The following is an 82821-nucleotide window of genomic DNA, read 5'->3' on the forward strand; positions in this document are numbered from 1 at the left end:
CTTAGACTTCCTTCAGATTCCACCTCACAGTGGACACCCTTGTCCTCAGCTCATGGTTCCGACTACTACGGCCCATAGCGGACTCTCACCGCCTAGCTAATACCAATGCCGGGCGCACAAGAAAAATGAGGAGACCGAGAAAATTTTTTCGGCTCCTCATTTTCTAGTTTAAATATGACTTATAAATTTGAATCAATTCAACTGGTGACTTGGTCTGAATCAAACCTGCAATTGACTTAATTTCGTTAATGCTTAAAGAGTCTGGTGCGGCACCCCAAAGCATCAACAAATTAACAATTGTATTGATATAGAGGGTTTTAATAAATGAGAATGGCAATGGCGATTTTACATTAGCTTCTTTAATATTTATGTCACCAAATAAATACGGAACTCGCGCATCAAATTCATTATTTGCTACTTCAACAATCATTTGATAAAACTGCATGTCCCCATTTGAGGAAAGCAAATTTGACAATGCATGCTTGTTCTCATTACAAAAAGCTAACGTATGATTAAAAGCAACTTCTGCTAATTCCTTAATTTCATCTGCACCTGGTAAATGCTCGACAACTTTTAGTTCCTCCCGATCAATTACGAGAGCTTCTTTCAGACCTTCCAATAGATCATTCTCAATTTCATGAAGAAGATCCTGCTTATTTTGATAATAATTGTAAAAGGTTTTCTTACTGATTTCAGCGCTATTTACAATATCATTAGTAGTACATTCTGATAGCTTTTTAGTATCTAAAACAGTAATAAATCCTTCCTTAATTCTATTTAACGTATTAATTTTACGAATATCCATCTTTTTCTCTCCTATATAAACTCCAAACTATATTATCTTAATATAAGCAATTAGTAAAAATATAGTAAAATAACACTCTTATTAGAACAAAGTATATTCTTGGTATCACTTGTACACAGTGAGTGCATAATCTCGTAAAACTATTAACTATTGATAAATTACTTGATAAAATATCAACGAATTGAAGCTTTAACATCAAAAGCAATTTGTGAAGAGATCAATTTTATTGCTTAATGACTTCTAGAGTATCCTTAACTTTTTCTCATTTTAATAAGGACATAACCTAAATAAACTCCCAAGATTAAATTGTTCTTTCTTCTAGGGTGGTGCCAATAGTTGTTTTTTAGTTATTTGCCTCAATTAGACTTAACATTTTACTAGTAGCAGATAATGTGCGATATCAGCTACTATTATTCTCTAAACTAATGCGTTCAATGATTTGTGCAGTCATTGGGCGTTTTTTCTATTCCTCCAATTATTTTCAGCTCACTCACGTCACATTAACCAAAATAAGATTGCAAACCAGTTTGACATTAGATATCCTGCACGATTAATACTAAACTCACTAATCCAATCATACCGCATTAATAAAAATAGTGTAATTACAACGAAAAGGATAAATAAAATTATATCAGCAAAAAACTTACATGATTTGTTCTATTTCTAAGTATGATATACTATTTCCTAAACAAATGTTCGATTAGAGGCTTTTATATGCGAAATATAATTCTTAATCCAACGAAGCGCCAAGTTCACAAGATCAATAAGCGGATCGAAAAAGTTTATCGTCCGCGACAGAAACAAGCATTAATAGTATTTACTACCAATATCGGTCACCATCCAATCTACAAGATTAGTCTTGATACATTTCCTGCACTAGGGACAGGAATTTCAATGACCATGGTTAGTGAGATTCCAGTAGATGATATTAGTAAAGAACAATACATCCTTCTTCTCTATGCCCTTTATTCTCACTGGAAAAACTTACCATTAGTATTTCGAGGATTTACTCCCAAACAAGTCCGGTGGTTTCAGAAAAAATTTGGTACCCGGGTATTTAATGAGCATTCAACGGTGGATTGGTGGCGGAAGATAAGATAAACAGTGCAGTACATTAATGGCCTCCATCGTCTGGTAAAACCGAACGATGGAGGCCTGTTGTTAATTGCGGGGGCTTTTCGTGGCTCCCTTTCTTTTAATTATGCTCAATTGTTACATCTTCATGGCCATCATATTCTTCAACTGCTACATGAACAGTTTCATTCATTGCAGTTGGAATATTCTTCCCGACAAAATCTGGCCGAATTGGTAATTCACGGTGTCCCCGATCGACAAGGACCGCTAATGAAATTCGGTTTGGCCGCCCCATATCCATTAAGGCATCTAAGGCCGCCCGAACTGTCCGTCCAGTGAAGAGTACATCATCAACCAAAATAACATGTTTGTTAGTAATATCAATATCTAATTGATCAGTTTTTACGGTTGGTTCTTGAGTATAGTCTGGTACATGACGGTCATCACGGTAAAGAGAGACGTCAAGTGCTGCCACGGGAATTTCTACATTTTCCAACTGATTTAGTCGCTTGGCGAGGCGCTTTGCTAAATATACCCCCCGCGTCTTAATTCCAACAAATACTAAGTTATCGACACCCTTATTTTGTTCGATAATCTCATAAGTAATCCGGGTCAATGCACGTTGCATACTTGAGCCGTCTAAGATCTCATGAGCCATCATGTCACTTCCTTAATTAATTTAAAATCTTTCAAAAGAATAAGACCCTCCGCTAATCTAAGGAAGGATCCAGCATTTACTTGAGTTTTCCCATCATCCCTAACAACTTAACGGGAAATCTCGCTAATTATTATTACCATTTTAAGGGTCTATCTTGCCGCTGTCAAACTCACTAATTAGCAAATTCATCTAGCCACTTCTGGACTTCTTGGCTAATGTTTCCCCAGATTTCTTGAAAATCACCCTTATTCTTTAAGTTATTGACAATTTTCGTCCCATTATCTGGGTTTTCCCGTACCTCATTAACCGTTTCATTAACTTGGTTTAAATCTTGTTTCACGCTGTTGCTTTGCACTTGATTTTGCAAGTCTTGAGTTTGACTTTGAATCTTATCAAGGCGACTTTCTAATGCTTGTTGATCGTGGTCTTTTTGATATTGTTGAGTTGCCCCTTTAAGTTCTGCCACTTGGTTAGCGAGACGTTGATTATCTTTTGTTAGATCGCTGATACTGCTTGAATTATTACTTATTTGACTGCTCTGCTGACTATCAGTTGCTGCTTGATTAGCTGCTTGCCGGTTATGAGAGCTGATCGCCCACCATGCACATAAGATAACTACGATTACGATAATAACCCATAACCATCCCCGTCTTGACTTTTGGGGCGTTGCAGTTTCCTGAGTTGCATTCTGTGTCCGCATCGGTTGAATATTTAGGGTGATGCTTACCTGAGTACTTTGTCCGTTATTATCCATTACACTTAACATCACAGGGTATTCTCCCGCTTTGTTAACATCCACTTGGGTTAGGTTCATCATGACCTTACTTGTTAGATCTTGGCCCGTTTCATCAGATGCATGCACACCCAACTCATGCATTATGTCAGCTTGATTTAAAGGACGGTTAAGTGGCCAATTCAAATAATGTTTTTCTACTGTTAGTGTTGGCTGTGTCATCATCTTGCCCCCTATAACATTTATTTGCCTCGATTATACCATAGAGGGAACCAGGAAAATAAAAAGCTTCCAATGCTTAAAGATTATTCAAACATTAGAAGCTTTCATCTATTTATTTATGTGCTAATTCCCAAGGGTCTTTAACGATGATTGTTTGAATCCGATCAGCACCAACGGAAACAGTTGCAAGTGGTGATTCTGATAATTCACTTACCCGCTTCAAGTAGTTCTGCGCATTAATTGGTAAGTCTTCAAACTTCTTCGCACCAGTAATATCTTCATCCCATCCTGGAAGTTCTTCATAAACTGGTTCGCAACGTTCAAGTTCCTTTAAACTAGCTGGATAGTAATCAATTTGCTTACCATCAAGTTTGTATGAAGTACAGATCTTAACGGTCTTCAAACCAGTCAAAACATCAAGCAAGTTAAGGCTAAGGCAACTAATTCCTGAAACCCGCCGTGCATGACGCATTGCGACACTATCAAACCAACCAACGCGCCGTGGCCGACCCGTAACCGTTCCGTATTCATGACCTGTTTCACGAATCTGATCTCCAACCTCATCAGTTAATTCGGTTGGGAATGGACCAGCACCAACCCGTGTAGAGTAAGCCTTGCAAATTCCAACAACTGTTTCAATCTTATTAGGACCAACGCCAACACCAGTACATACTCCCCCCGCAATTGGGTTAGAAGCAGTAACGTATGGGTAGGTTCCTTGGTCAACATCAAGCATAACCCCTTGTGCTCCTTCAAAGAGAACCTTCTTATCTTGATCAAGGGCATCATTGACAATTTGAGCTGTGTCAGTAACGTATTGCTTTAATTCTTGACCGTATTCGTAGTAACTTTCGAAAATGTCATCAAAGTTAATTGGGTCAACATGGTATAACTTAGTGAATAATTCGTTCTTTTCAGCCAAGTTACGTTCAAGCTTTTCTTTAAAGGTGTCCTTTTCGAGCAGGTCGCACATCCGGATACCAACCCGTGAAACCTTATCCATGTAGGTAGGGCCGATCCCATTCTTGGTTGTACCCACCTTGTGATCACCCTTTGCCTCTTCTTGACACTTATCGAGAAGAATATGGTATGGGAAGGTAATGTGTGAACGACTAGAAATCCGTAAACCAGAAATGTCGATCCCGTTGTCTTGAAGATAATGCAATTCCTTTAATAATGCTGGTGGATTAATAACCACTCCATTACCAATCACTGCTAACTTATCTTTAGCAAAAATCCCTGATGGTACTAGACGGAGGGCAAACTTCTTACCATCAAATGCAATTGTGTGACCTGCATTATTACCACCTTGTGAACGAACTACCACGTCCGCTTCTTGGCTTAGGTAATCGGTCATCTTACCCTTTCCTTCATCGCCCCATTGACTACCAACAATAACAACTGATGACATTTATTTTCACCTCATAGTTATATTTTCTAAAATTAACGTTTTTACTTCGCTATTTTACCGGATTAAGTTCTTGGCGTCAACAGTTTATCGAACTATTTTTTGGTATCGCTCAGCAAATGTACGCCATTTTCATTGACGCTTCATATATTTTAGCGCATAATAATTACGGTAAATTTTTAAAAAGGAGCTGCCCTAATGAAAACATTCGATTATGATGATATTCAGTTGGTCCCAAATAAATGTGTAATCAAGAGCCGTAAAGAAGCAGATACAAGCGTCAAATTTGGCCCGCACACATTCAAGATTCCTGTTGTACCTGCAAACATGGAAAGCGTCATTGATGAAGATTTGGCGATTTGGCTTGCCCAAAATGACTATTATTATGTGATGCACCGCTTTAATCCAGAAACACGAGCAGCTTTCGTTAAAATGATGCACGAAAAAGGATTATTTGCTTCGATTTCGGTCGGGATTAAGGATGATGAGTATAAGTTTATTGATCAGCTAAAATCCGAACAATTAAATCCAGAATACATTACGATTGATGTTGCTCACGGTCATTCAGATTTTGTAATCAAAATGATCGAATACATCAAAGAAAAGCTCCCAGATACCTTTGTAACTGCGGGAAACGTTGCAACTCCCGAAGCTGTTCGCGACCTCGAAAATGCAGGGGCAGATGCGACTAAGGTTGGGGTTGGCCCCGGTAAAGCCTGCATCACTAAGCTAAAGACTGGTTTCGGTACTGGCGGCTGGCAATTATCCGCTATTCGTTGGTGCGCTAAAGCCGCGCGGAAACCAATCATCGCTGACGGCGGTATTAGACATAATGGGGATATTGCTAAGTCTGTTCGTTTTGGCGCTTCAATGGTGATGATTGGCTCAATGCTTGCCGGTCACCTCGAATCACCAGGACACGTCATCAACATTGATGGAAAACAATACAAACAATACTGGGGTTCTGCATCTGAGGTTCAAAAAGGTGCTTATCGAAATGTCGAAGGAAAGCAGATGCTCGTTCCTTACCGTGGCTCCATCAAGGACACTTTAACTGAAATGCAGGAAGATCTACAATCAGCTATTTCTTACTCGGGTGGTCGCGACCTCGAAGCTATTCGGAAGGTTGATTATATGATTGTAAAAGATTCAATTATGAACGGCGATTTTTAAAAATAAGCGTAAAAAAGAAGGCTAGAAGAAAACTTTTTCTCTTCTAACCTTTTTTAGTTATTATTTTTCTAATTCAGCTTGCTTCTTTACCGCCGCTTGGCCAAGAATATTTACATAGTTAAACGGACGATCGAAGTGTGGTTGGAAAAGCATATCAACAAATGCTAAATAATCAATCGTGTGCTTATCCTGGATACATAAGGAAATGATGTTAGCAGATTGAGAAACATCATGCTTACTCATAAACTGTCCACCAAGAATTTGCCGAGTCTTCTTATCCCAAACTAATGTCATTAATACAGGAGTTGTTGTCGGCATAAATTCGGGACGGTAGTTATCCTCAATTGTTACCGCGGCGGCATCAAAGCCCGCTTCCTTGGCATTCTCCAAAGTCAATCCAGATGATACCATCGTTGTCCCGTATAAGTTTAATCCAGAACTAGATTGGGTTCCCATATCGCGCATCGTATTGCCAAAGAGATTTGTCCCAACAATCGTTCCTTGCCGAATAGCGTTAGTAGCTAATGGAATATACGCATCCTTACCAGTTGGGTTATAGTGAACAGCTGTTGAATCACCGGCAGCATAAATATCTGGGTCAGATGATTGCATATATTCATTCGTAATGATCGCCCCATTATCGTGCATCTTCACTTTACCCTTTAAGAGGTCAGTATTCGGACGGAACCCAACACAAAGAATAGCAATATCTGCATCATAGTTGCCCTTATTTGTCTTAACGGTTACACCATTTTCATGATTTTCAAATCCGGTTACTCGTTGGTCAAAGGCAAAACTAGCTCCGTGATCTACAAATTCTTGTTGAATCCGATCAGTGTACTCGCGGTCAAAGTATTTATGAAGCATCCGTGGCGAACCATCAATCAATGTAACATCCTTGTTTTGACGAGTATAAGCTTCTACTAATTCAACCCCAATATAGCCTCCACCAATTACAACAATCCGTTGCGCATCTTTAGCAACGTTGAATAATTCTTTAGCATGGTGGTAATTCTTGCATAAATAAACATGAGGACCATCTACACCTTCAATTGGTGGAATTACTGGCCAAGAACCTGTAGTATCAACTAACTTGTCATAATGGTCGGTCTTTATTTCACCTGTCACAAGATCTGTCACTGTGACTGTCTTAGTCTTAGGGTCAATATCAGTTACATTATGTTGCATATGAACTGTTGCACCCATGGCAGCAAGTTGTTCGGGGCTTGAATAAAACATCGCATCTGGATCACCAACATCCCCGCTCAAGTAAACAGCAATCCCACACGAGAGGAACGAAACGTTATCATTCCGTTCATAAATTGCGACTTCTGTTTCTGGATGATTTTGTAAAATTTGAGTAGCAGTAATCGTTCCCGCGTGTGTACAACCAACGATAATAACCTTCATAAAACACACCTCATATCATGTTCTGATTTTCACAATTCATTATACGCATTATTTTCATTTAATCAATATATAAAATAGGAATATTGGTTATCAATTGAAAATCAATTATCAGCTTTATTACATAACATTTCAATGCAATTACTATGACGCAAGATGTTAAGTTAATTTTTATTTGTATCGATAGATAAATAACAACACATTTTTTCTCTGAAATTTTTTAAAAATTATTGTAAAATTACTCACAATTGCCTATGTTAGGAGTTTTAATATGGAATCTACTTTTCGGTTACGTCGCTCAATCATTGCTGCAATGTTATTAGCACTAACTCTTGTCCTCGGTCGCTTCTTTCTTATCCCCATTCCATGGACACATGGTAACGTCAACTTATGTGATGCCGGTGTGTTCATTGCTGCCATGCTTTTAGGGCCAGGAGCCGGAACAATTGTCGGTGGTTTTGGCGGGATGTTTCTTGACCTTATTTCCGGTTTTCCGCAAGATGCCTTGTTTTCCTTTGCCGCTCATGGTTTGGAAGGATTTATCAGTGGCTGGATTTATAAAAAATATGGCAACACCACCTGGGGCAAATGGACCGCAATCTTAGCCGGAACAGTTGTAATGATTGCAATCTACTTCATCTGCAATACCGTCATGTACCATGTAATCACCGGTTTTTTGAGTTTAGGTTCAAACTTTATCCAAGGAATGATCGGTGGAATAGTGGCGTTAATTGTTATTAGGCAACTAAAGAAGCATCATGTTGGATAAAAAACACTCGAGAACAGCTAAGCCACTAAGGCGATTAGTTCTCGAGTGTTTTTTTACGGTTCAATTCCTCCGCTTGTAGGAACAACAATGATATAGTTTAAAATTCGATTAGCATAACTTTGCTTACCAGTAAAATCTTTAATTGCTGCATTTAATTCCCCTAAATTATCGGTAATTATCCCATCAGCATGGTTATACATAGTCTGTTTCATTAAATCTGTGTCATTAACTGTCCATGCATATACCGGTTTATGTTGCCACTGGGCTTGAGTAATGAAGTCCTGATTTAATGTTGAATATTCCATCGAAAAACCGTCAGCAACTCCCTGGGGATTACCCAAGTTATAAGGTTGAATATACAAAACCGTTAGCTGCGGACTAATCTTTTTTAGCTTAGTCACAGCACTGTAGTCGAGTGAGTGAACTTGGTCATGGTCTCGCAAAATTCTCTTCCCATACCGGCGATTAAAATTCTGGAGCATCTGCTTTGAATCATGTGGTGTTGTTTTTATCTCAATCAGAAGTTTCTGATGATGTTTCTCAGCCGCTGCTAAATATTGATCAAAACTCGCAACCTTAGCATGATAGCCATTTTCGCGTGCAGTTAGTCGTGTTAATTGCTTCAATGTTAGTTCATGAGGTGTTTTGTTTACTCCTGTTAGGTCTTTAAGATTCTCATCATGCATCACAACAAACTGGTGGTCCTTTGTTTCATGCAAATCCATTTCAATATAATCTGGCCTAAGTTTACTTGTTTTTTCCATTGCTGGAATAGTATTTTGTACCCCGTTTTTTTCAGCAACCCCTCGGTGAGAGATAGTCACTGGGCGTTTAATCCCCGTTCCCATCATGTAAAAAGTATTATTTGCAAGAGTCGCCAAAGCAATTACAAGAAAAACAAGCATAAAGGAGGTAAGCAAACCTCTTGATGGATGTTCAGGACTTGTCGCCAGCTCACTAATGCTAGTTAACGGGTTAACGACTACCAGTAAGATAATTGTTCCTGCCCATACCGCTAGTACCTCACCACCAAGCTGTAAGATCGACAGGTTAAAGATAGCAGTAATCAAGGATAATTTCCCGGGTAATAAGTCCAGAGCAACTTGGAGAAGGTAAATCATGAGGTAAAAAATAACAGTTATAACACCCACAATTATTGTAATCAGTATAATTTGAATCAAAAATTTCAACCATCTTAGCTTACTTGTCATTTGCCAGCTCTGAGACATAGCAGCTCTTAATCGTAAGTGTTGGTAAGCCATTAATGGCATTGTCAATATCAAACGAATACCGATCATCGTCATCAAAAGATAGAATAAGGTCAATCCACCAATAAGCCACACATTACGGGTAAGATAATCAACAATAAACTGAGGAACTTGAATTTTCGCCAGCAGGGGAGTTCGAAAGATAATATCCGCAAATGGAATAATAAGTAAGAAGTAACCTAATAACAAAATTAACGATCCAAAATTTAACAACGATAAAGTTTCTTGTGTTTGCCTAAACATCCGGCGCCAGCTAAACTCTGGCAAGCCAATTTCACGAAAGCCCGTCAACAAGAGCATAAATTCGCCATAAATGATTACCATTAGGCATATTAATTCAATTAAAAGGCTCACTACAACTAATGGGTGATGGGTCAGAATAATTACAATATTTTGATATGAAATAAACGGAATTTCTCCTGCCTGCAGGACAAAGGTAGTTATCCAGCGAAAAAAGGGAATTACCAGAAACTGGTTTACAATATCAAGACCGCCAAATAATATTAAATATTCAAGCCAATTTTTCCTGAACTGGCAAGAGTATTGGCGAAAAGCGCGATAAGCATTTTTCATTTTCAAATTCTCCTCGTTATTAGCTAAAAGAAATTATATCAAAAAAGCCTCTTCCGTGAAGGTTCGAGACTTTTTAGCATACTATTTAATTTGACTGGATACCCAATACTACTGCATCAATTTCATATTTCTTATCCTTAAAAATCAACTTCATCTGGATCAGCACATTGACCGCCAAGATTTGGCAATAAACTAATCTTGCGCATATCCTCATCCGTTAATTCGAAATCAAATATATTTTGGTTACTTACCATCCGTTCTTTATGAACAGACTTCGGTAACGGAAGAATCCCCTGTTGGAGAATCCAACGTAAGCAGACTTGCGCTGGCGTCTTTTGATACTTATCAGCGATTTGAATCATGGTTGGATTAGTTAATACTTTAGCACCTTGACCACCTAAGGGAGCCCATGCCTCAACTAAGATATTGTGTGCTTGTAAGTATTTAACTTCTTCCGTATGTGGCCAACCCGGATGAACCTCAATTTGATCAACTGCTGGCGCTACTTTGGCCGTTTTCATTAATTCTGCAATATGGTGAGGCATAAAATTGCTTACCCCAATTGCCCGGATTTTACCTTCATTGTAAAGGTCTTCCATTGCGCGCCACGTTTCAGCATTAATCTTGGCAGCATCATCTCCAAACTGCTTTTCATTGGCGGGCCAGTGAATTAAGTAAAGGTCTAAATAATCCATCTGTAAACGATCAAGCGTCTCTTGAAAAGCCTTCTTCGTTTGTTCATAGCCACGATTAGTATTCCATAACTTGCTAGTCACAAAAAGGTCTTCACGCTTAATTCCTGAATCCTTAATCCCCTTCCCTACTGCTTCTTCGTTTCCGTAAACTGCCGCAGTATCAATGTGTCGATAACCAGTTTCAATTGCTTCTTTCACGGCCTGTTCAGCTACATCTGCCGGAGTCCTAAATGTACCATATCCCACACAGGGAATCTTGACCCCATTATTTAAGTTGAACGTTGAGTTAATATTAGTTAATTCAAGCATCTTTACATTCCTTCTTTCATCTTCTATTATATCTTTTTTTATTAAAAATATTGATTGCTATTCCAAATGAATTATGCTTTGATTATAATATCATGAGAACTAAATGAGGAGGGGTTATATGCATCCACGAATTGCTATTCCTGCAGATACATTAACTGAAGCTACAAACATCATTAACGAGCGAAATGCTGCCTTCGCACCTCGCCCATTAATAGAAGCCATTATTAAGTCAGGAGGATTACCCGTTATTCTTCCTAGTGTTGCTGCTTCATTAGCACCATCCTACCTTGATCTTTTTGATGGGATTATCTTTGCTGGAGGAAGTGATGTCGATCCAACCTTTTTCAACGAAGAACCGCACCAAAAATTAGGTCCCACATATCTTAAACGAGATCAATTTGAAATTAGTCTTGCTACAGCTGCATTTAATGCTGGAAAACCAATGATGGGGATCTGTCGTGGAATGCAGGTATTAAATGTTGCGCTTGGCGGGACTTTATACCAAGACCTTTCGGAAAATCCCCATCAAACCCTTAAGCATTCCCAAGATGCCCCAGGAAATTTTCCTTCCCACCACGTTAATACAGACAAGGCAAGTCGATTATTTAACTTAGTAGGACCCAGACCATATGTTAATTCACGTCATCATCAATCACTAAATCAGATTGCTGAACCACTTCATGTAACGGCATGGGCTGATGATCAAGTGCCAGAAGCCGTGGAAACCATTAACTCTGATCAAATTTTAGCAGTTCAATGGCATCCAGAAAACATGTTTAAACATTATGATTATTCACGCGCTATTTTTGCTGACTTAATTGCTAGAGCGAAAAAAGCGGTTAAATAAATAGTGGAGGGGCTGTGACATAAGTTAAGTTACTTTCAAAAAAAAACATAGAATAATAGGCCTCCAACGCCCGGTAAAATCGAACGTTGGAGGCCTATTATTGCTTGAGCTAACCTCTCGTTGAAAAGGTTACAATGTTAATTCTTTTCGAAGCTCATCAGCAGTATAGATTCGTCCATCTTCAAACCCTTTGAAAGGATGGATTGTTTCCTGTGCCGCTTGTTGGTAACGTTTGGCACGACGCAATGCATACTCGGTGAGTGAGCCATCTTTTACATAGTTTAAGAGTTTAGCACTCGGGGTAGTTAGTGGATTCTCGACCCGATCTTCTAAGTCTTCCAGAACTTCGGAATATTCTGGACCGAGTTGGATTTGATTGGCATACCGCTCTAAACTTTTGAGGACAGCACGAGCTTTGGCCTGATATCTACAAGTTGCTTGGGGATTTTCCTCGGCCACAACTTCATTCATTTTATCGGCAGTCACCAACATTTCTTCTACTTCGTTTTCTTTTAATGGCGGCTGCATGATCAAGTAACTTGCTAATAAACGAATAAATCTTAGTGTACCAGTTCGAACTCCTACTGAACTGCTAGGATCTAAATCGAGCATTCGTAATTCTAAATACTCAATTCCATGTTCAGGCAACTTTTTTAAATCCGTGTTTCCTTTGAACCTCACTGGACCATGAAATTCGTAATCCGATGTTAAAATCCCTGCTTTAACTCCTTCTTCAATCCGTGCAATGTAACGATCGAGATTAGTAAAATCACCGGTAAATTTGGTCCCAAAGCCGTATTGACTTTGCCGCACGCTCCGAATCGGATGAGGCAACTCTTTTCCTGGTTCAAAATAATTTTCTTCAACAATTGGGCTTGCACCATAAAGATATGTAAGAAGCCATCGATATCGAACAAAACCTTGTGCCAAGATAGTATATAAATAATTCCGCACTTCACGCTCACTATTAAAGCGTTCTGGGAAAGCATTAAGTACTAGCTCAATAATGTGTTGATCAATACTCAAGTTAATATGCGCTCCACAAGGTGTTCCTTGCGAGTATCCATGACGTTTTGCCCATTCCTTCAAATAAGCTTCTTTTTTCGGTCCCATTTTAGCTAACCGCAATTTAGTCTTATCTTTAGGAAGTCGTGGGGGCATGGATAACGGCCATAATAACTCGCCGGGAGCAAGAGCTGATCGCAATGTATTATTGATAACATACAAATAATGCATTGCATCAAGAGCATGTTGGGCAGAAGGAGTTACCATTTCAGCCATTGTTTCTAAAAAATCATTGGTAATCCATGGATTAGTCTTCTCATCCCCAATCGCTGACGGATATGGCTCAAGGCTTAGGTTGCCATCTTCGTCTACTCGTTGCATTTCAATCTCAAGACCCATTGTAAAATCAGAAGTCTTTGCAACAGCTTCATTATCGAATATTAATTGACCAATTCTGCTAAACACATTATCGCCCCATTCTCTAATCGTTTTTTAATAAAGATACATGACTTTTCTCATATAAACAACTAGATATTAATAAAACGAAATTTAAATAATTTTTCACGCTTAGCAAGTACACGATCTTCCTTGTTATACAAAAGATATTAAAGATTTTCTATTCACTAGCCGGAAAAAGTTTAATAATTCTTCCTACTAAAAAGCAAACAAGAATGATTACAGGAGCTAGTTCAATCGGCACTAATAATAACAGCAGGACAATTGTTAATAACGGTTTTTCTAAAATAAAGGTAAGGCTTGCCGCAATTACAACAATTGCATTTACTCGTACGTCTCCGGGCAACATCATCGCACAGGCAGTTCCTACCGCGACACTCGAAAAGATAGCCGGGAAAATAGTTCCTCCCCGCCATCCCATTGCAAAACCCAGATTACTCATTACGGCTTTTACGAGCGCTACAACTAATAGGAAGGTGATTGAATGGTTAAAGGCTTCATGGGTAAAAGGAACAATTCTAAATTCACCGGAAAACATAATATCGCTTGTGATCAACGAGCTAACCGCTAAAATTAGCCCAAAAATCCCACCTTGCCAAATCTTACTTATTTTTGCATTAATTATCAGTGCAGCCCAATTTTCTAAGTGAACAAACAGCCACCCAAAAGCAATCCCAATGATAATCGTTGGAATACTCGTTAATAAATTGATCCACTCCCAATTAATGATCCGGTGATGAATCCCAAAAACACCTTCTTCAGGAAAAAGCTTAAAAACAATCGTTGCGCCTATTATCCCAATCCCAACCAATCCTGAAATAACAAGAATTCGTTGATATTTATTTTTAAAAAGCTGACTGAATCTAGGAGCACGGGCTAAATCTTGCGTTTGCATTTTACCGTGCCAAAGAGAAACCTTCTGTCGCATTGAAGCTGCCCAGCGCATACGATCACCCAGCCAATTAATCATGCTGCTAGTTAAGACTGTTGTAGAAGCTTCCGGCCCGATGCTTCCTCCTGCGCCGAGGGCCAATAAGCCAAGAATAAAAGACTTCCACCAATTATGATAATTTAATTGCCCTTTCATCCTTACCTGCGTCAGCACTTGTTCAATCGTTAACGGGTAATTACCCCATCGTTCATTCAAGAAACCAATCAAAAATCCCAATGGAATACATACTAAAAACGGATACCATTTACCACCAACTGTCGTATCAAGGTATTGATGCCAAACTAAATCAATTACCCAGTTAACTAAGTTTAAATACGCCGCTGTCAGTATACCAATTATTAGGCTCCAAACAACTGCATATATTCCAATCTTAAGTCGCCAAAATTTCATTCTTACTTTCCTACTTCTTTTAACGTTACGATAAAAGCTAACTTACCATTTGTATACTTCACCGTAATTTTCCCTTTGAATTGTTTAACGATATATTGAGCCATCGAAAGCCCAATACCAAAGCCTGCCTTTTTTCCTTGAGTATGCGATTCATCAACCCGGTAAAAGCGGTTAAAGAATTTTTTAACATCCAGGCTTTTACCATCCTTATAGCTGTTCGCAATCGTAATAACTATATTTTTACTATGATTAGACGAGGACACTGTAAAATCAATTTCACCCTGAGGATCACAATACTTATTCGCATTATCAAGCAAAATATTCAACAGTTCCCGCAGTGTATTTTCATCAGCGTTTGCTACCAAGCCTTCATCAATCTGTACATTGAATTGTTTCTGCTCAGTTGAAATCACACTCTTGAAACTACTAGCCACATCCCCGGCAATTTGACTTACATTTACCGGCACCATCGTTAATGTCGGTTGTTCTTGCATGCGCGCAAGGGACACCAGGTTATTAATTAACTTTGTCAGGCGAGTAACCTGTTGCTTGGTGCTTGTTGTCCATTCATTTTCCCCATTGATAATCTCTTGCATTTCATTATTCGCTGAAATAACTGTCAATGGCGTTTTTAATTCGTGACTAGCATTAGTTATAAATTCTTTTTGCCGCTGCTCTGCTTCAATAATTGGCCGAATTGCACGACGCGAGTAAAGGGTTAAAACAATGGTATACAGAACTAAAACAATTACCCCTAAGATCAACCCTGTATGCATTAGTGATCGTGTCCGGGCCATGAGGAGTGATTCATCAAGAAAGACAATTACTTTCTCGCCGTCTTTATTCCGAATCTTATAAGCATAATTTACCCCTCGATATAGTAACTGCCCACTATGCACCTTTCTTCTTATAAGCCGGTCTGTCATTGCTCGGGCATCCTGCGGCGTAACCGTTGCAATATGATCGTCTTGCACTTCCGTTACTTGATTTTTATTATCGACCAGTACAGCAAAATAACGATATTGATGAAGGCCCTCACGTGAAAATTGAGGTTGACTATTATCAGTAGTCCGGATCCCTTTTCGGGGAATTTGGCCGTCGTTATTTACCAAAATCGTCAATACTCGTTCAATTTCTTGGTGCGATTGATAGTAAGTGAGGGTGCAAATACTGCCAACAATTGTCAAAATTACAAATAATAATGCCGCAGTTGAGATTGCAATAAATTTATAGCGAAAACGTTGAATCATTCCTTGACCCCCTAGCATGCAATCATAAACGGTCCAGTTTTTTCACCACTAATTGTTACTTGAGATTGAATTGCCTGTAATTTTTGCCGTAAATAACAGATATTAATCCAGAGATCTGCTTGATCAACGGTGTCATTCTCATCCCAAACGTGACTGATAAGTTCATTTACTGATAGTTCTTTATTGGCATTCAAAATAAAATACTGAAGTAAACGATTTTCCCGATTCGTTAAACTAATCGAATTACGGCTTTCAAGCGATTGATCGTTACCGTTAAGGGTCAAATCACCAAATTCAAGAACATCTACTTGATAAGAATCATCTCGGCGTTGACGGGAGCGCAACCGAGCAAGTAGTTCTTTTAACGAAAATGGCTTAGTTAAGTAATCATCAGCACCGGCATCAAGACCAGTTACCTTATCATCTTCTTCACCCATAGCCGTTAACATCATAATATATGTTCGATTACCAGTTGCTCTAATTTCCTTTAATGCTTCCAGTCCAGATTTAACAGGCATCATGATGTCTAAAATTATGACATCATAGGCATTTTCTTTCGCCTGCTCAACGGCTTCTTGGCCGTTATTAGCAATATCAACTTGATAACCACTCGCTGTCATCGCTGAACTTAATACATGAGATAGCTGCTGTTCATCTTCTGCTACAAGGATTCGCATTTTATTCGCCTTCCTCACTAGAATTAATTAATTGCCGGATTGTTTGCATTTGAACGTCGCATGATGCTAATTGGTCAGCACAACGTTTAAGTTCACGGCCAATTCGTTCTGGATTTTTAATATTATGTTTATATTTCATCTCATGTTCAAGGCTTGCCCATGAATCCATTGCGATCGTCCGTAACTGAATTTCAACATAAAAATGTCCGGGGTTATTTCCTTCAATATCTTGATATGGAACTGTTTCATCAATAATGACGTGATAGCTCCGATACCCATTTGGCTTTGCATTTGTAATATAATCTTTTTCCTTAATAACCTCACACCAGTCAGCTTGACGTAATTGGTAAAGACAACGGTCAATATCATCGATGAAATTACAAACAATTCTGATTCCAACTGCATCGCGACATTTTCGTAAGGCCGATTCAGTAGAGACCGGATAGCCTTTTCGCTGGCATTTTTCTGCCATACTCTCGGAAGTCTTCACCCGGGCAATTAAATGTTCATAAAGTTTTGGTTGCTTATCCTGCACTGTTTGCTGATTTAGTTCTTTGATCCGATCAGTTGTGAGGGAAAGAATATTTGACAAAATCTGCTCATATGGGCCATAAATTGACATCACATTTTCCTCCTTTAATTTGAATATTATACAGTACTCACCACTAAAGAATACCCTAAAAATAGCATTTTTAAGATGCCTTAAATTTTATTCAGTCCGCAATCCTCCTACATAGTCGTCTACTCCTCTTTTTTGTGACCTAGTTTGGTAGAATTCTTTTTTTAATTGCGATAAGGTTAAGGCCTTTGTTTTTAGTTTTGTATTTCGCTGAGAAGTATATTTTATGATCACGGTTTGGCCTTCCGCTTTAAAGAAAATTGCCGTCCCATCTTGGTCGTCAGTGGCTACTAAATAGCTATAATCATCTACCCCTGCTGGAACGGTGTCAGAAGGCTTAACAATTCCATAAACGAGTTGATTTGCAGCAATATTTTGTTTCAACCACTCGGGAGATATTGCCAAACCCGCTAAAACCCCAATTTGTTGGTCGGTAAATTTTGGCCGCGGCTGTTGACTTGACTGTGTTTCATCCTGAACTTGCTGAGGGGAAGGCCGATTAAAGTTAATTGTAACTGCCACCCATAAGCAACTAATTAAAATAATGATTGTTATTATAACGATTTTTCTTTTCATAATTTCACATAAAAAAGGCGCACCTAGATTATTCTAAGTACGTCTTTACGGATTGTTAAAAGAGAGAAATTGGATCTTAATTCATTTGCGCTTTAATAGCAGCTAAGGATACGTCGCCCGTCTTATCGAACTTAACATCAGCATCCTGCAAATCAGCACCAAAACCAATTGATAATTCACCAGCACGGTTAATTGATTCAATTCCGGCTTGGGCATCTTCAAGTCCTGCTACTTGGTCAGCTGGAAGATCCATTAATTTAGCTGCTTCTTGGTAAATTTCTGGATCTGGCTTACCATGGCTTAAGTTTGCTGGATTAACGATTCCTTCAAAGTAATCAGTTAATTGCAAATACTTAAGAACCTTTGGCGCATTTTTAGAAGCAGAAGCTAATACAATGTGGTAACCATTAGCTTTCAATTCATCTAAGAAGTCTTTCATTCCTGGAAGAATATCGGCAGGTGTTAGAGTTTCAACTAATTTAATATAGTTATCATTCTTTTCAGTTGCCAAAGCTTCTTTTTCTTCTTGAGTATAGTCATTTTCATGGCCGCCAGCCTTCAAGATTAATTCCAAAGAATCCATCCGACTAACACCCTTTAATGCGTCAGCCAATTCTGGAGTCCATTCAGTTCCAACCTTGTCAGCTAATTGGTGCCATGCTTGACCATGAAAACGAGCAGTGTCAGCAATAACACCGTCAAGGTCAAATGCAAAACCTTTCAAATCTTCAAACTTCATCTCAAATGCCTCCAAGAATTACTTTAATTCAAGCTTCTTACCGTCAAGGTCGATGGTAATTGGGTCACCTGATACAAGATCGATCTTAGTACCATGCTTGTCAACCTTAACCTTCAAGATCCGACCACGGAACATTTGACGGAATTGGTATGAATCCCACTTCTTAGGTAAGAATGGTGCATAGTGCAATTGACCATCACGAACACGCATACCAGCAAATCCTTGAACAATATCAAGCCATGAACCAGTCATTGAAGTGATGTGAAGTCCATCAGAAGTATCGTTGTTGTAGTTATCAAGGTCAAGACGTGCTGAACGTTCATACAATTCAACGGCCTTGTCTTCGTAACCAATATCAGCAGCGATAATTGAGTAAACAGAAGCAGAAAGACTTGATTCGTGAACAGTAAATTGTTCGTAGAAGTCAAAGTTGTTCTTCTTTTCTTCCTTAGTAAAGTCATCAATGAAGTCCCAGAGACCTTGGATAACGTCACCTTGTTTTACGTATGGTGAACGTAAGATCTTATCCCATGACCAGTGTTGGTTAAGTGGTAACTGGTCACTTGGAATTTCAGAAACTGGAGTCAAGTCCTTGTCCATGAAGCCATCGTTTTCTGGGAAGATGTCCTTTTCCTTGTCGTAAGGAAGGTACATGTTGTCTACAATACCCTTCCACTTACGCTTTTCGTCTTCTGAAACATTAAGCTTCTTAGCTACCTTTTCATCTACTTGGTCTAAGATGTCAAGGGTGTATTGAAGAGTCCAGCGACAAAGAAGGTTAGTGTACCAGTCGTTGTTTACGTTGTTGTCGTATTCATCAGGACCAGTTACGGCATGAAGCATGTACTTATTCTTGTTTTGGGAGTAGTGCACACGGTCAGCCCAGAAACGAGAAATTTCAGTAAGAACTTCTGCACCTTCGTTAAGAACATATGACTTGTCGCCAGTGTACTTAGTGTACAGGTAAATAGCAAAGGCAATGTCCCCGTTACGGTGGATTTCTTCAAAGGTAATTTCCCATTCGTTGTGACATTCGATACCGTTGAAGGTAACCATTGGGAATAATGCACCATCAAGTCCTTGTTCCTTAGCGTTAACAAAGGCACCATCTAATTGCTTGTAACGGTACATTAATAAGTTACGTGCAACTTCTGGGTCTGCAACCCCAAGGTAAACTGGAATACAGTAAGCTTCAGTATCCCAGTAAGTAGCACCACCGTACTTTTCACCGGTGAATCCCTTTGGACTGATGTTAAGACGGTAATCTTGACCGTAGTAAGTAGAGAAGAGTTGGAAGAGGTTGAAACGAATACCCTGTTGAGCTCCTTCGTCACCTTCAATTTCAACATCAGACTTAACCCAACGATCTGCCCATTCTTTAATATGTGGATCGAGTAAATCGTCAAAACTTTGATTATCAAGTTGGTCGCCTAATACATCCAAGTTCTTTTCAATATCTGCTTGGGAGTCGTAATCACGAGAAGTCATTACAATACTGCGCTTTTCAAAGTTAACTTCTTTACCAGCAGCTACAGTACCAGCAAATGTGTTGTAAGCGTGCTTTTCGTCAGTGCCGTCACCCACGTGGTCAAGGTTAGTCTTTGAAGTAGTCTTCATTCCAACGATGAATTGTGGAGTGCCAAAATCATTCTTCTTAGTCATAGAAGTTAATTCAGCATGTTCGCCATCAGCAGACTTGCCTAAAACGTTCCAGAATTGTTCATCGTAGTTAGCGTCTTCGTTGTATACATCAGCATCAATCATGCTGGTAATTTCAACCTTAGCATCACTGTCGCCACGGTTCTTAATGTGGAGACGTTGACCAACTAATTCTTTTTGGGTAACACTAACAAAACGTTCAAAATTGAAGTACATTTCAGTACCACCAATTTCAACAGTAAAGCGCCGTTCTAAGACACCACGCTTCATGTCAAGATCAAGCTTAAAGTCTTTTGGTGTTTGCTTTGCTAAGTCGAGTTGTTCACCATTAACCTTAATGATTAACTTCATGAAGTTGACAGCGTTGATCATCTTACCAAAGTACTTAGGATAACCATTCTTCCACCAACCAACACGAGTCTTGTCAGGGAACCAAACTCCACCGAGGTAAATACCTTCCATATGGTCACCACTGTAACCTTCTTCAAAGAATCCACGCATACCAAGATTTTCATTGGCTAAACTAGTCATTGATTCTTGTAGACGCTTGTCTTGTGGGTCCCATTTGTGAGTGGCAACATGCCAAGGGGCAATATCAAATGTACGTTTCATTGAAATCTCAATTCCTTTCATCTGAAATAAAGGTAGTCTTTAACCTGCCTTTATTATAACTTAATTAATTTATTTTATTAAATAACTCCTATTCAGCATAAGTTTCCTTGATTGTGGCAACTGAAAGAGCACCAAGAGCCATTACAATACCAGCAAGGATAAACATGTGAACTTGTGAGTGTCCAAATAATGGGAATAAAGCAAAACTCAATAATGAAGCAACAATCTGTGGTAAACAAATTGAACCGTTGAATAATCCAAGGTATGTACCCATGTGCTTACCAGTCAATGCGTTTGTAACAATTGTTAATGGGTAAGTGTTCATCGCAGCCCAAGCAATTCCGACAAGGGTGTATGAAACAATCAACGTCCATTGATCATGAACAAAGAACACTGAAATGAACCCAAGAGCACCAAGAAGTAAACTACCACCGTAACCAAGCTTGTGGTACTTGTTTGGCACCTTAGCTAAAACGTATGACCAAATAACCGCAGCGATTGATTGAACAGCCGCAAGCACACCGTACCAGTTACCAGCAGCCTGATAACCAGCAGAAGTAGCATCAACAGTATCCCAAACGTTTTTGGCAATAGCCCCAGCTGAGTATGTCCAGAGGTACTGGAATGCAAACCAGCAGAAGAATTGAACAAGGGTAACTGTCCAGAATGCCTTTGGTGCATGCTTTAAGAGTGTGAACCAATTTCCACCCTCTTTGTTATCATCTTCAGAAATACCATGGTACTTTGCGTAAGTTGCTGGGTCATATTCATGAACCCGGAAAACTGTAAATAAACTAGTAACAACTAACAAGGCCGCTCCAACGTAGAAGGCGATAATAACTGAATCTGGAACAACGCCTCGTTTTGCAGTGTTACGAACCCCAAACCAAGCAGTTAAAATGAATGGGAAAACGGCAGCTAACACAGCACCTGTGTTAGATAAGAAACTTTGAATCCCATAGGCATAACTCTTTTGGTCATCGTTAACCATATCACCAACCATCATCTTAAATGGCTGCATTGCCACATTTGATGAAAGGTCAAGTAAAGCAACAGTAATTGCACCGAACCAAAGGGCAGCAAGCGAACCATACCCGAAACCGAAACTTCCTGAATTAGGAAGCAAAATCATAACGATAACAGCTACAATCATTCCCAATAGTAAGTATGGCAACCGCCGACCACCTAATTTTGGTGCCCATGTACGGTCTGAATAATAACCAATGATTGGTTGAACAATCAAACCAGCTAATGGTGGTAAGATGAAGAACCAGCCAAGGTTGTTAGGGTCGGCCCCAATAGTTTGGAAAATCCGACTCATTTGAGAACTCTGCAGAGTAAAAGCTGTCTGAACACCAAGGAATCCAAAGTTGATCATCCAGATAGTACTCTTTGATAGAGTAGGTAATCCAGCCCCCGTGGACTTTTCTTGACTCATTGCTAACAACTCCTTAACTTATAAAATAGTTCTAAAAGACACTTATGATTATTGTAAGCGCTTCATACATTATTGCAATATTAATAATATCAAATTTAAAATTGTTGTGCAACCGCTTGCGCAAAATTTTAGAAAACGGTTGCAGATTTTTATAATTTAAAGTTATTACTGTTCAGTTTCCGCAAGACAGGTCCGTTATAGTTAATTATTTAAAACACATTTAGCTTAATAAAATAAAGAAGGCAAGTAATGGGACTATGACATAAGTTAAGTTACTTTCATAAAAAGCAAATACGCAGTACAACAATGGCCTCTAACGTCCGGCAAAACCGAACGCTAGAGGCCTATTGTTGCTTGCGGGGGCTCGAAAACGAAGTCACAAGTGACTTCTGTCTCGCTCCCATTACTTGCCTTTTACAATGAAAGTTATTCTTGGTACTAAATTTTCTTAAGCAGAACCGCTTCACCCATTCCGCCCCCGACACACAGCGAAGCAACGCCGAGTTCATGATTATCCCTATGCATTTCATTAATCATTGTGACGATAATTCGCGCTCCTGAACACCCAACAGGATGGCCTAATGCAATTGCTCCACCCCAAGGATTGACAGCACTAGGATCAAGATGAAGCAAGTCCTGACAGACAAGGGCTTGGGTCGCAAACGCTTCATTAATTTCGTAAGTTTCTACGTCCTCTGCCGACATCTGCTGTTTTTTTAAGAGCTTATTGATTGCATAATATGGTCCCAGACCCATTAATGCTGGATCCAGACCAACAAGTGCGGATCCTTGCCACTCAGCCAATGGAGTTAATTCTAATCGGTTGACTGCACTTTCAGAAGCAAGAACCAGAGCAGCTCCTCCATCATTAATTCCCGAGGCGTTTCCTGCAGTCACACTTCCGTCAGATTTAAAAGCTGGTTTTAGTTTCGCTAAAGCCGCTAGGGAAGTATCTGATCGTGGTGCTTCGTCAACCGTTACAGTCACGGTGGTTCGTTTCTGCTTAACTTCAACTGGCACAATTTCTGAATCGAAATAGCCTGCTTTTTGAGCCTTTACTGCACGTTGATGACTCAGTAAAGCAAATTCGTCTTGCTGATGACGAGTAATCTGATACTTATCATTGATATTTTCAGCAGTAATTCCCATCGGATAACTGCCATAAACGTCATTTAAAGCATCACTTTGCATTGCATCAAGTAAGGTTCCGTTCCCAAATCGATAGCCATTCCGTGCCTTAGGAAGAACATAAGGAGCTTGAGACATACTTTCCATCCCCCCGGCAACAATTACATTAGCTTGTCCTGCGCGAATCAAACTTGCTGCCAAGTCAACACTTGACATTCCCGACGCACAGACGTCATTAATCGTTATTGCCGGAACCTGCTCACCTAATCCAGCGGCCATTGATGCTTGGCGAGCTGGATTTTGTCCAGTCCCTGCTTGAATAACATTCCCCATTAATACTTGGTCAATATCGTTTCCACTGAGCTTTGCCTTTTCAACAGCCGCTTTAATTGCAATTGCTCCTAATTCAACTGCAGACTTTGAAGCTAACTGACCGTTAAACTTACCGATTGGTGTTCGCTGAGCAGCAACAATGTAAACCTTCTCCATTCCGATTTCCCTCCATGTAAAAATAAGAGAGGACCGTGGCAAGTAATTCCGTGGTCCTTTCTATCAACTATTTATTTTAAAATCAACAATCCGATACTGCTCTTCTGGATTAAAAAGCAATTCGACCGCTTGCTGACCCAATTTGCGGGGTTGTAAGTCAACCTTTTCTTCTTGATTAATTAACATCCCCATCAACCGACTATTGTTAAAACAAATAGTTGGTAAATTAAATTCTTGTAGTTGCCGTATTAATCGTACCAGCAACAAGTCATCAACACAAACAATTGAATCGATTTGCGGATGTTGTTTAATAAAATCTTTAACTGCAGGTCCAGTTGGTGAATATCGCCAGCTAAGAGCAGGAAGTTGATGATTTTGCATACTCTGTTCATAACCTTGATGTCTATCCTGTTCAAATGCCCAATTACTTGCAGATTGAAGAAAGACGGGGTGGCTGACCTCCTGATGATCCATTAGATAATCAGTCGCCGCTTGCCCTGCCGCCACGTTATCATTGTCGACAAACCGATCTTGGGCCTTATCCGGGTGACCAATTACCACAAAATTAAGGTTATTTTGGCGCAGGTAATTAGTAATGGGGTCATCTTTAACCGTATAAAGTACTAAAAAGTTATGCACCTTGGACTGTTCGACCATCGATTTTACGCTTTGCAAAAGGTCGGTCGTAGTTGGCGCAATTGCCACAACCATTTCATAGTGAATCGGCTTTAATGCCATGCTAATTCCCCGTAATAAGTCAATATGGAAAGGGTTGGCAGGCGCAGTATCACTGGTTACTGGAAAAATAATTCCGACCATGTTTGATTCGCCCCGTGTTAGGTTCTGTGCATTGTAATTTGGTTGATAACCCAACTCTTTAGCAATCGTCGCTATTCGTTGTCGTGTTTTTTCACTAATTCGTGGATTATGGTTTAAAGCTCGAGAAGCAGTCGAAACCGATACCCCTGCTTTTTGTGCAATATCTTTAATTGTCGCCAACTAATCACCCTCTTTTGTAAATAACACGAACTCTCCTAATTCTAACAGGTAAAGCCCCATTTGGACAACTGGAATCCCTTCCATTAGGTTCAAAGCTTCTTTGTAGAGCTCTAATTGTCCCCGGTATCGGTCCTTTATCCGTGCCAGATCAAAGTCGCGGTAATCTTTATTAAGGTGATCGGTCTTATAGTCAACTAGAATAATTCCCTCGTCAGTTCTTAAGTAGCCATCAATGATTCCGTGAATTAAAATACGCTCATCATCGCTAACATTTACCCCTTTAAATAATTCATGACCATTCATAATCATTGAGAACGGGACTTCGCGATGATAATCTGTCGGATGCTTTAAAATCTTCTGGCCAACAGCGGTCTGATAAAAGGCCACTATTCCCTCACGATTGATTCGTGCTGCCACAACCGGATTGATCAATTTTTCTTCTACTAATTTTTGAATTTCTTGGTCAACAAATTCAACGTTAATCGGACCTTTATCAAGTGGGAGTTTTTGGAAAACAAGGTGCGTTGCTGTTCCAATTTCTGTTGCCACTGGTTCATGAGTAGTCTGTTGGATGAAAGCCGGGACATCAAAGTTATTATTTAAGTAAATTCCTTGTGTCTTTACCTTTTGTTGTTGATCATAATCCCACCGTGCCATATCACGTGTATCAGGATCTTCAAAGACTCGTTTTACATCTGTAACAGATTGGTAAGCAGTTGTTTTAGTAGCGACAAGATGGGGGTAACGATAGCGCAAAATTTGCTCAATCTTTTGTTCAGAAGCATCAGTTGCGACTATATTGTTCTTTTCCGTTACATTAGCACTAGCATTTTGCCCAATTCTTGCTAATCCATCACTAACATCAAGCGCGGTATATGTTTTTGCAATAAAGTGAGGATCAGCCGCCAAACCAGTAACTTTGGTATCAGCGAGAGTGCTTTCTTCTAACGTGACATTTCCACGACTCAATCGTTGCGCGTTGAATTCTGGATAACGAGCCAGGGCAAGGCCGACCCAGTCCATAAATGAATTTGCAGTGATCCGTGGCTGCGGGCCAATTAGTAAATTCTTACTCTGATAAGCTTTTTGCCACCGCTGCCATGACCCAGCAAGACTTTGGGTCCGCATTTCTTCATTAAAGGATCCCGTAATAACTAATCGCTGTTCCGCACGGGTCAGTGCAACATAGAGAACCCGAAGATCTTCTGCCCGTTCGCCGCGCTGAATTTCTTCAATCACTGCTTGCCGTTGTGGCGTATCATAAATAACCCGTTGATCATCCATGTAACGAATCCCTACCCCCGCAACGGCATCGACAACTGCATTTTCACGAGCTGCTCCTTTGTTAAAGCCATGTGTGGCATCAATTAGAAATACCACAGGGAATTGCAGACCCTTACTTCCGTGAATCGTCATAACATTAACCGTATTTGCAGTTAACTGTGTCGGTGCTACGCCTAAATCTTTATCATGTTCCTGCATTTTCTCAATAAAGCGAATAAATTGATAAAGACCCTTAAAACTGCTTTGTTCATAGGAGTGTGCACGTTGATAAAGAGCATGGAGGTTTGCTTGCCGTTGGTGGCCTCCTGGCATTGCTCCAACATAATCAAGGTAACCTGTTTGGTCATAGATCTGCCAAATCAAGTCAACAAGGTTTTGTTGTTGGGCTGTTTGTCGAAAAATACGAAGCAAGCCTAAGAAGTGGTCTGCTTTTTCATAAAGGGCACTTACCTGTTCAGAAGTAAGGAGCGATTGATGGCGAAGGGCCTTTCGCTGATAATTGTTCATAAATGCTTGCAAGGCAGCATAGTAATCGACAGAGCGATTCTGAAGACGGATAAAAGCTAATTCTTGGTTAGTTAACCCGACAATCGGCGACCGCAAAACAGCAGCTAATGGAATATCCTGTTGTGGATTATCAATTATCTTCAACAAGGACATCATTACTCGCACTTCAGTAGCTTGAAAATAACTTTCAACATCGTGAACTGTCAATGGAATATTAAGTTTATTAAACTCTTCCATCAATGAATTATTAATTGCCTTTGTCCGCTCAAGCAAAACAATATCACCGTACTGAATCGGACGCATCTGCCCATCTTCGGGATGAAAAATTAACTCTTGATTTTCAACCATCTGCTTAATTCGCATCCCAATCATCCGAAATTCTCCAGCTAATTTATCATCTTCGTGTTCAATATCTTCTTTTTCTGGATCAAGGGCATTGGCGTCATACAACAACACTTCTGTTGGTTGAACCTTATTAGCTTGATTTTCTTCGTAATAAGTGGCCGCATATTTTAAATGGGCATCTTCGTCGTAATCAATTTCACCGACTTCTCTATCCATCAATTGTTCGAAAAGGACATTGGTAAAGCTCGTCACATTAGTCATCGACCGGAAATTTTCTCCTAAAACAATTGCTTCCCCGTCGTTGCCTTGACGATAGTTTTGATATTTCCCGAGAAATAATGTTGGATCAGCTTCACGGAATCGGTAAATCGATTGCTTAACATCCCCTACCATAAATAGGTTCTTACGTTCAGGAGATGTCAATTTCATCAAAATACTTTCCTGAAGGCGGTTCGTATCCTGATATTCATCGATCATAATTTCCTGATAATGATTTTGCAGATCTTTGACAAGGGTTTGCCAGTTTGGCTGGTCGTCTGGTGGCGTTAAAATGGCGTACGCGTAGTGCTCCAAGTCACTAAATTCAAGGAGATGACGATTCAGCTTAGTTTGTTGGTACCGCCGACGGAAATTAATTGTTACCGCACTCAATTCACGTAAAAGTTCCTGAGCATGCGTTGAAATTAATCGAAATTGGTCTTCACGGTAATTAAAAAAGCGATCGACTAACTGATCAAATTGCTTTTTTATCCCCGTGCGAGCACTTCCCAGTGATTTATATACTTCTTCAGCTAGCTCATCATCTTTCGGTTTACCGCCCATTCGTGCAAATTTAGCATTAGCAAATAAGTCCCGAATAGTATTCCAGGTAGGTGGTTGCAATAAGTCTAAAAGCTCCTGCATCATCTGCTGGTCTTTTTGCAATGAATCAACAGTTTTAGCATCTAATTGACTTTCAGTTGCTTTGCTTAACAAGGCTGTAAATTGATCATGGAAAGTCGTTAGCTCGGTTAGCAGCTCTTCTTTTGCAATTGGTTCCTGTGCTTCCTGCTTTCCCAAGTAAGTACTAATCATTTGTTCCCACTGCTTCTTTAGCTGATTACGCTGCTTTTGAATGTCTTTATATACATCAATCCGTGGATCATCTGCCGCTGGTCGTCCTCGAAAACTACCAAACTTTTGCTGCGCCATCATTTGGCAAACATCACTGACGGTAATACCTCCTAGGGACGAAAGAAGTTGGTGCACCAACTCTTCATCACTCTTAATAACCTCGGCTGCTTGGTCTAGTCCGTTATCGCTAGCTCTTGTTGCTAATTCACGATAATCTTGAATGAACTGATTGAGTTTTTCGATGACCAGGGGCTTTAACTGTTGTTGATAAAAATTAGATTCTAATAGTGAGCCAGACCCCAAATCATAATTATCTGGTAATTTTTGGAGCCACTTTTCGGGTTCAGGCTGAGCATTAGCAATTTCATATAACCGTAAAATCAAGTCGTCAAGTCCTTGGTCATCACGGTCATTAGAAAAGTTGAGAACTAGTTCGCTAAAGGAAGCTCTTCCTGGAACTTTTTCTTCAGCATTTTTATATAGTTCTTCGCTAACTTCATGCCAGACATCTTCTTGAAGTAACAATCGCTCCGTTTCATCAGTTAAGAGCCGAAATTGTGGGTCAAGATCAATTAAGTAGTAGTAGCGCTTTATTAACTTTAAACAGAAAGCATGAATTGTACTGATATCTGCAGCCGCAAGCCGGTTAATTTGATTACTCATCCGGTCACGTAAATCTTTGGGATTAGCGGAATCTTGTACTATTTTCTGCAAGGCTGTTCTGATTTTATCCCGCATATTCTTTGCTGCCGCGTCCGTAAATGTTACGAGCAGCATTCGATCAATGCTTTGCCCTTCTTTAATTAATTCAATTGTCCGATTTACTAGCACAGCCGTTTTTCCTGATCCCGCGGAAGCTGAAACTAGAATATTTTCGCCACGGTCATTAATCGCCTTGGATTGAGCAGGCGTTGGTTTAAATCCAGCCATTACTTCTTATCCTCCTCATCATCGTCTTGAACTACATTATCAAATGCTTCTTTTGCTAAATTAGGATTTAGGTCGCGGTAGTTTTGTTGGTCAAGCATATTATCAAACTGAAATACGTCTAAAAAGTCACTATAATCAAGTCCTGTACGGCGGTTGCTTCCAGTTAATAACCGGTAAGGATTTAGTTTCAAGTCACCACTCAAAATTTGATTACCCGCATTAATTACAAGTTCCTTATTCATGTTTTGCAGCCAATCAAGTTGCTGTGGCGTAACGAGAAGGGCTTCTTTATTAGCTTTGATTTTTCCATTCTTATATTCCTTAAGGGGGTATAAGAATGCTTGTTTATCTAAGCTCTTATCTAACTCCCGCAATAATTGTGGATCATTCAAGAGGATTCCCTTGTATTGGTGCTCTTTTAATTTCAAATCATCGAGGGATCTTTTCTTTAACTCGGCAGCCTTAATTGTCGGATTATTCAAACGAAGATATAATGCCCCTGCCAGTCGTGGATTACTCGTTTCCAATTCAGTTAAGTTTGCCTGTAACCCGTTAAGGTAGGTTAAAAGTTGGAGAGAGAGTCCATAATAAGCCGAAGTGAGGTCAAAAAGATGATTACTCGACTTATAGTCAACGACCGTCAAGAAATTATCGTTCCCTTGCTTAAGATTATCGATTCGGTCAATTCGTCCCCGCAGATAAATATGATGATTATCTTTAAGCGGATAATCAAGAGAACCAAGGTTGCCCGGCTGTTGGTTACCAATTCGTCCAAACTGAACTTCGGTTTTTACTGGCTGCGAGCCGGTATATTCAGCTTGGCGGCATAATGTAATTAACATTGTTTTAACAATGGCGGTTAATTGCTGATATTGGAATTGGGCTTGGGCTGAAGAATTAATGAGACGCAATAAAGTTGGCTGATTCTCTTGAGCTGTAACTAATGCATGGTCAATCAGCTGGTCACGTTGCATCTGATTATCCTTGTGGGCAAGGTCTGCAAATGACAAATTATTTTCTCGAATTGTTGTAACAAAAGTCTCCATTGCTTTATGGAAGAAGGTACCGATACGGTCATTAGATAAGGTTAACTCATCTCGTTTTTGCAACCTCAAGCCATACTTAAGGAAATATTCGTACTGATTAATATAAAAATCTTGCAACTGCGAAATCGAGGCATATAATACCCGCCCACGCTCATCATCTGGAGCTGCTCGGAGATAAAGTGCCTGAGCCAATTTATTTCCCAGGGAATCAATCTTATTTTGATAATGGAAACCAGCAGCAACTAAAGATAGACGCTGACCTAGTAATATCCCTTCTGTTTGAACCTTAGCATTCGCTGATTGTTGCCATTGCTTAGCTAACTTAACTAACGATTCAGCAACTGTTTGCCATCCAACGGGCATGACCGGTTGCCGATCAATGCCAACCCCTTGCTCATCACGAATTTGCCGGCTAACTTCAACTAACCGGTTTATTGTTGCAAGCGGGGCACTAACAAAATCAATAGCATTCTCTTGTCCGGCCTTGCTAGTAGCTAATGGATATTCACGAACCGGTTGACTAAAGTAACGAGCCATATCATGCATATATGGCGATATACTGAGTTCCTTATCATCACTATCAGTTTGCGGTGCTGAGAAAATCAACTGTTCCTTAGCATTCATAAAACCAGTATAGTGAACAAATGGCTCGTCAATCAGTTGGTCAATTGCCGTTCCAGGAAGGTATTGGAAATCTTCATCAAGATAAGCACTCAAAATATCCTTATCTTGGTCCGTTAGCAAACTATCACTTTCTTGCATCTCTGGCATCACATCATCAGTTGACCCAATCATAAAAACTACTTTTCGATTTTCACTTTGGACAATTCCAGTTTCGGAGACTACTACTTGGTCTAATGTTGCCGGGATCTGGGAATACTGGGCCGCCGCAAAGCCTGCCTGGAGCAATTCACTAAAATCCGCAAGAACCTCACTAGTTCCGTTCCGCAGTTCTTGTTGGCCTAAAATTTCTACATATTCTTGGAGAATTTGGCAAAAGGTAGCCCAGACTTGTTGCGGTTGGCGCGCGATGTCTAAATCCCGGGTACTTTGGTATTGCTGCCAAGCGTATAACCGGTCTGTAACTCCCATAGCAGCTAAGAATTGGTATAACGCAGTCGCAAGTTCTTGTCCTGTTTGTGCTTGTTTAAATTGGTCGAAAACTGGCAGTAAGTGGTTTGCAACAAAATCTTTTACAAGGGCTAACTGGTCATTTAATTTTTTTAAACGTGACTGTTCATATTTTGGATCTGTCAGGTTGGTTCCTGGCGCCTGCCATAATTGCTTAATCTTTTCTGGATCATTAGTTGTCCAAGCATTTTTTCCTTCAATTGCCTGCTTAAGGCACCAATTCTCAGTAGCGAAAACTGCTGCTTGGAAATCACTTAGCCCCATCAGATCACCAGTGCCTGTCCGTGGAACAAGTAACCATGTTTTCAGCAATTGGATGATATCTGCTGTTCGATAGCCTCGCTGCGGTAATTCTAATAATGTTGTGAGGAGCGTTACTAACGGATGATTATCCATCAAGCGTTCATGGTCATTAAAAACTGGAATATCATGTGCCGCAAAAACCGGTTCAATCATTGTCTGATAGCCGTCAAGGTGGCGACTAAGGATAAGGAAGTCACGATAACGATATTTACCGCTAGCAACTAATTGGCGAATCTGGGTAGCCACACTATTCAATTCAGTCATCCGATTGGTGGTTGTCATAAATTGAAGATTTTGGGGACAAGAAAGTTCTTCCCGCTCGCCGGGGCCAATTGGTTCGCTTGCATAACGCTTAAAATACGAATCAACTTGTTGTAATTCCGCATCTACGCGAGGAGTCGTCGCAAACGCTACATTTTGCAAAACCTTTACTTCTTTTTGATGCATTTGACCAAATTTCCACAAACGGTGAAATTGCATCGCGGAGGAATAAAACAAGTTATTTTTAGGAGGAAGTTCCTGGGGATTTGGATGGTTCTGATCTGGATATCCACGATCAAGAGTTAAAGAAATAGTTGTCGATGCGGCATTCGTAATTAATGCATCCACTACCTGTTGCTCATTTGCAGTAAACTGAGCAAAACGGTCAATAAAGAAGTGCATCTTAGCAACTTCTGGTGATTTTTGAAGGTAAGACACTAATTGCCGGTATAACTCACTATTACCAATATACCGGTCTCGTAACCGGTCTTCATAAGCATGATATATGATTTCAACATCATGCATTTTAGCTAGCCACGCCTGATTAGCTGCTGGATCATTCGCTGACTTCACCCGGGAAATAATATCGGTTAAGTCGTCAGCGGTTATGTTGGCATTTTTTAATTCTTCAAGCTGGGCTGTCATCTTTTGAATAAATCCAGCTTGTTTTACTTCACTCGCATATAAACGGAGCTCACTTGCCTGTTCTTGAACAACTTGGGAAGTTAGCATCGCCATCCCAATTTTAGAAAGGTGTTGTTTTTGAAATGCTGGAGTATCTCGTAAAAGGTACCAAGCAAGCCGGCTAAACGAAAGTACCTGTACGCGTGAAGAGGCGAACCGGTCACTTCCGCTAAGTCCTTGACGATCACGAAGACCAGCAAGGACATTAATTTCAGTTTCAAACTTAATATGGTTAGGCACCAAATAATAAAAGCTCTCATCAGCAGATGCATTCTTTATCTGGTCAACTAATTGATCAATCAACACTTGCTGATGATCCATCGCTGCTGTCCCTAAAACAAATCCCAGTGTTCCCATAATCTTTAATCCTTTCTATCGCTTAAATTGCTCCTCTAATTTTATCATAAAACGAACATATATTCTTTAGCTAAAAAAAAGGGATCGAGACAGAAGTTACTCGTGACTTCTGTCTCGATCCCTCTATCATTATAAAATTGGAGACAGCAGACGTGACACCGTTTGCTTAACTCTTAACCAGCGCGGTTGCTCAGCAAACATTACAGGTGTAATTACCCGGCATTCACGAATATCATTAACAAAAATCCGCTCAAGATCGTCTACTGTATTTTGATTATAAATAAAGGCATTAATTTCGAAGTTTAATTTAAAACTCCGAAAGTCAAGGTTAGCAGAGCCGACTGAAGCCATTCGACCGTCAATCATCATCGTCTTAGCGTGAAGGAAACCCTTTTGATAGTAATAAATTGTTACACCATGATTAGCAAGCTCACGAGCATAATATTGTGTTGCCCGATATACAAAGGCATGGTCAGGCATTGAAGGAATCATTATCCGTACATCGATTCCTGAATGAGCCGCTACTTTTAACGCATCCAAAATACTATCGTCGGGGATTAGGTAGGGAGTTTGAATCCAAATATGATCTTGCGCTGCATTAATTAGACGTAAATACCCCATTTTAATTTTTTCCAATGGCGCTTCAGGACCGCTAGAGACAGTCTGCAATGCAACATCCCCATGAACTCTAATTGGTTGGAAGTAAGGATGGTAATGCACAATCTTATCTTTATCCTTTTTCATTGATGCATTCCAGTCGCCGATAAACCGTCGCTGAAGGCCATAAACGCCACCGCCGACAATTCGGAGGTGGGTATCACGCCATGGACCAAATTTAGAAACGCGTCCTAGGTATTGGTCCCCAACATTAAAACCACCAACATACCCAATCTCACCATCAATAACAACAATTTTCCGGTGGTCCCGGTAGTTTATCCGAAAATCAAAGAAATTACTTCGGGACATCAGGAACGGGGCTGCATAACCACCGACTTCCCGTAAATGATCATAGAAGCTTGGCCAGACTCCCATTGATCCCCATGAATCGTAAAGAACTCGCACTTCTACTCCCTCAGCAGCCTTTTGTTCAAGCAGAGTCCGTAATTCATTACCAATTTGATCATTATAAATTGTATAAAACTCAATATGGATACTCTTTTTCGCTGCTGCAATATCATCAAACATTTGCTTAAAAAGCACATTACCATTTGTAAAAATATTAACGGTATTGTGCCGCGTCAAAAACGAGTCATCAATACTTTGAAAAAGCATGATGGTTCGTCGATAAATCTGGACGGTTTGATCTTTGGGCTTCGGCATATTGATGAATTGCTGCTTTTGCTTTTCTAGTGCTTGTTTTAATTTTAGCTGCGTTTGTGATTTTATTCGGGCTAATTGTTTATGCGGTAATTTTCGCCCAAAGAAAGCATATAGAATAAAACCAAACCCAGGAATCAGCATTAACACCAACAGCCATGCCCAAGTTGCGGCAATATCTCGTTTTTCACGGAAAACAGTATAAATGGCTGCAATTTCATTGACGAGAATAACTAGTAGCAAACACCACCAAATAATTGTCCATGTTAATGCCATCGCTTATCCTCCATTCATCTCATTGCTTTTCATTCTAACGCAAACTACTTCTTTCTGAAATATAATCTCGCCTATTTTCTCCGCTGAATAAGGCTAAATGTCGTACAATAGAAATATTATTAATCAAGGGAGGATACTAATGGCAGAAATATATTTGCGCCGCGCCCAGACCCAAGACTTAGCGACGATCATGAAGATAATTGATGATGCAAAGGGCCTTCTAAAGAAAAATGGCAGTCCGCAATGGCAAAACGGTTATCCAAATCGAGAAACTTTTGCTCAAGATATTGCAACGCAAACAAACTGGGTATTAATTAATGGTAATAAAGTAGCGGCAACTGCGACTCTTCAGCTCACCCCAGAACCGACCTACCGTAACATTACACAGGGACAGTGGCAACAACTAGATGAACCTTACGCTACCATTCACCGGGTCGCCATCAGCAGTAATTATCGCGGACAAGGACTTAGTAAATTGCTCTTTTCTAACTTGCTAACTGTTGGCCAAATGCAAGGGATTAAGAATTTCCGGATCGACACTCACCGCAACAATAAAGCGATGCAACACATTGTCGAAAATTTCAACTTTAAAAGACGAGGAATCATTAAAGTTAATGACCAAAATGATCCCGAGCGATTAGCCTATGAACTAAACTTAGGAAGCCATCATAAGCTTACTCGAATCAATAATAATTTTATGCAACCATTGATTGATAAGCTATAGGATGCACAAAAAATGACAGTTTAAAACAATAAAGAGGTTGGGGAGTTCCCAGCCTCTTTGTATTTATTAACCGTTTTGGATTAGTTGTGGCGCTTCTTTGAGCTGTAAGTGATACCAAGTGTACCAAGTAATGCAGTGGCAGCTAAAGCAACAATTGACATAGAAGATTGATCTACCTTTTGTGATGATTCACTCTTCTTAGCAGGAGTTTGCTTCTTAGCAACAGTGTCAGCTTTTACAACTGACTTCTCATTGTTGTCTGCTTTAGTGGCTTTATTATCAGCAGTAGAAGCAACCGGTGTTTGTGTACCATTATTTGTAGTAGCAGCAACTGCAGCTGTTTGTGTTACAACTGGAGCTGAACTTTCATTACTCTTAACAGTGTTTTCAGCAGCATGATTTCCTGTAGTAACAACTGGTGCAACTGCAATTGGCGTTTGCGTAGCTGTCTTTACAATCGATGGTGCTGAAACTGGTTGAATGCGTCCAGTAGTTTCAGCTTGTAGACGGTTTGTAGCCGTTGGGAAAGCAACAGTATCAACATTGCCGTCATTAGCTGCTTCCACTGCTGAAGGAAGAACAACAGTATTATTTGCTAACCGAACTTCATTAGCTCTCTTAGCATCTTCACGTTGTTGAATAGCTGCTAATTGAACGTTGAATTGTTCAGCAAGTTTGTTATAAGCAGCCTTGTTTTCAGCCTTTAGTTCAGCAAGAACAGCATCACCATGGGCAATAACTGCTTGGTGTTGATCTTGCAATTGCTTGATTTGTGGATCAATGCTTGGAACAAGTTCATTAATCTTAGCATCAAGCTTTGCATTTTCAGTTTTCTTGATATTAGCGATCTTAGCGTCACGATCAGCAGCAAGCTTTTGTGCGGCTACTTGATCAGCCTTTACTAAGTTTTGGTAGGCACTGTCTAATTGAGCCTTGTAAGCTTGAAGATCAACAGCTCCAGTAGCCTTAAGAGCAGCATCACGAACACTAGCTGCCTTAGTAACTGCAGCATCATAGTTAGCTTTTACTTGAGCCTTTGCATCATTATATTGTTGTTCAAGCTTATTTAAGTTAGCTTTGTGGGCACTAGTTAATGCATCAAGAGATTGTTGTGCTTGTGCCTTAACATCAGCTAATTTTTGTTGTTCACTAGCAGTAGCTTTTTGCACATCAGTAGCAGTTGGCGTAACCGTCTTTGTCCCTGGTACTTTATTAACATGATATTGAGCAGTCTTAATAGTATTTAATTGTGCATCAACAGTTGAAGTTCCCCATACATTACGATTTTGAACTTCTTTAGTTAAGTTAGCATCATGGTTAATGTTAAATCCAATGTGATCAAATGTTACAGCGTATGATGGGTTCTTGCGATCAGAAACACCTGAACCATTCTTAGCAGTCATTTCATCAGTTAGCTTTTGGAAGCCAATTCCCACAGTGCGAACACCAGCACGAAGAAGATTAACTGCATGTCCACCGATGTGTGTTGGGTTTACCAATTCACCATAGTACATACCCTGCATTGAGTTGTAGAGATTAATAGCGTAATTTAGAAGAGTTGGCGTTCCAGCTTGCATAGTAGTTAAGTTTTCATTAACGTCAGTGTAAACTGTCTTACCATTAAATTCGCTTGTTAAACTCTTTTGCAAGTTTTGGGTGGCATTATTAATAATGCTACTATAAGTTGCTTCGGTAGGCATTCCACTGTCTTTAACAGTATGGCTATTATTATCAACATTGTACTTTGTCCGGTTAGCAACAACTTGGTTAGCAATGTTATCAGCAAAGTCAGTGCTTACTAAATCAACTGGAGCAACGTTCACAAAGCCATCATTCTTATTAACCGCATTGTAAAATTCACGGTAGTTTTGGAAAACATTGTTACGGAATCCATTTTCCCATGAAAGAGCTAATGCCCGTAATACCTGAACTTGGGCAGCTGTTAATCCATCAGCAGAAACTTTTTCTGAATGATCATTTTTAGCATCGTAACTTAATAGACCTGGTTGGAAATCTAATGGCATCTCTGAAATATCATGTGGAGTTGATTCAGCAGCCTTGTTTGTAATTACTGCACTATCAGGATATTCACCATAGTAAGTATTAGCAAATTCAGGATAAGTATAATCAGATACAGGAATAGCACCATTATAGCCACGAACTTCTAGATGAATTCCGTATTTTGCTACATAGTCAGGAACCTTAACATCTGTTTGTGGTTTAGCAACTCGGCCAGTAACAGCAACCTCATTAGTAGTTGCGACTTCATAAGGCTTGTTAGCATTAGCAGTTGCGGTTGCAAGAGATGCTTCAGCATTTTTAACATTTTCTGCATTAGTTGCTTGTTGAGCAGATAACTTACCTTGGTAAGCATCATTTTCCTTAGCAACAGCTGAGTTGTAATTATTGGCAGCAGCCTGTGCTTGGCTTGTCTGCGTATTAGCTGCATCACTTAAAGCTTGTTGATATTGTGCATTGATATCAGCAACAGCTTGTTGATTTTCAGCAGCTTGACTAACAGCTTGTGCGTACTGTTGATCATTTGCTGCACGTTGAGTGGCTTCGTTTTGTTGTTGTGCGTTAATTTGTTGTTGGTATTCAGCATTAGCAGCTGAAGTTTGTGCTTCAATAGAAGCAGCAGTAGAAGCTTGTGCTTGTGCAATAGCACCGGCTTGTTCTTGTTCTAGAGCAGCATGACTAGCTTTTAATTGGTCAATTTGTGCGTTGGTTTGTGCAAGATCCGCAGCATTTGATTGCTCGTTGGCCGTAGCTTGTTGAGCTTCTTTACTATCATTAGCTGATTGCAATTGTGCAAGTTGCTGATCAGCAGTTGCTCGAACTTGGTCGTAAGTAACTTGGTCATTACTTACTTGTGCATTGTTTTGACTATTATCAGCGTGTACATCTGTCGTTGAAGTGGTGGTAACGACACCTGCTGTCAAGATTGCCCCCGCAATCAAAGCAGTTGAACGCCAATTATTTGTATTCGAATTTCTCATTTTAATAAACCCCCGTTTATGAAAAAATATTCAAAAGAAAATAAATTATTCATGCAAGGTTTATTGCTTAATGACTTAACAGTTCCTACTATATCAAGGTTTTTAGGGATTACAAGAGAGACAATTCTCAAAAAGATCCTTTTTGCATTTTAACTATTCACCTGTTAAGTTGCTTCCCTTATTAGCGAAATAGCCATTCATTAATCAGACGAATATTTTTATAACTATGGTTAAAATGCCTTTATATCAATGTTTAATTACTAATCAAGCAATTAGCAAATAGTATGTATCAATATTTCATTTTTATTGTTTAAAACTATTTTAAAAAGCCCTCAAAAAATTTAAATTTTTTCAAACCTGTTCCCACGATAATTATAAGTTACTAAACGAATTTATCTTTACACTAAAATCCACAAATTATTACCGTTTCATTTTTGTTCAAATGTCTTATTTAGAGACAACTATGAAAGAATGATACAGATAAAGTGGGGTAATAAACAATCACTATTCAGCCCTTATTTAACAGCTGGTAATCCGAACAAACGTTGATATAATAGCACTTGCGGTCTATTGATTATTTAACTAATCATAATTTGCTAATATATTTGTCATCTGAATAAATGGATTGATAAGCCAATTACCAAAACAGACTATTTTTTTACTTATTTTTGTCTATTTTTTCGATATTTTTAGGCAATTCGCTTTAAAAGAGAGCCTCCTTAATCCCAATAATTTTATGCATAAAATCAGATCTTACCATCAATTTTCAACTATCCTAATTAGTTTTTAACCTCCATAGTGATTGCCTAGATCATTAATAATGTCTATTATTTAAATCAAAAAAGACATAGGTTAACTCATTTCAGAGTCATCCTATGTCTTTTTCTACATTAAAGGAAAATTACTTTTCGTCTTTCTTATCTTCGTTAGACTTCTTGTCTTCTTCCTTCTTATCGTCTTTTTCTTCATCCTTCTTTTCAGATGGTGAAGTATATTCTTTACTATCGTCTTTTGCGGCGTCCTTAGCATCAACGATTACGAGTTGACCATCCTTCATTTCAGCAACAAGGTTCTTTGCGTCGAGGTGGTCAAGGTAGTAATCAGTTACCTTATCACGGATTTCACGTTCGATAACTCGACGAAGAGGACGAGCACCCATGGCTTCATCGTAACCTTCATCAATAAGGTATTGCTTTGCAGTATCAGTAACCTTAACATCCATGCCCTTCTTAGCCAACGTCCGGTTAACTTCAGCAAGCATTAAGTCAACGATTTGCTTCAAGTCTTCCTTAGTCAAGCTGTGGAATTCAACAATAGCGTTGAACCGGTTCAAGAATTCAGGACGGAAGTAAGTAGTCAACTTCTTAATTAAGTCTTCTTCATCTTCGTTCCGGCCCATCTTAACTGGAGCATCGTTGGAGTAGCCGGCATTTGATGTAGCAATGATAACAGTATTCTTAAAGTCAATAGTGTTACCTTGTCCATCAGTTAGCCGACCATCATCAAGTACTTGAAGCAAGAGGGTGATAACTTGTGGATTAGCCTTTTCAATTTCATCAAGAAGAATAATTGAATAAGGGTGACGACGAACCTTTTCAGTCAAGGTATTACCGTTGTCTTCGTAACCAACATAACCAGCAGTAGCACCGATCATCTTAGATACGGCTGTCCGGTCAGAGTATTCAGACATATCTAACCGAATAATGTCATCCTTGCTACCAAACATATCAAGGGCTAGTTGCTTAGCAAGTTCAGTCTTACCAACACCAGTAGGTCCAACGAAGAGGAAACTACCAATTGGTGAATCGCCTTCGTCAAATCCAGCACGGTTACGACGAATAGCACGAGCAACTGCTTCAACAGCTTTATCTTGGCCAATAACCTTGCCTTCAAGCCGCTTGTCCATGTCCTTTAAACGTTCAACGTCACTAGCACCAATCTTGGAAACTGGAATACCAGTCATTTGTTCTACAGCCTTAGCAACGTCTTCTGGAGTAGCAGTAACCTTTTCAGATTCAGAGTTTTCACTCAATTGCTTCTTCAAGTCAGCAATCTTTTCCTTGGCATCTTGGGCAGCCTTGTAATCTTCTTTCTTAGCAGCCGCTTTTTGCTTCTTTTCTTCTGCTTCGATATCTTTTTCAATTGCCTTAGCATCACGTGCTGGGTGCTTTGCTGCTAAGTGAGCAGCAGTCATATCGATTAAGTCGATAGCCTTGTCAGGTAATGCGCGTTGTGGCATGTATTGAACAGAGTAATCAACAGCAGCTTGGAGAACGTCATCTGGTAACTTTACATTGTGGTGACGTTCGTACAAGTCACGGATACCTTTAAGAATAGCTACAGTATCAGCCTTACTTGGAGCATTAACAGTAACAGCATTGAACCGCCGTGCTAATGCAGCATCCTTCATAATAGTGTTCCGGTATTCATCTTGAGTAGTTGCACCGATAACCGTTAGTTCACCACGGGATAATGCTGGCTTAATAATGTCAGACATACCCTTGGAACCACTAGAATCACCAGTTGAACCGGCACCGATAATTTGGTGAATTTCATCGAAGAAGAGGATGATATTTCCAGCCTTCTTGACTTCATCAACCAACTTTTGCATGTTTTCTTCAAAGCTACCACGGTATTGAGTACCTGCTTCAAGGCCAGAAATATCGATACTGATAATTTCCTTGTCCTTGATAGCAGCTGGTACATCGCCAGAAACAATTGCTTGTGCTAATCCTTCAACAACAGCAGTCTTACCAACACCAGCGTCCCCAACTAATACAGGGTTGTTCTTTGTCCGCCGGCTTAAAATTTCAGCTGTTTCTTGGATTTCCTTGTTCCGACCAATAACAGGGTCAAGTTCATGTTCACGAGCTTCTTGAGTTAAGTTTCGACCTAACTTGTGTAAGATACTGTCCTTACCTGCGTTAGGTTGAGGGCCAGGTTGCCCACCTTGTTGAGGATTTGCACCGCCTGGCAATTGACCAGTTCTACGATATTCAGCAAATTCTTCTGGTGTTACTTCACGACCATTGATTAGGTAACGCCGATTATCAGAATTGAAACCATTCATGCCACCCATTAATTGATTAAAGATGTCATTCATGTCGTTGTCAAATGGATTCATTGGGTTTTGAGCCATATGCAATCCCTCCTCAATTAAATATAATATTTTGTTTTCTAAGTTTCGTAGTCTAAGTATTCTAGAAGTTAAAAGTTAACGCATTTAACTTCCTGTGGCTACAGCAAAGCCACAATCTCATTCGAGGTAATGCTCTTCTAGTTCTTTAAGGACCTCCCACATGCTCTTGTCCTGAGCACGAGCCAAGGCATCAAGATCACGCAGGTTAAGCGAGGTCGAACTAGACTGTGGTTTGTTAAACGATTTGTGTAAAGTCGTGTAGCCGTAACCGGAACGCTTGGAAACTTGATAAATGGTCAAGTGGTTAACTTCCAAATAATGTTTGATGTCGATCCGCATTGCTACCCACTTCCTTTACGATTAATATTATATCACATTTGTGGAGTAAAACAACAAAAAAGACACGAAAAAATAAAAAAAATTGTAGAATATAAATTTAATATTAAATTAAAGGCGGACTAATAATCACAAACATTTTCGCGCTTTATTATATTTACATTTGTCATCAATAAATAATTTTGTAATTAATAATTTTTCTCAATCAACTCTTGACAAAAATTAAAAAACAATTAGAATAATTAATAATCAGTTAATCAAAAGGAGGACACAATGATGAGCACTGCGACAATTCACTTGAATCAAGCGTATGTCTTCTGGTTTAGCGCGATTACCGTCCGCTAACCAGCAGTGATTTTATCATTGTGATGTTCCCGGATGACCCCCAAACATCCGAGAGCCTCTTTTATACTCATTCCAATCTGATCAAGAAGCCCTGGATGTTTTTCCTATAGCATTCAGGGCTTCTTTTTTTCTAAATCTACATATTATATAGGAGGAATTTATCATGCCAACTACTAAAAAAGAAATTCTCAATCGTCTTAACAATAATTTCGCTAAACTCACTCCTGGCGGGATCCGCGAATTTGACTATCAAGTCAGCGCAATTCCTGGCATCATTAAACTAACATTAGGTGAACCAGACTTTAATGTGCCAGTCGCAATGAAGCAGGCCGCAATCGATAGCATCAATGCCAATGATTCACACTATGCTCCGGGAAATGGGACCTTAGCACTACGCCAAGCAATCGCTCACTTCATGCAAGATCGTTACGAGCTGGAATACGATCCGGAAAGCGAAATTGCTGTTACAGTTGGCGCAACAGAAGGAATTTTCGCTTCTCTTTCTACTATTATTAATCCTGGCGACGAAATTATCATTCCAACCCCAACTTTCCCCTTCTACATGGCTGTCACAAAGATTCTTGGTGGGATTCCGATTGAAGTTGATACAAGCAGCGATGATTTTGTTCTCACACCCGCAAGACTCCAGAGCGTACTAGAAGAACATCCTAACGCAAAGGGACTAGTTCTTAACTACCCCTCCAACCCAACTGGTGTTACTTACACCCAAGATCAAATTAAAGCACTAGCCAATACGGTTAAATCAACTAACCTGATTGTAATTGCAGATGAAATTTACTCGGAACTTGTTTACGGAGCTACTCATACTTCAATCGCTAATTACATCCCCGAACAAACGCTAATTTTAAATGGTGCCTCAAAGTCACATGCAATGACTGGTTACCGAATTGGTTTTATCGCTGGGCCACAAGAATTGATGAAATCAGTCAGTGCCATTCACGCGATGTTAGTAACCGCTGCTTCTAATCCAGCAATGGCCGCTGCAGTAGCCGCATTTGGTACTGACGAAGGAAAAACAGCTACTCAAGAAATGAAAGATGCCTATGAGCAACGACGAGATTTTGTTGTTAATAACCTCCAAAAATTAAGGTTCGAACTGATTAATCCTCAAGGAGCCTTCTACGTATTTGCCAAGATTCCTGAACAATATGGTAATGATGACCTTAAATTTGCGACAGATCTTGCCAATGAAGGAAAAGTTGCTGTGATTCCTGGTTCCTTCTTTGGAGCTGGCGGCCAAGGATATGTTCGAATTAGTTACGCCACCAGTATGGAAAATCTAACCGGAGCTCTTGATAACATTGCATCCTTCATTAATAAGGAGAATTAACATGACAAAAATCTTGATGACTAGTGTGCGGGACGATGAACAAACCGCCATTAACGAATACGCAAAAGAACACAATATCGAAATCATCACAACGCCGAAATTGATTGATGATGCTGTTGAATTAACGGCCGATGTTGATGGACTCGTGATTCAGCAACGTAGTAAAGTTCCGGCTGATATTTATGAAAAGCTACATACCAATGGGCTCAAACAGATTGCAACGCGGACAGCTGGTTTTGACATGGTCGACATCAAAAAGGCCAACGAAAATGGCTTAGTCGTGACCAATGTACCAGCATATTCACCGCGGAGTGTCGCCGAGTTTGCATTAATGCAGATTTTCCGGTTACTTCGGAAAACTTACCGCTTTGACCACCAAGTCGCCGAAAATGACTTCCGCTGGTTTAGCGATGAACAATCGACTGAAATTCATACTGCCACGATTGGGATTATTGGTGTTGGACGCATTGGCGGAACCCTGGCAAAACTTCTTCATGTATTGGGTGCTACCGTTCTAGGATATGACACGAATCCACGCACTGACCTCGATGGAATTGTTCAGTTCGTTTCTAAAGAAGAATTACTAAAGCAAGCCAATGTTGTTAGTCTCCACGTCGATTTAAACTCAACTTCCAAAGGATTGTTGACTGCTAAAGACTTTGCAATGATGAAACCAACTGCTGGTTTGGTCAATGCTAGCCGTGGTCCAGTCGTTAATACAGCTGATTTAGTTACAGCCCTTAAAAAAGGAACAATTGCAGCAGCAGCTCTTGACACTTTTGAAGGTGAAGAAACGGTGGCGGCCACAAATCGCCGAGAAAAAGGACTTGACGATCAGCCGCTTGTTAAAGAATTACACGAAATGGATAATGTCATTCTTACTCCTCATATTGCCTTCTTTACTAATTTAGCGGTCAAAAATATGGTGGATATTTCACTTGATGATGTGATGACAATCCTTAATGGCGAAAAATCACCACATGAAATTACCTTATAATTGAGCACCCTCATTGACCAAAAGTATTGTCTCGATTACACTATGGGTATTAAAAGGAGGGAACGGCTATGAGTAAATATAAAGTAACAGCAACTAAGACAACAACGGGGATGCAAGTTTCCGCCGGCACGCGTGGCTTTGAAATTACGTTTGATGAACCAGAAAGTACAAATACGGGGATGAATCCAGTAGAAATTCTCCTTGCATCATTTGGTGCCTGTCAGGCAATCACTGCCCAAGCATTAGCTAAAAAGCGTAACTTTGATTTACGAGCTTTTTGGGTAACAATCGAGGGTGATCTTGGTCGTGAAGATGTTGCTGATGGTAAGAATGTTCGTAAGTTTACTGAGATCCGTTACCAACCACACCTTCGCAGCAGCGAGGCTGATGAAGACATCAAGAAGTTCCTCGCTGACGTTGCCGCAAAGTGTCCCGTGGAAAACACTCTGACCTACGGAACGAAATTTGTTCAAGATGGATTTGTAAAAGTTGATTAGTTGAAAAAATGGCTGAGGAGAAAAAATTCTTCCCAGCCATTTACTTTTTAAATAAAATCTTGATAGTAGCAAAAATCCCAATAACTGTAAAAACAATACAGATACTTTTTTCATAAACATCGCTTGCATCCGGAATACCTAAAATCCAAAAGAATGTAACAATAAAATAGATATAAAAACTAGGATCAGTATAAAAATTACGGTTAAACTTTACTTTCATTGCCGACACCATCTTTCTATTAAGTTAATGTTCTTTATATTGTTAGTATAAAAGATAAAATCTTATTTGGTTCATTCTGCAAAAAATTAAACGAACTTTGCAAAATATCAAAAATGATAACATTAGGATTATAATTAAATCGGAATAAAGAGATGAAAGAGTAAAAGGAGTGATATTAATGTCTTATAAATTCAACAGGAAATACTATCGAAGCCTAGATTTTTATTTTGGAGTTTTCACCATTATTCTGTGGTTTATCTCTTTCCTTTTTCCTATCTCATCTATTGATTTTTGGGTTAGCGGTGCCTTTCTAATCTATTCAGTCTATGCATTATTTAGTAGCTTAACCATTAAAAAATAAAATTAAAATAGGAGTATCCTAAGCATCACAGCCTAAGACACTCCTATTTATTTTCCAGAAAGTTAGTCAGTAACTTTAATTTCCGATAACTTACTGTAACTTTCACTTCATTACTATCAAAATATATTATTCTTTCTTTTTTATCAAATCTTTGTATGGATAAAGGATTAATCAACGTGCTTTGATTTACTCGCAATAACCGATCATCTACTATTTTTCCTAGTTCACCATGATATTCAATCCGCATATTCTTTCCAACAATTCGTAGCCGTCGATTAGCATTTTTAACTGATTCGATATAATAAAGATCATCAAAATTAACTTGACGTTTTACACCATGGATTGGTTCATAAGCAAATTTTTCTTGGTGTTTTGAATTAGCATTTACATAATTTTGATAGCGAATATATGCTTCATCGATATCTGTTCGAAGTCGATCCTTAACAGATTCAATTTGATTATTTTTTGATATATAGTCAAATGGCTCTATTCGTCGTGAAACAGTATAAGGTAAATATTCTTGATAAGCAGTTACAAAGATAATTTCGGCAAATTCGGCCTTTTTTCGAATCTGCTCAGCAACATCTATTCCACTAAGTTGACTATCTAATTCAATATCTAAGACCGCTAAATATTCCTCATCTGTAATCTTGTCAATTACATCCTGAGGATCACTCGTTCGTAAGTAGATTTTCATATCATAACTACGTGGAGTTGGATTAATCAATTTTCGCTGAGAAACTAGGCGCTCTATATAATCAGCTTGATAATCATCATTTTCTAAAATAATTACTTTTAACATTTTATTCTCACTTTCCCTGAATAAAACAAGTCATAATAATTACCTTATCTTTAACTTCCGCTGAAAAAGAATAATGGTCATCATTTTCTACCAACTGTGTCACATTTGAAAGACCAATCCCTTGATGTCCTTCTTTAGTCGAATGTTCAAATTTTAGTGCAGTATTAATATTAAGTTTTTGCTCAATCGAATTAGCAATTACTAATTCATAAACTTCTGGGCTGTGCTTAAGCAACGCAAACTGGATATAAGGTTTAGTTTGCTTAAAAGTTGCTTCAATTGCATTATCCATTAAAATCCCGATAATTCTAGCAGTTTTTATTTCTGAACCCGGCAACTCGTCGATCTCAGCATTAACTTCAAATGAAAATGGAATACCTTTTTCTACTATTTTATAAGCCTTTTCCTTAATAAGATTATGCAAGCCGGAGATTTTAATCTTATCTAATGCATTATCAATTTCATCATAATGCTTTTCAACTGTATCATTTTGAAGAAACGTCGCTAATAATTTCTCTGCTTCCTTATCTTTGTGATCACGAATATATCCTTGAATACTGAGAAGCATATTACGTGTATCGTGACGTTCACGCCGAATTTCATTGTATTGTTTATTTATTTTGTGGGCACTAGCAATTTGTGCCTTATAGTTATCAATAAGTCGTTGTTGATGCTGAGTATTAAATGAAACTTTAATATAACGGAGAAAACCACTAATTCCAATGACTAGAACAGTTAAATATAATAATAAAAATAAAGATATAGCTCTATCTGCCAAATGCATTTTCTCAGTAATTACCGACAAAGAAATATACATTAAAAAAAATATAACAACTTGTTTCCACAAATTTATTGGTCTTTGATAATTAATTTTAAACCATTGGATTTTACTACTAAAAGATACGCTTATAACAATACCTATTATCGTAATAACAAAATCATTCATTAAAACTATCCAACTCGAAGCCTTATTACTACTCAAAAAACTTATATAAGTATAATAATCAGTAAGATCGAAAAACATGCTCATTATCATTGCTACCATCATTGCAATAATGCTGTTAATGATTCTATAAGGAAAAAGTTCGATGCGATCTCCTATCCAAAAATAAAATACTAATAATAGGGGATATATCGAACCAATAGGAGTTGGAATACTAACTATAATAAAACTTGCAATTAAGTCTGCTATAAATAATTTTAATGATAATCGCCTAATAAGAATACGATAAATAACTGCTATTTCAACAAGATTAAAAAAGTCTGCAAGAAATGCTTGCATAACTGTTAATTCAATCATTTTTTATTATGATGTTTATAAAAAGTCCAACTTCCTCTATACCACATTTGACAATTTTCACCCCAAATTTTTGATAGCGTTTTCGTTGATAGTTTTTTATATTTCTTTATCATATTAATTCTCTCCTTTAACCTTTTAATTAAAGAATGTTCCAGTAATATTCGCAATAATTAACATTACTAAAAACACCATTAAATTCAGTGGCCCTGCATGTAAAATACAGTAAATCAAAATTAATCCAACATAAAATAGATTAATAATTACCAAATTTTTCTTCTTTTCTAAGTCCATCGTTAAATCCCTACTTTATCCATCCCTCAGACAAGGCGAATGAAATAATAATTGTTAATATGAAACAAACAACCGCAATCATTATTGAGCGTTCAGCACTTGGGCGCATAATAAATTCTCCTTTAGTAGATAATTACAGGCTCATTTTTCTGTAAGTCGTGAAAGGCTTGACCGGCAACATCTGGATGCATGTTGATACATCCATGCGATCCACCACCTTTAGCGAGATAGGCTTGTTTCGACCAGTCATGACGCCAGCTTGCATCATGAAATCCACATCCACTATCAGTGAAAGGAGACCAATACTGGACTTTACTTGCATATTTCGAACCATCATCATTAAGTCCTCGAAGAACAGACGGTGTTTGCTGGTACATGATATACCAGACACCCTTAGGAGTTTCATTATCTTTGTTATTGGTCCCACTAACAATGTCAGTACTAAGAACACACTTACCATCTTTATAAAACCAGGCATGTTGGTCGGCTAGTGAAACTTCGGCGTAAGTGTCCCCTATACCATTGTTGCTTGTAGTATTATACCCAGTTCCTTGTTGATTATAACCTTTACCATAGATATCATTTTTGGCGTTTACTGTTTGCTTATTTGCAACCAATGCATTCGTAAGAGTCTTTCCAGCTTGTTTTTTACTGATCTTCCAACCATACGAGCCAGCATCTGTTGTTTTGATCACTGATCCATCATGTGTTTTGAGTTCAAATGATTTGCCAAGGGTTGCTTGGGTATTATTAATTTCATCAATCTTTGAATTAGCTGCTCCAGTGTCAAAGTGATATTTTCCATTTTGATATGTTGCTCTGGTAATAATCTCACCACAATTTAATTGATACTTTTTATTTTGTACTTGGTATGTTACAGTTCGTTTTGATAATTCTTCGAGCTTTGCTTTTTCATTCTGAACAGTTTTACTATTTGCAGAAAGCGGAGCTTTGTATACTGGCCTCAAGTAAATAGTTCCGCCAGCAATCTCATTCTCAACTTTATTATGCAAACCATCTAAACTGTATTGAGTACCACCAACTGCTGGTTTTACTTGTACTCGGCCATTTCCGTATACAGCGTAAGCATCAACAGGAGCTTTTCGACCATTATTTAATTCTGTTACCTTTTGACTGACTGCTTGATCAATCTTTGATACTTCACCTTGATTAACATTTTGAGGCTTAATCGCAATGTTCTTTGCCTTAGATGATGGGAAGAAAGTATACTGACTATGTAATGCATTTTTAATTTTTTGTTCGTCAGCACTACTAAACTTTGCTACTGATTGCTTATCCGTAAATACTAACTCATTGTTAACATAAATTTTTGGCGATTGTGGATTATCTTGTAACTTCTTTAATGCTTGCTTAGCAGTCAATCCACCAACTGCCACATTATCAATCTTAACGTTCTTATTAAAATGACGACGCTGGTGAATAGTCATGCAGCCAACCACCAGCACTAATAAGTACAATGTAATTATTATTAGTTGTTTAATAGATAGTTTTTGCATAAAAGTACTCCAATAACATCCAAATCTTTAAGTATAATTTCTATACTGAATGATCACTTAGTAAACATATTCATTACGCTCATTCATTATATACTAAAGCGTAAACAATTAGTATATTTTACATTTTTCATAGTATTTTTACTAAAAAAGCGTCTGGCAAAAATACCAGACACTTTTTAGTAACCAAACTATTTAGCGGTTGTAACTTGATATTGATTATTACCCTTAGCTTTGTAGTAAATAGTTTGACCGTTGTAGGTTACAGAACCATTACCTTCCTTGGCATTTTTGTAAAACTCTTCAACAGATGTATTGTTATCAATCACGCCAGCTTTTTGCGCAGCCCGGTAGCTAAAGTTCATCCCATCTTCCACTGTTACAGGTTGTTGAGTTGATGCAGCTTGGGTTGTCTTTCGGCTTACTGTCCGCCGGTTATTTGTGTTGGCGACACTGCGGTTTCCCTTATAGTTATTCGTGGCAGCTTTAGGACTAGCAGTTTGATTAGAATTACTTACCGCCGTTGCTTGAGTTGTATTTTGATTTTGTGCAGGTTGGGCTGTTTGATTACCACTGCTTACTGCGGCCGATGCAGAAGTTGCCTCGCTATCATTAGTATCAGCTACTGAAGACGTATCATCAGAATCACCATCCTTAACTTTATCTGAACTATCTTCCTTGGCTGCTTTATGTTTTTTAGATGAACTGCTGCTTGTAATTGTTTCAGTCTTAGTAGCTTTTTCACTAGCAACTTTCTTTGATGAAGATGGGTGTAGTAACATGTATCCGCCACATACCACAATAATTACAACTAGCAATGAAATAACCGTTAATTTACCCCTATTTTTACTCATCTTTTCCTATCTCCTAATATTTCATTCTAATTTATCTTTTTATTATACTCGATAATTTGATATTTTTTACATTTTGCAGAATTCGTAGCGTTTTCTGCAGAATTCGTAAAAAATCCTCAGCAAAAAACTGAGGATTTTTTTATCTTAAGATATCAATCAAATTCTTATTGGCTGCTTGGCGAGCCGGCAAGATCCCAAAAATCAAACCAACAGCTGCCGATGTTCCAAATGCCAACAAGAAAGCATTAAGCGAAATATGAGCGTGAATATGAATGCCACCACCACCAATCGCACTTGATAAAAGCGGTGCTAGTAAGTGCGCTAATCCTGCGCCACCTAAAAAGCCTAATAATCCACCTGTCATGGTAAGAATTACTGCTTCCACTAAAAATTGCATCATAATGTTAAATGGTGTGGCCCCCACAGCTAAGCGAATTCCGATTTCTTGCGTCCGCTCAGAAACTGAAATATACATCATGTTCATTACCCCAATTCCAGCAATGAAAAGAGAAATCGCCGCAATAAAACTAATAAAAGTAGTAATAATACTCATTTGAGAAGAGAATTGCTTAAGGACTTTTTCCATGTCTAAATATCCATAGGTTCCTTGAGTCGCTGCCGAACTATTATTTTTTAAGTACTTTGCGACTCTGCGGGAAATAGCACTGGCATTTACACCCTGGCTAAAGGTTAATTTAAGCGTATTTCCTTCTTTAGCACTATCTCCTTGATAGTAAACTTTTTTCGGTAATAATAAATCAACCCCATATGAGTTTTGGTTCCCATCATCAGTAAATTGTGCCTGTGTCTTATATACTCCCGTAACTTTATAGGTGGCATTATTAATTGTTACAGTTGTGCCAAGCGCATTTTGTGCTGAACCATATTGCCGTTTAGCTACTTTTTCACTCATTAGGACATTAGCTTCTCCTAGTTCAAAAGTTCGTTTACTAAAGTTGTGACCCGTAATAAGCTTTACCGTATGGGTTGGTTTCTTTAATAAGCTTAGTGTCACTGATTTCGTCGCATCACCAATATCTGCATGTGTTGACAGATTATCTGATTCCTGCTCAATCTCAGCCTTTTTAATTTCACCACCAAATTGAGTATTAATATCAGCAACTTGTTCCTGAGTGAATCCATTGACGGTCGAATTAACATTATCGGGATTGTAGACGATTTCGGTCGTTTGCTGGCCTTGCTTAGCATTATTACCGAACTTATCATACATCGTTTTCGTAATCCCGTCTCCAATTCCAAGGATAGCAATAACTGCAGCAATACCAATCATAATTCCAATAATCGTTAGGAAACTCCGCTTTTTATTCGCTTTTAATGACTGGATAGCTGATTTGATCAACTCAATTGTCTGCATGATATTCACCGCCTTTACTGTCACTCACAATTCGACCATCAATAATTTTAATTATTCGGTCACATTGTTCAGCGACATGAGGATCATGGGTAACCATAATAATCGTTGTTCCTTCTTCATGATTCAATCGCTTAAAAAGATTCATAATTTCTTGGCTTGTTTCCGTATCGAGCGCTCCCGTTGGTTCGTCAGCAATCAAAAATTTCGGGTTCGTTGATATTGCCCGGGCAATAGATACTCTTTGTTGTTGACCACCAGACATGTTTTTAGGGAATTGATCTTCATATCCAGCTAAACCAACTTGCTCTAAAACTTCAGAAACACGTTCGCCAATTTCACGGCGTCGTTTTCCTGCATATAGCAAGGGTAATCCAACATTATCTGCAACGGTTGATCCACGTAGCAGTTTGAAATTTTGAAAAACAAAACCGACATTTTGATTTCGTAAATTTGAAAATTGCTTTCGCGAATAATCATGGATTGGGTGATTTTGGTAGAAGTATGTTCCCTCAAAATCATCATCAAGAAAGCCAACAATATTAATCAAGGTTGATTTTCCTGACCCAGATTCACCGATAATTGCTACTAATTCTCCTTGCTCAATGTCAACATTAATATCATGGAGAACATGAAAACGTTGGCTACCTTGACGGTAATATTTATTAATGTTCTTTAGCTTGATCATATTAATCAACCTTTGCATTATTTTTCAGCTTACTGTTAGGGTTAGTCACAATCCGATCACCAGCATCAACTCCATCAGTCACAATATAAGAGCTATTGACTGCCCGGCCACTAACATCTGTCTCGCGAACTCGGTTGTCTGAATCAACAACAAATACCTTCCCATGACGAACTGCCGATTTAGGAATTTGAACCCCATCTTGTTTAATAGAAGCTTTTGCTGTTTGCCCAGCCATAAATTTATTAGCACTAACATTAGCAGTTACTTCATATTTGGTATTATTTCCACTATTTTTAGTTGGAATTGTTGAAAGATAACTTACCTGAGTATTAGCAGTCCGGTTCGTTGCTAAGGCCTTCACCTTCAGATCGGCACTTTGATGAAGTTTACTATAATCATATTCCGAGACTTGACCGACAAATTGAAGCGTATCTGAGTAAAGAGTAATTACAGGAGCATTTTGCTTTGATTGGTCAACCGTAACATAACCAGCAAAAGGTGCTGTTAATGTTTGATTAACCTTGCTTGAAGCGGTGTTAAGCCGTTGTTGAGTGGCAGCAACACTTGCTTGTGCATCTGCATATGCATTTTGCGCTTCGGTAAGCTGATTGCGCAGGTCATTGTACCCTTCATCACCTTGCCCCATCCCATTCAACTGTTGGCGTAAATTATTGATCGTCTGTTGTTGGGCATTCATTGTTCGTTGACTTTTACTAAGATCTCCCTGCAGTTCAGTAACACTATCTTGTGTACTATCATTATGCATGGTCAAAAGCGCTTCTCCTTGCGCAACGTGATCTCCGTTTTTCACATTAAGATTTTGCAGGTTACCAGATGGCAAGGTTAATGTTTGCGTCTGGACTGGTTCAATCTTTCCTGTCAGATTAAAATCTGATTGCGCTGTAACCCGTAGAATATTATATTCATTTTTTTCTGTTGCTTTTTCCTCACTTGCATGTCGAATTGAAACTAATACAAGAATTATAATTACAATTAGGCCACCGATACCAATCCACCGACGTCGACGTGTTGCAAATAATTGTCGTAATCGAGATTTATGATGGCTGTTTCTTTTCGCAGTCATATGAACGTTCCTCCAAATAGCAATTCTATAGTTAGTTACTTGTATAATTAAGTATATAAGTAATGGGATAAAATTGCAAGATTGTATTATTAATATTACATTAATCAAATTTTAATTTAAATAATTTCCCAGGAAATAAAAATAAAGGAGCTGCAAAATAATTTTCACAGTTCCCTTACCTTATATTTAATTTTAACCATTTTATTGTCGTGCTTCGTAAATTAGATGTTTATTAGTAAATTCATCGATCCCGTAACTGCTGAGTTCACGACCGTAACCTGAATTCTTAACACCGCCAAATGGTAATTCTGGTAATGAAGCCCAGCCCGCATTAATCCAACTCATTCCAGTTTCGATCTTCGCTGCTACTCGTTCTGCATGTTCGGAATCATTGCTAAAGATAGTGTTTCCTAACCCATAGCTTGAATTATTAGCCAATTCGATTGCTTCCTCTTCGGAACTAACCTTATAAACCGAAGCCACTGGCCCAAACATTTCCGTATCAAATATTGGGTTATCTGGGGTGATATCAGTTAAGATCGTTGGCATAAAGAATTGTCCTTCCATGTCAACCGGCTTATTACCATAGTAAACTCTGGCCCCATTTTCCACTGCTGTTGCGACTTGCTGTTGGAGCTTTTCTTTTGCCTTCTTAGATGATAGTGGTGCCAGAGTTGTTAATGGATCAAGGGGATCACCCATTTTAACTTTAGAAAACGCATCTTTCATCATCTTTAAGAAACGATCATAATCCTTTTCAAGTACAATAAAACGTTTTGATGATGTACATACTTGTCCAGCATTATATAGGCGGGCTGCCGGGGCAACTTTTTCGACAAGATCCCAATCTGCATCGTCTAAGATAATAAAGGCATCATTACCACCAAGTTCCAAAGTACTCTTCTTCAAATTAGCCCCAGCCTCTTTAGCAACGGTTGCACCGCCGCGTTCAGAACCAGTAAGACAAACACCTGCTACCCGCTTATCAGCAATTGCCTTATTTACTTGGTCATATGAAAGGAACAAATTAGTTAAACTGCCAGCTGGCGCACCAGCTTCCTTAACGGCATCGGCAAACGCTTGGGCTGATGCTGGACAATTCGATGCATCCTTCAAAATCATGGGGTTTCCTGCAATAAAGTTAGGAATAAATACCCGGGCAATTTGATAGAATGGGAAATTCCAAGGTTCAACCGCAACTAAAATTCCTAATGATTGCTTCAAAACTTTGGCGCGTCCACTTGTCGTCGCAATAATTTTTGGTTGCATAAATTCATCTGCATGGGCTGCATAATAATCACAGAAAGAAGCACAAAGGTCAACTTCGCCTTCCGCTTCGCTAATTAATTTCCCCATTTCCTTACTCATAACTGTCGCATATTCAACACGTCGTTCACGTAATATTTGACCTAACTTTAAAATTTGACGTTTCCGTTCTTCAAGGTCATTATACTTCCGCCAATCTAAATATAATTGATGCGCCGTAGTCAATGTTTGTTCTAATTCTTCATCAGTTGTATTTTCAAATGTTTTTTCTACTTGGTTCGTAAATGGATTGATACTTTGATATGCCATTATGGTTCCTCCTTAAATAAACGCTTACATTTTACAACTGTTTAATAGACCAATTCAACTAATATTACTCCATCAAAATCAAATTACCTTATATTGAAAAGTTTGTTTTTTAACAAATAAAAGCTATTTTATTCTACCTCTAGCTAATAATTTAATTATACAGGAAACGTTTTCTTGTTAATTTAATTTCAAGTATACCAATTTGTGAATTTATTTTTTTGAAAGAAGTGTTTAAATTAGCGTCTTGGTTTGAAATACGCTACGATTAGGTTAGGTACATATAGAAAGGATGATGTTTCAATGACACTTAAGATTTACTCATTTGGTGGTGGTCAAATGGTGGAAGCAATGTTGCGGGCTGCACTGAAGAAAGGAATAATCACTCCTGAAACAACCGGCGTAACAGATATTTCGATCGATCGAGTTAATTATTTGACTGATACTTATCATATTCAAGCAAGTCAACGCCCCGATTGGACGGCCGTTGAGAATGCTGATCTTGTTATTCTGGGAGTGCGTCCACAAGATAACTGGCAAGAAATCATGAAAGAACTTGTCGCCCACCACTACCAAAAGGACGTGCTTTCAATTATTGCTGGCGTAACAGTTGCGCAACTTTCATCACAGGAAGATCTTTTTGCAATTACGCGGATCATCCCCAATACCTTGACTGACGTTGCCATGGGTTATAGTGGCGTCGTTAAAAACGATCGAGCTAATCAAACTGTCATTGAAGAATTTCTAAATAGTTTTGGAAAAGTCGATTACATTGATGAATCCTTGCTAGATGTATTTACTGGATATGGCGTGGCCGGGCCAAACTATATCTATAACTTTCTAATTAGTTTTACAAACGCAGGCGTACTTGCCGGAATGCCTCGCCAGCAAGCAAACAAACTTGCTCTTGAAAATTTACGTGCAGCCGCTGCATTTGTAGAACAAAGTGGTAAACACCCTGCCGAATTACTTGATATTAATAATTCTGCTGGCGGAGTGGGTATCACAGCTCAGCACGAGTTAGACAAAAGCTCTTTTTCAGCCGGAATCGAAAATGCTGTCCTTGCTGCTGTTAAACGAACAAAGGAATTAGGCAAACAGAATAAGGGTGATTAAAATGACAGAAACATTAAATTGGGATCATACAATGGTCGATGTAACTAATCTGCAAGATGCAATTGATTATTTCAACTCTAAAGGTTTAGCCTTTACCCCTGGTGGTCATCATGAATATTGGGGAACCAAAAACGCACTAGATTATTTTGGACTTAACTATATTGAACTCTTAACAGTTGCCAATAAGGAAAAAGCTAAGGCATTTCCATATGAAAACAACTCAGCAATTCATGATGCTGTTGAGGATTATTTTGCTGGCATTCAGCGAATCACAACAATTGCCATTCGGACTGATAACATCGAAGAAACCCACCGGCGATTAAAGGGACTGGGCCTTAATGTCGGTGATATTACTGATGGAAAACGGGTTGATCCTGCTGGCAAACTCATTCAATGGAAGATTTTCTATGTTGATGACGAACTTGTTAATCATTTGCCTGCCCCATTCTTTATTCAATGGAGTGAAGATGATGATAAACGTCGCGAAGACCTAAAGAAACAGGGATTAATCAAATTCCACCCAGCTGGCGACCTCTTTGTTAAACAAGCTATCTTTAATGTTAGCGACCCAGAAGAAGCAGCTAAGCAATGGTCAGCCCTCTTACAAGCAGAAGTAGTGAGCGAGGGTGATACCTATACAATCAATATTGGAAATAAGCAACTTGTTTTCACGGCTGGCGTTGAAAACCGATTATTTAAACTTATCTTTCACGGCGCAAAGCAACCTGAAAAACTCCAACTTGGACAAATTAGGTTTGATCTACTTGATAAGAAATAGCACAATATAACCTGGGAAATAATATAAGACTAAAAAAACGCGTAAAATCGGTTAAAAAGCTGATTTTGCGCGTTTCCTCTCTCATTTATTGATATTACCTAAAATCTTCAATAATTAATTAGCAATTACTGTTAAAATACTACCAATTACAATTAGGATAATTCCAACTACTGTATATATCATTTCTCGCTTGGTCTTGGTTTCATGCAAAAGTAGGATACCACCAAATGTTGAAATAATAACATTCATTTGACCAAAAATTGAAGCAGTCACTACTCCAAGAGCTTTACCAACAAAAACATAGGCAAAGTTACCAATCCCCCATGAAAGTCCTCCTAAAATATTTAAGTATTGTTCTTTTTGCTTAAATGCTTTAGCGTTACCCGAACAAATAGTATAAATTACTGAACCAAGTAAAATTCCTAATACTTCTGGTAGGAAAATACCCTGACTACTTTCATGAGCAACCTGTGGCATTTTAGGAAAAATCGAATAAGCACAGTAACCAATTGTTGTTACTAATAAAAATAATACCCACTTAGTCGAAACCTTTTTATCCGATGTTCCGTCCGAAATCGAGGTTAAAACAGCCCCAATAATTACAACTACACACGCTGTCAACCCAATACTTAATGCTCTGGCTCCTTGCCATTCATCAAAGAAAAAGATGCCGACAAACGACGTCATAACTAACACAAATGCTGAAGAAAGGGGCATCGTATTTGAAACTCCCATATGTTTAAACGAGATGAACTGACCAACCTGTCCAATTGTCCATAAACAACCGATCGCTAGCGAGAACCAAAAAGCAGTTACACTGACGGTTGGTTTTGTTATCAAATATGCAATAATTCCCACAATTGAAGCTCCAGCACCGATTCCAAACATTTGATTAACTGGTGAACCACCAATTTTACCAGTAATTAATGGCATCGCACCCCAACCAATTGCTGGAATTAAAGCAAGTAAATATATCATTTTCTCTTTTCCTCTTATTCTCTCTTAGAATAATTTTTATTATAGTTTCAAAAGAATACGCTCGCAAGCAACTTTGTGAAAAAAATTCAAAATATTAAGAATTAAAAGTAGACAAAAAAAGAGGGGGACAGAATTAGCTTGGCTAGTTCATAGTCCCACCTCCGTAAGGTTGGCTGGCAGTTTAATACGTAAAACAGTAAAGAGACTGAGCTGATTTCCAGCCTCTTTGTGTTTATTTAATTATTAGTAGATGCCATCGTAAGCCTTTTGATAAAGCTTTACAACATCTTCAACTGTACCCTTACGTGGGTTAGAGAAGGCATTACCATCCTTGAGGGCATTCTTAGCCATCATTTCAAAGTCTTCTGGCTTAGCACCAATTTCCTTGATTGATGATGGAATACCAACAAGCCGGCACATTTCACGCATACCGTCAATCGACTTTTGGGCTGCTTCGTAAAGGGTAAGACCAGTAGTGTCAAAGCCCATTACCTTAGCCAATTCAGCAAACCGTTCTGGACATGCGATTAAGTTATATTCTTCAACAGTGGTCAAGAGCAAGGCACAGCAAACACCATGAGGAGCATCATATTGACCACCGAGTTGGTGAGCCATTGCGTGAACATAACCTAAGTTGGCATTATTGAAGGCCATTCCGGCAAGCATTTCAGCTTCAACCATCTTAGTCCGTGCTTCAATATTGTGACCATTAGCAACTACTTCTGGTAAAGCAGTTTGAATTAATTGAATAGCTTCTTTACATTGACTATCAGTAATTGGGTTATGGTCAACAGAAACGTATGGTTCAATAGCTTGAACAAACGCATCACAACCAGTAGCAGCAGTAATGTCTTTTGGAATATCAAGCATCAACATTGGATCGTTGAATGATACCAATGGAATGTTACGCCATGAAACAACAACAAACTTCAAATGAGTCTTTTCGTTAGTAATAACAGCGTGACGAGTCAATTCAGAACCAGTTCCGGCAGTAGTGTTAACAGCCATCAATGGTGGAAGTGGATTCTTCAATGTTTCAATTCCGGCAAGCTTGGAAATATCGTCACCGTTAGTCAAAACAATACCGATACCCTTACCACAGTCGTGAGCAGACCCCCCACCAACAGTGATAATTGAGTCACAGTTTTCATCTTGGTACATCTTTTTACCAGCTTGAACGTTCCGGATCTTAGGGTTAGGTTCAGCGCCAGTAAATACGACATAGTCAACGCCAGCCTTTTCCAATGAAGCAATGGTTTGCTTTACAGGACCATTGTCAATCTTGGATAAACCTTCAGTAGTAACAATCAATGGTTTGTGCATATTGAGCATCTTTGCACGATCCCCAATCTTGGCAATAACACCAGGACCAAAGAAGTTCACACTTGGCATTAAGAAATCAAATTGTCTATTCATTAAAAATACCCTCCTCATGGCATTTGAATACGATTCCATTATCATGCAAGCGTTTTATTTTTGCAATAGAAACATTTTGATTTTTTGTTTATTATCGCCCAATTTGTAATAATAATCTTGCCTAATCTGCTACAATATCACGATGTTTGTCATAATATTCACAAATTGAACCAATTTTATATTAATGTCCTACAATAATTTGCTACTTTAATCACAAACTAGCTTAACTCATTTTCAAAAGCAGTCATTAATAACGCTGCTTGCGTATTATAAGTATTCAACTTCCGATCAGCGGTCGCAGTTGAATCATCTGGCAACAAGTTAATTTGTAAATCAACAGGAAGCGCCGCCATCTTTAAGCCGGTTACGACTAATTTCATTGCAATTTGTGCTTGAGAGCCGCCATGTCCACCGAATGTTACTAAACTAACTGGCTTCCCTTGCCATTCTTTCCCTAAGTAGTCAATGGCATTCTTTAAAACTGCCGGATAGCCCCAATTGTATTGCGGAAAAACAAACACAAAACCATCGTAGCTTTGCACTAGCTCACTCCATTTACGCGTTTTTTCGTGAACATATAAACCCAAATAAGGAATTTTAGGTTCATCCATCATTGGTAAATTAACTTCTTTTAGGTCGATGATGTCAAATTGCACCTTTGTACTTTTCTTTAATTGAACTTTTAACCAGTTTGCTACTTGCATGCTCCGCCGATTTGGACGAACGCTGCCGACAATAATCCCAACTTTTTTCATTATCATTGCCTCCTTTTAATATCTTCATTTTAATAGCTTTTTTGAAAAGTTAAAAGAAAAACGAGGACCTGAGCTAATCCCAGTATCCTCGTTTCTTATGATAAAATGACCAATCAATTTTATATTTCGGTCGCTTGAACTGCCACCAAGTTCGTAATTGTTTTGCCCGAAACTGGTAACGTTCAAATTCATCATGCTCAATTCTTTTTTCATTAGGCAATGTCAGCCGTGCTTCATTCACTATCCTTGCACTTGCTTTTCCTTGCATCACTAAAATGCATATTCCTGCCATTACTCCTAAAAGAATTACTTGATAACCTCGTATGCCTATTTTAAATCAAATCCTTTAATTCTTATGCCATTACACTTCATATCTACACTATAACATCGCTAACGACGATAAATAATAATCTAACCAAAACTCAAGAAATTCTTTATTTATGATATGGGAGGCCATTGATGATGGTAAAAGCTCGATAAATTTGTTCGCTTAAAACTAAACGCATTAATTGATGAGGCAAGGTAAAACGTCCAAACGAGATTTGAGCATCTGCCCGTTTTAATACTGCTGGACTTAAGCCTAACGAACCCCCGATCACAAAAGTAATATCACTGTGACCATAAGTTGTTAATTTATTGATTTCTTTTGCAAACTCTTCAGAAGAACGTTCTTTACCTTTAATCGCTAAAGCATATACATATTCGCGATCTTTGATTTTATCAAGAATCCGTTCCCCCTCCTTTGCCATTACCTCATCCATTTCTGCTTGACTTAAAGATTCAGGTGCTTTTTCATCAGGAACCTCAACAATTTCAAATTTACAATAACGTCCAAGTCGTTTAGCATATTCAGCAATTCCCGCTTTAAAATACTTTTCTTTTAACTTACCCACACCAATAATTTTTATATTCAAGATATCCACTACCTTCCACAGTTTATCCACAAAGTTATCCACAGGACAGTGTTGATTTTTTTACTTTTCCCGAATGTTCGGTTACTTTTTTGTTGAAAAAGCGTTTTCTTAAAAATTACTTATCCACAGTTATCTACAGGAACAATCGTTCAGTAATGATTTTGTCATCCCTTGGGCCCGTAAGTGTTGTTTCAAGGATTATACAAAGAATTCCACTTATCCACAAATGCACATTTAACTTGTGGATAAGTTTTGAACAATAAACTTTATTGATATACCAACATTTATAAAATTACTTTAAATTTACTGTTAGTTATCCACCGACTTATCCACAAGCAATTTCACATTATTATTTTAACGTATTTCTAACGATTTACAACACAATCTGTGGCAAATATACAACGGAATGTTACCTAGCGAATATTAGCTTCTTCAATTTTTCTTATTATTCGGAATTTTCCCACTATCTTACTTAAAAACTGTTCCATGTTGTTCTGCTTCTCGTTGAAAATCTGCTGGAACTTTTATTCCTAACTTACGTGCCTGCTTTAAATTAAGAACCGGTTCTCCATGATGGTAATTATTAACTGCCATCTGTCCTGGTTTTTCACCTTTTAAAATACGTGCTGCCATTTTTCCGGCTGCTTTTCCTTGCCCGTATTGGCTAAGACTAATCGAAGCTACTCCACCATCTTTTACCATTGTATCAGCACTAGGGAAAACAGGCTTATTGACCGCATCCGCATTTTTCATCAATACTCCCATCGATCCGGCAATTGTATTGTCACTAGGAACAATGACCGCGTCTACTTTACTCAACATTGTTTGTGAAGTCTGATTAAGTTCATTAGCATTCGCAATTGTATAAGTTTTTAAGTTTACATGTAATTTATGCGCTGCTTTTACCATTGTTCGGTACTGACTTTCAGAAGAGGTATCGCTCGATGTGTAGATTACTCCCAGGGTCTTTATGTTTGGTATAAATTTCTTTACTAAGGCAATCTGCTGTTCACTTGGATTTACATCATGAACCCCTGTAACGTTTCCTTCTGGGTGTTTTTCATTCTTTACTAAGCCGGCACCAACCGGATCACCAATTCCCCCCATCACAATTGGAATATCCTTTGTCGCATTAGCAAGTGCTTGGCAAGCTGGGGTAGTAATACCAACGATTACTTTCGCATGATCATTCACTAATTTATTCGCCATAGTATTTAAGTTTCCCTGATCACCATTGGCATTCTGGTATTCAATTTTAATATTCTTGCCGTTTCGGTATCCTTCTTCTGCTAATCCGGCAACGACCCCCTTTTGAATCTGATCTAATGCTGGATGATGCATCATCGTTAAAATTCCTACCACTGGCTTTGTGGTCTGTTGATGAAGCCTTAAAAGTCCAAAATAACCGCCAATCACAACAATTCCAATAACAATATAGCCCATAATTCGTTTCATCCCTATCTCCACCTTTCAAAATAAAAAGGAGCTCCACGTTTCGGAACTCCCACTATTTATCCAGTGAAATAGAAAAAGCCCGTACGTGGAATCCGTACAGGCCCTTATTTGTACATGATAAAGCAGCCGGTACAGATATAATCTGTGAATAAACCCAGGTCATATCTGTACTACAGCTATCCCTGAGTTACCGGCTTTGCCAACTATGATTTAATTGTAAAGTTTGATAACTCATTTGCTTTACTCCTCTAAACGAATTACGTTCATTTTAATGATAAATCTTTTAAAAGTCAATGAGATTTTTTTAATCAAGCGTACTGGTGGGCAATCTTTCCGCAAACAGCCGCCACAATCGCCGCGAGAATATCGTCAATAAATGTATTTACATGAACCTTATCATGGTCAAATTTGGCAATAATCCCACTCTTAACCCGGTCAAAGTAACCAAAGTTTGTCGTCCCAATTGTTCCATAAATGTTAGCAATTTGTAAAGCTAGGGTTTCATCTACCCCAAACACCCCAGCATCATTTCTTATAATACCTGCTAAAGGTTCATCTACTTTTCCTTCTTCGGTTAACCGATCAAGTTCAAGTGCTACCATTGCACTATTTAATAATTCACGCTTATGCATCGTATCAATTAAAAATTTTTGACATATTTCCAACGTCAAATCTGGTTCAAAGCCCTTTTGTGTCTCATACACAATCTTCGCAAGCTCTTCTAAGTTTACTCCGCGTTCTTCTAAACGATGTACTACAAATTCATATGCCTTTGTATCTGGGTATTTAAACCGTGGATTATTCATTTTACCCACCATCCTTTATATTGATAACTAATATTATACCCCTTTTAATTAAGAGGCTTTTAATGAAAAAAGATCAGGAATATCTATCCCCAATCTTAATTCATTCATTAATTATTATCTTGTTGTGAGTCATCAGTTGATGTTGTATCAGCACTCTTTGTTAGATGCAAAGTTGCGGTATGCTGTTGACCATCACGGTAGTAAGTAACTTTAGCGTTTTGTCCAACCTTGTATTTATATAAGGCCGCCTTTAATGAACCCGCATCTGTAACTTGAGTATCACCAAGCTTTGTAATGACATCATACTTTTTCAATCCCGCAGTATCAGCAACTGAACCACTATTCACATCCATAATCACTACCCCTTTACTTACACTTGTTGGTAGTTTTAAGACTGATTGCTGTTGATCAGAAGTAACATTACTAAGATCCACCATACTAATTCCGAGTGATGGACGAGTTATTTTACCATTCTTAATCAACTGGTTAATAATTGTCACAACTTCATTACTTGGAATGGCAAAACCAATTCCTTCAACTGAAGAGCCTTGTGTATCAGAAGCAAGTTTCATCGAATTAATTCCGATAACTTGACCTGCCATATTAATTAATGGACCACCTGAATTACCAGAGTTAATAGCGGCGTCCGTTTGGATAACCGATGTCAAAGTTCCATCAGTACCGGCTTTTAATGTCCGATCTTTTGCAGAAATAATTCCTTTCGTTACTGTATTAGCATATTCACTTCCCATTGGTGAACCAATTGCTAGCACATCCTGACCTGGAACAATCGAATTAGAGTTACCAAAGGATGCAACTGTCTTAACATTTGTAGCGTTAATCTTCAATACAGCTAAGTCGGTTGCAGAATCAGCACCAACTAAATCAGCATTAACTTTTTTACCATTGCTTAGAATTACTTGGAGCGCGTTTGAACCTTTGACAACGTGGTTATTAGTTACAACATAAGCCGAATTGCCACTCTTCTTGTAAATAACTCCTGATCCTTCACTAGCGGTTTCTAATTTATTATCGCTAGAAGAATCACTGCTGCTGCCGTTACTACTGTTGCCATAACCAAAAATTCCTAGCGTCCCACTTGATTGCTGAACTTTTTGTTTATTAATAACACTAACAACGGCCCCTTGGACGGACTTATAAGCTTGGGACGCTTCCCCGTTTAAGTCCGCCTTATTCTTATTAACCTTCGTACCACCAGACTTATTAGAGCCAGCTGGGACTCGTGTACTTGTTACTTCTTCATGATGTTGTACCAGGTTATTAATTCCTAAGGCGATTCCGCCACCAATAAGACCAGCAAATAAGCCGACAATAATTACGCCTAGCCACAACCGATCTTTAAAAGCTTGTTTTATCCTATTCATCAATTAAACCCTCCACTAAGTTAAAGAATCACTATCTTCAAGTTACAATTTAAATATGAAAAATCATTGAATAAAGTCGATAAAAACCGTGATCTCTTTTATTATAACGTCATTAGCTTGCTTGGTTCTTCTGGTTCAGCATCTTGCAATTTAAAATCATGATCGACACCAAAGTCATGCTGCTCCATCAAACTTGCAACTGTTAAGTGGGCTAGCGAACGCATGTTGTTATGTTGACTACGGTGACCAAGGAAAATCTCTTTGGTTCGCCGGCCAACAACGCTCATCAATGCATCGGCACCTTCTTCATTGGAAAGGTGACCCTCATCCCCTAATATCCGCTGTTTTAATGGCCATGAATAAGGACCCATCCGCAACATTTCTGTATCATGATTGCATTCCATTACGTAGGCATCTGCATTTCGGATGGTTCCCTCAACTCGATCAGAAACATAACCAGTATCCGTAATAATACAGAAGGTCTTATTATTGTGATGAACTTGGTAAAATTGCGGTTGCGCAGCATCATGGGATACCGCAAAACTTTCAATATCCATGTCTCCCAAGTCCTTAACAGTATTTGGTGCAATAATATGCTTTTGTGCTAATGGGATTTTACCAACTTTATCAGCCATTGCCTGCCAGGTACCCTCATTGGCATATACATCCATTCCATAACGGCGTGCCAATACACCAACACCATGCGTATGATCACTGTGTTCATGCGTTACAAAAATTGCATCGACGTCTTTTAATGATCGATCAATCTTCTTCATTAAATTTTCAATCCGCTTCCCACTTAAACCAGCATCAATTAAGATCCGGTGGTTGCGCGTTTCCAAATAAGTTACATTCCCAGTACTCCCGCTCGCAAGTACACTATAACGTAATGGATCCGTTTCTGTCACTTAAAGTTCCTCCTCAATTACTTATTATTTAACGAGTTCGTATTCACACTATCTGGCGTTTCCTTCATAACTGTACTATTAAATGCGTTAACTTGTAATTGTTGAATTGCTCCTGAGTTTTTAGTTTTGATTTCAACAGTCCACGTTGGCACATAGACTGCTTTATCATCAGTAGTAGTGTTAAGGAGCTTAGAATAACTGAGCACCGACCACCTAATGCGGGAGTTATTAGGAATCTGATTATGTTTATACAACCAGGTAATTGCTCGGCGCTGGCTAATCGTATTTGACCGTTGCCGGAGAATTTCAACATCTTGCAAGTAAGTCTGCGTATAACCTGTTATCTCATGGTCAGAGTTTATCCGAAAACGAATTTGCCCATCATTTGAAAATAGCGGCTTTCCTTCTAGCATCTGCGTATAAACAAGGGTATTTTTGTCCGATAATTCCTTGTTATAACGATAATGATTTCCCAAACTTACCATCTTTTTATTTTTTAACAGCTGGTCGACACGCCGAATATCATTATTTTTAGTCGTTTTAATTGGTTTATCAAACTCACTAGTCAGTGTTCCTGAAGAAAGACGAAAATTTTGATTACGTAATTTCCCGGCTTCCTGTTCTAGGACTCCGCCATCCGATGATTTTTTCCCAGCAATATAATATCCGGTTTGCTGCTTGTTAGAAAGGTCGCCATAACTAATCGAGTCATTACGCATTTCTTTTAACACTGTTGATTGTCGATTTTGCTGACCATTAGAAACGGTAAATTTAGTTTCTAAGATTAATGAACTTCCAACAAAAATATCAAAAAGCAAAAAGGCAAGGATAAAGATCCATTGAATACGTTTAAAATTCATTCTTTAACCCTCCTACTTTTCTAACTCGGTATATTCAACCCAGTGGCCGCGATACTTAATGAAATATGTTGGCACTAACTTTACAACATGACTATTTTTATCAGTTTTCCAAATATACCCGACACGTAAGTCCTTGATGTCACGCATTCGGTTGGTAGCATGTAATTGATTAATCACATCTGCACTTGATGGGAGCTTGACCATCTGGTGATCAATTGGCAATGGCACTTGAAGACTATAAAGACTTAGCCAGAAGCGTTCATTCCCGCCACTTGTGGATTCAAGCGTTACTTCCCCATAACCATCACTATTGAAAATTGGAAAGCTATTAACATAAGCCCGATAGTTTAACCGACGACCATGCTCACTCACCTCATCATAGCGCAAATTATCAAGCGGAATTCCAATTGTCGTCAACTTATTATAGAAGTGTGGGAAAATCTGGCTTGTTGATTCCCGATCGTCCTTACTAAGGTAATTTTCGTATTTAAGCGTTCCATCTTGGCGATTAAATATCAGCCGACGATTGGTTCCATCCGTATAGGTAGTCTCGTTGCCATTCCGATTTGCCGTAATTGTTGTGTGTTGGTTAGTACTCATTAGACTAGCACTAAGGGTATCAATGTTTTGCGCAGTGATTTGATATCCTAATGCTGGTAATTCAAAGGATCGCGGATACATCATTACCGCTACTCCGTTAATAATTTTATGGTCAACTGGGATCCGATCCATTGACTTTAAGAGTTGCCGAATGCGATTAAATTTTCCTTTCTCTACCCGTACTCGGTACACACTATAATGGTGGTCACCAAGTAAGTAAATCTCATGTTGCCCGTTTAATGGGATAACAATATGGTTAATCTGATTAACCCGGTCAGTATCGATTGACTGGGAAAATGTTTCGTTGAAGACTGAGCTCGGTACCTCATCCGGATATGTCAGCATTAACGAGTTCCGCCGTCGCAAATAACTCAAATAAACATCACTGTTATTTTGTTTGACAACATTTGTCCGGCCTAATTTCCAATCCTCTAATTCTTTTTTTACGCTCAGAATTAAATTAGCTTTAGGGCTATAAAGTTGATTCTGAGTTCCTTTTTCATTTGTCTCAACTGCTTTAGTTGGGAGATAAACATCGCCCATTGATTGCGGTGTATATTGTTGTGATTGGTTATTATTGAAATTTTCGTGTCGTGCTCCCTCAAAAGGAAATGGGTTGGTCCAGACAATCCATGAAATGAATAAACTAAGAAGCACAACAACCGTTAAGGCGATTGCTTGCCAATTACTTTTCAGCTTCTTCATCATCCCAGTCTTCCTCCTCATAAGGTACATATGGCAAGGAAATATAGAATGTTGAACCCTTGCCTTCTACACTATCAACCCAAATTTGTCCACCAAGCATATTGATAACTTCCTTGGAAATAGCTAGTCCCAGACCTGTTCCCCCTTGCTTCCGGCTTCTTGCCTTATCAACGCGGAAGAATCGATCAAAGATACGTCCAAGATCTTTTCGTGGAATCCCTAGGCCTTGGTCAGAAATACTTAAAATAACATGATTATGCGTCTCCAGTAAGCGGGTTGTAATTACACCACCATCTGGAGAATACTTAATCGCGTTATTCATAATATTATCAATTACCTGGGTAAACTTATCAGTATCAATCTCAACCCATAAATCTTTCTTAGTAAAGTATCGTTCAATGGTATATTTTTTCTTTTTTGGATCTTCTTCTTTTTTAATAATCATATCGAAACGATCCAAGATATAGTTAAATAACTCATTGATATTTACGTATTCCAGATTGAGCTTCGTTGTCCCTGCATCCATCCGTGATAGACTCAACAGGTCATTGATCATCCGAATCATCCGATCTGTCTCATCCTGAACAACCTTTAAGAACTTAGGGGCAATTTCTTTATCTTGCCAAGCACCATCACTTAATGCTTCGACATAGCTTCGAACACTTGTTAATGGAGTCCGCAACTCATGCGAGACGTTTGAAACGAATTGCTTCCGTTCGCGTTCTTCTTTTTGCTGGCTCGTTACATCATGAAGGACACAGACAAGCCCACTGACAAAGCCAGATTCGCGTTGAATTGGTGAGAAGTAGGCGTTTAAGATCAAATTATTGCCAGAGTTTGACATATCAATAATCATCTCGCGCTGTTCACCATTTACTAGTTGACGCACGGTATAGTCATGACGAATATCCAACACATCAATAATTGATTTACCAATTAAATCATCTTCATTTTCGACACCTAGTAACTGTAACGCCATATTATTTACAATTGTCACATTCCCGCGACGATCAGTGGCTAAAACCCCATCAGACATATGAGACAAAATGCTATCAAGCCGTCGTCGTTCAGAATCGCTTGACTCCTGTGCTTCTTCAACCCGGACGGAAAGATTATTAACTGCCCCTGCTAATTGTCCTAACTCGTCATTTCCCAATACTTTTACTTGACCAGAATAGTCTCCCCGGGCAATTCGTAATGTTTGTTTCCTCATTTCTTCAATTGGGCGGGTAATTTCCTGGGAAATAATAATTGCCAAGATCAAACTCAAGACAATAGTAATCATTGCCGCAGATAGGTATACCAAAGTAATATTATTAATATTAGAGTAGACACTTTCTAGACTAGCTCGCAGGTAAACAGCTCCCACAACGTTATTGTTACTATTATCCACAAGGGGAATGACATTGACATAGTAGCGCGTGTGATTTGAATTATCGTATAAATTTTCGGTATGCGACCTATTATTTAATAAAGTTGCTTTAATTGCTTGATCAGTTGTTTTCTGACCGATGGCACTCCGATTATCAGCGTTGCTTGTTCCCCGCACAATACTCTTACTATCAACCACCCGGATTTCAGAAATGTTATTATTATTAACTTCTGAAAGAATTTGATTAATCTGTTTGTTAGCTTTTTTAGTATTTGATCGTGATAACTGCTCTGCTAAAGAATTATCAACGTAAGACGGTAATTCAATGGTTTGCTTAAACGTATTAAGGTTTTGATGCTCTAATTGACGCACAAAAACCGCCCCAACACATTCAAGTGTTAACATCAAAATTAACACGAATACGAGAGCGATTTTAAAACGAATCGATTGATAAAATTTTAACTTGCTGTTCACAATGGTTCAGCCTCTAATTCTGATCAGGATTTGCTAGGTAATAGCCAACACCACGCCGGGTAATTAACCATTGTGGGTGACTAGGGTTGTCTTCAATCTTTTCACGAAGCCGACGAACGGTAACGTCAACTGTTCGTACATCCCCAAAATAGTCATAACCCCATACAGTCTGAAGAAGATGTTCACGGTTAATAACTTGTCCAATATGTTGAGCTAGATAGTGTAAAAGTTCAAACTCACGATGCGTTAAATTGATATTTTCGCCTCGCTTAGTTACGGTGTAGGCTTCAGGATGAATCGTAAGGTCGCCAATTTGAATATCGGTATTATTTTCTTCTTCTGCTGGTGCCTTCAGAGTTGCTTGCCGTCGTAAATTAGCCTTTACTCGTGCTACTAGTTCGCGGTTAGAGAACGGCTTAGTAACATAATCATCGGCCCCAAGCTCAAGCCCCAGCACCTTATCTAGTTCCGAATCTTTAGCGGTTACCATAATAATCGGCATGGTATGCTTAGCCCGAACCCGCTTGGCCACTTCAAGTCCATCGATCTTCGGCAGCATTAGGTCAAGAATAATTAAATCAGGATTTTCTGCTTCTACTTGTTCTAAAGCTGCTTCGCCATCATAGGCTACGACAACTTCATATCCTTCTTTTTCAAGATTAAATTTGATGATATCAGAAATTGGTTTTTCATCATCAACAACTAAAATTTTCTTTGCCATATCAATGATTCCCTCCATTGGGTTAATTGATTAATTACTTTAAATCTGCTATATATCAGTGCCTCTATTATAGCACAGGGAAAAGTTCCATAAATATTTTCTAAAAACTTATGAAAAATATTTGACATTTGATCAATAACAGGTTAAACTGTTTAAGTATTCTGTTAAAGGATATGGGCAGTTAGCTCAGCTGGCAGAGCAACGGACTCTTAATCCGTGGGTCCAGGGTTCGATCCCCTGACTGCCCATCAGAGGTTTACAGCGATTGAGATTTTATCTCAGTCGCTTTTTTTCATACTTAAAATAAAGACTGCGAAAATCTCATCTTTTCGCAGTCTTTATTTTCATTTAAACTGATCCTTAACATACTGTGCATATAGTGGTGTTGTCTTTAATAATTCTTGATGGGTTCCTGCGCCGGATACTGTTCCATTTTCGATAAAGTAGATTTTATCGGCATCGACAATCGTACTCAAGCGATGGGCAATTACTAGCGTCGTTCTTCCTTGCATTAAGTCTCCCAATGCTTTTTGAACCATCGCCTCTGATTCAGCGTCCAAGCTAGCAGTGGCTTCATCAAGCATTAAGATTTTTGGATCGCGGAGAAAAGCACGCGCAATCGCTATTCGTTGCCGTTGTCCCCCAGAAAGTTTGATCCCTCGTTCACCAATTTCGGTTTCTAACTGATCTTCCATCTCACTGACAAAACCATCTGCATAAGCCATTCTCAACGCATCCCAAAGTTCCTCATCCGAGACTTCTCTTCGTAACCCATAAGTTAAATTATCACGAATAGTTCCTGGCATTACCGCGGCATCTTGGCTTACGAGACCAATTTGTTCACGCCACTTGGCTAAGTCTACATTTTCGATATTCTCTTCGCCGATCAAAATTTCCCCACCTGTTGGCTGATAGAATCGTTCAATCAATGAGAAAATAGTTGACTTTCCTCCACCAGATGGGCCGGCAAAAGCTACCACTGCATTGGGTTTAGTTTCAAAACTAACATCTCGTAAGACTGGCTTGCCTTCCTCATATGCAAAATCAACATTCTCAAATTTCAATGGTGCGCTCGCAATATCTTTTTCTGCTTTATCAGTAGCAAATTCTTCTGGTTCAGTTAAGATTTGTTGGATACGCTCCGTGGCTCCGCTAGTCTTTGCCATATTATTAAAGAGCTGACTAATTACAACAACAGGACTAATAATCTGGAAAAGATACATTAAAAATGAAACTAAGGCACCCATTGTCATTGCACCATTCATGACGCGAATTGCTCCGTAACCAAGAATCCCAAGAAACATTATCATCATGAGCATGTTTGTAATTGGTTGCGTTACTGAGTTAATCAATGCTTCTTTTCTCCCGACATGATATAAATTGTCGATACGACGATTTCCCTTCGCCAGTTCATGTTCTTCACCGTTTGAAGACTTAACTAATCGGACCTCACCCAATACATCGGTGGAATCACTAGCAAATTTTGCTAATTCATCTTGCCGAACCCGACCAATCTTACGCGACTGATTCATCACTGGTAGCATGACTAAAATCACTAAAGGAACTGCCACAAACATCAACAATGTCATCCGCCAATCCATTGCTAACATAATAACCAGTGCACCAACGAATTGTAAAAGCGATGTCATTGCATTTGGTAATGTTGAAGCAAGTAAATCCTTCACCTGTGACGTATCATTAACTAATCGTGAACTGATTTCGCCTGTTTTAACATCATCAAAATATTTTACAGGCATTTTAAGTAGTTTTTGCCATAATTGTTTCCGTAATTTAGAAACAACATTTTCACCAAAAATTCCTAATAATAACCCTGATAACGCACTTGTAATTAATCCTGCTATAAAAATTACAACTGTTAAAATTGCCAACGTTGGACTAATACTCTTAAAATTATTAATTAACTTTTGCGCTAGTTGAGGAACAAATAGGTTAGCACCCGTGGAGATAAAACCTAGTAAGATTCCCACAAAAAGCTTAATATACTGCGGATGTAATTGATTTATTAAACTAAAGAAACTTCGAAAACTAAATTTATTTCTGTTCAAAGCATAAGCCTCCTAACAGTTAAATATCTAACTTTTAATGATGATGAATATTTAAACACATAGATACCTAACTGTCAAGAGTCTAACTTATTTTTTTAGATTGTTATTAATATTAGTCATCCCTTTAACTACTGCATCAATATCTTCTTCATCGAGGCGGGCAATAATCTGCAAATAAGCTTTATCAAATATTTCTTTAACCTCATTAGTTTTTTCTTCACCTTTTTTGGTAAGAAAAATCCGCTTAATTCGTGCTGACTCTTGATCCGCCTTCCGGATAATATACCCGTCGCGTTCAAGATTTTTCACCATACTGGTAACACTAGCATTCCGTAAATGGAAATGGTCACCTAATTCTCGTTGAATAAGACCAGCGTGTTTTTCTATATAAAAAAGCGTATGAGCTTGCTGTGGAGTTATATCTAATTCAGGGGCAAGTTCAGTATAAAAATGCTTCATGTTAATCATATAGTTCCGCAATAAACGGTTCATTTGCTCAAATTTATCTTTTTTTAATGCCATGAAATTACTCCCAATTTTAATTTTATTGTTAATTATAACAGTTAGACACCTAATTAAAATATGGATTTGAAAATTTATTAAATAAATTCAGAAAAACACTTGCGAAAATGATCGGAAGTTGATATTATTATTTATGTTGTCAAAGACATGGGCAGTTAGCTCAGCTGGCAGAGCAACGGACTCTTAATCCGTGGGTCCAGGGTTCGATCCCCTGACTGCCCATCATATAAAAAAGATCACCGAATAATCGGTGGTCTTTTTTGTTATAAAATTGTAATTATATGTTGTTTAGGACGCTTAGAAACAATTTCAATTGCGCCAAGTGCTTCTAATTCTTCAATGGCTGCCTTAGTCTTTGTCATTGGATAACGGCGATTACCCTTCTTCAAAGTTTCAATAATATCATTATCTTTAATTCCTAAATCTAACTGGTTAGTAAATAGCTTTGATTGTGCAAGAAGATATAGAACATTACAATACAAACTATCAGACGTTGCAGCTAATTGATGATGATGTTCATTGACCCACTGACTAATAATTTCATTGGTCTTATCAAGCTTTTCACGAGATTGACTCAAAATCTTAATTACTTTTTCCTGCTGACTAACAAGTATCATTAATAATTTTTGAATAAAAAATGTTAAATCAGCTCTATTTTCCGCATTATCGGCATCCTTAAATACCTTATAGTATTGCTGAACATTATTATGAATCGCAGTAGCCACAGAAAAGCCAGTAAAGCGATCAAATTTGTTAGCAATATATGACGACAAAAGATAACGCCCCATTCGACCGTTACCATCAAGAAATGGATGAGTATTTTCAAAGAAAAAGTGAGTTACAAGGGCTTTATATATTGAAGGAGTATCATCATTATTCATATATTCAATTAAAGCTGTAAGGGCAACCTTGATTGCAGTTTCCGTGGTTGGTGGTCGATGAACTGTTTTAATACCATCCCCGATCGAAAGCACTTCGCTATTAGGAAGCTTATCACGAAATATTTTTCCGTTGGGCAGTCGATCTTCATTAAGTTCGCCTTTTAACAAGGAATCGTAGATTTTTCTATAGTCTTGAAGAACATTGATTTCAACTTTTTTTCCTGATTGTGTGCGCTGGTACATTTTTATAGTTGAACCAAGCCTTTTCTTTGATATATGATCATCACCATTTATTTGGTGGTTATTTTCCTGAATAACAGTACTAATTTCAACACGACTCGTTTTTACACCTTCAATATCATTAGTGTAGAAAATTTCAGAGAGTAATAATGAATTCAAAAATTGATTAATCGCAACTTGGGGAAGCGTTACAGAGATATCCTTAATCATATTAGAATTACGCCTAAGCTGATCCGCCAGGTTTTGAATTTCCGGTAATGGAAGATAGAAAATTGGATATTTACTTGTCTGTGCACCATCACGATAGTTAAGAAGAGGAAACAGAGTTGTCTTCTGGCTTGTATACCCGTTCAGTCGACTCTGATATTCACTTTCAATTGCTGCTGGGTCATTCGTCTTATCTTCAATAAAATACTTATATTTAGATAATGGTATGTATTTCATTATTTATCTTCCCTCCTTAAAGCTAAAAAGCTATTTTTTGGTGTTAGTATATTAAAATACTAACATAATAACCCCTGAAAATCGATTTTCAGGGGTTATTATCATTAGAAATTCATATATAAATGCTAAAAATCATTTTTTGAGGATTTATATACTTAAACATATATTTGAAAACTGCTTTTTTACTTTTTTGAATGAACAATCTAATTTAACTAATAACGATGAGTAAATTAATAATTTGGTGAACAGTTCAACGCAAAGAATTTGGCCTTACCCGACAAAAACTTTAACATTCTAATACTTTGTTCTACATTTACAATTTACTTCTTTACTCACAAGTACATCTTTAAACCACGTAAATAAAAAGGACGTCATTCAAACGTCCTTTTTATTTACTTATCTTCTGCTATTAGTTCTTTTCGTGCTTGGCGTAAGCTCATTTCTTGTTCTGGTGAAACCTCGGGATAAGCTAATGGCAAACTATTAATCTTCTTTGTCAAAATATCAGATACAATTAAACGCGAGTACCACTTATCATCAGCCGGAATAACATACCATGGATTTTCCTTTGTGGCGGTAGCATTAATCGCCTTTTCATATGCCTTTTGATAATCGTCCCAATATTGACGTTCGCGAATATCAGCTGCTGAGAACTTCCAATTCTTTTCCGGCGTATCAATTCGTGCTAAGAAACGCTTCTTTTGTTCTTCCTTTGATACATGGAGGAAGAATTTTACAATTAAGTAACCGTTCCGCGTTAGATAACTTTCATACTGACGAATATCTTCATAACGACTATCAAAGAATTTGTTATTAACATCATGAACAGACTCAATCCCTGGAATATTAGATTGCAAAATTAAAGCAGGGTGAACGCGTGAAACAAGAACGTCCTCATAATAAGAGCGATTGAAAACACCAATATCACCACGCATTGGCAATTCACGATTGATCCGCCAGAGATAATCATGACGTAATTCGCGGCCTGTTGGTTGTTTAAAATTAGCCACCTTAAACCCAACTGGATTTACGCCCGCAAAAATATGCGAAATCATACTATCTTTTCCTGCCGCATCCATTGCTTGAAATACTACTAAAACACCATAATGACGCCGCGCATACATCATCTTTTGCGCATTCTTGATTGACTTTACATTTTTCTTGATCTTCTTTTTAATCTTCTTAAGATCATCAGCAGAATCTTTTACCTTAGTTGGTGCCGTCTTAATATCAAAGTCTTTTCCTGTGTAACGATATTTCTTGGTTTTCATCAACATTCACCTCATTGCTTTTAATTTGATTTCAACTACCATCATAGCAAATCTCTCAAGTTTTGGTTAATAAAAACGGATTTAAAAAGAGAACCATGAACAATTCTAGTTCACAGTTCCATTATTTATAATATTCTTTTCTGTTGGCTGGTATTTACTATGTTTTAATTTACCAATTTGGTGCTCTCGACCATCATTAACAATGAATTCATCAACAGCACCACAATGCTCACAAACTACCACAATTTGATACCGTTGCGAGTCATCATTATTCGTATCCATCCAATTTCTTTCCGCAATTACTAACGGCTGTTCATGACACTGATAACAAGAAATCCCTAGTTCACATTCTTCCCTAAAAGGATCTCCTGTTTTTCCTACCATTCCATAACGGTCTTCACCATGGACATTATCAAAATTATTGTAAAACATTTAATCACTTCTTTAATATTCAACTGCTTTTGCACGCTTTATCTTAATAACAAAGACTACTATTATTTCCATTACAAAAATTGAAATCGCACAAATAATAAAGAGGATATGATAAGAGGTCGCTTCAATCATCAATCCACCAAATAACGGACCAATTGCCTTTCCTAAAGAAGAAAATGCATTCAGAATTCCCTGATACTTTCCCTTAACAGCAACCGGTGAAAGGCTGTTTACAATGGCAGGCATTGTTGGCAGAGCAGTGGCTTCACCGATTGTCAGAACGACCATTGCCGCAACAAACCAGCTATATGAGTGAGCGTAAAGTAATAAGACAAATGAGAAACCAATTGTAAACATCCCAATAAATACTTGCGCATATGGCCGATTAACCCAGCGATTAAGCCAAGTAATTCCTAATTGGAAAACAACAATCAAAATCCCATTTAATGTCCATAAAAGACTATATTTTGTCATTGAGATTCCTTGATCAGTCATGAAAACTGATAGGTTACTTGCCCATTGTTCATACATTGTCCAGATTACAACTAAGGCAATGAAGAAGATCCAGTTAATCCATAAGTTAGCTTGAGGCATCTTAATATTAACTGTCTTGTTCTCTTCTTCAGCTTCCACATCTTCGGTCTTTGCAACTGTTTGTTGACTATCCTTAAAGAAAAAGATAACAACAAGTGAGAACATTGTATAAAGGATTGTGGTAATCAAAAACATTGGTGAAACATTGCCATCTGCATACTGATAAAGCGGACCGACAATAGTAGTTCCAATCACCATCCCCAAGTTATTGGCAAAATACAACATATTAAAAACATAACGACCATCTCGCCCTGAACGAGTCGCAAAAGAATTAACCATTGTAATGATCCAGCCATTAAAGAACCCAATGACTGTTAAAAGAATTCCATATATCGGCCAGCCATTGAAGAAAATCATAATAGCCATTACGATTGTCGCTAGCAGTGTCCCGCCAATCATTAATTTCCGCGGGTTAGCTCGGTCAAATAGCATTCCGCTAATATAACTTCCGACAACATTTGCTCCCGAATAAAAGAGTAAAACGATTCCCGATACAGTTAATGACTCATGCAACTGATCGTGAATATAAATTGTTGTTAATGGCCAGACAAAACTATTCCCAATACTTCCAAGGAACATTCCGAATAAAAGCCATTTTAATTCTACGCCTTGACGGTTCATTGTTTACGCCTCCTCAATTACTATCATACCGTTTATTTTTTTAAAAACATTTTTAATGTCTTAAGCGCACTAAAAGGGCTACCTCAGTTTTTACTGAAATGCCCTCTTAGAAATTTAGTTTTTAATTATTATCTTCAGGGATATAGGAAATCGAAGTGAACTTATTATAAGACTTTGCAAATAATAATTTAACTGTCCCCCGCGGACCACTACGATTCTTTTCGATGATGACTTCAACTTCACTAGCGTTTGATCCATCGTCATCCTGATTATTTCCCGGGTTATTATTATCTTCCGAATCTTCATCGTGCTCATAATAGTCATCACGATAAAGGAAACTAACAATATCTGCATCCTGTTCAATCGATCCAGATTCACGAATATCAGATAAAACCGGGCGCTTGTCTTGTCGCTGTTCAACTCCCCGCGACAACTGTGATAGGGCAATAACTGGAACTTCTAATTCCTTTGCCAGCTTCTTTAGTTGTCGAGAAATCTCTGAAACTTCTTGTTGCCGGTTATCAGGATTACTCCCTTCAATCAACTGAAGGTAATCAATTACGATCAATCCTAAGTTGCCTTTTTCCTTTGCTAAGCGCCGACAACGTGCCCGAATTTCTGCTACCTTGATTCCCGGTGTATCGTCAATATAGATACTAGCATTACTCAAGGCACCAGTGGCAATAAATAAACTTTGCCATTCATCTTGCGTAAGCTGTCCGGTCCGTAAGTGGTTAGCATTAATGTTTCCTTCAGCACAGAGCATCCGGTTTGCTAAAGACTCCGCACCCATTTCAAGACTGAAAATTGCGACCGTATTATCGGTTCTAGTTGCAACGTTTTGAGCAATATTCAAAACAAAGGCGGTTTTTCCAACAGCAGGCCGCGCCGCAATAATCACCAACTCGTCTTTATGAAGGCCAGTCGTCATCTCATCTAATTGAGCATATCCTGTTGAAAGTCCAGTAATCTCTGAATCTTGACTAGAGAGCTCACTGACATGGTTAATTGACTCTTGTAAAACGTCACTAATACTTTTAAAACCAGTTTGACGACTATTTTCCGAAACTGACATAATTTCTTGCTCAGCCCGGTCAAGTTGATCTTCAATCTTGTCATTTCCAGCATAACTATCATTGATAATTTTGGTTGCAGTATTGATCAACCGTCGTGAAATCGCCTTATCATGAACAATTTTTGAGTAATAGACAACGTTAGCAGCCGTCGGAACCGCTGTTGCAAGTTCAGCAATATAAGCAACTCCACCAATATTTTCCGTTTGATTATCCTGATCAAGGACATTTTTCATCGTTAACGGATCGATTGGCTGGTCCGCATCATTTAGTTGGACCATCTTTTCAAAAATAATTTGGTGAGCCTTCCGATAAAAATCTTGCGGCTCAAGATATTCCATCGCATCAGCCAACGCGTTTTTACTTAAAAAAGCAGCTCCAAGAACTGCTTTTTCTGCTTCAATATCGCGTGGCTCTTCTTGCACTGGTGCATTATCCATGACGATACCGCTCCTTAAATCTATTAATCCTCATTACTTTTCAGCAATGTGAACACGAATTTGAGCTTCGACTTCTGGATGAAGTTTGATTGGCACATTTACGTAACCAAGCGCCTTAATTGGAGCTGCCAGCTCAATCTTTCGCTTATCAATTTTAAGGTCAAATTGTTTTTGTAAAGCAGTTGCAATTTGTTTTGTTGAAATTGAACCAAACATCCGGCCATCTGTACCGGCTTTTCCGCTTAATTCAACAACTGTATTATCATCTTCAAGAATCTTCTTCATCCGCTTGGCATCAGCTAATTCTTCAGCAGCATGTTTTTCTTCAGCACGTTGTTGACCCTTCAATTGACTCATCGCCGCCTTAGTAGCTTGTTTTGCTAATCCACGCTTAATTAAGTAGTTTTGAGCATAGCCATCTGGAACTTCCTTAATTTGACCACGTTGACCACGGCCTCGTACATCTTGTGTAAAAATAACTTTCATTATGATCACTCCTCTGTATCGTCTTGCTCTTTATCAGGTTTAGTTAGAATATCGACTAACTCTTGCTTGACCTGTGTAATATCTTTATCACTGATTTGTGTAGCAGCATTTGCAAGGTGGCCGCCACCACCCATTTTTTCCATGATTACCTGGACGTTGACATTTCCCATTGAGCGTGCTGAAATTCCGATCTTGTTATCAGCACGTTCAAAAATTACAAATGAAGCTTCAATTCCACTCATTTGGAGCAACATATCAGCAGCCTGGGCAGCCGTGACAGGATCATAAACCTGTCCCTCTTCACCCGTACATAATGCTATTTTATCATTTATTTCCGCTCTTGAAATCAAATGATTACGCATCATAAAAGTTTCTGGATTTTCTTTCATAAATGATTGAATCATTAAACCATCGGCACCAGCAGAACGCAAGTAACTAGCTGCATCAAAAGTTCGCGTACCAGCACTCTTGGTGAATGATTTTGTATCAACCTGAATCCCTGTTAGCATTGCCGTTGCTTCAAGCTTGTTAAGTCCTTTTCCTTCACGTGGTTGGTATTCAAACATTTCCGTAATTAACTCACAAGTTGATGAAGCATATGGTTCGATATAAACAAGCAATGGATTTTCAGGAAAGTCCTCGCCACGACGATGATGGTCAATGATAACAAGTCTGTTTTGCATTTTATCATATAATTCAGGGGCAATGGTAATTCCCCGCTTAGCATGATCAACCATTACTAACAAACTGTTATTTGTCGCTTTTTCTAACGCTTCGACTGGTGAAATAATATGGTCCTTAATCGTCTGGTAATTATCAATCTCATGCATCAAACGTTGAATATCAGAGTGTGGATGTTCATCATCAATCACAATCCAACATTCTTTACCGTTCATTTCCGCAATCCGTCGAATTCCCAAACAGGCACCGATTGAATCCATATCTGGATTGGTGTGGCCCATCACAAATAATTGGTCTGATTGAGCCATTAATTCTTGTAATGCTTGACTAATCATCCGTGCTCGTACCCGGGTTCGTTTCTCCATCGGGTTGGTCTTTCCACCATAGAAACGTGCCTCCTGATCTTGAGCCCGAACAACAACTTGGTCTCCACCACGGCCTAACGCGAGGTCAAGGTTATTTTGTGCTGTATCAGCAAGTTTTATCAGATCATTTTCGCCATAAGCAATTCCTACGCTAAGAGTAACTGGCGAATTTTGCTTGGATGTATTTTCACGGATAACATCAAGGATCTTGAATTTTTGTTTTTCAAGTTCTTTTAATGAAGCTTGATGTCCAATAATCAAGTAGTTATCATCATCAATGATCTTCATCAATAAGTGATTAGCAACTGCCCAATCGCTTATTTGTGAAGTTACGTAATTATGAAGATTAGAGACATCAGAATCACTCATTCCTTGAATCAGCTCATCATAGTTATCTAGGTAAATATTACCAATGAAGATTTGTTCATCCTTATATTGTGCACTAATCTGTTCATATTTTGTAATATCTAATAAATAAACTACCTGTCCGTGATGCTGAACCAAAAATTCAAATTGATGGTCACGCCAAGTCACTACTTGTGTTTGCTTATCATCCGCATGATCTTTTATTAATTCCGCTAATTTTGCATCAACATCTGCAATCGGCTTCCCTACAACAATTTCAAGATTAAAATAACGCGCCATATATGGATTAATCCATTCAACCTCATGACGCTTATTTAACATAATCATTCCTATGGGCATTTCCAGCAATGCTTCTTGTTGCCCACGTTGGACTTTATACGTTAATTCATTTAAATATTCATGAGCATCGACTACTAATTTTCTTAACCGCCGAATACTAATAGCTCCACCAATAACCGCGATTACTAAAACAATTAGTCCAATAATCCAGTTATCCATAAACCCTAAAATAAGCCCAATGATTGTTAAAAGCACTATATAGCAGACATTCCAGCGGACGGCTGGGTGTTCAAAATAAAACTCCCAGTTCTCACGACTGAAAATTTTTCGCATGCTAGTCCTCCTAAAAATAGCTTTAAATTATTAATTGGATAAATCTATCATATCACATCAAGTACTTAGTCAATAGATTATATCATCTAATGACTATTAATACATAAGAATATTAATGGGTATACACTTTCTGGTATGGATGGAGATTCCATGCCAGATTTTTTTGTATAAAAAAGAGGCATTTGCTGTCCCCTCGTTATACAATCAATTCACCACAAAAATCATGAAAGAAGGTTAAACAAATGTCCCATAATGATTCTATCCTAAATATTCTTGGAATTAAAGATAAAAATATTAAAATTATTTCTGTTGAAGAAGCTGAACACAACAATGATTCTGTTAAAGAGTATATAACGCTAATAACAGCTACTCTTTCTTATCCGATTAATCGTTGTCGCAACTGTGGCTTTCCCACTGTTAATAAGGATGGCTTTCGCAAAACTCATGTACGACTGGCTAGTTTAAACGGGAGAAGATATGAATTAGAGCTTCGTAAACAACGCTATAAATGTAAATCATGTCATACTACGTTTGGTGCTATTACTAATTTAACCAAAGAAAATCAAACCCTATCCAGTGATCTCAAAAATCAAATCATGCTTTTGGCTCGTAAAGGACTATCCGGTCAGCTAATTGCTGAAATGTGTCACTGCTCTCCTAGTAGTGTTCGTCGAACAATTTTAGAGCGCATGGAACCACACTATCGTGTGGCTAAGTTGCCTAAGCATTTATGTTTTGACGAGTTTCGTTCAACTAAGTCTGTGATGTCCTTTATCTGTTGTGATGCTGAAACCCACCAAATTGTCACAAAGTTACAGGATCGTCTATCACCTACAATTATTGATTATTTTGAAAGTCGTTATTCAAAAGCCGAACGCGAATACGTTCAATCAGTTGTAATTGATTTAAATGCTCAATATCAAAGCTTTATCTATCGCCTTTTCCCTAATGCCAACATTATTATTGATCGCTTCCATCTTGTGCAATTAGCTGGTCGCGCTTTGGACAATTGTCGTATTTCTATCCTAAAACAACTCGATAAACAGAGCCGAGAATATAAAATTATGAAGTCACATTGGAAGCTATTCCATAAAAAAGCTGAAGATCTTCACCCTGAAGAAGTAGTTTTTCTTCGCGGCGTTAAGCAATATATGACTCGCCAAAATGCTGTGGATCTCATTACTAGTAAATTTTCTAAGTTCGCTGAAGTATACCAAACTTACCAAGATATCACGAAAGCCCTCAACGAGCGCAATAGTGAATTACTAGAGTCAACCATCTTAGACTACCAAAAAACCAATACAGAAATGGATACCGCTATCCAAACCCTTCGTCAAAACAGAAAATATGTCTTAAATAGTGCTAAGTTTGAATACTCTAATGGTCCTTTAGAAGGCATCAATCGCAAAATCAAAACTCTAAAACGAACTTGTTATGGTTTTGCCAATCAAAAATTTTTCTTTTTAAGAATCGATTGTATTTTTTCGTAAAAAAATACCCCCTACATTTTCGTAGGAAGTATTTTTAGTCAACCATACCAGTTGACAGATATCC

At 38.5% G+C, this 82821-nt stretch carries 66 protein-coding genes and 2 tRNA genes; 13 read left to right on the forward strand and 55 right to left on the reverse strand.

Translation table 11 applies throughout. The annotated features are described in order from the left end of the window. Nucleotides 1-163 precede the first annotated feature (163 nt). Nucleotides 164-805, reverse strand: coding sequence for a TetR/AcrR family transcriptional regulator (locus LMB56_RS04080; RefSeq protein ID WP_219285691.1), 642 nt, complete (start codon nucleotides 803-805; stop codon nucleotides 164-166). A gap of 714 nt (nucleotides 806-1519) precedes the next feature. On the opposite strand from LMB56_RS04080, the gene LMB56_RS04085 reads away from it, so the two are divergent. After that, complete coding sequence (locus tag LMB56_RS04085) at nucleotides 1520-1906, forward strand: hypothetical protein (protein ID WP_003665348.1); 387 nt, start codon at nucleotides 1520-1522, stop codon at nucleotides 1904-1906. Between the two features lie 94 nt (nucleotides 1907-2000). Here LMB56_RS04085 and pyrR read toward each other — a convergent pair whose 3' ends face one another. From pyrR to LMB56_RS04100, 3 genes are all read right to left on the reverse strand, one after another. Next, nucleotides 2001-2537 carry a bifunctional pyr operon transcriptional regulator/uracil phosphoribosyltransferase PyrR gene (gene pyrR / locus LMB56_RS04090; RefSeq protein ID WP_003670286.1) on the reverse strand — a complete coding sequence of 179 codons (537 nt, stop codon included), beginning with the start codon at nucleotides 2535-2537 and terminating at the stop codon, nucleotides 2001-2003. A gap of 172 nt (nucleotides 2538-2709) precedes the next feature. Next, on the reverse strand, nucleotides 2710-3495 hold the full coding sequence (locus LMB56_RS04095; protein WP_218046573.1) for an immunoglobulin-like domain-containing protein: 786 nt from the start codon (nucleotides 3493-3495) through the stop codon (nucleotides 2710-2712). A gap of 109 nt (nucleotides 3496-3604) precedes the next feature. Beyond that, nucleotides 3605-4903, reverse strand: coding sequence for an adenylosuccinate synthase (locus LMB56_RS04100; protein ID WP_113897022.1), 1299 nt, complete (start codon nucleotides 4901-4903; stop codon nucleotides 3605-3607). Nucleotides 4904-5098: 195 nt separating this feature from the next. Here LMB56_RS04100 and LMB56_RS04105 point away from each other — a divergent pair, with 195 nt between their 5' ends. Continuing rightward, complete coding sequence (locus LMB56_RS04105) at nucleotides 5099-6073, forward strand: GMP reductase (protein WP_229273148.1); 975 nt, start codon at nucleotides 5099-5101, stop codon at nucleotides 6071-6073. A gap of 60 nt (nucleotides 6074-6133) precedes the next feature. On the opposite strand, the gene LMB56_RS04110 is transcribed toward LMB56_RS04105, so the two are convergent. Continuing rightward, nucleotides 6134-7483: an FAD-dependent oxidoreductase gene (locus tag LMB56_RS04110; RefSeq protein WP_153703262.1), complete on the reverse strand. Its 1350-nt coding sequence runs from the start codon at nucleotides 7481-7483 to the stop codon at nucleotides 6134-6136. 268 nt (nucleotides 7484-7751) lie between these two features. Here LMB56_RS04110 and LMB56_RS04115 point away from each other — a divergent pair, with 268 nt between their 5' ends. Further along, nucleotides 7752-8249: an ECF transporter S component gene (locus LMB56_RS04115; protein ID WP_153703261.1), complete on the forward strand. Its 498-nt coding sequence runs from the start codon at nucleotides 7752-7754 to the stop codon at nucleotides 8247-8249. 53 nt (nucleotides 8250-8302) lie between these two features. On the opposite strand, the gene LMB56_RS04120 is transcribed toward LMB56_RS04115, so the two are convergent. Both LMB56_RS04120 and LMB56_RS04125 read right to left on the reverse strand, forming a co-directional pair. Next, nucleotides 8303-10090 (reverse strand): glycerophosphoryl diester phosphodiesterase membrane domain-containing protein, encoded by a 1788-nt coding sequence (locus LMB56_RS04120; RefSeq protein WP_229283520.1) that lies wholly within the window; start codon nucleotides 10088-10090, stop codon nucleotides 8303-8305. Between the two features lie 137 nt (nucleotides 10091-10227). Next, nucleotides 10228-11094 carry an aldo/keto reductase gene (locus LMB56_RS04125; RefSeq protein WP_122481408.1) on the reverse strand — a complete coding sequence of 289 codons (867 nt, stop codon included), beginning with the start codon at nucleotides 11092-11094 and terminating at the stop codon, nucleotides 10228-10230. Between the two features lie 118 nt (nucleotides 11095-11212). On the opposite strand from LMB56_RS04125, the gene LMB56_RS04130 reads away from it, so the two are divergent. After that, nucleotides 11213-11941, forward strand: a complete 729-nt coding sequence (locus tag LMB56_RS04130) for a gamma-glutamyl-gamma-aminobutyrate hydrolase family protein (RefSeq protein ID WP_029507880.1) — start codon at nucleotides 11213-11215, stop codon at nucleotides 11939-11941. Between the two features lie 129 nt (nucleotides 11942-12070). On the opposite strand, the gene LMB56_RS04135 is transcribed toward LMB56_RS04130, so the two are convergent. The 14 genes from LMB56_RS04135 to cls form a co-directional block, all read right to left on the reverse strand. Then, nucleotides 12071-13411 (reverse strand): glutamate--cysteine ligase, encoded by a 1341-nt coding sequence (locus tag LMB56_RS04135; protein ID WP_003665336.1) that lies wholly within the window; start codon nucleotides 13409-13411, stop codon nucleotides 12071-12073. 151 nt (nucleotides 13412-13562) lie between these two features. Then, nucleotides 13563-14744 carry a chloride channel protein gene (locus tag LMB56_RS04140; protein WP_229283519.1) on the reverse strand — a complete coding sequence of 394 codons (1182 nt, stop codon included), beginning with the start codon at nucleotides 14742-14744 and terminating at the stop codon, nucleotides 13563-13565. Between the two features lie 2 nt (nucleotides 14745-14746). Then, entirely contained in the window at nucleotides 14747-15994 is a 1248-nt protein-coding gene (locus LMB56_RS04145) for a sensor histidine kinase (RefSeq protein ID WP_229283518.1), read from the reverse strand. Between the two features lie 11 nt (nucleotides 15995-16005). After that, complete coding sequence (locus LMB56_RS04150) at nucleotides 16006-16671, reverse strand: response regulator transcription factor (protein ID WP_229283517.1); 666 nt, start codon at nucleotides 16669-16671, stop codon at nucleotides 16006-16008. A 1-nt stretch (nucleotide 16672) separates the two neighbouring features. Next, nucleotides 16673-17293, reverse strand: a complete 621-nt coding sequence (locus tag LMB56_RS04155; RefSeq protein ID WP_086135987.1) for a GTP pyrophosphokinase — start codon at nucleotides 17291-17293, stop codon at nucleotides 16673-16675. Nucleotides 17294-17380: 87 nt separating this feature from the next. Then, on the reverse strand, nucleotides 17381-17812 hold the full coding sequence (locus LMB56_RS04160) for an Lreu_0056 family protein (RefSeq protein WP_229283516.1): 432 nt from the start codon (nucleotides 17810-17812) through the stop codon (nucleotides 17381-17383). A 130-nt stretch (nucleotides 17813-17942) separates the two neighbouring features. Beyond that, entirely contained in the window at nucleotides 17943-18605 is a 663-nt protein-coding gene (gene pgmB, locus LMB56_RS04165) for a beta-phosphoglucomutase (RefSeq protein WP_003670263.1), read from the reverse strand. Between the two features lie 18 nt (nucleotides 18606-18623). After that, on the reverse strand, nucleotides 18624-20876 hold the full coding sequence (locus LMB56_RS04170; protein ID WP_029507879.1) for a glycoside hydrolase family 65 protein: 2253 nt from the start codon (nucleotides 20874-20876) through the stop codon (nucleotides 18624-18626). Between the two features lie 88 nt (nucleotides 20877-20964). Beyond that, nucleotides 20965-22314, reverse strand: coding sequence for an SLC45 family MFS transporter (locus LMB56_RS04175; RefSeq protein ID WP_229283515.1), 1350 nt, complete (start codon nucleotides 22312-22314; stop codon nucleotides 20965-20967). A 438-nt stretch (nucleotides 22315-22752) separates the two neighbouring features. Beyond that, nucleotides 22753-23931 carry an acetyl-CoA C-acetyltransferase gene (locus LMB56_RS04180; RefSeq protein WP_229283514.1) on the reverse strand — a complete coding sequence of 393 codons (1179 nt, stop codon included), beginning with the start codon at nucleotides 23929-23931 and terminating at the stop codon, nucleotides 22753-22755. Between the two features lie 63 nt (nucleotides 23932-23994). After that, on the reverse strand, nucleotides 23995-24930 hold the full coding sequence (locus LMB56_RS04185) for a LacI family DNA-binding transcriptional regulator (RefSeq protein ID WP_219285680.1): 936 nt from the start codon (nucleotides 24928-24930) through the stop codon (nucleotides 23995-23997). Further along, nucleotides 24931-29109, reverse strand: coding sequence for a helicase-exonuclease AddAB subunit AddA (gene addA, locus LMB56_RS04190; protein WP_229283513.1), 4179 nt, complete (start codon nucleotides 29107-29109; stop codon nucleotides 24931-24933). Further along, nucleotides 29109-32891 (reverse strand): PD-(D/E)XK nuclease family protein, encoded by a 3783-nt coding sequence (locus LMB56_RS04195; RefSeq protein WP_229283512.1) that lies wholly within the window; start codon nucleotides 32889-32891, stop codon nucleotides 29109-29111. The genes addA and LMB56_RS04195 overlap by 1 nt, the downstream gene beginning before the upstream one ends. Before the next feature lie 129 nt (nucleotides 32892-33020). Further along, complete coding sequence (gene cls, locus LMB56_RS04200; RefSeq protein WP_229283511.1) at nucleotides 33021-34484, reverse strand: cardiolipin synthase; 1464 nt, start codon at nucleotides 34482-34484, stop codon at nucleotides 33021-33023. 139 nt (nucleotides 34485-34623) lie between these two features. Here cls and LMB56_RS04205 point away from each other — a divergent pair, with 139 nt between their 5' ends. Further along, nucleotides 34624-35208 (forward strand): GNAT family N-acetyltransferase, encoded by a 585-nt coding sequence (locus LMB56_RS04205; protein ID WP_229283510.1) that lies wholly within the window; start codon nucleotides 34624-34626, stop codon nucleotides 35206-35208. Between the two features lie 80 nt (nucleotides 35209-35288). On the opposite strand, the gene LMB56_RS04210 is transcribed toward LMB56_RS04205, so the two are convergent. The 3 genes from LMB56_RS04210 to LMB56_RS04220 all read right to left on the reverse strand — a co-directional run bounded on the left by LMB56_RS04210 (nucleotide 35289) and on the right by LMB56_RS04220 (nucleotide 41685). Beyond that, nucleotides 35289-38207 carry a hypothetical protein gene (locus LMB56_RS04210; protein ID WP_229283509.1) on the reverse strand — a complete coding sequence of 973 codons (2919 nt, stop codon included), beginning with the start codon at nucleotides 38205-38207 and terminating at the stop codon, nucleotides 35289-35291. 901 nt (nucleotides 38208-39108) lie between these two features. After that, complete coding sequence (locus tag LMB56_RS04215; RefSeq protein ID WP_219285675.1) at nucleotides 39109-41346, reverse strand: ATP-dependent Clp protease ATP-binding subunit; 2238 nt, start codon at nucleotides 41344-41346, stop codon at nucleotides 39109-39111. Between the two features lie 117 nt (nucleotides 41347-41463). Further along, on the reverse strand, nucleotides 41464-41685 hold the full coding sequence (locus LMB56_RS04220) for a hypothetical protein (RefSeq protein ID WP_003669553.1): 222 nt from the start codon (nucleotides 41683-41685) through the stop codon (nucleotides 41464-41466). A 505-nt stretch (nucleotides 41686-42190) separates the two neighbouring features. Between LMB56_RS04220 and LMB56_RS04225 the strand changes: the two genes are divergently transcribed. The 3 genes from LMB56_RS04225 (at nucleotide 42191) to LMB56_RS04235 (ending at nucleotide 44872) form a co-directional block, all read left to right on the forward strand. Beyond that, nucleotides 42191-43378 carry an aminotransferase class I/II-fold pyridoxal phosphate-dependent enzyme gene (locus tag LMB56_RS04225; RefSeq protein WP_229283508.1) on the forward strand — a complete coding sequence of 396 codons (1188 nt, stop codon included), beginning with the start codon at nucleotides 42191-42193 and terminating at the stop codon, nucleotides 43376-43378. Nucleotide 43379: 1 nt separating this feature from the next. Further along, nucleotides 43380-44375 (forward strand): D-2-hydroxyacid dehydrogenase, encoded by a 996-nt coding sequence (locus LMB56_RS04230; RefSeq protein WP_229283507.1) that lies wholly within the window; start codon nucleotides 43380-43382, stop codon nucleotides 44373-44375. Between the two features lie 68 nt (nucleotides 44376-44443). Beyond that, nucleotides 44444-44872 (forward strand): OsmC family protein, encoded by a 429-nt coding sequence (locus LMB56_RS04235; protein ID WP_229283506.1) that lies wholly within the window; start codon nucleotides 44444-44446, stop codon nucleotides 44870-44872. A gap of 40 nt (nucleotides 44873-44912) precedes the next feature. Here the strand turns inward: LMB56_RS04235 and LMB56_RS04240 are convergent, their stop codons facing one another. From LMB56_RS04240 to LMB56_RS04280, 9 genes are all read right to left on the reverse strand, one after another. Continuing rightward, nucleotides 44913-45092, reverse strand: a complete 180-nt coding sequence (locus LMB56_RS04240; RefSeq protein WP_229289116.1) for a hypothetical protein — start codon at nucleotides 45090-45092, stop codon at nucleotides 44913-44915. Between the two features lie 404 nt (nucleotides 45093-45496). After that, nucleotides 45497-46255, reverse strand: coding sequence for a LytR/AlgR family response regulator transcription factor (locus LMB56_RS04245; protein ID WP_229283505.1), 759 nt, complete (start codon nucleotides 46253-46255; stop codon nucleotides 45497-45499). A gap of 7 nt (nucleotides 46256-46262) precedes the next feature. Beyond that, entirely contained in the window at nucleotides 46263-47555 is a 1293-nt protein-coding gene (locus LMB56_RS04250) for a GHKL domain-containing protein (RefSeq protein WP_229283504.1), read from the reverse strand. A gap of 413 nt (nucleotides 47556-47968) precedes the next feature. Beyond that, nucleotides 47969-49363 (reverse strand): L,D-transpeptidase family protein, encoded by a 1395-nt coding sequence (locus LMB56_RS04255; protein WP_229283503.1) that lies wholly within the window; start codon nucleotides 49361-49363, stop codon nucleotides 47969-47971. A 188-nt stretch (nucleotides 49364-49551) separates the two neighbouring features. Further along, nucleotides 49552-50214: a hypothetical protein gene (locus tag LMB56_RS04260; RefSeq protein WP_229283502.1), complete on the reverse strand. Its 663-nt coding sequence runs from the start codon at nucleotides 50212-50214 to the stop codon at nucleotides 49552-49554. 139 nt (nucleotides 50215-50353) lie between these two features. Continuing rightward, nucleotides 50354-51589, reverse strand: coding sequence for an ABC transporter permease (locus tag LMB56_RS04265; RefSeq protein WP_229283501.1), 1236 nt, complete (start codon nucleotides 51587-51589; stop codon nucleotides 50354-50356). Then, nucleotides 51576-52274 (reverse strand): ABC transporter ATP-binding protein, encoded by a 699-nt coding sequence (locus LMB56_RS04270; RefSeq protein WP_016496363.1) that lies wholly within the window; start codon nucleotides 52272-52274, stop codon nucleotides 51576-51578. Before LMB56_RS04270 ends, LMB56_RS04265 begins: the two co-directional genes overlap by 14 nt. Before the next feature lies 1 nt (nucleotide 52275). Continuing rightward, a complete protein-coding gene (locus LMB56_RS04275; protein WP_229283500.1) occupies nucleotides 52276-53358 on the reverse strand; it encodes an efflux RND transporter periplasmic adaptor subunit in 1083 nt (360 codons plus the stop codon). A 201-nt stretch (nucleotides 53359-53559) separates the two neighbouring features. Beyond that, a complete protein-coding gene (locus LMB56_RS04280; protein WP_229283499.1) occupies nucleotides 53560-54933 on the reverse strand; it encodes an NAD-dependent succinate-semialdehyde dehydrogenase in 1374 nt (457 codons plus the stop codon). Between the two features lie 300 nt (nucleotides 54934-55233). Between LMB56_RS04280 and LMB56_RS04285 the strand changes: the two genes are divergently transcribed. Beyond that, complete coding sequence (locus tag LMB56_RS04285; RefSeq protein ID WP_229283498.1) at nucleotides 55234-56046, forward strand: pyrroline-5-carboxylate reductase family protein; 813 nt, start codon at nucleotides 55234-55236, stop codon at nucleotides 56044-56046. Between the two features lies 1 nt (nucleotide 56047). Continuing rightward, on the forward strand, nucleotides 56048-56824 hold the full coding sequence (locus LMB56_RS04290; protein WP_035156678.1) for a VOC family protein: 777 nt from the start codon (nucleotides 56048-56050) through the stop codon (nucleotides 56822-56824). Nucleotides 56825-56938: 114 nt separating this feature from the next. On the opposite strand, the gene LMB56_RS04295 is transcribed toward LMB56_RS04290, so the two are convergent. The 13 genes from LMB56_RS04295 to yycF form a co-directional block, all read right to left on the reverse strand. Next, the gene (locus tag LMB56_RS04295) at nucleotides 56939-57802 is read right to left on the reverse strand and encodes a GRP family sugar transporter (protein ID WP_003665279.1); all 864 of its coding nucleotides are present in this window, start codon (nucleotides 57800-57802) and stop codon (nucleotides 56939-56941) included. A gap of 243 nt (nucleotides 57803-58045) precedes the next feature. Next, a complete protein-coding gene (locus LMB56_RS04300) occupies nucleotides 58046-59218 on the reverse strand; it encodes an iron-containing alcohol dehydrogenase (RefSeq protein ID WP_229283497.1) in 1173 nt (390 codons plus the stop codon). Nucleotides 59219-59436: 218 nt separating this feature from the next. Then, nucleotides 59437-59979, reverse strand: coding sequence for an NADPH-dependent FMN reductase (locus LMB56_RS04305; RefSeq protein ID WP_065533495.1), 543 nt, complete (start codon nucleotides 59977-59979; stop codon nucleotides 59437-59439). Between the two features lie 67 nt (nucleotides 59980-60046). Next, on the reverse strand, nucleotides 60047-60265 hold the full coding sequence (locus LMB56_RS04310) for a hypothetical protein (RefSeq protein ID WP_035170446.1): 219 nt from the start codon (nucleotides 60263-60265) through the stop codon (nucleotides 60047-60049). A 142-nt stretch (nucleotides 60266-60407) separates the two neighbouring features. Next, nucleotides 60408-60887, reverse strand: a complete 480-nt coding sequence (gene rlmH / locus LMB56_RS04315; protein ID WP_011953354.1) for a 23S rRNA (pseudouridine(1915)-N(3))-methyltransferase RlmH — start codon at nucleotides 60885-60887, stop codon at nucleotides 60408-60410. 468 nt (nucleotides 60888-61355) lie between these two features. Beyond that, nucleotides 61356-62342, reverse strand: a complete 987-nt coding sequence (gene trpX / locus LMB56_RS04320) for a tryptophan ABC transporter substrate-binding protein (protein ID WP_229283496.1) — start codon at nucleotides 62340-62342, stop codon at nucleotides 61356-61358. A 308-nt stretch (nucleotides 62343-62650) separates the two neighbouring features. After that, nucleotides 62651-63148 (reverse strand): phosphatidylglycerophosphatase A family protein, encoded by a 498-nt coding sequence (locus LMB56_RS04325; RefSeq protein WP_011953352.1) that lies wholly within the window; start codon nucleotides 63146-63148, stop codon nucleotides 62651-62653. 107 nt (nucleotides 63149-63255) lie between these two features. Beyond that, complete coding sequence (locus LMB56_RS04330) at nucleotides 63256-64533, reverse strand: S1C family serine protease (protein WP_153703091.1); 1278 nt, start codon at nucleotides 64531-64533, stop codon at nucleotides 63256-63258. A 101-nt stretch (nucleotides 64534-64634) separates the two neighbouring features. Next, nucleotides 64635-65441 (reverse strand): MBL fold metallo-hydrolase, encoded by an 807-nt coding sequence (locus LMB56_RS04335; RefSeq protein ID WP_016496352.1) that lies wholly within the window; start codon nucleotides 65439-65441, stop codon nucleotides 64635-64637. A gap of 17 nt (nucleotides 65442-65458) precedes the next feature. Further along, nucleotides 65459-66301 (reverse strand): two-component system regulatory protein YycI, encoded by an 843-nt coding sequence (locus tag LMB56_RS04340; protein ID WP_094501655.1) that lies wholly within the window; start codon nucleotides 66299-66301, stop codon nucleotides 65459-65461. 12 nt (nucleotides 66302-66313) lie between these two features. After that, nucleotides 66314-67609 (reverse strand): YycH family regulatory protein, encoded by a 1296-nt coding sequence (locus tag LMB56_RS04345; protein WP_229283495.1) that lies wholly within the window; start codon nucleotides 67607-67609, stop codon nucleotides 66314-66316. Further along, complete coding sequence (walK, locus tag LMB56_RS04350) at nucleotides 67587-69452, reverse strand: cell wall metabolism sensor histidine kinase WalK (RefSeq protein WP_218046572.1); 1866 nt, start codon at nucleotides 69450-69452, stop codon at nucleotides 67587-67589. The genes LMB56_RS04345 and walK overlap by 23 nt, the downstream gene beginning before the upstream one ends. Before the next feature lie 13 nt (nucleotides 69453-69465). Further along, nucleotides 69466-70173 carry a response regulator YycF gene (gene yycF / locus LMB56_RS04355; protein ID WP_011953351.1) on the reverse strand — a complete coding sequence of 236 codons (708 nt, stop codon included), beginning with the start codon at nucleotides 70171-70173 and terminating at the stop codon, nucleotides 69466-69468. A gap of 175 nt (nucleotides 70174-70348) precedes the next feature. Between yycF and LMB56_RS04360 the strand changes: the two genes are divergently transcribed. Continuing rightward, nucleotides 70349-70421: transfer RNA gene (locus LMB56_RS04360), tRNA-Lys, on the forward strand. 96 nt (nucleotides 70422-70517) lie between these two features. Here the strand turns inward: LMB56_RS04360 and LMB56_RS04365 are convergent. Together LMB56_RS04365 and LMB56_RS04370 are read right to left on the reverse strand one after the other, a co-directional pair. After that, entirely contained in the window at nucleotides 70518-72239 is a 1722-nt protein-coding gene (locus LMB56_RS04365) for an ABC transporter ATP-binding protein (RefSeq protein WP_229283494.1), read from the reverse strand. 87 nt (nucleotides 72240-72326) lie between these two features. Next, nucleotides 72327-72761, reverse strand: coding sequence for a MarR family winged helix-turn-helix transcriptional regulator (locus LMB56_RS04370; protein ID WP_153703087.1), 435 nt, complete (start codon nucleotides 72759-72761; stop codon nucleotides 72327-72329). 149 nt (nucleotides 72762-72910) lie between these two features. On the opposite strand from LMB56_RS04370, the gene LMB56_RS04375 reads away from it, so the two are divergent. Then, nucleotides 72911-72983: transfer RNA gene (locus LMB56_RS04375), tRNA-Lys, on the forward strand. Nucleotides 72984-73024: 41 nt separating this feature from the next. Here LMB56_RS04375 and LMB56_RS04380 read toward each other — a convergent pair. From LMB56_RS04380 to LMB56_RS04410, 7 genes are all read right to left on the reverse strand, one after another. Next, nucleotides 73025-74326: a Fic family protein gene (locus LMB56_RS04380; protein ID WP_229283493.1), complete on the reverse strand. Its 1302-nt coding sequence runs from the start codon at nucleotides 74324-74326 to the stop codon at nucleotides 73025-73027. 392 nt (nucleotides 74327-74718) lie between these two features. Continuing rightward, the gene (locus tag LMB56_RS04385) at nucleotides 74719-75603 is read right to left on the reverse strand and encodes a PPK2 family polyphosphate kinase (RefSeq protein WP_019253766.1); all 885 of its coding nucleotides are present in this window, start codon (nucleotides 75601-75603) and stop codon (nucleotides 74719-74721) included. Between the two features lie 99 nt (nucleotides 75604-75702). After that, complete coding sequence (locus LMB56_RS04390; protein WP_229283492.1) at nucleotides 75703-76029, reverse strand: hypothetical protein; 327 nt, start codon at nucleotides 76027-76029, stop codon at nucleotides 75703-75705. Between the two features lie 12 nt (nucleotides 76030-76041). After that, nucleotides 76042-77244, reverse strand: a complete 1203-nt coding sequence (locus LMB56_RS04395; RefSeq protein ID WP_135951231.1) for an MDR family MFS transporter — start codon at nucleotides 77242-77244, stop codon at nucleotides 76042-76044. Nucleotides 77245-77365: 121 nt separating this feature from the next. Beyond that, nucleotides 77366-78757, reverse strand: coding sequence for a replicative DNA helicase (gene dnaB, locus LMB56_RS04400; RefSeq protein WP_003670215.1), 1392 nt, complete (start codon nucleotides 78755-78757; stop codon nucleotides 77366-77368). A 33-nt stretch (nucleotides 78758-78790) separates the two neighbouring features. Continuing rightward, the gene (gene rplI, locus LMB56_RS04405; RefSeq protein ID WP_003665243.1) at nucleotides 78791-79243 is read right to left on the reverse strand and encodes a 50S ribosomal protein L9; all 453 of its coding nucleotides are present in this window, start codon (nucleotides 79241-79243) and stop codon (nucleotides 78791-78793) included. A 5-nt stretch (nucleotides 79244-79248) separates the two neighbouring features. Then, the gene (locus LMB56_RS04410) at nucleotides 79249-81267 is read right to left on the reverse strand and encodes a DHH family phosphoesterase (protein ID WP_122481439.1); all 2019 of its coding nucleotides are present in this window, start codon (nucleotides 81265-81267) and stop codon (nucleotides 79249-79251) included. A gap of 242 nt (nucleotides 81268-81509) precedes the next feature. On the opposite strand from LMB56_RS04410, the gene LMB56_RS04415 reads away from it, so the two are divergent. Continuing rightward, on the forward strand, nucleotides 81510-82757 hold the full coding sequence (locus tag LMB56_RS04415) for an ISL3 family transposase (protein ID WP_229283443.1): 1248 nt from the start codon (nucleotides 81510-81512) through the stop codon (nucleotides 82755-82757). Nucleotides 82758-82821: the final 64 nt, after the last annotated feature.

This window comes from Limosilactobacillus reuteri (assembly GCF_020785355.1).
In the GTDB taxonomy this organism is placed as follows: Bacteria; Bacillota; Bacilli; order Lactobacillales; family Lactobacillaceae; genus Limosilactobacillus; species Limosilactobacillus reuteri_I.

What these genes read in the sequence shown, in the direction of transcription:
- LMB56_RS04080 (WP_219285691.1), bottom strand. Translation starts at nt 805, where the DNA reads ATGGATATTCGTAAAATTAATACGTTAAATAGAATTAAGGAAGGATTT.
- LMB56_RS04085 (WP_003665348.1), top strand. Translation starts at nt 1,520, where the DNA reads ATGCGAAATATAATTCTTAATCCAACGAAGCGCCAAGTTCACAAGATC.
- pyrR (WP_003670286.1), bottom strand. Translation starts at nt 2,537, where the DNA reads ATGGCTCATGAGATCTTAGACGGCTCAAGTATGCAACGTGCATTGACC.
- LMB56_RS04095 (WP_218046573.1), bottom strand. Translation starts at nt 3,495, where the DNA reads ATGATGACACAGCCAACACTAACAGTAGAAAAACATTATTTGAATTGG.
- LMB56_RS04100 (WP_113897022.1), bottom strand. Translation starts at nt 4,903, where the DNA reads ATGTCATCAGTTGTTATTGTTGGTAGTCAATGGGGCGATGAAGGAAAG.
- LMB56_RS04105 (WP_229273148.1), top strand. Translation starts at nt 5,099, where the DNA reads ATGAAAACATTCGATTATGATGATATTCAGTTGGTCCCAAATAAATGT.
- LMB56_RS04110 (WP_153703262.1), bottom strand. Translation starts at nt 7,483, where the DNA reads ATGAAGGTTATTATCGTTGGTTGTACACACGCGGGAACGATTACTGCT.
- LMB56_RS04115 (WP_153703261.1), top strand. Translation starts at nt 7,752, where the DNA reads ATGGAATCTACTTTTCGGTTACGTCGCTCAATCATTGCTGCAATGTTA.
- LMB56_RS04120 (WP_229283520.1), bottom strand. Translation starts at nt 10,090, where the DNA reads ATGAAAAATGCTTATCGCGCTTTTCGCCAATACTCTTGCCAGTTCAGG.
- LMB56_RS04125 (WP_122481408.1), bottom strand. Translation starts at nt 11,094, where the DNA reads ATGCTTGAATTAACTAATATTAACTCAACGTTCAACTTAAATAATGGG.
- LMB56_RS04130 (WP_029507880.1), top strand. Translation starts at nt 11,213, where the DNA reads ATGCATCCACGAATTGCTATTCCTGCAGATACATTAACTGAAGCTACA.
- LMB56_RS04140 (WP_229283519.1), bottom strand. Translation starts at nt 14,744, where the DNA reads ATGAAATTTTGGCGACTTAAGATTGGAATATATGCAGTTGTTTGGAGC.
- LMB56_RS04145 (WP_229283518.1), bottom strand. Translation starts at nt 15,994, where the DNA reads ATGATTCAACGTTTTCGCTATAAATTTATTGCAATCTCAACTGCGGCA.
- LMB56_RS04150 (WP_229283517.1), bottom strand. Translation starts at nt 16,671, where the DNA reads ATGCGAATCCTTGTAGCAGAAGATGAACAGCAGCTATCTCATGTATTA.
- LMB56_RS04155 (WP_086135987.1), bottom strand. Translation starts at nt 17,293, where the DNA reads ATGTCAATTTATGGCCCATATGAGCAGATTTTGTCAAATATTCTTTCC.
- pgmB (WP_003670263.1), bottom strand. Translation starts at nt 18,605, where the DNA reads ATGAAGTTTGAAGATTTGAAAGGTTTTGCATTTGACCTTGACGGTGTT.
- LMB56_RS04170 (WP_029507879.1), bottom strand. Translation starts at nt 20,876, where the DNA reads ATGAAACGTACATTTGATATTGCCCCTTGGCATGTTGCCACTCACAAA.
- LMB56_RS04175 (WP_229283515.1), bottom strand. Translation starts at nt 22,314, where the DNA reads ATGAGTCAAGAAAAGTCCACGGGGGCTGGATTACCTACTCTATCAAAG.
- LMB56_RS04180 (WP_229283514.1), bottom strand. Translation starts at nt 23,931, where the DNA reads ATGGAGAAGGTTTACATTGTTGCTGCTCAGCGAACACCAATCGGTAAG.
- addA (WP_229283513.1), bottom strand. Translation starts at nt 29,109, where the DNA reads ATGGCTGGATTTAAACCAACGCCTGCTCAATCCAAGGCGATTAATGAC.
- LMB56_RS04195 (WP_229283512.1), bottom strand. Translation starts at nt 32,891, where the DNA reads ATGGGAACACTGGGATTTGTTTTAGGGACAGCAGCGATGGATCATCAG.
- cls (WP_229283511.1), bottom strand. Translation starts at nt 34,484, where the DNA reads ATGGCATTAACATGGACAATTATTTGGTGGTGTTTGCTACTAGTTATT.
- LMB56_RS04205 (WP_229283510.1), top strand. Translation starts at nt 34,624, where the DNA reads ATGGCAGAAATATATTTGCGCCGCGCCCAGACCCAAGACTTAGCGACG.
- LMB56_RS04210 (WP_229283509.1), bottom strand. Translation starts at nt 38,207, where the DNA reads ATGAGAAATTCGAATACAAATAATTGGCGTTCAACTGCTTTGATTGCG.
- LMB56_RS04215 (WP_219285675.1), bottom strand. Translation starts at nt 41,346, where the DNA reads ATGGCTCAAAACCCAATGAATCCATTTGACAACGACATGAATGACATC.
- LMB56_RS04220 (WP_003669553.1), bottom strand. Translation starts at nt 41,685, where the DNA reads ATGCGGATCGACATCAAACATTATTTGGAAGTTAACCACTTGACCATT.
- LMB56_RS04225 (WP_229283508.1), top strand. Translation starts at nt 42,191, where the DNA reads ATGCCAACTACTAAAAAAGAAATTCTCAATCGTCTTAACAATAATTTC.
- LMB56_RS04230 (WP_229283507.1), top strand. Translation starts at nt 43,380, where the DNA reads ATGACAAAAATCTTGATGACTAGTGTGCGGGACGATGAACAAACCGCC.
- LMB56_RS04235 (WP_229283506.1), top strand. Translation starts at nt 44,444, where the DNA reads ATGAGTAAATATAAAGTAACAGCAACTAAGACAACAACGGGGATGCAA.
- LMB56_RS04240 (WP_229289116.1), bottom strand. Translation starts at nt 45,092, where the DNA reads ATGAAAGTAAAGTTTAACCGTAATTTTTATACTGATCCTAGTTTTTAT.
- LMB56_RS04245 (WP_229283505.1), bottom strand. Translation starts at nt 46,255, where the DNA reads ATGTTAAAAGTAATTATTTTAGAAAATGATGATTATCAAGCTGATTAT.
- LMB56_RS04250 (WP_229283504.1), bottom strand. Translation starts at nt 47,555, where the DNA reads ATGATTGAATTAACAGTTATGCAAGCATTTCTTGCAGACTTTTTTAAT.
- LMB56_RS04255 (WP_229283503.1), bottom strand. Translation starts at nt 49,363, where the DNA reads ATGCAAAAACTATCTATTAAACAACTAATAATAATTACATTGTACTTA.
- LMB56_RS04260 (WP_229283502.1), bottom strand. Translation starts at nt 50,214, where the DNA reads ATGAGTAAAAATAGGGGTAAATTAACGGTTATTTCATTGCTAGTTGTA.
- LMB56_RS04265 (WP_229283501.1), bottom strand. Translation starts at nt 51,589, where the DNA reads ATGCAGACAATTGAGTTGATCAAATCAGCTATCCAGTCATTAAAAGCG.
- LMB56_RS04270 (WP_016496363.1), bottom strand. Translation starts at nt 52,274, where the DNA reads ATGATCAAGCTAAAGAACATTAATAAATATTACCGTCAAGGTAGCCAA.
- LMB56_RS04275 (WP_229283500.1), bottom strand. Translation starts at nt 53,358, where the DNA reads ATGACTGCGAAAAGAAACAGCCATCATAAATCTCGATTACGACAATTA.
- LMB56_RS04280 (WP_229283499.1), bottom strand. Translation starts at nt 54,933, where the DNA reads ATGGCATATCAAAGTATCAATCCATTTACGAACCAAGTAGAAAAAACA.
- LMB56_RS04285 (WP_229283498.1), top strand. Translation starts at nt 55,234, where the DNA reads ATGACACTTAAGATTTACTCATTTGGTGGTGGTCAAATGGTGGAAGCA.
- LMB56_RS04290 (WP_035156678.1), top strand. Translation starts at nt 56,048, where the DNA reads ATGACAGAAACATTAAATTGGGATCATACAATGGTCGATGTAACTAAT.
- LMB56_RS04295 (WP_003665279.1), bottom strand. Translation starts at nt 57,802, where the DNA reads ATGATATATTTACTTGCTTTAATTCCAGCAATTGGTTGGGGTGCGATG.
- LMB56_RS04300 (WP_229283497.1), bottom strand. Translation starts at nt 59,218, where the DNA reads ATGAATAGACAATTTGATTTCTTAATGCCAAGTGTGAACTTCTTTGGT.
- LMB56_RS04305 (WP_065533495.1), bottom strand. Translation starts at nt 59,979, where the DNA reads ATGATAATGAAAAAAGTTGGGATTATTGTCGGCAGCGTTCGTCCAAAT.
- LMB56_RS04310 (WP_035170446.1), bottom strand. Translation starts at nt 60,265, where the DNA reads ATGGCAGGAATATGCATTTTAGTGATGCAAGGAAAAGCAAGTGCAAGG.
- trpX (WP_229283496.1), bottom strand. Translation starts at nt 62,342, where the DNA reads ATGAAACGAATTATGGGCTATATTGTTATTGGAATTGTTGTGATTGGC.
- LMB56_RS04325 (WP_011953352.1), bottom strand. Translation starts at nt 63,148, where the DNA reads ATGAATAATCCACGGTTTAAATACCCAGATACAAAGGCATATGAATTT.
- LMB56_RS04330 (WP_153703091.1), bottom strand. Translation starts at nt 64,533, where the DNA reads ATGAATAGGATAAAACAAGCTTTTAAAGATCGGTTGTGGCTAGGCGTA.
- LMB56_RS04340 (WP_094501655.1), bottom strand. Translation starts at nt 66,301, where the DNA reads ATGAATTTTAAACGTATTCAATGGATCTTTATCCTTGCCTTTTTGCTT.
- LMB56_RS04345 (WP_229283495.1), bottom strand. Translation starts at nt 67,609, where the DNA reads ATGATGAAGAAGCTGAAAAGTAATTGGCAAGCAATCGCCTTAACGGTT.
- yycF (WP_011953351.1), bottom strand. Translation starts at nt 70,173, where the DNA reads ATGGCAAAGAAAATTTTAGTTGTTGATGATGAAAAACCAATTTCTGAT.
- LMB56_RS04370 (WP_153703087.1), bottom strand. Translation starts at nt 72,761, where the DNA reads ATGGCATTAAAAAAAGATAAATTTGAGCAAATGAACCGTTTATTGCGG.
- LMB56_RS04380 (WP_229283493.1), bottom strand. Translation starts at nt 74,326, where the DNA reads ATGAAATACATACCATTATCTAAATATAAGTATTTTATTGAAGATAAG.
- LMB56_RS04385 (WP_019253766.1), bottom strand. Translation starts at nt 75,603, where the DNA reads ATGTTGATGAAAACCAAGAAATATCGTTACACAGGAAAAGACTTTGAT.
- LMB56_RS04390 (WP_229283492.1), bottom strand. Translation starts at nt 76,029, where the DNA reads ATGTTTTACAATAATTTTGATAATGTCCATGGTGAAGACCGTTATGGA.
- LMB56_RS04395 (WP_135951231.1), bottom strand. Translation starts at nt 77,244, where the DNA reads ATGAACCGTCAAGGCGTAGAATTAAAATGGCTTTTATTCGGAATGTTC.
- dnaB (WP_003670215.1), bottom strand. Translation starts at nt 78,757, where the DNA reads ATGGATAATGCACCAGTGCAAGAAGAGCCACGCGATATTGAAGCAGAA.
- rplI (WP_003665243.1), bottom strand. Translation starts at nt 79,243, where the DNA reads ATGAAAGTTATTTTTACACAAGATGTACGAGGCCGTGGTCAACGTGGT.
- LMB56_RS04410 (WP_122481439.1), bottom strand. Translation starts at nt 81,267, where the DNA reads ATGCGAAAAATTTTCAGTCGTGAGAACTGGGAGTTTTATTTTGAACAC.
- LMB56_RS04415 (WP_229283443.1), top strand. Translation starts at nt 81,510, where the DNA reads ATGTCCCATAATGATTCTATCCTAAATATTCTTGGAATTAAAGATAAA.